The sequence below is a fragment of the Cellulomonas rhizosphaerae genome, from assembly GCF_003470205.1.
GTDB lineage: Bacteria > Actinomycetota > Actinomycetes > Actinomycetales > Cellulomonadaceae > Cellulomonas > Cellulomonas rhizosphaerae.
The window spans coordinates 1-95,023 of record NZ_QWKP01000222.1 but is presented as its reverse complement, the minus strand read 5'-3'; the positions used below and the strand labels follow the sequence as shown (position 1 = coordinate 95,023).

Here is a 95,023-nt window from a genome sequence, read left to right as displayed (position 1 = left end):
GGTCACCGTGCCGAGCCCGCAGCAGGACATCTCGCGCACGCACGCGGAGGTCCGCGTCGAGAACGGCCAGGTGCTCGTCACCGACCTCGCGTCGACGAACGGCGTGCACGTGACCAAGCAGGGCGAGGGCGCTCGTCGTCTGCACCCGGGCGAGGCGACGGTGGTCGAGGCCGGCCACGTCGTCGACCTGGGTGACGGCGTGACCTTCACGGTGGAGCGCGGGTCGTGACCGCACGCCGGGAGCCTTCGGCGCCGCCGACGCTTCCCGGCTACCGGTACGTGCGGTTGCTGGGGCTGGGAGGGTTCGCGGACGTCTTCCTGTACCGCCAGGACCTGCCCGTCCGCGACGTCGCCGTCAAGGTGCTGCTCGCGGGCAGCCTGGACGACGACGTCCGCACGCGGTTCCAGACCGAGGCCAACCTCATGGCCCAGCTCTCCCACCACCCGTCGATCGTCACGATCCACCAGGCCGCGATCGCGGCCGATGGCCGGCCGTACCTCGTCATGGAGTACTGCTCGCGTCCCGGGCTCGCGCAGCGCTACCGCACCGAGCACGTCTCGGTGCACGAGGCGCTGCGGATCGGGATCCGGCTCGCGTCGGCGGTCGAGGCCGCGCACCGCGTCGGCATCCTGCACCGCGACATCAAGCCGGCGAACGTCCTGACGACCGACTTCGGCTGGCCCGCGCTGACCGACTTCGGCATCGCGGCGACGGTCGGGCAGGGCGCCGGGGCGACGGTCGGCATGTCGATCCCGTGGTCGCCCCCGGAGCTGCTCGCCGAGCACCCCACGGGCGACGAGCGCTCCGACGTGTACTCGCTCGCGGCCACGATCTACTCGCTGCTGGCCGGCCGGACTCCCTTCGAGGTGCCGGGCGGCAACAACAGCGCGCAGGACCTGGTCACCCGCATCGAGCGCACACCGCTGCCGCAGCTCGGCCGCCACGACGTGCCGCCCGCGCTGTTCGCGGTGCTCGAGCGCGCGATGGCCAAGCACCCGTCGCGCCGGTACGCGAGCGCGCAGGCGGTCGCCCGCGCGCTGCAGCAGGTCGAGGCGGACCTCGGGCTGCCCGTGACGCCGCTCGACCTTCCGGACATGCCGCGCGAGCCCGACGACGAGCGCCAGCCCGCCCAGAGCGACGACGCGACCCGGCTCCGGCCGGTCGTCGAGGTCGCGCCGAGCGTCCCGACGTGGTCCGCCGTCCCGCCGCCGCCGGACGCTCCCGAGCAGCCGGTCACGGAGCTCCTGGTCGACGAGCCCGTCGACGAGCCCTCGGGCGGTCGGGGTCGCGCCGTGACGGCGATCGTCTCGGGGCTCGTCGTGCTCGCGGCCGTGGTGGCCATCGCCGCGGCGACCATGAACGGCACGCCGGACCCGAACCCGACGAGCAGCTCGGACTTCTCCCAGCCGCCGGACTCGGTCGCGGGCCGCGACGTGCCATCGCCGACAGGCCTGTCGGGGACGCGCCAGGCCGACGACACCGTCGTCTTCACCTGGACCAACCCGGAGCCCGCCGACGGCGACCGCTACACGTGGGGCGTCCTGACGGCCACGGGGGAGCCCGAGCTCGCGATCGTCACGCAGCCCACGGTCGTCGTCCCCTCCACGGGCGGCGGCGAGGTCTGCATCGAGGTCTCGCTCGTGCGCGCCGACGGCCGCTCGTCCGACACCCCCACGCAGGGATGCGTGCCGTGAGGTGGCCCCGTCTGCGCCAGCGCGTGACGACTGCCGCGGCAGTCGTCACCGTGCCCGTGCTCGTCGCGGTGCTCGCGCTCGTCAACCAGGGCTTCCCGCTCGCGAAGGTCGACCTCAACGACGGCAGCGTGTGGGTCACCGCGACGAGCCAGCTCAAGCTCGGGCGGTACAACGTGCCCGTCGAGGAGCTCAACGCTGGCCTGGTGACCGCGGGCAGCACGTTCGACGTGCTGCAGGACGGCGGCGACGTGGTCCTCACGCAGCCCGACGGGTTCGCGGTGGTCGACCCGGCCACGGTCACGCTCGGCGCCCAGGTGGCGGCCCCTGGGGCTGACAAGAACGTTTCGATGGCGGCCGGCGTGGTGTCCGTCGTGGGGACTGATGGTGGCCTCTACGTGCGGACCCTCGGCTCGCTCGAGGGCCTGCGGGTCGGGACGGACGCGCCCGACGTGGCGCTCGGCGAGGGCGGCCAGGCCGTCGTCGCGCCCGACGGCACCGTCGTGGCCGTCGACGCGACGGGCAAGGCGACACGGGTGGCGCCCGGCCAGGCTCCGGCCGACGCCGGCACGGTGGGCGACGGGCCGTTCGATGCGCTGACCGCGGTCGGCGACGAGCCGGTCGTGCTTCGCGGCTCGACGGTCCAGACGCTGCACGGCTCGGTGGACCTCGAGGGCTCCGGCCTCGTGCTCCAGCAGCCGGGGCCGTCGTCGTCGCGCGTGCTCGTCTCCAGCACGGACACCCTCTACGAGGTGCCGCTGGACGGCGGCAAGGTCGTCGAGCACCCGACCACCGGCAGCGGCACGCCCGCAGCCCCGGTGCGGGTCGGCTCGTGCGCGCACGCCGCCTGGGCGACCGCGACCGGCTCCTACCTGCATCTGTGCGACGGCAAGGACGCCGTCGTGAAGAACCTCCAGGACACCTCGACGCAGGACGTGCTGAAGTTCCGCGTCAACCGCTCGATGGTCGTCCTCAACGACACCCTGCGCGGGCGGCTGTGGATGCCGCTGCAGGACACCGACCTGCGCACGCCCAACTGGGACGACATCGAGACGCCCGACGACCCCGAGGACCAGAAGGACGACTCGGACAGCACCGAGACGATCCAGGACCTGGTCACGGAGTGCTCGACCGAGTCCGCCCCGCCCGCAGCGGCCGACGACGAGTTCGGCGTCCGCCCGGGCCGCGCCACGATCCTGCCGGTCATCGACAACGACTCCTCGCCGGACTGCGGCGTGCTCGTCGTCTCGGAGGTCGAGGACCTGCCGTCGTCGTTCGGGCACGTGAGCACGGTCTACGACGGGCGCGCGCTGCAGGTCGACGTCGCGCCGACCGCCGCCGGCAGCGAGACGTTCCGGTACACCATCACCGACGGGCGCGGCACGAGCGCGCCCTCGACCGCGACCGTGCGGCTCACGGCCCGGCCGGACGACGTCAACGACGAACCCGTGCAGATCCGCACGGGGGCGATGAAGGTCGAGCAGGGCGGCCAGGCGACCTACCAGGCGCTGGCCGACTTCCAGGACCCCGACGGCGACGACCTGCTGCTGGTCGGCGCGAGCGTCGACCCCGCCAGGGGCAGCGTCAGCACGCAGCAGGACGGCACGCTGACCTTCACGGCCGGTGGCGACAAGCTCGGACGGGCGCGTGTCGCGCTGCAGGTCTCCGACGGCACGCACACGATCAAGGGCACGCTGGACGTCGACATCCGTCCCGCAGGGTCCGTGCCGCCTCAGATCGATCCCGTGCACGCCGTGACCTACCCCGACCAGCCCGTGACGATCAAGCCGCTCGACGCGGTGCGGTCGAGCTCGGCCGAGCCGGTGCGCCTCGCGGCCGTGCAGGACGTGCCGGGCGCCACGCTGTCTCCCGACCTCGAAGCGGGGACGTTCACCTTCTCGGCGGGTCGGACCGGGACCTACTACGTGCCGTTCACGGTGACGGCGCCGCCGCAGCAGGCGACAGGCCTCGCTCGGATCGACGTCAAGGACTGGCCCTCCGACCGGCCGCCGCCGGTCGCCGTGCGCGACCGAGCCTTCCTGCCCGCCGGCGGCGAGGTCACGATCGACCCGCTGAGCAACGACTCGGACCCCACGGGCAGCGTGCTCGTGCTGCAGGACGTCGACGTGCCCGACGGCTCGCCGGTGAAGGCCGCCGTCCTGGACCACCGGCTCGTGCAGATCCGCTCCGACCTGACTCTCGACGGTCCCGAGGTGCTCACCTACACGGTCTCCAACGGCACTTCGTCGGCGACGGGCCAGATCGTCGTCCAGCCCATCCCGGCCGCGGCGACGAACCAGAGCCCGGTGGTGCAGAACGTCGAGGTGAGCGTCCGGACGGGCGGGGTCGTGACGATCCCGGTGCTGGACACCGCCTACGACCCCGACGGCGACCAGCTGACACTGGGCACCAACCTCGTCGAGGCGCTCGGGCCGGGCCAGGGGCTGTTGTTCGTCTCGGGTGACGTGCTGCGCTATCAGGCGCCGAGCACGCCGGTGACCGCGCGGGCGACCTTCGAGGTCACCGACGGCAAGAGCACCCCGACGGCCGCGACCGTGACCGTGAAGGTGCACGCGTCGGACGCGGAGAACAAGAAGCCTCCTCGCCCGAAGGACATCACCGCGCGGGTGTTCGCCGGGCAGAAGGTCCGTATCCCCATACCGCTCGTCGGCATCGACGACGACGGCGACGGCGTCACGCTGCTCGGCAACTCGTCCGCGCCCAAGCTCGGCAACGTGACGGACAAGGGCGCGGACTGGATCGAGTACACCGCCGGTTCGCGCGAGTTCGGCACCGACTCCTTCACTTATGCCGTCGAGGACTGGGTCGGGCAGCGGGCAACCGCGACCGTCACCATCGGCGTGAGCCCGCTGTCCAGCAACGCGGCGACGGTCGTCGCGCGGGACGATGCCGTCACGATCCGGCCGGGCCAGACCATCGAGGTCCGCGTGCTGGCGAACGACATCGACTCCAGCGGGGGTGAGCTCGCGATCGACCCCGCGATCGAGGTGCCCAAGGGGATCGACGCGAAGATCGACGGCCGCCGCATCGTCGTCGTTGCGCCCGCCAAGAACGACACGATCCAGATCCGGTACCAGGCGACCAACACGTCCGGCGGACGCGACTCGGCCCTGCTCACGGTGACGGTCGACGACCAGGCGCCGGTGCTGCCTCCGATCGCGCGCGACGTGGTCGTGTCGCCCGCGGAGACTTTCGGCCTCACCGAGGTCTTGGTCGACGTTCTCGCCGTCGCGCAGAACCCGAGCGGCCCGGCCGACGACCTCGTCGTGTCCGTGCCCGCGACGGTGGCGGACGTGGCCCGCGTCGACCCCGGCGGCAAGGTAATCGTGACTCTCGTCGACCACGCGCAGACGGTGCCGTTCCTGCTCACCAACAGCACCGCCCCCCGAGGCTCGGCGTCGTCGTACGCCTTCATCACGGTGCCCGCTCTGGGCGACTTCCCTCCGACCCTGCGACCGAACGCGCCGCGGTTGCGTGTCGCGTCGGGGGAGGAGCTGCAGATCGCACTGGACGAGTACGTCAAGGTCGCACCCGGCCGTGTGGCGACGTACTCCGACCCGCTGGCCATCACGGCGTCGAACTCGAACGGTGCAGCCCTGGCAGGCGCGGACAGGGGACAGGTGGTCTTCACGTCGGCGGACGGTTTCGCAGGGTCGGCGTCGATCACCATCCCCGTGACCGACTCAACCGGAGCCGCCGATACGCACGCGCGGAGTGCGTTCCTCACGCTGCCGATCGAGGTCTACGCCGTTGACGACTACCCGCCGACGTTCACGCCGGCCGTGCTCGAGGTCGCGCCCGGAGAGGCACCCATCACGGTCGACCTCAAGTCGTTCACCACGGGCCCGGAGGGCCCGAACGGCTCGGCGGGCCTGTACACCTACGCGCTCGCGTCGGCCGTGCCGGCCGGGTTCACCGCGACGCTCACCAAGTCCGTGCTCTCGGTGAAGGCCGACGAGACCACGCCCAAGGGCCGCACGGGTCAGCTCGCGGTCAAGATCAACTACGGCCGCACGGGCGTCCTCGACAAGCAGATGATCGACCTGCGCGTGATCGCGAGCACCCGGGCCAAGCCGCGCGTGCTGGACCGCACCGTCTCCGACGGGGCCGAGGGTCAGCAGGAGACGCTGAACGTCCTCGAGGGCGCGTTCAACCCGTTCCCGCAGTCGCCGCTCACCGTCGTCGACGCCGTCGTCGAGACGCCGAACTCCGGCACCGCCGGCCACACGGGCTCGACCGTCAGCGTCCGCCCGGACGAGGGCTTCATCGGCTCCATGGTGGTCCGGTTCCGCGTGCGCGACGTGACCGGCGACCCGGACCGCGACGCCGAGGGTCGCATCACCGTGGTCGTCCGCGGCAAGCCCGCCACGCCCACCGCGCCGCAGGTGGGCGATATCCGCGACCGCACCGTGGTGCTGTCCTGGCGTGCTCCGGACAACCGCGGCACACCGATCACCGGGTACCGGCTGACGGCGCAGCCCGGAGGGTTGCAGAAGTCGTGCGCCAGCACGACCTGCACCTTCGACGGGCTGACGAACGACACCGAGTACACGTTCACGGTGGCCGCGCAGAACGCGGTCGGCTGGTCCGACCCGAGCCCGGCGTCCCTCCCCGCCCGACCCGACGCCGTCGCCGACGCCCCGGGCACCCCGGCGATCGAGTTCGGCGACGGCCGGCTCGACGTCTCGTGGAACGTGCCCGCGTCGACGGGCTCGCCGGTCACCTCCTACGAGGTCCAGCTCACCGGCGGCTCGACCACGTCGGTCACCGAGGTCTCGACGCGCCACAGCTTCACCGGCTTGACCAACGGCACGAGCTACACCGTCCGCGTCCGGGCGATGAACGCGGCGCCCAAGCCGAGCGCCTGGAGCCCGTCGGCGACCGAGACCCCGGCCGGTGTCCCCGCCGCGCCCGACGTCAAGGCCGATCCCACCGACACGAAGGCGGGCAGCGTCCTCGAGGTCACCTGGAGCGCGCCGAAGGACAACGGCGACCGGATCGGGTCCTACGAGGTCACGGTCGCCGGCCCCGGCGGGACGACTGCCACGGTCTCCGCCAGCACGCGGTCCTACACGTTCAACGATGCGAAGACCGGTGAGCCGTACAAGGTCTCCGTCCGCGCAAAGAACAAGGCGGGCTGGGGGACGCGAGGCAGCACGGATGCGTCGACGAGCGGGCTCCCCACGGCGCCGACGTCACTCACCGCCTCCGTCAACAACGGCAAGGGCTCTGTGGACCTGAGCTGGAGTGGCGCAACCGGCAACGGCACGCCCATCACCGGCTATACCGTGAACGTCTCCGACGGGCGCGATCCGATGACGGTGTCGGGCTCGAGCACGACCGTCGATGGTCTGACGGGCGGAGCGGACTACACGTTCACGGTCCAGTCGAACAACGCCAATGGAATCAGTGCTGACAAGGCGACCGCGACGGCTACCGCGACGACGCCACCGTCGGAAGTCCGGAACTTGACCCTGGGCGACGCCGTCGTTGACGGAGATGGGCAGCCGCAGTCCGTGACGGCGACCTGGTCTGCGCCGAGCACATGGGGCGGTGGAACGGCGACCCAGTACCTCGTCCGGTTCAAGGTCGACAACACGTGGCGCGACTGGCAGGCTCCGACGTCCGACACGCAGGCGACGGTGAGCGACCTTCCGACACTCAAGCTCTTCGATCGATCGTTCACGCTTGCTGTCGAGGTCAAGGCCGACGCGTCCTCCGGCAACACGAGTACGACCGCCGGTCCACGCACGTACAGCCGGGTCACTGAGCCGGACGTCGTTCGCAACTTGAAGTTCGACGCTGCCGCGGACGGCGCCGCGACCGTGACGGCTCGCTGGGATGAACCACGTGACCTGGGCGGCGCCAGCAGCGTGACCTACGAGTATCAGCTGGCTGGCTCGGACCAGTGGACCTCCACCGGCTCTACTCAGAGCGTGAGCCTCGACGTCGATACGAGCAGTGGTGCGAAGACCGTGACGATCCGGGTTCGCGCCGTCAGCGCCAACGGCGGTCCAGGTGACGACAAGTCGGCGACCATCACTGTCCGCCCCGCACCCACCCCGCCGCCCGACACCGGCGGCGGCTGACCGTCATGGACCTTCGACCCCGTCCGTACCGCCAAGGAGAGACACCCAGATGACACCCGAGCAGAGCGCCTGGTTCGCCGAGACGTTCGACGCCCTCGTGTCCAACGTGAGCCTCGCCCTCCTGGGCAAGGAGCACACGGTCCGGCACGTCCTGACGGCGATGGTGGCCGAGGGTCACGTGCTCCTCGAGGACGCTCCGGGCACGGGCAAGACGAGCCTCGCCAAGGCGATCTCCGCGACGGTCCAGGGGACGCACCACCGCATCCAGTTCACGCCGGACCTGCTGCCCTCCGACGTCACCGGTGTGACGATCTACGACCAGGGGACGCAGCGGTTCGAGTTCCACCCGGGCCCGATCTTCGCCTCGGTCGTGCTGGCCGACGAGATCAACCGTGCCTCGCCCAAGACGCAGGCCGCGCTCCTCGAGGTCATGGAGGAGGGCAACGTCACCGTCGACGGCATCACCCACCCCGTGGGCCGCCCGTTCATGGTGATCGCCACGCAGAACCCCATCGAGCAGGCCGGCACCTACCGCCTGCCCGAGGCGCAGCTCGACCGGTTCCTGCTCAAGACGTCGCTGGGCTATCCGGACCGAGCCTCGGCGATCGAGATCCTCGCGGGAGCGAAGGACCGGACGGCGGCGCTGACGGCGCGCATCACCACCCAGGCGGTCGGCACGATGGCCGACCTGGCGACCACGGTGCACATCGAGGAGGCGGTGCTCGACTACATCGCCCGGCTGCTCGAGGCGACGCGCGAGGACGGCCGCACCGCCCTGGGCGCGAGCGTGCGCGGCGGCCTGGCGCTCGTGCGCTGCGCGAAGGTCTGGGCCGCGTCGCAGGGGCGCGAGTTCGTGCTGCCCGACGACGTGAAGGACCTGGCCCAGCCCGTGCTGGCGCACCGGATCATCCTCGACTCCGAGGCGGAGTTCGCCGGCGTCACGCAGGCCGAGGTCGTGGCCCGCGTGCTCGAGGTGACGGCACCCCCGACGGTCCGGGCGGCCTGAGCATGCGCGTCTCACCGCTGGGATGGGGGGTCGCCCTCGTCGCGGCCGCCGCCCTCGTGGTGGGCCGCTGGCTGGGCTGGCTCGAGCTCGCGGCGCTGGGGGCCGGCCTCGCGGCCGTCCTGGTCGTCGCGCTGCTCATGACGATCGGGCGCGCGCGCTACGACGTCGAGCTCGACATGGCCGACCGCCGCGTCCGGATCGGCGAGCGTGCCGTGGGACGTGTCGAGGTCACCAACCGCGCGCGCCGCAGGTCGCTGCCCTCGCGCATCGAGCTGCCCGTGGGCTCCAACGTCGCCGAGCTGGGCGTGCCTGGCCTCGCAGCCGGAGGCACGCACGACGAGCTGTTCGCGATCCCGACCCAGAAGCGCGCCGTCGTCGTCGTCGGACCCGTGCGCTCCGTGCGCGGCGACCCGCTCGGGCTCGTGCGCCGCAGCGTGCTGTGGACGCGCCCCGTCGACCTCTACGTGCACCCCCGCGTGGTGCCCCTCGCGGGTGCGAGCGCGGGGCTGCTGCGCGACCTCGAAGGCCAGTCGACCCGGGAGATCACCGACGCGGACCTCTCGTTCCACGCGCTGCGCGACTACGTCGCGGGCGACGACCGGCGCTACATCCACTGGCGCACCACCGCGCGCCGTGGCGTGCTCATGGTCAAGCAGTTCGAGGACACCCGCCGCACGCAGACGGTCATCGCGCTGGCCACCGACCCCGCCGACTACGCGCACGAGGACGAGCTCGAGCTCGCGGTCTCCACGGTCGCGTCGATCGGCGCGCAGGTGATCCGCGAGGAGCGCGGCCTCGCCGTCCTGGCGGGTCCGGGCTCGCTGCGGGTGGACACGCCGCCGCGCCTTCTCGACGACTGCTCGGCCATCTCGACCTCGTCGACCGGTGCGGGCGCCACGATCCTGGGCCGCCGCGTCACGCGCGAGACCCCCGACGTCACGGTCGCGATCCTCGTCACCGGCTCGGTGCCGACCGAGGCCGACCTGCGGGTCGCCGCCCGCTACGTGCCCTTCGGCACCCGCACGCTCGTCGTGCGGTGCGTCCGTGACGGCGAGCTCGCCGTCCGCAGCCAGGGAGCGCTGACCCTCGCGACCCTCGGCGACCTCGACGAGCTGCCCCGGCTGCTGCGCAGGGCGCTCGCGTGAGGCGCACCCCGATCCGCTCCGCCGGGCGCACGGTGGTCGACGCGGCCTGCCTGCTCGGCGCGCTCACGCTCGCGCTGTGGCCGTTGCTCGCCGTCTACGGCGGGACGACGGCGCTGCCGGCGATCGTCGGCGGCCTGCTGCTCGGCGGCGGGCTCGCCGTCCTCGCGGCCGTGCGCGGCTGGTCCGCGCTGGCGGTCGTCGCCGCGCTCGTCGTCGTGTACGCCCTGGCCGGGGGAGCCTTGGCCGCCCCGACGACCACGGTCGCCGGAGTCGTCCCGACGCTGGACACGCTCGAGACGCTGGCTCGCGGCGTCGGGTCGTCGTGGCAGGAGATGCTCACGCTGCAGCCGCCCGTCGGCAACAGCGGCGGCCTGCTCGTCGCACCGTTCCTGCTCGCCCTGATCGGCTCCACCGCGGCGCTCGGGCTCGCGCTGCGCGTGCGCAGCGCGTCCGGGGCGGCATCGGCCGCCGTGGTCCCCGTGCTGGTCGCGGCTGTCGTGGCGCTGCTCGGCACCCGGGCGCCCAGCATCCCGCCGCTGGCCACGGGCGTGGCGCTGCTCCTGGTCCTGCTGCCGTGGGCGTCCTGGCGCGCCGGTCTGCTGCGCGCGCGGCGCGTCGTCTCGCTCGCCGTCATCACGGCGGTGGCTGCCGGCGCGGCGGTCGTGGGAGCCCCCGCGGTGGTCGGCGAGACGCCGCGGCTCGTCGTGCGCGACGAGATCGTGCCGCCCTTCGACCCGCGCGCCTACCCGAGCCCGCTCGCCGGGTTCCGCGAGTTCGTCAAGCGGCAGAAGGACACCACCCTCTTCACCGTCGCGGGCCTGCCGTCCGGTGCGCGCGTGCGGTTGGCGACGCTCGACCGCTACGACGGCGTCGTGTGGAACGTCGCGGGCGACAGCACGGCCCAGAGCTCGGGGGAGTTCCGCCGCGTCGGTGACACCATCCCGACGACCGAGCGCGGCACCGCGGCACGCGTCGACATCGACATCGACGCGCTCTCGGGCGTCTGGCTGCCGACCATCGGCGAGGCGACGTCGATCGACATCGCCGACGACACCGCGGCCGACGGGCTGCGCTTCAACGAGGCCACCGGCGCCGCTGTACTCACCGGCGCGCTGCACCCCGGCCTGACGTACTCGATGGACGTCGTGGTGCCGCCGGTCCCGACGGACCGCGAGGTGGGACGGGCCGAGGGCCAGGACGTCTCCCAGCCCGCGACGACCGGGGTCCCTGACGTCGTCGGGGTGACCGCCGCTGACGTGGCTCGCGACGCCGGGACACCCGTGCAGGTGGCACGCACGCTCGCCCAGTGGCTCTCCGAGGAGGGGTACTTCAGCGACGGACTGGTCGACGCGGGGCAGGCGCCTTCGCTCTCTGGGCATGGCGCGAGCCGGATGGTCACGCTGCTGGACGGCGACCTCATGGTCGGCGACGGCGAGCAGTACGCGTCCGCGATGGCCCTCATGGCGCGCGAGATGGGGCTCCCGTCACGCGTGGTTCTGGGCTTCGTGCCGAAGCCGGCCGCCGACGGCGCCACGGTCGATGCCGACGCGCCGGTCGCCGTCACGGGCGACGACATCGAGGCGTGGGTCGAGATCGCGTTCGTGGGCCACGGCTGGGTGCCGTTCGACGCGACGCCGCCGCGCGAGCAGACGCCGCAGGAGAACGAGAAGCCGAACCCGTCCGAGCCGCAGCCGCAGGTCGTGCAGCCGCCGCCGCCCGCGCCGGACGCCGTCAAGCCGCCCGACGACGACACCGAGCAGCCGACGCCCGACTCGCCGCCGGAGACCGACACGTCCGTGCCGCTGTGGCGCACGATCGCGCTCGTCGGCGGCGCCGTGGCCGTCCCGGTGTTCCTGCTCGCCCTGCCGTTCCTGGTCGTCGGGGCGATCAAGGCCCGCCGGCGTCGCAAGCGCCGCCGCACGCGCGACGCCGCGCACCGCGTGGCGGGCGGGTGGGAGGAGGTACTCGACGCCGCTGTCGACCTGCGCCAGCCGGTCGTGCCGCACGCGACCCGCACCGAGTCCGCCCAAGCGCTGGCGCAGTCGCTCACGGAGTCGGGGGCCAAGCCGGTCGCCGCCGGCACGGTCGCGCAGCTCGCCCGCACGGCCGACCGCGCCGTGTTCTCCGCGCAGCGGCCGACGGCCGCCGAGGCCGCCGCCTACTGGGCGGACGTCGACACCGCGGTGCGCGAGATGCGTCGGGGCTCGACCCGCCGCCGCCGGCTGCGGGCGCGCCTGTCACTCGTCTCGCTGCGCGGCCGGCACCGCCCGTCGCACCGCGCGAACCAGCCCCGAGGAAAGACGTCATGACTGCGCTCGCCCAGGCTCCCGCCACCGTCGCCTCGCTCGGACGACGGTTCGCGGGCTACCTGCTCGACGGGCTCCTCGTGAGCCTCGCGGCGCTCCCGCTGCTGGTCGGCACCTCGCTCGAGAGCGCCGCGGTGCTCGTCGTCGTCGGCGCGGTGCTTCTCCTGGCCCTCGTCGTGCTGCAGTGGGTGTGGCACGGCCGGCTCGGCTGGACGCTCGGCCGCCTCGCGGTCGGCATCCGCACCGCGGACGCGGAGACCCTGCAGCCGATCGGCGTGGCGCGCGTGCTGCTGCGCGGCCTCGTGGTCGCGGCCGGGACGCTCGCGTTCGGGATCGGTCAGCTCGTGGTGCTGGTCTCGCCCGCGTTCGACCCGACGGGGCGCAACCGGGGGTGGCACGACAAGGCGGCGCGCGACGAGGTCATCGACGTGCGCAAGGCCCCGCCGGTCGCACCCGCATGGCGCGACCCGGCGACGGACGTCCGTGTGCCCGCCCGGTCCGCCGCACTGCGTGCCACCCGGACGGCGCCGGCGCCCGTGCCGCCGTGGGCGTCCACGCCGAACGGCAGCGAGGTCCCGACGGTGACCGGGAGCCAGCCGTTGCTGCTCGCGCCCCTCGTGCCGCGCGAGCACGGTCCCGATGTCGACACCCGGACCATCCCGATGGTCCGCACGACCGCGCTCGGCTCGCTGCCCGCGGCGAAGCACGCCGCCGCGCCGCCCCCGCCGCCCCCCGCTCAGCCGGTCCACGTGGCCGCGCACGCGGTCGTCGAGGCGCCCGAGCCCGTGGCCGACCTCGACCCGGAGCTGGAGATGACCCGGCGCTCGGTGCCGCGCCCCGCGCCCGCACCGCCGGCCGAGAAGCCCGAGGCCACCACCGCCGAGCTCGCGCTCAGCGACGGGCGCCGCGTCGTGGTCGAGGGCGTCGCGCTCATCGGTCGCAACCCGGCCGCCGCGGTCGACGTGCAGATCGTGCGCGTCATCGACCCGGGCCGCTCGGTGTCCAAGACGCACCTGCAGGTCGCGGTCACCCCGAGCGGCGTCTGGGTCGCCGACCGGGGCTCGACGAACGGCACGGTGGTGACCCTGCCGGACGGCGCGCAGGTGGTCTGCCCGGTCGACCAGCCGATCCGGCTGCGGCCCGGCGCGACGGTCGCGTTCGGCGACTACTCGTTCGTCGTCGTGCGAGGGCCGGCCGTCAGGTCCTGACGCGGCGTGCCGCGCGGACGTACGGTGCACGGGTGGGACCGCACGGCCGCGAACGCCCGCTGCAGATGGTCCTGCTCGAGGACGAGCGGGCCGGTGCCGCGCGCCCGGTCGACGAACCGTCCCGGCTGTGGGGATGGGCACGCCGCCGCCCCGTGGTCGCCGCGGTCGGCGGTGCGCTCGTCCTCGCCCTCGTCGTCGCGTTCGTCGTCGTCGCGCCCCGCCTGACCGCGGGCCGGGAGCGGACGGCCGTGCTCTCGGCCGCCGCGTTCGACGGTGCGGTGCACTCGCTGGCTCGGCCGCTGCAGGAGCGGTGGAGCGTCGACGCCGACAACGCGGTGGTGCCCGTCCTGGTCGGCGACACGCTCGTCGTCGCGACCGACGACCCCGCTCACCACCTCGCCGGCGTCGACGTCGTGACGGGTGAGCGGCTGTGGGAGCAGGGCCCGTTCGGCTCCGCGGGGTCCCCGATCCAGGACTGCGCCGCCCTGGGAGGCCGGGTCGCGTGCGTCGCGGGCAGGCCGGGCCGGGGGAGCGACCCGCCGTCGAGCCTCGTGGTCGTCGACGCGACCGCGGGCCGCGTCGTGGCGGTCCACGACGTGCCCGGTCGGTGGGGCGAGATCGCGGTCGTCGGTCGCGACGTGGTGCTCGCCGGGTGGGTGCCCGACGGGCTGGGCGTGGTCCGCGTGAGCCCGGACAGCGGCGTCGTGCGGTGGGAGGCGCCCGCGTCCGACCGCGCGCACCCGCGCGACACCGGCAACATCACGCTCGCCGCGGCGGGGGACGTCGTGGTCGCATCCTCGTTCCCGTCCCAGCTCGCGCTGCACGCCGACGACGGCACCGCGTTGCCGCTCGACGACACGGACGACGTGGTCCGCCTGCGTTCCGACGGCACGTACGTCCGCACGCGCTACCTGTCGAGCGCGGGCTCGATCGCCGCCGTGTCGCGGATGACCGACGACACGGGTCGGATCGTGCTCACGACGCAGGGCGAGGCGCTCGAGCCGACCGTCGACGACCCCGCCTCGCGGCGGATCCTGACGATCGAGGAGGTCGACGGTGCGGTGGCCGTGCGGGCGTACCTGGGGCGGGCGGAGAAGCCGACGTGGCTGGCCACCGAGCCCGCCGGTTCCGTGGTGCTCGACGCGGGTGGGCGGGTGCTCCTGGAGCGCGAGCAGGCGCTCGTCGGGCTCGATGCCACGACCGGCCGGCGCGTGTGGCAGCGGCCCGTCGCGGTCGAGCCGCGGGGCGTGTTCAGCGACGGCTCACGCGTGGTGGTGCCCGTGCGGATGCCCGACAACGGGCGGGGGATCGCGGCGTTCCGGCTCGACGACGGCGACCAGGTGTGGCAGGTCGAGCTGCCCGACGACACCCGCCGCGTGGTCCGGCTCGGGGCCCAGCTCTACGTCCTGGCCGACGACCGGATCGTGGCGCTGCGCTGACGGTCGCGCGTCTCGGGTCGCGGGCCGACTTGCTTTTCGCGGCGTGACCGGGAGTAGTGTGGCGCGCATGCTCGGGTACACCCTCCTTCTTCGCTGCCGCGGCGAGGCCTTCTAGGCCGGATCCTCGCCGCGGTGTTCCGTGTGCCGGCTGGCCACCCGCAGACACGCAGCGAAGGATTGACCCCATGAGCTATCTCGAGACGAGCCCCCAGCAGCCGTCGCCGATGCCGATCCACAAGTACCGGCCGTTCCACGAGCAGATCCGTGTCGACCTGCCGGACCGTCGCTGGCCCGACACGCGCATCGAGAAGGCCCCGCGCTGGTGCGCGGTCGACCTGCGCGACGGCAACCAGGCGCTGATCGAGCCGATGAACCCCGCCCGCAAGCTCGAGATGTTCGAGCTGCTGGTCGACATGGGGTTCAAGGAGATCGAGGTCGGCTTCCCGGCCGCGTCGCAGACGGACTTCGACTTCGTCCGGATGCTGATCGAGGAAGGCCGCATCCCCGACGACGTCGTCATCCAGGTGCTGACCCAGGCGCGCGAGCACCTCATCGAGCGCACCTACGAGGCGATCGCGGGCGCCAAGCAGGCCATCGTGCACCTGTACAACTCGACCTCCACGCTGCAGCGCGAGGTCGTGTTCCGGTCCGACGAGGACGGCATCGTCGACATCGCCGTCTCGGGTGCGCGCTTCTGCAAGAAGTACGAGGAGCTGATCCCGGACACCGAGGTGTTCTACGAGTACAGCCCCGAGTCGTACACGGGCACCGAGCTCGAGTTCGCGCTGCGCATCTGCAACGCGGTGCTCGACGAGCTGGCCCCGACGCCGGACCGGAAGGTCATCATCAACCTGCCCGCCACGGTCGAGATGGCGACGCCGAACGTCTACGCCGACTCGATCGAGTGGATGAGCCGCAACCTGCGCTACCGCGAGTCGGTCGTGCTGTCGCTGCACCCGCACAACGACCGCGGCACCGCGGTGGCCGCCGCCGAGCTGGGCTACCAGGCCGGCGCCGACCGCATCGAGGGCTGCCTGTTCGGCAACGGCGAGCGCACCGGCAACGTGTGCCTGGTGACCCTGGGCATGAACCTGTTCAGCCAGGGCATCGACCCCGAGCTCGACTTCTCCGACATGGACCACATCCGCCGGACGGTCGAGCGCTGCAACCAGCTGCCCGTCGCCGAGCGCCACCCGTACGGCGGCGACCTGGTCTTCACGGCGTTCTCGGGCTCGCACCAGGACGCGATCAAGAAGGGCCTGGACGCGCTGGAGAAGTCCGCCGAGCGCGTCGGCAAGACGGTCGACGACATCGTCTGGGCCGTCCCGTACCTGCCGATCGACCCCAAGGACGTGGGCCGCTCGTACGAGGCGATCATCCGCGTGAACTCGCAGTCCGGGAAGGGCGGCATCAGCTACCTGATGAAGTCCGAGAAGGACCTGGACCTGCCGCGTCGCCTGCAGATCGAGTTCTCGCAGGTCGTGCAGAAGCACACCGACGAGCACGGCACCGAGGTCACGGCCGACGAGCTGTGGCGGATCTTCGTCGACGAGTACCTGCCCGTCGAGGTGGCCAAGGTGACGACGCCCGTGCAGGACTTCGGCGACCTCGTCCCGTGGGGCCGGTTCTCGCTGCGCGGCACCCGGGCGACGAGCGTGCAGGACGGCGCCGACACCCTCGTCGTCGACCTCGTCGACCGTGGCGACTCGCGCACCATCGAGGGTTCGGGCAACGGCCCGGTCGCGGCCTTCGTCACGGCCCTCAAGGGCATCGGCGTGGACATCGCGGTGCTCGACTACGCCGAGCACGCGCTGTCGGCCGGCGGTGACGCCACCGCGGCGGCCTACGTCGAGTGCGCGATCGGCGACCAGATCCTGTGGGGCGTCGGCATCGACCCGTCGATCACGACGGCCTCCCTCAAGGCGATCACCTCCGCGGTCAACCGCTACCAGCGCTGACGGCCGCTCCGCTTCCGGCACGGGGCTCCACCGCCGCCCGGTGCCGGGCGTGCGGAGCGTCGTCGGCGACCCCGGCGACGCCCCGCACGGATGCTCCCGCGCCGCCGACACCCGATCTCCACGCAGAGCACACCCCGCTCGATGCGTGTTGCCGCGGAGGTGTCGGTGGTGCGGGGGACAATGACCCGGTGAGCCTCTACCGCGACGAGGCGATCGTGCTGCGCACCCACAAGCTGGGTGAGGCGGACCGCATCGTCACCCTCCTGACCCGCACGCACGGCAAGGTGCGTGCGGTCGGCAAGGGCGTCCGGCGCACCTCGTCGCGCTTCGGCTCGCGGCTCGAGCCGTTCATGCACGTGGACCTGCAGCTGTCCACGGGCCGCAACCTCGACATCGTCACGCAGGCGGAGACGCTGGGCCCCTACGGACGCTCGGTGTGCGAGGACTACACGCTCTACACCGCGGGCACCGTGATGCTCGAGACCGCCGACCGGCTGGTCGAGGCCGAGCGCGAGCCCGCCGTGCAGCAGTACTGGCTGCTCGTCGGTGCCGTGCGGGCGCTGTCCACGCGGGAGCACGCGGTCGGCCTGATCCTCGACTCCTACCTGCTGCGCGCGCTCGCGATCGCAGGCTGGGCGCCCTCGTTCACCGACTGCGCCCGCTGCGGTGAGCCGGGCCCGCACCACGCGTTCGCGATCGCGTCCGGTGGTGCGGTCTGCTCGCGCTGTCGTCCGCCCGGGGCGGCGTCGCCGGCGCCCGAGACGTTCGCGCTGCTCGCCTCGCTGCTGGCGGGGGACTGGTCGGTGGCCGACGCGAGCGCCGAGCGGCACCGCGGCGAGGGCAACGGACTCGTCGCCGCCTACAGCCAGTTCCACCTCGAGCGACAGCTGCGGTCGCTGCCGATGGTCGAGCGCGTTTGACCCTCGGCCGGTAGGCGGGAGCGGCAGAATGGCGCTCGTGCCTCACGACGTCGTCGCCCCCTATCCGCACCCTTCGGGCGCCCGCCCCCCGGCCATCCCGAAGCAGTTCGTACCCAAGCACGTCGCGGTCGTCATGGACGGCAACGGCCGGTGGGCCAACGCGCGCGGCCTGCCCCGCGTCGAGGGTCACCGGGCGGGGGAGGCGTCGCTGCTCGACGTCGTCGCGGGGGCCATCGAGGTCGGCGTCGAGTACGTCTCGGCCTACGCCTTCTCCACCGAGAACTGGTCCCGCTCGCCCGAGGAGGTCCGCTTCCTCATGGGCTTCAACCGCGACGTGCTGCGCCGCCGCCGCGACCTCATGGACTCCTGGGGTGTGCGCGTGCGCTGGGCCGGCCGCCGCCCGCGGCTGTGGCGGTCCGTCATCAACGAGCTCGAGACCGCCGAGGAGCGCACGCGCGGGAACTCGACCTGCACGCTGACGATGTGCGTCAACTACGGCGGCCGCGCCGAGATCGCCGACGCTGCACAGGCGCTCGCTCGCGACGTCGCGGCCGGCAAGGTCAAGGCGGACCGGATCAACGAGAAGGTGTTCGCGCGCTACCTCGACGAGCCCGACCTGCCGGACGTCGACCTGTTCCTGCGCTCGTCGGGCGAGCAGCGGACCTCGAACTTCATGATCTGGCAGGCCGCGTACGCCGAGATGGTGTTCCTCGACGAGCCGTGGCCCGACGTGGACCGGCGCCACCTGTGGCGCGCGGTCGAGGAGTACGCGCGCCGGGACCGGCGGTACGGCGGGGCGGTCGACCAGCCGTCATGACGGGGATGCTCGGGCCGGTCGACCTGCTGGTGATCGTCGTGTGCGTCGTGGCGGCCGTGCGCCTGCGTGCGGCCGGGCGGCTGAGCCGGCGTGTAGCGATCGGGCTCGGCGCGCTCGTGCTGGTGACCGTGGTCGACCTGGTGCTGGTGTGGGGCGGCCCCTGGCAGGTCGGCACGTGCGCCGGGCTGGACGTGCTGACGGGGACGGACGCCTCGCTCCAGGCCTTCGTCATCGACGAGAGCAGGTGCCTGGACACCGCGGGCATCCAACCCGCTCTGGCGCTGGGTCTCGAGCTCGCCGCCCTGGCGGCTGGCGCCGTGGCGCTCGTCCTCGCGGGCCGACGCTCCGTTCGTCGGCAGACGAGCGACCCCGCATGACGCGGCCCTGGAGCATGGACGGGCGAGCATCGTGACGGCTTGCGTGCTGTTCGTCGACTTCGCGGTGCTCGGGTTCATCGCGCTGACGTCGCTGACCCGCAGGGTGGATCGTGCAGGATTCGGCGTGCCGGGCTGGACGCTTCTCGGTCTGGGAGCGGCGACGGTACTGAGCATCGCACTCCTCGTGACGGAGCCGTGGTTCCGCGGCCACTGCGGACGGAGCGTGCTGACACTCGTGACGACGTCGTTCGACATGGGTCCCGAGGGACTTTCGCCCGGTTGCCGAGGTGCCCAGGCGCAGGCGAATTTCGCCTTCGTCGCCGAGGCGATCGCGATCGTGGTTGCAGCCGTGGTGTTCGCAACGCGGCCACGACGCTCTGTCAGTCCCGGTCGGTAGCGTGCGGCCATGACGATCTCACTGGGGATGATCACGTTCGACACGACCGACGCGCCCGGGCTCGCGCAGTGGTGGGCGCGGCAGACGGGCGGGTCGGTGCACGCCGATTACGGCGACGAGTTCGTGCTGGTCAGGCCGGCGTCGGGCACCGGTCCGATCCTGGCGTTCCAGCAGATCGCCGACCCGACGCCGGGCAAGAACCGGGTGCACCTGGACCTGTCGGCGCCGGATCGCGAGGCCGAGGTCGACCGGCTGCTGGGGGACGGCGCGACGCTCGTCGCGCGGCACGAGGAGGGCGGGTTTCCGTGGGCCGTCCTCGCCGACCCGGACGGCAACCAGTTCTGCGTGGCGCAGGCGTCCGACGAGGGCTGAGCCGAGCTCAGTCCTCGTCGGCGGGGGCGACGTGCCTGCCGTGGTCCGCCTCGTGGCGCCCGGCGGCTGAGGCTGCCTGCAACTCCGCGGCGCGCCGCAGCAGGCGGCGGCGCATCCACCAGGCGAGGAGCGAACCGAGGGCCAGCACGACCGCGATCAACGCGATCGGCGACTTGGCGAACAGTCGGATCGCTCCCCACACGGCGCCCAGCCCGACGGTGGACCAGATGATCGCCCACGCGATCGAGCCCGGGACGGACGCGATGCTGAACTTCGTGTACTTCATCCTGATCAGCCCGGCGGAGGCAAACACGGCGGTCTGCACGCCGAACGTCAGGTAGGCGAGCGAGACGGCGGGGGCGCCCCACCGGCGCACGAGGTCGAGGCCGCGCCGTGCGGCGCGCGTGTTCGTCCAGGCCTCGAGGTGCTCGATCATCGAGCGCCACCAGGCGAAGCCCTTGTCGGTCTCGTGCACGGTCTTGGCCCCGCGCACGACCCCGCGGCCCGCCCAGTAGGTCGCGTGCGAGCGCGCCATCGCGACGACGAACAGCACCGCGACGGCGACGATCAGCGACACCGAGCCGAGTCCGAAGGCGTTCAGGGGATCGTCGTCCACGCCGCGATCCTAGAGTGCCGCTGCTGGCGCGCCCCGGCCGGACCGGCACGGCGGCGCGCCGGTGCGGCCGGTAGCCTGAGCAGGCTCATCCCGCGGCACCCGGTCGCGGTCATCCGCCCGCCGCACCCAGCAGCGGGCCAACCCCTGGAGTGAACCCTCGTGGCTGCACCGTCCCGTCTCGATTCCGTCGTCTCCCTCGCGAAGCGCCGTGGCTTCGTCTTCCCGAGCGGTGAGATCTACGGAGGAACGCGGTCCGCGTGGGACTACGGCCCGCTCGGCGTGGAGCTCAAGGAGAACATCAAGCGCCAGTGGTGGCGGACGATGGTCACCAGCCGTGACGACATCGTAGGCCTCGACTCCTCGGTGATCCTGCCGCGCCAGACCTGGGTCGCGTCGGGCCACGTCGGCGTCTTCACCGACCCGCTCACCGAGTGCCTGAGCTGCCACAAGCGGTTCCGCGAGGACCACATGCTTGAGGAGTTCGAGGAGAAGAAGGGCCGCGCTCCCGAGAACGGCCTCGCGGACATCGCGTGCCCCAACTGCGGCACCCGCGGTCAGTGGACCGAGCCGCGTGACTTCAACATGATGCTCAAGACCTACCTCGGCCCGGTCGAGGACGAGTCCGGCCTGCACTACCTGCGGCCCGAGACCGCGCAGGGCATCTTCGTGAACTTCAAGAACGTCTACTCCACGGCCCGGATGCGCCCGCCGTTCGGCATCGGCCAGATCGGCAAGTCGTTCCGCAACGAGATCACGCCCGGCAACTTCATCTTCCGCACACGTGAGTTCGAGCAGATGGAGATGGAGTTCTTCGTCGAGCCCGGCACCGACGAGACCTGGCACCAGTACTGGATCGACCGGCGCACCGACTGGTACACGGACCTGGGCATCGCGCGCGACAACCTGCGCCACTACGAGCACCCGGCCGAGAAACTGTCGCACTACTCCAAGCGCACCGTCGACATCGAGTACCGCTTCGGCTTCCAGGGCAGTGAGTGGGGCGAGCTCGAAGGCATCGCCAACCGCACCGACTTCGACCTCAAGACGCACACCGAGCACTCGGGCCAGGACCTGTCGTTCTTCGACCAGGCCAAGAACGAGCGCTACGTCCCGTACGTCATCGAGCCGGCCGCCGGCCTGACGCGCTCGCTCATGGCGTTCCTCGTCGAGTCCTACACTGAGGACGAGGCGCCCAACACCAAGGGCGGCGTCGACACCCGCGTCGTGCTCAAGCTCGACCCGCGCCTCGCGCCCGTCAAGGCCGCGGTGCTGCCGCTGTCGCGTAACGAGTCGCTGTCGCCCAAGGCCCGCGACCTCGCGGCCGAGCTGCGTCGCAACTGGAACGTCGACTTCGACGACGCCGGCGCGATCGGCCGTCGCTACCGCCGCCAGGACGAGATCGGCACGCCGTTCTGCATCACGGTGGACTTCGACACGCTCGAGGACCAGGCCGTGACGATCCGCCACCGTGACGACATGACGCAGGAGCGCGTCTCGCTCGACCAGGTGACGAGCTACCTCGCGGCACGCCTGATCGGTGCCTGACCTGCGCTGAGCGCGCCGACCGCACGACTGACCCGGACCCCCAGACCCACCGGGTCAGTCGTGCGCGTCGTCAGACAGCGCCCGTGCGGCGCCAGAATCGACCGCACCGCGACGGCGGCGAGACGGTCTATCTGGCAGACGCACGAGCGCCGCGAACGGTTGACGCGTCTGCGCAGAGATCTTTGGTGCGCGGCTATGGAGACCGTGAACTGCTCGTCGCGCGTGGCCCGCACCGGTCCGCAGGTTGAGTCGTGACATCCGTCATGTGCGAGTCGTGACGCACGGCGGGTGAGCGCCCGCCGCGGGACCGCCAGGATCGAGTCATGACCACAGAGCTGCTCGACACCCCCGTCACGGGGACCCTCGCGCTCGACCTGCGCGGACTGCGCAAGTCCTTCGGCACCGTGCGTGCCGTCGACGGCCTGGACCTGGCCGTGCGGCCCGGCGAGGTCGTCGCGTTCCTCGGCCCGAACGGCGCCGGCAAGACGACCACGATCGACATGCTGCTCGGCCTGGCCGAGCCCGACGAGGGCACGGTGCAGGTGCTCGGCCTCGAGCCGACCTCCGCGATCGCTGCGGGCCGCGTGTCCGCGGTCATGCAGAGCGGTGGGCTGCTCAAGGACCTGACCGTCGCCGAGACGATCGAGCTGACCGCCTCGTTCTTCCGCGGCACGCGGTCGCCGAAGGAGGTCATGGAGCGGGCCGGCATTGCCGACATCGCCGACCGCCGCGTCGGCAAGTGCTCGGGCGGTCAGCAGCAGCGGCTGCGGTTCGCGCTCGCGCTGCTGCCCGACCCCGACGTCATCGTGCTCGACGAGCCGACGACCGGCATGGACGTCGAGGGGCGGCGCGACTTCTGGAACGCGCTGCGCGCCGACGCCGCTCGCGGTCGCACGATCATCTTCGCGACGCACTACCTCGAGGAGGCGGACGCGTACGCGGACCGCATCGTGCTGGTCAGCCACGGGCGCATCGTCGCCGACGGCTCGGCCGCGCAGGTCAAGAGCCTGACGTCGGGCCGTGTCGTGTCGGCGTCGTTCGCAGGCCCGCTCGACGAGGCCGCGCTGCGGGCTCTGCCCGGCGTTCAGGACGTCGAGGTACGGCGCGAGCGCGTGATCATCCGGACCACGGACTCCGACGCGGTCGCCCGCCACCTGCTGACCGCCACGGACGCGACCGACCTCGAGATCGCCGCACGCGGGCTCGAGGACGCGTTCCTGGCCCTGACCACCGACCACGCCGAGTCCACCGGGAGCATCGCATGACCGCCATCGCCGTCCCCGCCACGCGGGCCCGCCGCGGGCTCAACAGCACCTACCTGACGATCGAGCTGCGCCGGCTGCTGCGCAACCGCCGCGGGATCATCTTCACGCTCGTCATGCCGCCCGTGTTCTTCCTGCTGTTCGGCACGGTGAGCAGCTACAAGACCGAGTCCGTCGGGCACGCGAACGTGACCGCCTGGATCATGATCTCGATGGCCCTGTACGGCGCGATCCTGTCCACGACGAGCGGCGGGGCGAGCGTCTCCATCGAGCGGGCGCAGGGCTGGACCCGCCAGCTGCGGCTCACGCCGCTGAGCCCGGTGACCTACGTCGCGACGAAGGTCGCGGTGGCCATGGTGATGGGGCTCGGAGCCGTCGTCGTGACCGCTGCCGTCGGCATGGCCTCGGGCGCGACCGGCGACACCTCCCGCATCCTGGTGTCGCTCGCGCTCGCCTGGGTCGGGTCCTCGGTGTTCGCCGCCTTCGGGCTCTTCATGGGGTACCTGCTGCCGTCCGAGAACGTCATGCAGGTCCTCGGCCCGGTGCTCGCGCTGCTGTCCTTCGCCGGTGGGCTGTTCATGCCGCTCGGAGACGGGGTCTTCGCGACCATCGCGCAGTTCGTGCCGACCTACGGCCTGGCCGAGATCGTGCGCGGCCCGATCACCGACGAGGGCGTGTCGATGTGGGCCGTCGTCAACGTCGTGGTCTGGGGCATCGTGTTCGTCGTCGGCGCGGCCTGGCGGTTCCGCCGGGACACGGCGCGGGTGTGACCAGCACCCACGAGGCGCGACCCGGCAGCCCGAGCGGCGCCGGGTCGCGCCCGTGCGCGGGCGATAGCGTGGGCGCCGTGACGAGCTGGTACCGACGCGTCCGGGAGGACTGGCCGCAGGGCGACACCGCGCTGTACGTCACCCGCCCGGGCCGCGAGGACCTGCCTCCCGGACGCGCGCGCCGCACGATGCGTGTGCTCGGTCCGGTGATGGGGATCGTCTGGGCCGTGTTCCTGCTGCAGCCGTGGCAGGCGGCGTGGGACAGCGCGGCCGGCTGGGAGCGGGTCGTCTCGCTCCTCGCGGTGCTCGCGCTGGCCTTCAGCTTCGCGTGGGTCGTCTTCACGCACGCGGGCCCCCACGGCCGGACGATGCCGCTGCGTCGGGCCGTGCCCTTCCTGGCGGGACAGGGCGTGCTCGTCGCGCTGGCCTGCCTGGCCGCGGACCAGGACGGGCTCGTCGGGCTCGTCTTCATCTGCGTGTCAGGCATCTTCCTGCTCCGCGACCCGCGCGCGCTCGGCCTGGCGCTGGGGTCGTCCGTGGTGATCGTCGTCGTCCCGCGGCTCGTCCCGGGCTGGGAGACGATCGACGACCTGGTCATCTCCGTGGTCCTCGCGTCGGTCGCCGTGTTCGGGTTCACCCAGCTCGTGATGCGCAACCGCCAGCTGCAGGTCGCGCGCGACGAGGTCGCGGTGCTGGCCGTGGAGCGCGAGCGTGAGCGCATCGCGCGGGACATGCACGACGTGCTCGGCCACTCGCTGACGGTCATCTCGGTCAAGGCCGAGCTGGCCGCGAAGCTGTTCGAGGTCGATCCCGCGCGCTCGCGGACGGAGATGCTCGAGGTGCAGACGCTGGCCCGGACCGCGCTCGCGGACGTGCGCGGCATGGTGACCGCGACCCGCGCCGTGACCCTGGCCGGGGAGCTCGCCGGCGCACGCCAGGCGTTCGACTCGGCCGCGATCGAGGCCGTCGTGCCCGGCACGATCGACGAGGTGCCCGACGAGCTGCGCGTCCTGTTCGCGTGGGCGATCCGCGAGGGCACCACCAACGTCCTGCGGCACTCCGCGGCGTCGCACGTGCAGATCGCCATGACGGCGGAGACCCTGACGGTCGACGACGACGGCACGGGCCCGGCCGCCGATGAGCGCGGCAACGGCCTGCACGGGCTCGTCGAGCGCGCGCGGTCGGCCGGCGCGCGCGTCGAGGTGTCCACGAGCCCGCTCGGCGGCTTCCGCCTGCTGGTCACGACCCGGGAGGCCACCCCGTGATCCGACTGCTCCTGGCCGACGACCAGGCACTGGTGCGCGGTGCCCTCGCGGCACTGCTCGACCTCGAGGCGGACCTCGAGGTCGCGGCGCAGGTGGGTCGCGGCGACGAGGTGCTGGCCGCCGCTCGCGCGCACGCGGTGGACGTGGCGCTGCTCGACGTCGAGATGCCCGGCCTCGACGGCATCACCGTCGCGGCCGAGCTGCACCGCGCGCTGCCGACGTGCCGCTCGCTGATCGTCACGACCTTCGGGCGGCCGGGCTACCTGCGCCGCGCGCTCGACGCGGGGGCCAGCGGGTTCGTCGTCAAGGACACCCCGGCCGAGCAGCTCGCCGACGCGGTCCGGCGCGTGCACCGCGGGCTGCGCGTGGTCGACCCCGACCTCGCCGTCGAGTCGCTGACCGTCGGGTCCTCGCCGCTGACCGAGCGCGAGCGGTACGTGCTGGTCGCCGCCGCGGGCGGCGGGACCGTCGCCGACATCGCGGCCGGGACGTTCCTGTCCGAGGGGACCGTGCGCAACTACCTCTCGGCGGCGATGGGCAAGACGGGTGCGCGCACCCGCGCGGAGGCGGCCCGCATCGCGCAGGACAACGGCTGGCTGTAGGCGATGGGCGCGCGGAACTACCTGGTCGAGGGCCTGTCCGGCACGGGCAAGACCACGGTCGCCGACGAGCTGGCGCGGCGCGGGTTCCACGTCGTCCACGGCGACCGCGTGCTCGCCTACCAGGGCGATCCCGAGACCGGGGAGCGGACGGACGCCGGCCTGCACGAGCACCACATCTGGGACGTCGACCAGGTCCGCGCGCTGGCGGCCGACCGGGCGGACCCGGCCACCTTCTTCTGCGGCGGGTCGCGGAACTTCCCGAAGTTCATCGACCTGTTCGACGCCGTCTTCGTGCTCGAGGTCGACCTGGTCACGCTCAACCGTCGGCTCGACGCACGGCCCGACGAGGAGTGGGGCGGTGGGAAGCCGACCGAGCGTGCGCGCATCGAGCACTGGCACGCGACGAAGGGGGACGTGCCGCAGCAGGGGATCGCGATCGACGCGACGGCCCCGATCGAGGCCGTGGTCGACGAGATCCTGCGGCACTGCGACCTCTAGGCGTCAGTGCCGGCCGAGCACGCAGAACTCGTTGCCCTCGGGGTCGGCCAGGCAGACCCAGGGCACCTCGCCCTGGCCCACGTCGGCGTCGGTCGCGCCCAGCGCGCGCAGGCGTGCCACCTCCGCCGCCTGCTCCTCGACCGGGGACGGCAGCAGGTCGAGGTGGATGCGGTGGACGGCAGCCGCGTCGGGGGCCCGGAGCAGCTCGAGGTAGGGCCCGACACCCTCGGGTGCCCGCAGCCGCGCGTGGTCGTCGGTCACCTCGTCGACGACCCAGCCGGTCGCCTGGCCCCAGAAGGCGGCGAGCGCCCGCGGGTCGGCGCAGTCGACGACGATCGTGGCGATCGGTCCGGTGTCGGCGTACAGCGCGCGGGGCTCGAGCACGCAGAAGAGGTTGCCCTCGGGATCGGCCATGACGACCCATGGCACGTCGCCCTGGCCGATGTCGGCGAGCGTCGCGCCCAGGCCCTGGAACCGTGCGACCAGCGCGGCCTGGTGGGCGAGCGAGGTGCTCGCGAGGTCGAGGTGCGCGCGGTAGTGCACCGAGCCCGGGTCGGGCACGGCGACGACGTCGATGCAGACGGCGCTCGGGTCGGGCCACGCGAACCCGGCGGGCTCGACGTTCGTCACGCCTGGCGCCTCGCTGGACACCGCCCAGCCGAGCGCCTCGGCCCAGAACCGGCCGACGGCGTCGTCGTCGCGCGCCTTGATGTTGACCTGGACGAGCTGCAGGGGCATGAGCGCAAACGTAGCCGTTGGCCTCGTGGTTCACCGGTGGAGAGGGCGGGATGGGACACTGGGTGTCATGACCACGACCACTGCGAGCACGGGCACGTCCGTGCTCCCGCCGCTGCGGATCGGGCCCCTGACCATCGACACCCCCGTGGTCCTCGCGCCCATGGCCGGGGTCACCAACGCCGCGTTCCGCCGCCTGTGCCGCGAGTCCGGCGCCGGGCTGTACGTCGCGGAGATGGTGACGAGCCGCGCCCTGGTCGAGCGGGGCGAGGAGTCGATGCGGATCATCTCGCACGAGCCCGACGAGCGTCCCCGCAGCGTTCAGGTCTACGGCGTCGACCCGGCCACGGTCGCCGCGGCCGTCAGGTTGATCGCGAGCGAGGACCGCGCGGACCACGTCGACCTCAACTTCGGCTGCCCCGTCCCCAAGGTGACCCGCCGCGGCGGGGGAGCCGTGCTGCCCTGGAAGCGGGACCTGTTCCGCTCGATCGTCTCGTCGGCGGTCGAGGCGGCATCGCCGTACGGCGTGCCCGTCACGGTCAAGATGCGCAAGGGCATCGACGAGGACCACCTGACGTACCTCGAGGCGGGCCTCGTCGCGCAGGAGGTGGGCGTCGCGGCCGTCGCGCTGCACGCCCGCACCGCGGCCGACTACTACTCCGGCACGGCCGACTGGGAGTCGATCGCGCGCCTCAAGGAGACGGTCACCGACATCCCGGTGCTCGGCAACGGCGACATCTGGTCCGCCGAGGACGCGCTCGAGATGGTCGCGCAGACCGGCTGCGACGGCGTCGTCGTCGGGCGCGGCTGCCAGGGCCGGCCGTGGCTGTTCGCGGACCTCGCGGCCGCGTTCGCCGGGTCCGACGAGCGCATCCGGCCGGGCCTGGGCTACGTCGCGACCGTCGTGCGCCGCCACGCCGAGCTCATGGTCGAGCACTTCGGCGAGGAGTCGAAGGCGCTGCGCGAGATGCGCAAGCACATGGCCTGGTACTTCAAGGGCTACGTGGTGGGCGGCGAGACCCGTGCGGCGCTCGGCCTGGTCTCGACGATGGCCGAGCTCGACGACCGGCTCGCCGGGCTCGACCTGGACCAGCCGTACCCGGGCGAGGCCGCCGAGGGTCAGCGTGGCCGCGCCGGGTCGCCCAAGCGCCCGATCCTGCCGTACGGCTGGCTCGACTCGCGCGAGCTGTCCGAGGAGTTCGCGCGCGACCTGCACGAGGCCGAGCTCAGCGTCTCCGGGGGCTAGTCCCGCCGTACGACGACCGAGCGGGCGAGCGCGTCGGCCTCCGCCGCGGTCGCCCGGGGCGCTCCGAGGTCGGTCGTCGCGACCGCCAGAGCGCCCGTCGCGGAGGCACGCGCCAGCGCGCCGCCCGTGCCGAGCCCGTCGAGCGTCCCGCTGAGCAGGCCGGCGAAGAACGCGTCGCCCGCGCCGTTGGTGTCGGCGACGGTCTCGACCGGTGCGGTGCCGACCGACCACCACCCGTCGGCGTCGAGTGCGATCGCCCCGCGCGCGCCGTCCGTGCAGATCGCGAGCCGGCAGCCGGCGTCCACGCGGGAGCGCAGGTAGGCGCGCGGGTCGGCCAGGCGGTCCGCGCTGACCAGCAGCACGTCGGCCGCGTCGGCGAACGGCCGGGCGTACTCGCCCGTCCCGTCGTCGTCGTGCACGTCGCACCAGACCGGCACACCACGCGAGCGGGCAGCGGCGAGCAGCGGCAGCGAGGAGTCGGCGAGGTCCAGCACGGCCACGGACGCGGAGTCGAGCGCGGCGAGGACCTCGGGCGGGGTGCCGGTGGAGGCGGGCAGCTCGAGGTAGATCGAGACGCGTGAGCCGTCGTCGGCCATGAGGTTGACGTGCCGCTCGGTGCGTCCGTCGCGCGCCGGCGAGGCCAGCACCGTGAGGCGAGGGTGCGTGAGGGCCTCGCGGACGAGGTCGGCCGGCGCGTCGGAGCCCAGCAGCGTCGCGAGGGTGACGTCGACCCCGAGCGCGGCCAGCGTCACGGCCTTGCCCGCCGAGGTCCCGCCGAGCCCGTCGTGGTGCCCGCTCGCGAACAGCATGTGCGAGCGCGGCTCGGGCAGGGACGGGACGCGCACGAGGGTGTTCCACGCCGCCGCGCCGTTGACCAGGACGTTCGCCATGGCGCCAACCTAGCGGTGGCCCGATGCGATCATGGGCGCGTGGATCAGCAGCTCCGGCCGCGGGCGATGACGCTCGCCGCCCTCGTCGTCCTTGCCGCCCTCACCTTCCTCAGCCTGTGGTCCGTGTGGCCACCGGCCCCGAAGGGTGAGGACGCACCCGCCGACCAGTTCAGCGCCGCCCGGGCTTTCGACCACGTCGAGACCATCGGTCAGGAGGTGCACGTCGCCGGCAGCAAGGCGGCGGGCACGGTCCGCCAGCACATCGTCGACACGCTCACCGGCCTGGGCCTGAGCCCCGAGGTGCACGAGGGAGTCGGCGCGACCGGCGCGCTCGGCTCCACCTACGGGCTGGCGCACGTGAACAACGTGGTCGCGGTGATCCCGGGAACCGACTCGACCGGTCGCGTCTTCATGGTCGCCCACTACGACTCCGTGCAGGTCTCCTACGGCGCGAACGACGACGGCGCCGGCACGTCCACGCTCCTCGAGACGGCCCGCGCGCTGACGCAGGGCGAGCCGCTGCGCAACGACATCGTGCTGGTGTTCACCGACGCCGAGGAGGCGTGCCTGTGCGGCGCCGAGGCGTTCGTGCACGACGACCCGCTCGCCGCCGACGGGGGAGTGGTGCTCAACTTCGAGGCCCGCGGCGCGTCGGGCCCGGCGATCATGTTCGAGACGTCGCGAGGCAACGCCGCCCTGGTCGACGAGTACGCCCAGGTGCCCTACCCGGTCGGCAGCAGCATGGCCGTCGAGGTCTACCGGATCCTGCCGAACGACACCGACTTCACCCCGTTCCGCGAGCAGGACCGGTTCACGGGCCTGAACAGCGCGTACATCGACGGCTCGGCGGTCTACCACTCGCCCGAGGACCGCCCCGAGTACATGGACAAGGCGAGCCTGCAGCACCACGGCTCGAACGCGCTCGCGCTGGCCCGCTCGTTCGGCAACGGCGACGTGGCCGAGCTCGCGCAGCCCTCGTCGGGCGACGCCACCTACTTCCCGGCGCCCGGCACGCTCGTGCGCTACCCCGGCTGGCTCGTGTGGCCGTTCGCGGTCGCGGCCGTGCTGGCCGTCGCGGCGTTCGGCGTCGTCGCCGTGCGGCGGGGCCTGGTCGCCCGACGACGGCTCGTGGCGGCCCTGCTGCTCGGCGTCGTGCCCATCGTCGCGGTCGCGGTCCTCGCCCAGCTCCTGTGGCTCGCGCTCGTCGCCATCCGGCCCGGGTACGGCGAGATGATCGACCCGTGGCGGCCCTGGTGGTTCCGCGCGGGGCTCGTGCTGCTCGTCGCGACCGTGCTGCTCACCTGGTACACCGCGCTGCGCAACCGCGTCGGTGCCACCGCGCTCGCGGTCGGCGCGCTGGCGTGGCTCGCGCTGCTCGGCGTGGTGCTGGCCGCGCTCACGCCCGGGGGGTCCTACCTCGCCGCGCTGCCCGCCCTGGCGGGCGGGCTCGCCGGGATCGTCGCGGTGCTCGTGCGCAGCGACACGGGCGGCCTCGTGGCGCACACGGTCGCCGGGGCGATCGCGGTCGTCGTGCTCGCGCCGATCGTGCTGCTGTTCATGCCCGCGCTGGGCCTGGCGACCGGTGCCGCGCCGGCGCTGTTCGCGGTGCTGCTCGGCATGGTGCTGCTCCCCGTCCTGGACGGCGCGATCCCGCGCGGCCGGGGCCGGGCGCTGCCGGCCGTCGTCGCCGGTGCTGCGACCGTGGTCTGCCTGGGCGTGGGGCTCGTCGTCGACCAGTTCGACGCGCGCCACCCGCTGCCCACGCAGCTCATGTACGCGCTCGACGCCGACTCGGGGCAGGCGTGGTGGGCGAGCCAGGAAATCGAGCCGAGCACGTGGACGAGCCAGTTCGTCACGGGGCACGAGGACCTGTCGGCGAAGTTCCCGATGCTGACCGCGGACGAGGCGACGGGCCCGGCCGAGGCCGCCGACCTGCCCGCGCCGGTCGTGGGCGACGTCACGCGCACGGGCAGCGCGGTGAGCTTCACCGTCACGCCGAAGCGCGCGGTGCGGCTCGTGGGGCTGACCGCGTCCGGCGTGCGGACGGCGACGGTCGAGGGGCGCGACGTGCCGGTCACCGACGGCACGTTCGACGTCGTCTTCAACGCGCCCCCGGCCGACGGCGTCCACGTGACGCTGACCCTGGCGACGGCGGATCCGGTCGAGGTGCGCGTGACCGACGGCAGCGACGGGTTGGCCGACCTGCCCGGGTTCCGCGCCCGTCCGACGGGCGTCGGGATCGAGGGGTCGCACACCTCCGAGCTGGTGCTCGTCGGGACGACGGTGACCCTCTGACAGTGGTCGGTGCTTGGATCTGGCCAACGGCTCAGCAACCCCAGGAGATGGCATGTCCCTCGTCCGCGTGCACAACTTCACGATCTCGCTCGACGGCTTCGGCACCGGCGAGGGCCAGAGCCTCGAGGCCCCGTTCGGGCACGCCGGCCACCGGCTCATGGCGTGGGCCTTCCCGACCCGCACGTTCCGCGGGATGGGCATGCACGGCGAGGGGGAGGCGTCGTTCGGGGTCGACGAGTCGTTCGCCAGCCAGTGGGCCACCGGCATCGGCGTGGAGATCATGGGCCGCAACAAGTTCGGCCCGCAGCGCGGCCCGTGGCAGGACGAGGAGTGGAAGGGCTGGTGGGGCGACGACCCGGTGTTCCACACCCCCGTCGTCGTCCTCACGCACCACCCGCGCCCGGTGCTCGAGATGGAGGGCGGGACGACGTTCCACTTCGTCGACGCCGACCCCGCGGCAGCGCTCGAGCAGGCCCGCGCCCTGGCCGGTGACCTGGACGTGCGGATCGGCGGCGGCGTCGAGACGGTGCGCCAGTTCCTCGAGGCGGACCTGATCGACCACCTGCACGTCGTCGTCGCGCCGATCGTCCTGGGCCGCGGCGAGCGCCTCTGGGACGGTCTCGAGGGGCTCGAGGAGCGCTTCGAGATCGAGGCGACCCCGTCCCCGTCCGGCGTGGTCCACCTGATCCTCACGCGCAAGCCGCGCTAGCCTGAACCCCGTTCTGCAAGTTGCTGCAACGTTGCAGCCCGCCGACGGGGTGACGATGACGAGATTCCGACGAGCCGCCGTGCTCGGCGTCCTCGGTGCGCTGCTGGCGCTCCTGGCCGCCTGCTCCGCACCCGCACCCGCGCCCGACCCGGCCGCCGAGCCAGCGACCGACGGCTCGGGTCACGACGTGGGCGTGCAGCTGTTCCAGTGGACCTGGGACGCCATCGCGCGCGAGTGCACCGACGAGCTCGGTCCGGCCGGCTACGCGTGGGTGCTGACGTCGCCGCCGCAGGAGCACATCACCGGATCGCCGTGGTGGACCGCCTACCAGCCCGTGAGCTACCGTATCGAGTCGCGTCTCGGCACCCGCGAGCAGTTCGCGGCGATGGTGCAGACCTGCCACGCGGCGGGCGTCGACGTGTGGGCGGACGCGGTCGTCAACCACATGACCGGCCAGGACGAGCCCGGCGTCGGCTGGGCCGGCTCGTCGTTCGAGCACTATACGTACCCCGGCATCTGGACCCCGCGGGACTTCCACCACTGCGGCCTCACCGAGGGCGACGACATCGGGAGCTACCTCGACGCCGACGAGGTGCAGACGTGCGAGCTGGTCAACCTCGCGGACCTCGACACGGGCTCGGCGCACGTGCGCGCCACGCTCACCGCCTACCTGCAGGACCTCGTCTCGCTCGGCGTCGACGGGTTCCGCATCGACGCCGCCAAGCACATGGCGCCCGCGGACATCGCCGCGATCGTCGCGCCGCTGCCGCCGGGGACCGCCATCGCGCAGGAGGTGATCCGCGGCTCGAACGAGCCGATCACGCCCGAGCAGTACCTGGGCAACGGGCAGGTCTACGAGTTCACGTACGGCAAGGAGCTCCAGGGCGTCCTGGCCGGGTCGCCGGGTCTCGCGCTGGACCTCGGCACGGCGAGCGCGCGCTACGTGCCGTCCGACGACGCCGTGGTGTTCGTCGACAACCACGACACCGAGCGCAACGGCTCGACCCTGAGCTACCGCGACGTCGACTACGCGATCGCGAACGTCCTCATGCTCGGCGGGGTCTACGGCACGCCGCAGGTGTACTCGGGGTACGCGTTCGAGGACACCGACGCGGGACCGCCGCAGGATGCGGCCGGCGCGGTGCTCGACGCGTCGTGCGCGGCCGACGCCGGGCCGGGGACCGACGCGACGTGGGTGTGCCAGCACCGCTGGCCGGCGATCGCCGGGATGGTCGGCTGGCGCGGCGTGGTGGGCGATGCCCCGGTCGTCGACACCTGGTCGCAGGGCGAGGCGGTCGCGTTGGGGCGCGGGCAGCGCGGGTTCGTCGTGGTCAACGCGGGCGACGACGCTCTGACGACGACGCTCGCTACGAGCCTGGCCGACGGCGACTACTGCGACGTGCTCGCCGCCGGATGTGCGGAGGCGAAGGTCGAGGACGGCCGGATCAGCGTCACCGTTCCCGCGCGCAGCGCGCAGGCGTTCGACGTGTCCGGCCGTCCCTGAGGTTCAGGCGCGGCGCGCCCAGATCGTCGTGTCGCCGGGGAGGGTGGTCGCGTCCGGCAGGTCGCCCGACGAGGCCAGCACGGTGAGCCCGACCGGCAGCTCGACCGGGTCGGCACCGAGGTTGGCCACGACGAGGACGTCGCGGTTCTCGAACGCGATGACCTCGTCGCCGAACGCGTTGTCCCAGGTCAGGCCACCCGTGCCGAGGTGCTCGGCCCGCCGCAGCGCGAGCGCGCCGCGGTAGGTCTCGTACGTCGAGCCCGCGACACCACGCTGCGCGTCCAACGCGTACGCGGCCCACGACGCGGGCTGGGGGAGCCAGGTCACGCCGGTCGGCGAGAAGCCGAAGCCGGCCTCGTCGGCCGCCCACGGCAGCGGCACGCGGCAGCCGTCGCGACCGCGCTCGGCGCCGCCGGTCCGGAAGAACGCGGGGTCCTGGCGCAGTTGGTCGGGCAGCGCGGTGTGGTCGGGCAGGCCGAGCTCCTCGCCCTGGTACAGGTACGCCGAGCCCGGCAGGCCGAGCATGAGCAGGGTCGCGGCGCGGGCCCGGCGCAGGCCGAGCTCCTCGTCGGGCTGCTCGTCGCCGTGGCCGATGCCGTTGGGGCGCGAGCCGGCCTCCGCGAGGCCGAGGCGCGAGGCGTGCCGCACCACGTCGTGGTTGGACAGCACCCAGGTGGTGGGCGCACCCACGGAGTCGGCCGTGACGTACGAGGCCTCGATCACCGAGCGCAGCGCGGGGGCGTCCCACAGCGTCGCGAGGAACGCGAAGTTGAAGGCCTGCTGCATCTCGTCGGGCCGCACGTAGCGGGCCAGGCGGGACAGCGGCTCGACCCACGCCTCGGCGACGAGCGCGCGGTCGCCCGCGTACTGCGCGAGCACGCGGTTCCAGGCCCGGTAGATCTCGTGCACGCCGTCCTGGTCGAACATCGGGCCCTGGTTGCCGGCGCCGGACACGGCGTCCTCGGGGGAGGCGGCGTCGTCCGAGCCCTCGATCATCGAGACGTGGCCGTCCCAGTCGGGCAGCCCCGGCTCCTTGACCATGCCGTGCGCGACGTCGATGCGGAAGCCGTCGACCCCGCGGTCGAGCCAGAACCGCAGCACGTCCTCGAACTCGGAGCGGACCTCGGGGTGCTCCCAGTTGAGGTCGGGCTGGCGCGAGTCGAACAGGTGCAGGTACCACTGGCCGTCGGCGACGCGCGTCCAGGCGGGCCCGCCGAAGATCGACTGCCAGTTGTTCGGCGGCAGCTCGCCGGCGGGACCCCGGCCCTCGCGGAACAGGTACCGCTCGCGCTCCGCCGAGCCTGGCCCGGCGGCCATGGCGGCCTCGAACCAGACGTGCTCGTCGGACGTGTGGTTCGGCACGAGGTCGACGATCACGCGCAGGCCCAGGTCGTGCGCGCGCAGCAGGAGGGCGTCGAAGTCGTCGAGCGTGCCGAACAGCGGGTCGACCGCGCGGTAGTCGGCCACGTCGTAGCCCGCGTCGGCCTGCGGGGAGCGGTAGAACGGCGAGAGCCACACGGCGTCGACGCCGAGCTCGGCGAGGTGGGGCAGGCGGGACGTGATGCCCGGCAGGTCGCCGATGCCGTCCCCGGAGCCGTCCGCGAACGAGCGCGGGTAGACCTGGTAGATGACGGCGTGCCGCCACCACTCACCGTCCGTGGCGGACGGGGCATGAACGAGGGCGGGGCGGGTGTCGAGCGAGGTCACGGGGGCGTGCGCCTTTCGGGTATGACGAATCAGGGGGTGACGCGGGAGCGGGGCGCGGGTCGTCAGGGAGCGACGGGCGCGGCGGCGGCGTGGGCCGCCAGGTCGGCGACGTGAGGCGCCGCCCCGGTCGACGCGCGCACGATGAGCTCGGGGTGGAACTTGAGCTCGATGCGCGACGCCGGCGTGCCGCTGATCTCCGCGACGAGCGCGGACACCGCCGCGTGCCCCATGGCGAGGACCGGCTGGCGCACGGTCGTCAGGGGCGGGTCGGTGAAGGCGATCAGCGGGGAGTCGTCGAAGCCCACGACCGACAGGTCCTCCGGGACCGACAACCCGCGCGAGCGGGCCGCTCGGATGGCGCCGAGGGCCATGAGGTCGGAGCCGCAGATGATCGCGGTGTGCCCGGAATCGATCAGCTCGAGCGCCGCGGCCTGCCCGCCCTCGACCGTGAACAGCGTCGAGACGACGTGCCCGGTCGGGTCGGAGATGCCGAGGTGGCGCTCGAGGTTGACCGTGAACTCGGCGCGCTTGCGCGCGGCGGGGACGAACCGGTCGGGTCCGATCGCGAGCCCGATGGACCGGTGGCCCAGCGAGACGAGGTGACGGAACGCGAGGTCCAGGGCGGCGACGTCGTCGGTCGACACGCTTGGCGCGTCGACCCCCTCGGCGAAGCCGTTGACGAGCACGACGGGCATGCCGCTGGACCGCAGCCGGTGGTAGCGGTCCTTGGAGGCCGACGAGTCGGCGTGCAGGCCCGAGACGAACACGATGCCGGCGACGCCGTGCTCGAGGAGCATGTCGACGTACTGGTCCTCGGTGGTGCCACCGGGGGACTGCGTGCACAGCAGCGGCGTGTACCCGCGCTCGGTGAGCATCGACTCGATGACCTGCGCGAACGCGGGGAACACGGGGTTCGACAGCTCGGGCACGACGAGGCCGACGAGGCCCGCCGAGCGCGTGCGCAGCTTCTCGGGCCGCTCGTAGCCGAGGACGTCGAGCGCGGCGAGCACCGCCTGGCGCGCCTGTGTCGAGACACCGTGCTTACCGTTGAGAACGCGCGACACCGTGGCAGTGCTGACGCCGGCTTGTTCAGCCAGGTCTGTCAGTCGAGTGCGCACGGGGGGCAGCGTAGGGGACACGGGACCTCCTCGTCCTGGGCCGTTCGGGGGGCAAGCAGAAGCCGGCGACGAACCCCCGTGAAACCGTTGCCTGAAAGTTACCGTAACGACTTGCAGGCGACGTTGCAACGACGTTAGCGTCTCCCCATCAGGCCAGTGTCGGTGGTGATGCCGCCGAGCGTTGGCACACTCACTGAAACACTCACTGAACCCAGGAGATCGAAGATGCGACGGAGCATCCCTGTCGTTGCGGCGGCCCTCGGCCTCGCGCTGACGATGAGCGCCTGCTCGAGCGGCGGCTCGAACGAGGGCGACGCCACGCCGAAGCCCACCACCGCGGAGACGACGAGCGCGCCCGCGCTGTCCGGCACGCTGACGATGTGGGTCGACGAGACCCGCATCGACGTCATGAAGCCGATCGTCCAGGAGTTCCAGGACGAGACCGGTATCAAGGTCGACCTCGTGCAGAAGGTCTCGGGCGACATCCGCACGGACTTCGTCTCGCAGGTCCCGACCGGCCAGGGCCCGGACGTCGTCATCGGCGCCCACGACTGGACCGGCGAGTTCGTCAACAACGGCGTCGTGGCCCCGATCGAGCTCGGCGACAAGGCCAGCGGCTTCGCGTCGTCGGCCATCCAGGCCTTCACGTACGACGGCAAGCTGTACGGCTCGCCGTACGCCATCGAGAACATCGCGCTGGTCCGCAACAACAAGCTGCTGCCGGAGACCAAGGCGAACACGTTCGACGACCTCATCACCGAGGGCAAGTCGGCGGACAAGAAGTACTCGGTCGTCATCCAGCAGGGTGACGCGGGCGACGCGTACCACCTGTACCCGCTGCAGACCTCGTTCGACGCCCCGATCTTCAAGCAGGCGGCCGACGGCTCGTACACCAACGAGCTGGGCCTGGGCGGCGAGAACGGCGAGAACTTCGCCAAGTACCTCGCCAAGCTCGGCAAGGAGAAGGTCCTGATCGCGACGATCGACGGCGAGAAGGCCAAGCAGGCCTTCCTCGACGGCGAGACGCCGTACATCGTGACCGGCCCGTGGAACACCACGGCGTTCACCGAGGCCGGCATGGACATCTCCGTCCTGCCCGTGCCGAGCGCCGGTGGCTCCGAGGCCAAGCCGTTCGTGGGCGTGCAGGGCGCGTTCATCTCGGCCAAGTCGAAGAACCCGCTGCTCGCCAACGAGTTCGTCACGAACTTCCTCACCACCGAGAAGGTCCAGACCGAGCTCTACAAGGCCGGCGGCCGCCTCCCGGCGCTGACGGCCTCGGCTGACAAGGTCGACGACGCGGTGCTCAAGGGCTTCAACGAGGCCGGCGCCACCGGTGCCCCGATGCCCTCGATCCCCGAGATGGGCGCCATGTGGGCCTTCTGGGGCACCACCGAGGTGCAGATCATCAGCGGTCAGGCCAAGGACCCCGTCAAGGCCTGGGACAAGATGGTCACCAACATGCAGGATGCCGTCGACGGCACCAAGTAGTCCCTCCGGTCGCCCTGCTCCGTGCTCCGCTGCGGAGCAGGGCGACCGTTGTCTCTCCCCGTGCGTACGCCCGGGGACCGGAGCAGACTGCCCGCAACGTTCGGCGTAACGAGGCGCCCAGCAAAGGACCACCATGTCGCAGCAGACCGTCGTCACCGACAGTGCGGGCGCACCGCCCGAGCCACCACCGAGCAGGTCCCGCCCCCGCGGTGACGGCATCTCCCACGCGCGCAACTACGGGCGAGGCTTCTGGGTCAAGGTGATCCTGGTCGCGCTCATCGACGCCGGCGCGGTCTATGGCATCCTCTCCGCGGTCGCGGTCTCCCAGTGGGGGATCGTCGCGTTCCTCGTCGTCGTCCTCCTGGTCGTCAACTGGGTCTACTTCTCCAAGCGCGCGCTGCCGGGCAAGTACCTCTTCCCGGGGCTCGTCTTCCTCTTCGTGTACGTCATCTTCACGGCGTGCTACACGGGTTACATCGCCTTCACGAACTACGGCGACGGGCACAACTCGACGCAGGCCGACGCGATCGCTGCGATCCAGATCCAGAACGAGCAGCGCGTCGAGGGCTCGGCCGCCTACCCGATCACGATCGTCAGCCAGGACGGCGAGCTCGGCTTCGCGGTCGTGCAGGACGGCCAGGTCGAGGTCGGCACCGCCGAGCAGCCGCTCGAGGCCGTCGACGGCGCGACGGCGTCCGACGACAAGGCGACCGAGGTCCCGGGCTGGGACGTCCTGAACTTCGCCGCGATCGCCCAGCAGCAGGAGGCGATCGTCTCGCTGCGGGTCCCGGTCTCGGACGACCCGGCGGACGGCTCGCTGCGCACGCAGGACGGCTCGACGGGCTACATCTACCAGTCGACGATGAGCTACGACCCGGCGGCCGGCACCATGACGGACAGCGCCACGGGCACGGTCTACACGCCCGACGACCGCGGCAGCTTCCGGGCCCCGGACGGGACCGCGCTGACGCCCGGCTGGAAGGTCAACGTCGGCTTCGAGAACTTCACGCGGGCGTTCACCGACTCGCGGATCTCCGGTCCGTTCATCTCGATCCTCATCTGGACCTTCGTGTTCGCGATCCTGTCCGTGCTCACGACGTTCGCGCTCGGGCTCTTCCTCGCGGTGGTGTTCAACGACCCGCGCATCCGCGGCCGCAAGATCTACCGGTCGCTGCTGATCCTCCCGTACGCGTTCCCGGGGTTCCTGGCGGCGCTGGTCTGGAAGGGGATGCTCAACCCGGACTTCGGGTTCATCAACGAGACGTTGCTCGGCGGTGCGAACATCCCGTGGCTCACGGACCCGACGCTCGCCAAGGTGTCGGTGCTGCTCGTGAACCTGTGGCTCGGCTTCCCCTACATGTTCCTGGTGTGCACGGGCGCGCTGCAGTCGATCCCGGGCGACGTGCTCGAGTCGGCTCGGATGGACGGCGCGAGCGCCGCGCGGGTGCAGCGCTCGATCGTCTTCCCGCTGCTCATGGTCTCGGTAGCGCCGCTGCTGGTCTCGTCGTTCGCGTTCAACTTCAACAACTTCTCGCTGATCTACATGCTCACCGGCGGTGGCCCGAACTTCGAGGGCACGCCGATCATCGTGGGCCACACGGACATCCTCATCTCGATGGTCTACTCCGTGGCCTTCGAGTCGGGCGTGAAGCAGTACGGCTTCGCGAGCGCGCTGTCCATCCTCATCTTCATCATCGTCGGCGTGATCTCCTGGTGGGGCTTCCGTCGGACCCGTCGCCTCGAGGAGCTCTGAGATGGTCACCACCGCGAGCGAGGTCCGTCCGCCGAAGTCGGCGAACTCCAACGCCAACCACACCGCCGTCACGGGCATGCGCTGGTGGCGCGAGGTGGGGTGGAGGCACATCGTCGGGATCGTCATGATCATCGTCTGCGTGCTGCCGCTGCTCTACGTGCTCTCCGCGTCGCTCAACCCGGGCGGCACGCTGACCGGCTCCAACCAGCTGTTCCGCGAGATCAGCTTCGACAACTACAGCAACCTGGCCGAGCGCGGCTTCTGGACCTGGGCCCGCAACTCGCTCATCGTCTGCACCGTGACGGCGGTCGGCACGGTGCTGATGGGTGCCGCGGCCGCGTACGCGTTCTCGCGGTTCCGGTTCAAGGGCCGCCGCGGCTCGCTGACCGGCCTGCTGCTCGCGCAGATGTTCCCGCAGACGCTGGCGTTCGTCGCGATCTTCCTGCTGCTGCTCTCGCTCGGCGAGGTCTTCCCGAGCCTGGGCCTCAACAGCCTGCTCGGCCTGATCTGCGTGTACCTGGGCGGTGCGCTCGGCGTGAACACGTTCCTCATGTACGGCTTCTTCAACACGGTGCCGCGCGAGCTCGACGAGGCGGCGAAGATCGACGGCGCCACGCACGCCCAGATCTTCTGGACGATCATCCTGCGCCTGGTCACGCCGATCCTCGCGGTCGTCGGGTTGCTGTCCTTCGTCTCGGCCTTCGGCGACTTCCTCGTCGCGAAGGTCGTGCTGCAGCGGCCCGAGCAGTACACCGTGGCCGTCGGCCTGTACTCGTGGGCGTCCGACGAGCGCACCGCACCGTGGGGCCTGTTCGCCGCCGGCGCCGTCGTCGCGGCGATCCCGGTGATCCTGCTGTTCATGTTCCTGCAGCGGTACATCGTCGGCGGCCTGACCTCGGGGTCCGTGAAGGGATGAGCGCACCGCTCCGGCAGCTCGGCCCGCACCACGACGGCTCCGAGCTGTACGTCCCGCGCGCCACGCCACGGCTCGGCGACGTCGTCCCGGTCCGCCTGCGCGTGCCCGCCGACAACCCCGAGACGGCCGTCTGGCTGCGCGCCGTGCGCGACGGCGAACCGCGCCTCTCGCCGGCCCGCCTCGAGCGGTCCGACGAGCACGAGCGCTGGTACGTCGCCGACCTGCCGGTGCACAACCCGGTGGCGTCCTACCGGTTCCTGCTCGACGAGCCGGACGGCTACCGCTGGGTCAACGGGCGAGGGGTCTTCGACCGCGACGTGCCCGACGCGGCCGACTTCCGGATCACGGTGCACGAGCCGGCACCCGAGTGGATGGACGACGCGGTCGTCTACCAGGTGTTCCCGGACCGGTTCGCGCGCTCGGGCGACGACCATGGCCCGCTGCCGGACTGGGCCCTCCCGGCGGACTGGGCCGACGAGCCCATCGCGGCCGGCCACGGCGTGGCGCAGCAGCTCTACGGGGGCGACCTGCGCGGCATCGAGCAGCACCTGGACCACCTCGAGCGGCTCGGCGTCGACACGCTGTACCTGACGCCGATCTTCCCGGGCCGCTCCAACCACCGCTACGACGCGAGCACGTTCGACTCCGTCGACCCGCTGCTCGGCGGCGACGACGCCCTCGCCTCGCTCTCGACCGCGGTGCACGCCCGCGGGCTGCGCCTGATGGGCGACTTCACCACCAACCACACGGGCGCGGGCCACGAGTGGTTCGCGCGCGCCCAGGCGGACCGGTCGAGCGAGGAGGCCGGGTTCTACTACTGGACCTCGACCGAGCCGGGATACGTCGGCTGGCTCGAGCACGCGTCCCTGCCCAAGCTCAACTACAATGCGCCGCACCTCGCCGAGCGCATGGTGCGCGGTCCCTCGTCCGTGATCGGGCGCTGGCTCGTGCCACCGTTCAGCCTCGACGGCTGGCGCATCGACGTCGCCAACATGACGGGGCGGTACGCGGCCGACGACTTCACGCACGAGATCGCGCGCGAGATCCGCGCGACGATGCGCGACCTCAACCCGTCCGCGGTGCTCGTCAGCGAGCACTTCCACGACGCGGCGGCCGACCTGGCCGTGGGCGGCTGGCACGTGAACATGAACTACTCAGCCTTCACGCGTCCCGCCTGGACCTGGCTCGCTGCTGCCGGCACGTCGGCCTCGTTCATGGGCATGCCCGTGCCGGTCCCGCGCCACAGCGGCGCATCCATGGTCGCGACGATGCGCGACTTCGACGCGACCGTGCCGTGGGCCGTGACCCGCCACCAGTGGAACATGCTCGCCTCGCACGACACCGCCCGGCTGCGGACGGTCGTCGGCTCCGCGGCGATGCAGGAGGTCGCGGCCGCGCTGCTGTTCACGTACCCCGGCACGCCCGTGCTGTTCGCGGGCGACGAGGGCGGCGCCACCGGCGTCAACGGCGAGCACGCGCGCGTGCCGATGCCGTGGGACGCGATCGACGCGGACGGCGGACCGGGCTGGGACGCCTCGACCTTCTCGACCTACCGCGAGCTGATCGCGCTGCGGCGCTCGTCGCGCGCGCTGCGCGACGGCGGGCTGCGCTGGGTGGTCGTCGAGGACGACGCGGTGGCCTTCCTTCGCGAGACCGCCGACGAGCGGGTGCTCGTGCTGCTGGCCCGCGCGCCGTGGTCCGGGGCCGCCCTGCCGGCCTGGCTCGCGTCCTCCGAGCCGGTGAACCTCTACGGCGGTGCGTCGCTCGGTGCCGACCTCGTGCTGCCCGGATCGGGACCGACCGCGCAGGTCTGGCGGCTGGCCTGACGGCCGACGTCGGGGCGCGTCGTTAGGCTGGGCGACGTGACCGCGCTCGACGAGACCCTCGACCTGGACGGCTACGTCGACGCCGACCGCGAGCGGTGGGTCACCGAAGGCTCCAAGTCGCGCGCCCGGACCGCCTTCGAGCGCGACCGGGCACGCCTGGTGCACTCGTCCGCGCTGCGCCGGCTGGGCGCCAAGACGCAGGTGCTCGGCCCCTCGTCGGACGACTTCGTGCGCACGCGCCTGACGCACACGCTCGAGGTCGCGCAGGTGGGCCGCGAGATCGGCAAGGCGCTGGGCTGCGACCCCGACGTCGTCGACACCGCGTGCCTCGCGCACGACCTCGGGCACCCGCCGTTCGGCCACAACGGAGAGCGCGCGCTGGCCGAGCTGGCCCGGGGGATCGGCGGGTTCGAGGGCAACGCCCAGACGCTCCGGCTGCTGACCCGCCTCGAGCCCAAGGTCGTCGCGCCCGACGGCACCGCGGTGGGCCTCAACCTCACGCGCGCGTCGCTCGACGCCTCGGTGAAGTACCCGTGGCGCCACCTGCAGGGTCCGGTCAGCGCGGCGAGCGGGCGGCCCACGCACAAGTTCGGCGTCTACGAGGACGACCTTCCGGTGTTCGAGTGGCTGCGGCACGACGCACCCGAGGGCCGGAAGTGTCTCGAGGCGCAGGTCATGGACCTGGCCGACGACATCTCCTACTCGGTCCACGACGTCGAGGACGCGGTCGTCGGTGCGCGCCTCGACCTCGAGGTCCTCACGCAGCCCGACGAGCGCGACCGCGTGGTCGAGGCCGTGAGCACCTGGTACGGCGACGCGGTCAGCGATGCCGAGCTGCGCGACGCGATGGACCGCCTGGTCCGCGCGCAGCTGTGGCGGCCCGGGTTCGACGGGTCCCGGGGCGCGCTCGCGATGCTCAAGGACGCGACGAGCCAGCTCATCGGCCGCTTCGCCAAGGCCTCGCAGCTCGCGACTCGCGAGCGCTACGGCCCCGGCCCGCTCACCCGGTACGCGGCCGAGCTCGTCGTCCCGCACGAGACGCTCGCCGAGATCCTCGTGCTCAAGGGCCTCGCCGTCGCGTACGTGATGGCGCCGCGCGAGCTCGAACCGCTGTACCACCGGCAGCGCGAGATGCTCACCGACCTCGTGCGCGTGCTGTCCGACCGCGCGCCGCTCGCGCTCGAGCCGCCGTTTGCCGCGGACTGGCAGGCGGCCGCCAACGACGCCGCCCGGCTCCGCGTGGTCGTCGACCAGGTGGCGTCCCTCACGGACGTCTCCGCCGCCGACCTCCACGCCCGCCTGGTCCACCCCCCACGCCACTGACCCTCCGCGCGCGACGGGGTTCGCGCCGACCCGCTGAGCCCCGCTCGTGGTTGCAGGGGTGGTTGAACGACACGCCGCGGGAACTACGGCGTGTCGTGCAACGAAGGCTGCAACCACGGACGCCGCCGGGCGGCCCGAGCGCAGTGCGCCGTTTCTCCAGCGCTCGGTGAGCTGCGGGGCGGACGGGTGGATGGGGTCGCGCGGGGACCGAGCGCGGGCTGATCCGGCCTAGACTTCGGGCCGTGGCGGGACGCATCCGACGGGAGGACGTGGAGGCAGTCCGCGAGCGTGCGCGCATCGAGGAGATCGTCGGCGCGCACGTCACCCTCAAGCCCGCCGGCGTCGGCTCGCTCAAGGGCCTGTGCCCCTTCCACGACGAGCGTTCCCCCTCCTTCCACGTGCGTCCGCAGGTCGGCCGCTACCACTGCTTCGGCTGCGGCGAGGGCGGCGACGTCATCTCGTTCGTGCAGCAGGTCGACGGCCTCGGCTTCACCGAGGCGGTCGAGTACCTGGCCTCGCGCGTCGGGATCCAGCTGCGCTACGAGGAGGGCGGCGCGCCGCGGCCGGGCGACGAGCCCGGCAAGCGCCGCCGCCTCATCGAGGCGCACGCGGTCGCCGAGACCTACTTCCGCGAGCAGCTCGCCTCGCCCGGTGCCGCCGCGGGCCGCACGTTCCTCGCCGAGCGCGGTTTCGACCGTTCCGCGGCGGAGCACTTCGGCGTCGGGTTCGCGCCGCAGGGCTGGGACTCGCTGCTGCGCCACCTGCGCGGACGCGGGTTCACCGAGGCCGAGCTGACCGCGTCGGGCCTGGTCAGCCAGGGGCAGCGCGGCATCTACGACCGGTTCCGCGGCCGCCTGGTGTGGCCCATCCGCGAGGTCACGGGGGAGACGGTCGGCTTCGGCGCGCGCCGCCTCTTCGAGGAGGACCAGGGCCCCAAGTACCTCAACACGCCCGAGACGCCGCTCTACCGCAAGTCCCACGTGCTCTACGGCCTGGACCTGGCCAAGCGCGACATGCAGCGCGACAAGCGCGTCGTCGTGGTCGAGGGCTACACCGACGTGATGGCGATGCAGCTCTCCGGCATCGGCTCCGCGGTCGCGACCTGCGGTACGGCGTTCGGCTCCGACCACGCGCGCATCGTGCGCCGCCTGGTGGGGGACAGCGGCGGGAGCGGCGGGGTCCAGCTCGCGTCCGGCACGTCGGTCGGCGGCGAGATCATCTTCACGTTCGACGGCGACGCCGCAGGTCAGAAGGCTGCGCTGCGCGCGTTCGGCGAGGACCAGAGCTTCTCGGCGCAGACGTTCGTCGCGGTCGAGCCGTCCGGCATGGACCCGTGCGAGCTGCGCCAGGCCAAGGGCCCCGACGCGGTGCGTGCGCTCGTCGCGGGCCGCCAGCCGCTGTACGAGTTCGTCATCCGCTCCACCCTCGCCACCTACGACCTCGCGACCGCCGAGGGCCGCGTCGGTGCGCTGCGCGCCGCCGCCCCGGTCGTGGCCGGCATCCGTGACGCCGCGCTGCGCCCCGAGTACACGCGCCTGCTCGCCGGCTGGCTCGGCATCGAGGACCAGGACAGCGTGCGTCGTGCGGTCACGGATGCGTCGCGAGCTCCCGCGCAGGCGCGTCGGCCCGACGACCGCGGCGGCCAGAGCCGCCAGCAGGGACGCCCCGACGAGCGCCGGCCGCAGGGACGCCCCGACGACCGGCGCCCGCAGGGACGGTCCGACGACGGCCGCCCGACGAACGACGGCCAGCCCGAGCGCCCCGCGCGCATGCCCGTGCCCGACCGACGCGACCCGGTCGGCCAGACGGAGCGCACCGCGCTCGAGGTGGTCCTGCAGGCCCCGCACCTGGTCCCCACCGAGTTCGACGAGCTCGCCGCCGACGCATTCTCCGCCCCCGCCTACCGCGCGGTGCACGAGGCGATCCGTGCCGCGGGCGGCCTCGCCGTCGCGCAGCCGCTGACCGCCGCGGGCGACGCGACCGCGTGGGTCGGTGCCGTGATCGAGGAGGCCGCCATGGCCGTGGCGCCCCTGGTCACCGAGCTCGCCGTCGCCCCGCTGCCCGAGGACCGCCCGGCGGCGCTGGCCGACTACGTGCGCGGCGTGGTGCTGCGGCTCGTGGAGCTGGGCTTCACGCGGCACATCGCCGAGCTGCGCGGCGCGCTGCAGCGCATGGACGCGACCGCCGACCCGGCCGCGTACTCGGCGGCCTTCGCGGAGCTCGTCGCAGTCGAGGGCCGCCGGCGGATGCTGCGCGAGAGCGCGTGAACGGGGGCCAAAGCCCTGGTATCTGACGACCGTCGGCGTCATCCTTTCGGGTGACAGGGCCTCACGTCGAGGCCGACCTGCGGGGTCAGGGGTGCGCGATGGTCGCGCAGACACCACCATCGATCAAGAAGTCCACCACGGAGGCGAAGCCGCCTGCCGGGGTCGCGTCCGCCCGCTCGGTGGCGAGCGCGACCGGCCGGCCGGCCGCCGCCGCGACGGCCCGGAAGCGGCGTCAGCCGCGGACGATGAGCCCGCGCGCGACGCGGGGAGCCACGGCTGCCGCGATCCTGGCCGAGGAGCCCGCGATCGAGCCGCTCGTGCCCGAGCCGGCCGTCGACGTGCAAGTCACGCCCGACGTGACCATCGAGCCGCCGGCGGTCGACGAGCACGAGCACGAGGCCGAGCCCGCCCGCTGGTGGAACCACGGCGAGCACGTCGCCCCCTGGCAGGTCGAGGTCCGCCACCGGGTCGAGGACATCAGCGCGCAGGTCTCGCCCCTGCCGGCCGGCCCGCGCGCGGCGGTCGAGCGTCACCTGGGCACGGCGCGGCGCGCCTCGATGGCGCCCTTCCCGCGCTGGCAGTGGTGGAACGGCACGAGCATCGAGACCGCGTGGAACGCCACGCACCTGGCCCAGGCCACGCTCCCGCTCGTCGTCGAGACCCCCGCCCTGCCGCGACAGCTCGTCGACGCGCGTCGTCGAGCGATCATGCGACTGACCAAGGGCGACCCGCTACGGCTCGCGGTCGAGGAGCCCGAGCTGGGCGAGCGGGTCGCGGCACACCAGGCCACGGCCGAGGACCGCCAGACCATCGCCGCGGCGCTGCAGGCGTCGCTCGAGCTGGCCGACGACGAGCACCGCAACCTGCGCGACTGGCGCAACCGGCTCCTGCGCGTGGCGATGCTCGCCGCCCTCGCGCTCGCGCTGACGATCGTCGCCGCCGCGCTGCGGCCGGAGTACCTGCCGCTGTGCGGCCCGAGCGGAGGGGGCGGGACGCTGTGCCCCGGTGGGGGAGCGACCGCCACGTCGCGCGACGCCGGGGTGGTGGCGTTCCTCGGTGCCCTCGGCGGTGCCCTCGCCGCGATCATCGCGATGCGGCGCGCCAGTCCCGGCTCGTCGCCCTACCGGATCACACCCGCGCTGAGCCTGGTCCGCGTGCCGCTGGGCGGCCTCACGGCCGTCGTCGGCGTCATGCTCGTCCAGAGCGGCGAGGTGCCCGGCGTCTCGCTGACCAGCGCGTCGCAGGTCGCCGTGTTCGCGCTGCTGTTCGGCTTCTCGCAGGAGCTCGTCACGCGCCTGCTCGAGACGCGGGCGCGCGTCGTGCAGGACGCCACCAAGGGTCGTTCGTCGTCCGCCGACCGGCAGGACGTCTCGCCGAAGGTGGCGTGAGTGCGGACCTCAGCGCAGCTGCGTCGGGCCGTCGACCACCGGCGGCTGCTCGTCGACCGACGCGGTGACCGTCATCGACCGGAGCACCAGCGAGCCGCCGTAGGACGAGAGGAACGCCGTGTCGGTCGCGTCCCGGCCGGTCGCGATGCGCAGGAGCGTGCCGACGGGGGCCAGGCGGGTCGCGTCGACCACCTGCCACTGCCCGTCGACGAACGCCTCGGCGACCGCGTGGAAGTCCATCGGCTTGAGCCCCGGCGCGTACACCGAGGCGAGCCGGGCAGGGACGTCGCACGCACGCACGAGCGCGACCACGAGGTGCGCGAAGTCGCGGCACACGCCGCGGCGCTTGAGCAGCGTGTCGGTCGCACCGTCGGTCGGCAGGCTCGCACCGCTGAAGTAGGTGACGTGGCCGTGCACCCAGTCGGTGACCGCGTCGAGCAGCGCACGGCCCTCGAGGCCGCCGAACTGGTCGCGCGCGAACGAGAGCAGGCGGTCGGAGTCCGCGTACCGGCTCGGCCGGCGGAACTCGATGAGGTCGAGGTCCTCGATGGAGGCCGGGTCGGCCTGGCCGTGCACGGTGGCGTGGTAGTCGACGACGACGCGGCCCGCGGGAGCCAGCACGCGGTGCATGCGCCCGCCGTGCCCGGTCTTGACCTCGAGGACGTCGAGGATGCCGTCCTCGTGGCGGACGGTCAGGACCTCGGAGAGGTCGTAGGAGCCGTCGGCGACCGCCACGGCAAGGTGCATCTCGAGTGGGGTGCGCACGTCGAGGGACAGATGAGAGCTCACGGTGCGCAACACGGCCGCGGGGGTCCTTTCCCGGCCGTCGGCGGCCGGACCATCAAGAGGGGCAGCGCAAGTGTGAGGCTCGATGACCAGTTCGTCCAGCGGGACATTTCGGCACCGTCGTGGCCTGCGACGTGGTGCCCAAGATCACCGACGAGATGCCCGAATCCCGCCGAGAAAATGCGGGTGCTTGGGCTGTACAGGTGCCACAATCGAGGGATGCCCCTGACCTTCCGCACGCCGAGCCTGGCTCGTGCGCGCAGGAGGACCACCCGCATCCAGGTGCCGCTCACGTGACGGCGGGCCCGGGCACGGTCGAGAAGCAGCGGCCGCGCGTGATGAGCCGCGCGCGCAGCGCTCTGCTCGCCCGTGAGGCGGCCATCATGGTCGCCGTCTACGTCGTCTACTCGATCATCCGCAACCACGCGCCCAACAAGGTCCGGGTCGCGAACGCGCACTCGCGGGACATCCTCAACGTGGAGAAGGCCCTTGGCCTCGACATCGAGCACGGGATCAACCACTTCTTCGCGCAGCACACCGCGATCATCACGGTCGCGAACTACATGTACGCCACGCTGTTCCTGCCGTCGGCGATCTTCGTGCTCGCCTGGCTGTGGCGACGCTCGTCGGCGCAGTACGTCGTGCACCGCTCCGTCCTCGTCGTGATGACGATGTTCGCCCTGGTCAGCTACTGGGTGTTCCCCGCGGCGCCGCCGCGCCTCCTGCCGGGTGGCGGCTACATCGACACCGTCGTGGTCTTCGAGACGTGGGGACGCAGTGCCGCCGACTCCGGGCACGGGGTCTCCAACGAGTACGCCGCGATGCCCTCGATGCACTTCGGCTGGGCTCTGTGGTGCGGGCTCGCGGTGTTCGCGGTCAGCAAGGTGCGATGGCAGAAGGTCCTCGCGATCGCGTTCCCGTCGGTCACGCTCGTCGTGATCATCGCGACCGGCAACCACTTCCTGTTCGACGCGATCGCCGGCGCGGCCGTCTACGGCGTCGCGTACGGCGCCGTGCGCGTGGTGCGCCGGCTGTCGGTGCGGGAACCGGCCGAAGAGCTCCCGCTCGCCGCGTAGCCCGTCCCCGGAACCCGCCCGCGCGGGTGCTCGCCAGCGCTACGGTCGCGGAATGAGCGCACCCGACCCCGTCGTCGCACCCACGCCCGTGCACCGTCCGCGTCCCGCGTCGACCCAGGCGGCGGCTCCGTTCCGCAACTCGGCGGGCCTGCTGGCGTTCGGGTTCGCCGGCGTCTTCTTCGGCCCGATCGTCTCGGGCATCTCGTCGATCGCGGTGCTGGACGCCGTGTTCGAGGTGGTCGGGTTCCTCGGCGTGATCGGCGGCGGTGTGATGCTCGCGACGGGCATCTACCGCCTCGCAGACCACGTCGACGCTTGGTCGTTCGCGCGTCGGCGCTAGGCGCTGTCGGTCGCCACCCCGAGTGGCGCCCTTCGCGACCCCGTCACACACTCGATCGGGTGAGCAGCGTGCTCACGCGAACGAGCGGCTGCGCTCGCACGCGGCCGTGGTGACAGGTTCGAGGAGGAACCATGTCCACGACGACGACGTCGCGCCCAGGGACCCGCAAGCACCGCCCACTGTGGAGAGCAGGGGGTGCCGCGTTCGCCGCGGCGCTCGCGCTCGGGGTCGTGGTGGCGCCGAGCGAGGCCACCTCGAAGCGCCATGAGCGGCAACCCACGCTCTCGACCCGGTCGGCCCCGATCCTGTCGGTCCACGGCCTGAAGTTCCGCGACCTCGACCGTAACGGCCGGCTCACGCCGTACGAGGACTGGCGGCTCCCCGCGTCGGCCCGCGCCCGTGACCTGCTCGGCCGCATGACGCTCGCGCAGAAGGCCGGCCTCATGGTGCACGGCACGCTTCCCGCGTCCGGCACGGGGTACGACGTCGCGGGGACGACGCGCCTGGTCGCGGACCGCAGCATCACGACGATGATCACGCGGCTGGCCGCGGAGCCCGCCGCGATGGCCACTGCCAGCAACGCCGTGCAGGCCATCGCCGAGAACCAGCCGCTGGGGATCCCCGTGGTCATCTCGACCGACCCGCGCAACGGCTTCTCGGTCACGGGCGGTCAGACGGTCGCCCGGATCGGCACGACCGCCATGCCGGACGCCATCGGGCAGGGCGCGATCGGCGACCCCGCCACGATCCGCGAGCTGGGGGACATCGTCCGCGCCGAGTACCGCGCCGTCGGCATCACCGAGGCGCTCTCGCCGCAGGCAGACATCGCGACCGAGCCGCGATGGACCCGCATCAACGGCACGTTCGGGTCGGACTCCACGCTCGCCAAGAGGCTTGTCAAGGCGTACGTCGCGGGCCTGCAGGACGGGACGCGCGGGCTCACCCCGGACAGCGTCGCCACGGTCACCAAGCACTGGGTCGGCTACGGCGCGCAGGACAAGGGCTTCGACAGCCACTACTTCTACGGCCGCTACGCCACGTTCCCCGGCGGCAACTTCGCCGAGCACATCGTGCCCTTCACGGGTGCCTTCGCCGCGGACACCGCGGGCGTCATGCCGACGTACTCGATCCTCAAGGACCTCGTCTACCAGGGCACCGCGCTCCCGCAGGTCGGCGCCGGGTTCAGCTCGTTCCTGCTGCAGGACCTCCTGCGCGGCCGGTACGGGTTCGACGGCGTGATCGTCTCCGACTGGGGCATCACGGGGGACTGCCCGGTCGCGTGCCAGGAGAACCGGCCGCCGGCCTTCTTCGTCGGCCCGTGGGGTGTCGGGATGCCTTGGGGCGTGGAGGACCAGAGCGTGCTCCAGCGCTTCGCGCTGACGATCAACGCCGGCGTGGACCAGGTGGGCGGCTCGGACGAGCCGAGCTACGTGCTCCAGGCGGTGGCCGACGGCCTCGTCTCCCGCGCCCGCGTCGACGCCGCCGCGCGTCGTGTGCTCGTGCAGAAGTTCGAGCTCGGGCTGTTCGAGAACCCGTTCGTGAGCCCGACGAAGGCCGCGGCGATCGCGGGCAACGCGGCGTTCACGGCCGTGGGGGATGCCGCGCAGGCGGAGTCGCTCACGCTGCTCGCCAACTCCGGCGACCTGCTCCCGGCGGCGCCGGCTGACCACGCGCACGTGTACCTCTCGGGCGTGAGCGGGGACGCCGCCACCGCGGCCGGCTACACGGTCGTGACGGACCTCGCGGACGCCGATCTCGCGATCGTCCGCCTCAGCGACCCGCGCGGCGGCCCGGACCTCACGGACCTGGACTTCGCGGGGACCGAGCCCGACTACGCGGCGTTCCAGGCGGCCGTCGACGCCGGCGTGCCGACCGTGGCCGTGCCCAAGCTCGACCGCCCGCTCGTCCTGACGAACGTGGTGGACCGAGCGGGTGCGGTGCTCGCCAACTACGGCGTCTCCGACGAGGTGCTCCTCCAGACGATCGCGGGGGAGCGTCGACCCGGCGGGACCCTGCCGTTCGAGCTGCCGTCTTCGATGGCGGCGGTCGAGGCCCAGCTCTCCGACGTAGCCGACGACTCCGCCGACCCGCTGTTCCCGGCCGGGTTCGGCCTCGAGTACGCGGCGCCGACGATCGAGCAGCTGCGGGGGTCGCTCGCCGACCTGCGCGCGTCCGGCGACGTGAGCCGTTCAGCCGCACGCGTGCTCGACGCGCAGCTGGCCTCCGTCGAGCGAGCGCTCGACCGGGGCCGCGAGCAGCAGGCCGTGCGCGGCCTCGAGCGGTTCGTGCGGACCGTCGAGCGGTGGTCCGGCGGGCGGCACGTCTCGACGACGGCGGCCGACCAGCTCGTCGGCGACACCGAGGCGCTGATCGCCTCGCTCCGCTGAGCCGCGCATGAGAAAAGGGCCTCTGACCGGCGTTTCCGCGGGTCAGAGGCCCTTCATGTGCTCCCCCGACTGGACTCGAACCAGTAACCCTTCGATTAACAGTCGAATGCTCTGCCAATTGAGCTACGGGGGATCGCAGCGGGGAAAACTCTAGCAGCCTGAAAGGGGTGCCTCGGACGCGACGTGCGTCACCGGGGGAGGCCGGCCGCGTCGCGCACCGTGTCCTCCGCGGCGTCGACCAGCGCCGCGACCGCGGGGTCGGCCAGGTCGACGTCGCCGTCGGCCAGCACCTGGCTGAACAGCTCCCCGTCCTCGTCGCGGCGCAGGGCCACGCGGGCTCGTCGCCCGTCCGGCAGTGCGACGCTCGTCGTGTGCACCACCGACTGCTGCACCCGCTCGCGGAACGTCTGGCTGAACCTGACCGACGCGCGGTCCTCTGCGAACGTCAGCCGCGTCGTGGCGCCCCAGACCCAGCGGATGCTGAGCGTGCGGGTCGCGGCGTCGAGGGTGCCGTTGTCCACGTCGGCCCACGGCGTGCGGGTCACCGAGTCGGTCGAGAGGACGTGCAGGGCGAGGCGGGAGGCGACGGCGCGACGGCCGTCGGCGAGCTCGACCGCGACGAGCGCGCGGTCGCCGGACCGGAGCTCGAGGCGGGCGCGATCGGAGGCCGTCAGTCGACGGTTGCGGGGCGAGACGGGCACGGCCCCACGGTACCCGCGCGCTCTCCGGTCGCGGACACGCGCGACCCCTGCCACGATCGGCGCCGACACGACCCACGACGAGAGGCACGGATCGATGACGGCTGGGACGACGAGCGGCACCGCGCAGCGGGGCTGGGAGCTCATGGCACGGTTCGGCTACGTGATCAACGGCGTGCTCCACATCCTCATCGGGGTGATCGCGCTCCAGATCGCCTTCGGCGGCGAGAAGAAGAACGCGGACCAGTCCGGCGCGCTCAGCACGATCTCGGAGACGCCGTTCGGCGGGTTCATCCTGTGGGCCTCCGTCGTGGCGTTCGTCGCGCTCGGGCTCTGGCAGCTCGCCGTCGCGTTCCGCAAGCAGCCGACGAGCCAGGGGTCGAGCACCAAGGACCGCCTCGAGGCCGGCCTGCGCGCCGTCATCTACCTCGCCCTGGCCGTCACCGTCTTCTCGTTCGCCCAGGGGAGCGGCACGTCGAGCTCCAAGCAGACGACCGACGCGACCGAGTCGCTCATGTCCGCCCCGGGTGGTCGGTTCCTCGTCGGGCTGCTGGGCGCCGCCATCGTCGTCGGCGGCGTCATCTACGCCCTCAAGGGGCTGCGCAAGAAGTTCCTCGAGGACCTGCACTCGCTCCCGTCGGGCACCGCGGGCGTGACCGTGCGCCGCCTCGGCATCTTCGGCTACACCGCCAAGGGCGTCGCCCTCGCCATCGTCGGCGGCCTGTTCGTGCTGGCGGCCGTCAAGGCCGACCCGGACAAGGCCAAGGGACTGGACGGCGCGCTGCACACGCTGCGCGACCAGCCAGCCGGCGTCTGGTTGCTCGCCATCGTCGGCATCGGGTTCATCGCGTACGGGATCTACTCGTTCGTGCGCTCGAAGTACGGCAAGCTCTGAGCGCTCAGCTCGCGGGGGCGAGCGTCCCGTCGACGACCGAGCCCGTCACGTCGCCGTCGGTGAAGATGATCACGCAGGCGACGGGGTCGGGACCCACCATCAGCGCGATCGCGTCCGCCCGGTGGGCGGGGATCCCGGGGGTGGCGTCGGCGATGTCGGCGACCTGACGGCTGCACTCCTGCGCTGCTGAGCTGACGTCGCCGGCCGTCGTGCCGACGACCTCGAGCACGTGGGGCTCGGAGCAGTCGACGGTGGACCCTGCGCCCTCGGACGCGCCGTCAGACCCCGCGCAGGTGCCCGCGGCGAAGGGGCCGGTCGCGGGCACGCTCGCGACGGCCTCTTCGGACGACTCGCCCGCGACCGTCCCGGTCGCCAGCCCGGCGATGAGATAGCCGGCCACGGCGATCTCGAGCACCAGCCTGACCGTGCCGATCGCGATGGCCGCGACGGCGAACCCGTCGCCGCGAGTCCCGTCCCGGCGGATCTGGCGGCGGGCGACGATCCCGAGGATGAGGCCGACCAGCCCGGAGAAGAACGCGACGACGAACGCCGCGATCGCCAGGCCGCTCGTCGGAGGCTGCCGCGGGGGCTGGTAGGCCACGCCGGTCGCGGGGCCGTAGCCCGGCCCAGCTGGTGGATAGGTCGGTCCGGCCATGTTTCCCCCTGGTGCACGTCGTCGTCACGCTCACTCTGGCACGGCCGCGGCGTCCAGTGTTCATGTTCCGTGCGTTGACCTCGCGGCGGTCGCGGCCGATGATCGCGGCATGCCGATCGAGGACGAGGACAAGGCGATCGCCGAGGTGGTCGAGCGCGTCGCGGAGAAGTTCCCCGACGTCGAGCCCGAGGTGGTCCGCGAGACCGTGGACGCGAAGGTTGACGAGTTCGAGGGGGCAGCCGTGCGGGACTTCGTCCCGGTGCTCGTCGAGCACGAGGTGACCGACGAGCTGCGCGAGACCTGACGAGTGACGCGCCGGCCGGGGGAGCTCCCCGGCCGGCGCGCGATCAGTCGCCCTTGACGTTCACGATCTGGTGCAGCGTGTGCCGGACCTCGACGAGGTCGGCCGCGTCGGCCATGACCTGGTCGATGTCCTTGTAGGCGGCCGGGATCTCGTCGATGAACGCGTCGGTGTCCCGGTACTCGATGCCCGCCATCGCCTCGCGCAGCTGCTCGTGCGTGAACATCCGGCGAGCCGCCGAGCGCGAGTGGTTGCGTCCCGCGCCGTGCGGCGAGGAGTTGAGCGAGAGCTTGTCGCCCTTGCCGACCACGACGTACGACGCGGTCCCCATCGAGCCGGGGATGAGCCCGGGCCGGCCGCGGTCCGCGAGGATCGCGCCCTTGCGTGACACCCACACCTTCTTCTTGAAGTGCGTCTCCTGCTCGGTGAAGTTGTGGTGGCAGTTGATGCGCTCCTGCTCGTCGACCGCGACGCCCATGTGGGCCGTGACGGCGGCGACGACGCGGTCCATCATCTCCTCGCGGTTGAGCAGCGCGAAGTCCTGGGCCCAGCGCAGCTCGCGCACGTAGGCCCAGAACTCCTCGGTGCCCTCGACGAGGTAGGCGAGGTCCGGGTCCGGCAGGGAGATCCACCACCGCTTGCACAGCGCAGCGGCGACGGCGATGTGGTGCTGGGCGATCTTGTTGCCCACCCCACGCGAGCCCGAGTGCAGGAACAGCCACACCGCGCCCGTCTCGTCGACCGTGACCTCGATGAAGTGGTTGCCCGACCCGAGCGTGCCGAGCTGCAGCCGCCAGTTGCCCGCATACGCGGCCGGGTCGAAGCCCGCACGCTCGGCCTTCGCCTCCAGCTCGGCGACGCGCACGGCCGCCGACGACGTGAGCGCCTGGTTGTAGACACCTGCCCACAGCGGAACGGCCGCCTCGATGGCCTGGCGCAGCGTGGCCAGCGAGCCCGCGGCGCGGAACTCGTCCTCGGTCCACTGCGTCCGCACGGCGATCATCCCGCAGCCGATGTCCACGCCGACGGCCGCGGGGATGATCGCGCCGAGGGTGGGGATGACCGAGCCGACCGTCGCGCCCTTGCCCAGGTGGGCGTCGGGCATGAGGGCCAGGTGCGGGTAGACGAACGGCATGGTGGCCGTCGTGATCGCCTGGTCACGGGTGCTGGGCTCGAGGATGGTGGCCCAGCTGATGAGGTTCTTGGTGAGGTGCTCGCGGGTCATGGTGGGGGAGCCTGACAGCGGTGATGCGGTCGGGCCGCACGATTTTCGGCTGCGGGCTCGTCGCGGCTCGCTAGAGTCGGCGCCATGGCGAACCCCCTGGTCCCCACCGCGTTCGACGTGATCGCCCAGATCGGGATCCTCGTGCTGGTCGCGGGCACCGCGTTCGTCGCGTTCACGCTGGGTCGTCGGGGGAGCCGGCGTCGCGACAAGGCGGCTCAGACCCAGCGCGACACGGTCTGACCTACGACGACGTTCGGTGGGGCAGGTGGGGCTTGAACCCACGACCCACGGATTATGAGTCCGCTGCTCTGACCGGCTGAGCTACTGCCCCGAGGTGTCGCCAGGTTACGGCACCACGACGCTGACCAGGGGAGAGACCCGAAAGTGGTGCCCGGGGCGACGAGGCACGCCGGATCCGTCCGATACGTGGCGATTCGATTTCACCCGTTTGCGAGCGAATCGGACGCGGGCGGTTGTTGCACAAGTGTCCAGTTTCGGGCATAGTTCCTTCTTGTCAGCGACAACGGCAAACCCGCCGCAAGGTGGGGACGCAAAGCCACGGGGCCTACAGGGTCAGCCGAGCTACCGAACGACAGGAGATCCATCATGGCGATCAACACCACCGAGGCCCCCCTCTCGCAGGGTGCACTTCTCACGCCCGGCGAGGTTGCCGTGCTCTTCCGCGTCGACCCGAAGACGGTCACGCGTTGGGCCCAGGCCGGCAAGCTCTCGGCCGTCCGTACCCTCGGCGGCCACCGCCGCTTCCACGAGGCCGAGGTGCGTCAGCTCCTCACCGGCGTCCCGCAGCAGCGCGCGGGGGAGTGACCTCACAGCTTTCCTCGAAGGGCCGGTGACGTAGTCGTCACCGGCCCTTCGTGCGTTCGGTACCAGGTGAGGCGACCCGTCATGGGAGGATCGGGGCATGGCCATGCGTGAGATCAGGACCGTCGGTGACCCCGTCCTGCGTACCCCTTGTGACCCGATCACGACGATCGACGCGCGCGTGCGCTCGCTCGTCGAGGACCTGCTCGAGACCGTCGACCACGACGGCCGCGCGGGGCTCGCCGCCAACCAGATCGGCGTCGGCCTGCGCGCCTTCTCGTGGAACATCGACGACGAGATCGGCTACGTGCTCAACCCCGTGATCGTCGACGTCTCGGAGGAGGAGTACCAGGACGGCGACGAGGGCTGCCTCTCGGTCCCCGGCCTCTGGTACCCGACCCGCCGCGCCTGGTACGCGCGGGTCGTCGGCACGGACCTGGACGGCAAGGAGGTCGTCGTCGAGGGCACCGAGCTCATGGCGCGCTGCCTGCAGCACGAGGTCGACCACCTCGACGGGATGCTCTACCTGGACCGCCTCGAGCGGTCGGTCCGCAAGAAGGCGATGCGGGCGATCCGCGAACAGCTCTGAGCAGTCCGGGCGTGTGACTGGTCCTGGCGGCGTTCGTCGGGCACACTGGCACCAGCACACTGCGTGACCGTGCGTACTCCCGTCGTTCGGGACGAGGTCGTTGGGGAAGACGAACCTCGAGCCGATTCAGGAGGACGACATGGCAGGTCCGATGACCCGCGGTGTACTTTTCGTGCACTCTGCGCCCCGCGCGCTGTGCCCCCACATCGAGTGGGCGGCGGGCAACGTCGTGGGCGGACGCGTCGCGTTCGACTGGACCGAGCAGCCCGCGGGCCCGTCGTTCTTCCGCGCCGAGCACTCCTGGCAGGGCGAGCCCGGCACGGGCGCGCGCCTGGCGTCGGCGCTGCGCGGCTGGGCACACCTGCGCTACGAGATCACGGAGGAGGCCAGCCGCGGCGTCGACGGCTCGCGCTGGAGCCACACCCCGGAGCTTGGGATCTTCCACGCCGCGACCGACGTGCACGGCAACGTCGTCGTCCCCGAGGACCGCATCCGCGCCGCCCTGGAGCACTCCGCCGACCCTGTGCGGCTGCGCACCGAGCTCGACCTCGCGCTCGGGCAGGCGTGGGACGACGAGCTGGAGCCGTTCCGCTACGCGGGCGCGGGCGCGCCCGTGCGGTGGCTGCACCGCGTGGGCTGAGGGTGGTGGGCTGAACCTCCCGAGCAACGCACGAGCCCCGCACCCGGACTGCCGGGGGCGGGGCTCGGCTGCTGCTGCGGCGTCAGGCCGAGGTGACCACCAGGGCCACGTTGTGCCCGCCGAAGCCGAACGAGTTGTTGATCGCCGCGATGTCGCCCTCGGGCAGCGCGCGGGGCTTGTCGCGGACCAGGTCCAGGACGAGCTCGGGGTCCGGGTTCTCGACGTTGATCGTCGGGGGCGCCTGGCGGTCGTGCAGGGCCAGCACCGTGAAGATCGTCTCGAGGGCGCCGGCGCCGCCGAGCAGGTGGCCGGTCATCGACTTGGTCGCCGACAGCGCCACGTGGTCGGAGTCCTCGCCGAGCACGCCGCGCACGGAGCGGGCCTCGATGAGGTCGCCGACGACGGTCGAGGTGGCGTGCGCGTTGACGTGCACGATGTCGCTCGCCGCGACGCCGGACTCGGCCAGGGCGGAGTTCATCGCGCGGATCTGGCCGTCGCCCGAGGGCTCGGGGGACGTGATGTGGTAGCCGTCGGCGGACAGGCCGACGCCGGCGATGCGGCCGTAGACGCGGGCGCCACGGGCCGCCGCGTGCGCGGCGCTCTCGAGGACGACGACGCCGGCGCCCTCGCCGATGACGAAGCCGTCGCGGTCGGTGTCGTACGGACGCGAGGCGCCCGTGGGGTCGTCGTTGCGCAGCGACAGCGTGCGCGAGGCGGCGAACGCGGCGATGGGCATGGGGTGGATCGTCGCCTCGGTGCCGCCGGCGATGACCACGTCGGCCCGGCCGGTACGGATCATCTCGACGCCGTAGCCGATGGCCTCGGCGCCCGAGGCGCACGCGGAGACGAGCGCGTGCGCGCCGGCCTTCGCACCGAACTCGAGCGAGACGTACGCGCTCGGGGAGTTCGGCATGAGCATGGGTACGGTCATCGGGAGGATGCGGCGCGCGCCCTTCTCCCGCAGCGTGTCCCAGCCGTCGAGCGTGGTCCAGATGCCGCCGATGCCGGACGACACCACGGCGCCGAGCCGCTCGCCGTCGACCTCGGGGGAGCCCGCGTCGGCCCAGGCCTCGCGCGCCGCGATGATCGCGTACTGCGCGGAGGGGTCCATGCGCTTGATCTCGGGGCGCGGGAGCACCTCGTCGGGCGTGACCTTGATGGTCGCGGCGAAGGTGACGGGCAGCCCGTACTTCTCCACCCAGTCGTTCTCGAAGGGGCGCGCTCCGGACTCGCCGGCGAGTGCCGCGGCCCAGGTGGTGGGTGCGTCACCGCCGAGCGGCGTGGTGGCGCCCAGTCCTGTGACGACGACGTCGATCGGGTGGCTCATCGGTGCTCCTGGTCGGCGGGGGGAGGTGCTGGGCACGTCCCCGGGTGGTGGTCCCGGGGACGTGCCCGGTGCGGCAGCGTCAGGCCTTCGACGCGCCGGCGATGAACGAGACGGCGTCGCCGACCGTGACGAGGTTCTTGACCTCGTCGTCGGGGATGCGCACGTCGAACTTCTCCTCGGCGAGGGTGACGATCGTCATCATCGACAGCGAGTCGATGTCCAGGTCGTCCGTGAACGACTTCTCGGGCAGGACGGAGTCCGTGGGCAGGCCGGTCTCCTCGCTGACGATCTCGGCCAGGCCGGCCAGGATCTCCTGCTCGCTGTGCGCCATGGGGTTTCTCCTCGGTAGGGGGTGAAGCTGGGATGGGTCGGACGAACGGTACAGCCGGTGCTACGGAAGGACGACGACCTGGGCGGCGTAGACCAGCCCCGCGCCGAAGCCGATCTGCAGCGCGAGCGCGCCGCTGGAGACCTGGCCCTCGCGCAGGAGGCGCTCGGTGGCCAGGGGGATGGAGGCGGCCGACGTGTTGCCGGTGTCGACGATGTCGCGGGCGACCACGACGGAGTCGGGCAGCTTCAGCGTCTTGACCATCTGGTCGATGATCCGGGTGTTGGCCTGGTGGGGGATGAAGGCCTCGATCTCGTCAGCCGTCACGCCCGCGGCGTCGAGCGCCTTCTGGGCGACGGGGGCCATCTGCCAGACGGCCCACTTGAAGACCGACTGGCCCTCCTGGCGCAGCGTCGGCCAGCCCGCGTCCTCGTCGCGCGTGGCGAGCCAGGAGTGCGTCTGGCGGATGGCCTGCGCCTGCGAGCCGTCCGAGCCCCAGATCGTGGGACCGATGCCGGGGGTGTCCGACGGGCCGACGACGACCGCGCCCGCACCGTCGCCCAGCAGGAAGGAGATGGAGCGGTCGGTCGGGTCGACGAACTCGCTCATCTTCTCCGCACCGATGACCAGCACGTTGCGGGCGTTGCCCGAGCGGACCAGCGCGTCGGCCTGGCCGATGCCGTAGCAGTAGCCGGCGCACGCGGCCGAGATGTCGAACGCGGCGGCCGGGGTCGCGCCGATGCGGTCCGCGATGATCGCGGCGCCCGCGGGCGTCTGGTGGAAGTAGGTGACGGTCGACAGGATGACGGCGTCGATGTCCGCGCCGGTCAGACCCGCGTTCGCGATGGCCTCGCGCGCCGCGGCCTCGGCCAGGTCGAGCACCGAGGTCTCGGCGCCCGCGCGACGACGCGTGACGATCCCGGTCCGCTGGCGGATCCACTCGTCCGACGAGTCGATCGGCCCGACGAGGTCGTCGTTCGGGACGACGTTCTCGCCGCGAACTCCGCCGAGCCCGAGGATCCGGGTGTGCGCGGGGCCGGTGGCCTGGGTGAGGGTGGGACGCGTCACGACGACTGCTCCTGGGTGCTCGCGAGGGTGGACGACCCGGCGTGCCGGCGCACGAGGTCACGCGCGGCGTCCAGGTCGGCAGGGGTCTTGACGGCGACCGTCTCGACCCCGGGCAGCGTACGCCGGGCGAGTCCGGTGAGCACACCGCCGGGGGCCACCTCGAGCAGGGCCGTGACGCCCAGCTCGAGCAGCTGCGCCTGGCACAGGTCCCAGCGCACGGGGTTGGCGACCTGTGCGACGACGAGGTCGAGCGCCTGCTCGCCGCCGGGGACGACCGAGCCGTCGCGGTTGGTCAGGAGCGTGAGCGCGGGCGCCTGCGGCGTGAGGCCCGCGGCCGCGTCGCGCAGCTCGGCGACGGCCGGTGCCATGTGCGCGGTGTGGAACGCGCCGGCCACCTGCAGGGCGATGACGCGGGCCCGCGTGGGAGGCGCGGCGGCGAGGGCGGCGATCGCCTCGAGCGTGCCCGCGGCGACGACCTGGCCGCCGCCGTTGACATTGGCCGGGACGAGGCCGTGCTGCTCGAGCGCGGCGAGGACCTCGTCGGGGTCGCCGCCCAGGACCGCGGCCATGCCCGTGGGCGTGACGGCGGCGGCGCGGGCCATGGCAGCGCCGCGGACGGTGACGAGCGCGAGGGCCTCGTCGTCGGTCAGGACGCCGGCGACGGCCGCCGCGGCGAGCTCGCCGACCGAGTGGCCTGCGGCGACGTCGACCTGTCCCGCGATCGCCGCGCCGAGGGGCGCGTCGGCGGCGAGGCCGAGCACCGCGCGCAGGCTCGCGAGCGCGGACGCGACGAGCAGCGGCTGGGCCACCGCGGTGTCGCGGATCGTGTCGGCGTCCGACGTGGTGCCGTGGGCGACCAGGTCGAGGCCCGTGACCTCCGAGGCCCGGCCGAGCGACGCCGCGAACGCGGGCAGCTCCAACCAGGGAGCGAGCATGCCGGGGGACTGGGCACCCTGACCGGGGCAGGCGACGACGAGCACGGGACAACTGTGCCTGCCGTGCGCGGGCGAACCCGGTCACGGCGCGCACCAACCTTCTCGGGTGCCCTTGTGCGTGTCCTACAAAGCGCTCGGGCTGCTCGCGTCGAGCCGGCCCACCGCGAGGGCGGTCTGCAGCACGTAGGACTCGCGCGCGTCCAAGGGGTCCCACCCGGTGACGTCGGCAACCCGCTTGAGGCGGTAGCGCACGGTGTTGGGGTGCACGTAGAGGGTGCGGGCCGCGGCCTCGAGGGAGCGGCCGGTGCCGAGGTAGGCGGACAGGGTCTCGAGCAACGAGCCCTGGCTCGCGGCGAGCGGCGCGAAGGCCTGGGCGATCAGGGTGCGGCGTGCGGCGACGTCGCCGACGAGCACGCGCTCGGGCAGCAGGTCGTCGGCCATCACCGGGCGGGGCGCCTGCTCCCAGGCCGCCGCGGCGGCGAGGCCCGCGAGAGCGGCGCGCGCCGAGCGGGCGCTGTCGGACAGGTCCTGCACCTCCGGGCCGAGCACGACCGGTCCCGGGCCGAAGCGCGGCAGCAGCGAGACCGCGGCCGCGCGCAGGTCCCCGACCCCGCCGAGGAACACGACGAGGCGGTCGCCCTGGATGCCTACGAGCGCGTCGTCGGCGGCCCGGCGGGTGGCCCGCCGCAGGTCGGAGGCGCGGACCTCGTCGAGCGTGGAGGCCGTGGTCCCGACCATGACCAGCGTGGACCCGCGTCCGCTCCAGCCGAGTGCGGCCACGCGCGAGCGCATCGCGTCGTCGACATCCCCGCGCACGAGCGCGTCGACGACGAGGGCCTCGAGGCGCGCGTCCCACGCGCCCCGGACCTCGGCGGCACGGGCGTAGACCTCCGCGGCCGAGAACGCGACCTCGCGCGAGTAGCGCAGCACGGCCTCGCGCAGCTCGCGCTCCTCGCCCGGGGCGGCGAGCCGGTCGGAGTGCGTCTCGACGACGTCGACGACCACGCGGACGAGCTGGAGCGTGTGCTGCAGCGAGATCGACCGGGTGAGCTCGGGCGGCGCGGCACCGAAGATGTCGCCCACGCCGTGCGGGGGGCGAGTGGGGTCGGCGTACCAGGTGACGAAGGCCGTGATGCCCGCCTGGGCGACGAGCCCGACCCACGAGCGGTCCTCGGCCGGGAGCGTGCGGTACCAGTCGAGGTCCTCGTCGAGACGACGCATCGCGGCCGCGGCGAGGAGCCCGGCCCCGTCGCGCACGCGGCGCTGCGTCTCGGGCCCGCCGTGCGCGGGGACCACGGGCCGGCGTGCCGCCGCTGACCGCTGCCGGCCGCCTGTGGCCGCAGCAGGAGGCGTGGTGGAAGAGCTGGGCATGGGGCGAGCATAGGGCTGCGGTTGTGGGAAGTCGACAAAGTGTGATCCTTGGCGCCCGCGGTCGCCGGGTGCCTTCGGCGACCAGCGGCTAGGGTCGCTGCATGGCTCTTCTGCCCCGGTTGCGACAGCTCATGCGCCGTCCCACGTCTGCGTCGACCGTTGGCGCGCGTCGGCCGACGAGCGCTGCCCGACGCGGCGACACGCTCCACGAGGACGCGCTGCGCTCCATGCTCAGCGACGACCCGAACAACGAGCGCGCGTTCGCCGCACTTGCCGAGATCGTGCGGCGCCGCGCCGCCGACTCCAGCCACGACGACGACCCGCTGACCGCCGAAGGTCTCGACGAGAGCGAGCGCGAGCGCGCCGCGGACCTCGCGGTCTGGGCGCTCGGCGAGGAGCTCGCGGGCAACCCCCGCGCGTGGTTCCCGCTGATCGAGGTCGCGCGGCTGTCCGTGCGCGACGACCACGAGGGCACGCTGCGCCGGCTGCGCACCGCCGCCGAGCGCGACCCCTCGGGCCGTGCGCTCGTCGAGGCGCTCGCGCTGCTGCGCGAGGCCGGCGCGCCGGTCGACGCGCTCGGGCTCGGCGTCGGGCACTGGCACCCCAAGGAGCACGACCCCGAGGTGGCCCGCCAGCTCGTCCTCGCCTCGATCGAGGCCGGGCGCCCGCTCGAGGCCAAGCAGCACATCGCGGCGCTCGACCACTACAAGGACCCGAAGGCCGTGGTGGACCTGCGCGACGAGCTCGTCCGCGAGGTCGCGCACGCGGAGCAGACGATCCCGGGCACCTGACCGTGCGAACGACGAAGGGCGCCTCCCAGTCTGGGAGGCGCCCTTCGTCGTGTCAGTCGCTGGTCAGCTCTCGCCGCCCGCGTTGCCGGACGTACCGGCCGTGACGTCGTGCAGGCGGTACCGCTCGATGGCCTGCGCGGGCGCCTCGGGGGCGACCGCGCCGGAGCGGGCGAGCTGCTGCAGCACGCGCACCACGGTCGACGGGCCGTCGATCTTGAAGTGGCGGCGCGCGGCGGCGCGGGTGTCGGAGAAGCCGAACCCGTCGGCGCCGAGCGTCGCGTACGTGCCGGGGATCCACGCGCGGACCTGGTCGGCGACGAGGTGGTCGTAGTCCGTCGTGGCGACGAACGGACCCTCGGCGCCGGCGAGCTTGCTCGTCAGGTACGCCTCGCGCGGCTCCTCGCCCGGGTGCAGGAAGGCCTGCTGGTCGGCGGCCAGGCCGTCGCGGCGCAGCTCGTTCCAGCTCGTCACGGACCAGACCGCGGCGCGCACGCCCCAGTCGTCGGCCAGCAGCTGCTGGGCCTCGAGCGCCCACGGCACCGCGACGCCCGACGCGAGGATCTGGGCGCGCGGCCCGTCGCCCTCGGCCGGCGCGACGAGGTGGATGCCGCGCAGGATGCCCTCGACGTCCACGCCCTCCGGCTCGGCCGGCTGCACGATGGGCTCGTTGTAGACGGTCAGGTAGTAGATGACGTCGCGGTCACGGTCGTGGCCCTCGCCGTACATCCGCTCGATGCCGTCGCGCACGATGTGCCGCAGCTCGTAGCCGTACGCCGCGTCGTAGTGCACGACGTGCGACATCGTGCCCGCGAGCAGCGGGGAGTGGCCGTCGGCGTGCTGCAGGCCCTCGCCGGTCAGCGTGGTGCGGCCGGCGGTGGCTCCGATGAGGAACCCGCGCGCCATCTGGTCGCCGGCCGCCCAGAACTGGTCGCCGGTGCGCTGGAACCCGAACATCGAGTAGTAGAAGTAGAACGGGATCAGCGGCTCGCCGTGCGTCGCGTACGACGTGCCGACGGCCTGGAACGCGGATGCCGAACCGGCCTCGTTGATGCCGGTGTGCATGATCTGCCCCGACTCGGACTCCTTGTAGCTCAGCATGAGCTCGCGGTCCACGGCGAGGTAGTTCTGGCCGAGCGTGTTGAAGATCTTGGCGCTCGGGAAGATCGAGTCCAGGCCGAACGTGCGGGCCTCGTCGGGGATGATCGGCACCAGGCGGTGGCCGAACTCCTTGTCCTTGACGAGGTCCTTGAACAGGCGCACGAGCGCCATCGTCGTGGCGACCTCCTGGTGCCCCGAGCCCTTGGCCAGGCCCTCGTACACCTTGTCGCCCGGCAGGGTCAGCGCGGTGTGCGTGGTGCGGCGCTCGGGCACGAACCCGCCGAGCTGACGGCGGCGCTCCAGCATGTACTGGATGGCCTCGTCCTCGGGTCCCGGGTGGAAGTACGGCGGGACGTACGGGTTGGCGTCGATCTGCTCGTCCGTGATCGGGATGTGCAGCGAGTCGCGCAGCGTCTTGAGGTCGTCGCTCTTGAGCTTCTTCATCTGGTGCGTGGCGTTGCGCCCGGCGAAGCCGGAGCCCAGGCCGTAGCCCTTGATGGTGTGCGCCAGGATGACCGTCGGCTGGCCCGTGTGCTCGCGCGCGGACTTGTAGGCCGCGTAGATCTTGCGGTAGTCGTGCCCGCCGCGCTTGAGCGCCCAGATCTCGTCGTCCGTCATCTTCTCGACGAGCTGCTTGGTGCGCGGGTCGCGCCCGAAGAAGTGCTCGCGGATGAACGCGCCGTTCTCGGCCCGGTAGGTCTGGAAGTCACCGTCGGGCGTCGTGTTCATGAGGTGGACCAGCGAGCGGTCCTTGTCGGCGTTGAGCAGGGTGTCCCACTCGCGGCCCCAGATCACCTTGATGACGTTCCAGCCCGCGCCGCGGAACTGCGCCTCGAGCTCCTGGATGATCTTGCCGTTGCCGCGGACCGGGCCATCGAGGCGCTGCAGGTTGCAGTTCACGACGAAGGTCAGGTTGTCCAGGCCCTGCTGGCCGGCGAGCTGCAGCATGCCGCGGGACTCGGGCTCGTCCATCTCGCCGTCGCCGAGGAAGGCCCACACGTCCTGCTGGCTCGTGTCCTTGATCCCGCGCAGGTGCAGGTAGCGGTTGGTCCACGCCTGGTAGATGGCGCCGGACGGGCCCAGGCCCATGGACACGGTCGGGAACTCCCACAGGTCCGGCGCGAGGCGCGGGTGCGGGTAGGACGGCAGGCCGCCGCCCGGGTGCGACAGCTCCTGGCGGAAGCCGTCCAGCTGGTGCTCGGACAGGCGGCCCTCGAGGAACGCGCGGGCGTAGACGCCGGGGGAGGCGTGACCCTGGAAGTAGACCTGGTCGCCGCCGCCGGGGTGGTCCTTGCCGCGGAAGAAGTGGTTGAGGCCCACCTCGGTCAGCGTCGCGACGGACGCGTAGGAGGAGATGTGCCCGCCGACCCCGATCCCGGGGCGCTGCGCGCGCGTGACCATGACGGCCGCGTTCCAGCGGTTCCACGAGCGGTAGCGCCGCTCCATGGCCTCGTCGCCGGGGAAGTACGGCTCGTCGTGCACCGAGATGGTGTTGACGTAGGGCGTGTTGAGCGACGCGGGGATCGCGACGTTCCGCTGCCGCGCGTGGCGCAGCATGCTCAGCAGGACGTAGCGGGCCCGGGGGCCGCCCTTCTCGTCGATGAGCCCGTCGAGCGACTCGACCCACTCGCCCGTCTCTTCGGGATCGATGTCCGGTACCTGGCTGAGCAGGCCGCCGATGAGCGGTCCTGTCTCGTCGATCGAAGCCACCAGTGCTCCTCGCCTCTCGTCCGCGCGCGAGCCCTTGTCGGCGTCGGCGCACATCGTCGGCCCGGCCCGGCGGGCGAGACGCGTGGTTGCGCCTGCATGCCGAACGGGGTAGTCGACCCATTCTCGGACCCCGCGGGCCCGAAAGTCACTTTGGGTACCGGATAAGGACCGTGACGTGCGTGACACCCAGTCGTGGGATGGCCGGAGAGTCCTCTTGCCAGGGCCGTCGGTATGCGGTGGGCTACGGTGTGCGGACATCAGGAGGCGGCCGTCCACTACATACCGGTCGTCGTGACGAAGGGATCGGTCGGGACGTGGCAGACAGTGCGGACGGCGTCGCCTCGCAGGCGGCAAGCCGTCTGGAGCTCACCGCTGGACAGGTGATCCAGGAGTTCGGGTACGACGACGACGTCGACGACGACCTGCGCGCGGCGATCGAGGCCGTCACCACGACCGAGCTGGTCGACGAGGACTACGACGACGTGACCGACGGCGCGGTCATCTGGTTCCGCGAGGACGACGGCGACCTGACCGACTACCTCGTCGACGCGCTCACGGTGCTCGACGACAACGGCCCCATCTGGGTGTTCACGCCCAAGTCCGGCCGCGGCGGGCACGTCTCGCACAGCGACATCGAGGAGGCCGCGACCACGTCGGGCCTGCACGCGATGACGACGTTCTCGATCGCCACGGACTGGTCGGCGACCCGGCTGGCGACGCGAGGACGCGGCAAGTGAGCCCTGCAGTGGGCGACGTCGCTCCCGACTTCTCCCTCACGGACACGCACGGCACGCCGGTCACGCTGGCTGGCCTGCGCGGCGGCCCGGTCGCGATCGTCTTCGTGCCGTTCGCATTCTCCGGCACCTGCACGGGCGAGCTGTGCGAGCTGCGCGACAACATCGCCGCGTTCGAGGACGCGGGCGTCCACCTGCTCGTGATCTCGTGCGACCCGTCGCACTCGCTGCGCGCGTGGGCGGAGCACGAGAGCTACGCGTTCGACCTGCTGTCCGACTTCTGGCCGCACGGCGAGACGTCGAAGGCGTACGGAGTGTTCGACGAGAACCGCGGCTACGCCCGGCGCGGCTCGTTCCTCATCGACGCCGAGGGCGTCGTCGTCTGGTCCGTGGTGAGCGAGTCGGGGGCCGCGCGGCCGCTGTCCGCCTACCAGGAAGCGCTCGCCGCGCTCGTCGCCTGAGCGGTCCTGCCCGCGCGTGCCGGCCGGTAGGCTGTGCGCCCGTCGTCGCCCCTCCTTCCGGGCCGACGAGGGGCCTGTAGCTCAGCTGGTCAGAGCGCCGCGCTTACACCGCGGAGGTCGCCGGTTCGAAACCGGCCGGGCCCACCCCGTGCACGCGACGACGCGAGCCACACCTGATCCGGAGTCGCCGTGAACGCCCACGTCAGCCGCCTGACCGTCTACCCGGTCAAGTCGTTCGCGGGGCACGTCGTGGACGAGGTCGAGATGGGGATCGCCGGGCCTGCGGACGACCGGCGGTGGATGGTGGTCGACGACGCGGGCACCACGCTGACCGCGCGCAAGTTCCCGCACATGCTCGCGGCCTCCGCGCAGCCCCTGCCCGACGGCGTCCGGCTCGACGCGGCGGCCCTGGGCCCGCTCGACGTCGCGACGCCGGTGGGCGGCCGCACGCTCGAGGTGACGATGTCGCGGATCCCGACGGTCACGGACGCGGGCGACGACGCGGCCGGCTGGGTCTCCGAGCTCGTCGGGCGCTCGGCGCGGCTCGCGTGGCTCGACGACCCCGCGCGCCGCGGGATGTCCGACAAGCACGGCGGCACCCTCGCCGACCCGCTCGCACTGACCGACACCGCACCGGTGCACCTGTTCACGACGGCGTCGCTGCGCCAGATGGACGCGTGGGCGGCGCAGGCGCACGACGAGGTGGTCGCGGCGGCGCTCGCGCAGGGCAACCCCGCCCCGCCGCCGTTCCAGTCGCTCGACGTGCGGCGGTTCCGGCCGAACATCGTCGTCGACGGCGACCTCGAGCCGTTCGTCGAGGACGGCTGGCACCGGATCACGCTCGGCGACGTGGAGCTGCGCTTCGCCGACCACTGCGGCCGCTGCGTGATGACCACGGTCGACCCCGACACCTACGCGAAGGGTCGCGAGCCGCTGCGCTCCCTGGCCCGGCACCGCCGCTGGGACGGCGAGGTCTGGTTCGGCATCCAGGCCGTCCCGGTCCGCCCGGGCCGCCTCACGCTCGGCGCCCCGGTCACCACCACCATCCGCCCGGCCCTCTAGCCCCGCCCCTCGGGCTGCGCTGCATGCGTGGTTGCAGGACACGCCGGGAGATGTGCGGCGTGTCCTGCAACCACAGATGCAGCGACCCAGGGGCCGCGCGGAAGGCGGAGCGCCCGCGCGGTAGCGTGCGGAGCGTGAGCTCTCCGCGCCTGGCCGACGTCGTGCACGTGCTCGAGCGGCGGTACCCGCCCGCCACCGCGGAGTCGTGGGACGCCGTGGGGCTGGTCGTCGGTGACCCGGCCGACGAGGTGCGCAAGGTGCTGTTCGCCGTCGACCCCGTCGCGGCCGTGGTCGACGAGGCCGTCGCGTGGGGCGCGGACCTCGTCGTGACCCACCACCCGCTGCTGCTGCGCGGGGTGACCGCGGTGGGGGCGGACACGTTCAAGGGCGCCCTCGTCCACCGGCTGATCCGCGGCGGGGTCGGGCTGTACGCGGCGCACACCAACGCGGACGCGGCCGTCGGCGGGGTCGCGGACGCACTGGCCACGGCCATCGGGCTGTTCGACACGACTCCGCTGGTGGCGGCCGACGAGGGCGGCGAGACCGGCATCGGGCGCGTCGGGGTGCTCCGCGAGCCGGTCGCCCTGCGCGAGTTCGCCGCGCGGGTCGCGGCGGCCGTCCCCGCGACCGCGCAGGGCGTGCGGTGGGCGGGCGACCCGGACGGGATCGTCGGGCGCGTCGCGGTGGTGGGCGGCTCCGGCGACTCGCTCTTCGACGCCGTGCGGGCGGCCGGCGTGGACGCCTACGTCACCGCGGACCTGCGCCACCACCCGGCCTCGGAGCTGCGCGAGCGCGCCGAGTTCGACGCGGGCGAGGGGCCGAGCACGCCGTACCTCGTCGACCTGGCGCACTTCGCGTCCGAGTGGCCGTGGCTCGATCACGCGGCCCGGGACCTCGCGGCGGACCTGGCCGCGCTGGGCACTACGGTAGAGACCCGCGTCAGCACCTTGCGCACCGACCCCTGGACGGGGCGAGCCACCCCGCCGGAAGGATCCTCGTGACCACTGCCCCCGCTGCCGACCAGCGTCGTCTGCTCGACGTCCAGGCCCTCGACACCCGCCTCGACCAGCTCGCGCACAAGCGTCGCACGCTGCCCGAGCTGGCGCGTCTCGCGGAGCTGGACTCGCAGCTGGACGACCTGCACACGGCGCTCGTCACCTCCCAGACCGCGGTCAGCGACCTGCGGCGTGAGGTGGCCAAGGCGGAGGCGGACGTCGAGCAGGTGCGCTCGCGCGCGGCGCGGGACCAGGCGCGGCTCGACTCCGGCCAGGGCAGCCCCAAGGACCTGCAGGCCATCCAGCACGAGCTCGAGACCCTGGGTCGCCGCCAGAGCAACCTCGAGGAGGTCGAGCTCGAGGTCATGGAGCGCCTCGAGGCGCACGAGACGGCACTCGCCGAGGTCACGGTCGCGCACGACGCGCTCGTCGCCCGCAGGTCCGAGGTCGTGGGGGAGCGCGACGCGGCGTTCGCCGAGATCGACGCCGAGATCGCGACCGTCGGTGGCGAGCGGTCCGGCCAGGCGAACGGGCTCGACGCGGCCCTGGTGACCCTCTACGAGCGCCTGCGCGGCCAGCTGGGCGGATCGGGCGCTGCGGCGCTGCGCGGTCGCCGGTGCGAGGGCTGCCGCCTCGAGCTGAACCCGCTGGACCTCGACGTCATCAAGAAGAAGTCCGACGACACCGTCGTGCGCTGCGAGGAGTGCGGCCGGATCCTGGTTCGCCTGCCCGAGGCCTGACGCGCCGGGACAACCGCCGCCCGGCTAGCGCCGCGGCCCGAGGGCGGCCAGGGTGGTGCCATGAGCGATCCCGGCACCGGCCGCGCCCCGAAGCCCTCGGGCGCGGGCGTGCGTTTCGACTCCGAGCTGCCCGTCACGGTCGTCCTGGTGCGCCACGGCCAGACCACGATGACCGTCGCGCGCGGCTACTCCGGCTCGAGCGAGCCTGGTCCGCCGCTGGACGAGCACGGCCTCGCGCAGGCGCGCGCCGCGGCGGCGCTCGTCGACCGCGTGGGGCGTGACCTGTGGGGCGACATCGCCTACCCGAGCGAGGTCATCGCCTCGCCGATGGTCCGCACGCAGATGACCGGCGGCATCATCGCCGAGCGGCTGGGCCTCGAGGTCCGCACGGACGCGACCTTCCAGGAGGCAGACTTCGGCGAGTGGCAGGGGCTGACCGCGGAGCAGATCGAGGAGCGCTGGCCGGGCCAGCTCGAGCCGTGGCACACGCGCGGCGACGTCGAGCCGCCCGGCGGCGAGTCGATCGAGCAGGTGGGGGACCGGCTGCGGCGCGGGCTCGACGAGCTCATCGAGGGCGGCACCGACCGGACGGTCGTCGTCGTGAGCCACGCGGTGGCGATCCGGGCCGCGCTGGGCGTGGCGATGGGCGCGCAGCCCTCGTCGTGGAGCCAGCTGCGGGTCGCACCCGCCTCGGTCAGCATCGTCCGGCTCTTCGCCGACAAGCGGCACGAGATCGCCGTCGTCGGCGTCCCGAGCGAGGGCTGGGGCAGCTAGGCCTCGACCAGCACGAGCGCGCCGACGGCCGCCACGACGACGAGCGGCGCGAGCAGCAGCCCCTGCACGACGATCGTCCGGGCGGGCACGGGCAGCATCACCTGGCGGCAGCGGTGCCACCACAGCACGGTGGCCAGGGAGCCCCACGGGGTGATGAGCGGCCCCGCGCCCGTGCCGATCAGCAGCGCCGCGACCCGCAGCGGCTCGGTGCCCGCGGTCGGCTCGAGCGCGAGGTAGGCGGGCAGGTTGTTCACCGCGTTCGACGCGAGCGCCCCGACGCCCGCCAGCCGCAGCAGCTCGCCGAACCCGTCGCCCGAGCCCGCCGCGCGCGAGAGCCACTCGCCCAGCCCGTGCGCGTGCGCGGTCGCCACGACGGCGAACAGCGCGGCGACGACGAGCAGCGTGCGCCACGGGACCAGGTCCTTGGCGGGAACGGGCAGCGCGCGGGTGCGGAGCACGGTCAGGACGGTCAGGACGGCCGCCGCCACGATCGCGGTCGGCGCGGGCGGAGCGCCGACGACGAAGGCCACGGCCATCGCGCCGACGACCGCCGCCGTCACGACGAGCAGGCGCTGGTCGCGCACCGTGCGGTGCGGCGGCTGGTCGTACGTCCCGGCGAGCGCCGACCGGTCCCGCAGCGCGAGGATCCCGACCGTGACGACGATCGCGGCCAGCGCGGGCGCCCACATCAGCCCCAGGTAGTTGACGCCCTGCGCGCGCAGCGTGTGGTCGGCCAGCAGGTTCGTCAGGTTGGAGACCGGCAGCAGCAGCGAGGCCGTGTTCGCGAGCGCGAGCACGGCCAGCGCCCACGGCAGCGGGTGGCTGCGAGTCTGGCGGGCGAGCGCGATGACGACGGGCGTGAGCAGCACCGCGGTGGTGTCGAGCGAGAGGACCGCCGTGCTCAGCGTGGCGAGCACGACGACGAGCAACCACAGCACAGGTCGTCGCCCGCCGCCCACGCGCGCAGCGAGGCGAGCGGCCGCGTCGAACAGCCCCGCGCCGGCGCACATCTCCGCGGTGATCGTCAGGGCCGCCACGAAGAGCAGGATCGGCACGGTGCGCGAAGCAAGCTCGCGCGCGTCGTCGGAAGGGAGCCAGCCCGCGAGGACGACGACGAGGGTCACGACGACGCCGACGGACCACCAGGGCACCCTCCGGCGTGGCGCGGTCATGCCACGACGAGGGACAGGACCCGAGCCCCGCGAGACTTGCGCGGGGCGAGCTCGACCGCGAGCAGCTCGTCGCCGACGAGCTCGGACGCGACGCGCGCGAGCTGCTCGGCGTCGCGCGGCACGCGTCCGCGGCGGGTCAGCAGGTGCCGGGTCAGGACGCCCCGGGTGTGCTTGGCGTGGTGCGAGACGACCGAGCGCACGCCGTCCAGCTCGCGCTCGACGCGCACGGTGACCCAGTCGGCGCTGCGCGGCGGCGTCCACGCGGCGAGGTAGGCGGCCGAGCGGCAGTCGACGACCAGCTGCCCGTCCGCCTGGGGGTCCAGCACCTCCGCGAGCGGCGCCCGCCACGCGGCGGCCAGCGACCCGATGCCCGGCAGGTCCGTCCCCATGGACAGCCGGTAGGCCGGCACGACGTCCTCGGGCGTGACGACGCCCCAGAGCCCCGAGACGATCCGCACGTGCTCGGCCGCCCGCGCACGACCCGTCGGCGTCAGGCGGTCCAGGCCGGCCGCGCCGTACAGCACACCGGTGTAGACCCGGCGAGCGGGGCCTGCGACTCCCTGGTGCAGGGAGGTGTTGCGTGCCACCTCGTCGGCCAGCGACGCGCCCACCCCGAGCAGCTCGAGCGCGTCGGGCCGCCCACTGACCTCCGCGAGCGCGTCGACCACCTTGCGGCGCACGGGCGCGAGGGCGGGGAAGGACAGGGCGTCGACGTCGACCGGGCGGCCGCGGCGGGGGGAGGTCTTGGCCTCCGACGGGGGCAGCATCACGAGCACGCCCTGACTGTAGGCTGCCGCGCGTTGCCGCTCGACTCGGGGGATTGCCATGGCGCAGGTGAAGATCTACGGCCGTCGCGACGTCTGGGCGCCCCGGCGCTCCGCGCTGTCCGACGCGATCCACGCGGCACTCGTCGAGACGTGGGGCCTGCCGCAGGAGAAGCGGTTCCACCGGTTCCTGCTGCTCGACGCGGAGGACCTCGTCGCTCCGCGCTCGGAGCAGTACCTCGTCGTGGAGATCGTCTGCTTCACCGGGCGGTCACCGCAGGCTCGTCGGGCGCTCCTGGCGGCCCTGTACGCCAACACGGCGACGCTGGGGCTCGACGCCGAGGACCTGGAGATCGTCATCCTCGAGAGCCCGCCGCAGAACTGGGGCATCCGCGGCATGCCCGGCGACGAGCTGACGCTGAGCTACAGGGTCGACGTGTGATCGCGCTGCTGGACCACCTCGAGCTCCTCGTCGTCCTCGATCGGGTCGTCGGCCAGCAGGCCCCGCTCACGTCCGACGCGGACCGCTGAGTCGCGGTCGTTGACCTCCAGCTTGCGGTAGATCGACCGGCACTGAGTCTTGACCGTGTTGCGCGAGACGAACAGCGACATCGCGATCTGGTTGAGAGTGACGGGCAGGGCGAGGTGGGCGAGTATCACACGCTCGCGCCGCGAGAGGTAGCTCGAAGTGTCCATACCCCTCGTTCGGAGCGGTCACCCCGGTGGATGGGAGCAGATAGGCTCAACCACGCGGATGAGTCAGTCAGGCGGCCGCGTCGAGCCCTCGGGCTCGCCGAGGAACGTCCGGGCTCCGTAGGGCAGGGTGGTGGGTAACACCCACCCGGGGTGACCCGCGGGACAGTGCCACAGAGAACAGACCGCCTCTCCGGTCCGCCGGAGAGGTAAGGGTGAAACGGTGGTGTAAGAGACCACCAGCGTGCCGGGCGACCGGTGCGGCTAGGTAAACCCCACCCGGAGCAAGGCCAGACAGGGAGCGTTCGAGGGCTGCTCGCCCGAGCTCCCGGGTAGGCCGCTGGAGGCGTGCGGCAACGTACGTCGTAGATGGATGGCCGTCACCCGTGCGGGGGCAACCGCGCGCGGGGACAGAACCCGGCGTATCGACTGACTCATCCGCTTTTATGCCGCTGACCTGCGGTGTTGCGATCTAGACCTTCGCTCGGGGGCTCTCGGGGGCCGTCGCGTTGGTGGCGAGGTGCCGCGTGTTGCGTCGTGCGCGTGCGTGGAGGCTCCAAGTCCCCACAATGGTTCGTCTGGATCCGGTGAGATACTTGCCACGTGGTAGGTGATCGGAACGGCGGTCCGGACGAACGGGTGGGCGAGTCTGAGGGGTCTGTGCCGTCCGACCTCGTTGCCGCAGTCGACCGCTACCTTGCTCGGCGACCGGCCGTCCCGGATGAGCTCCTCGCCGACCTCCGTGCGATAGACGATCTGCCGACCCAGCGCGAGCACGGCTGAGCTTCCGTCGTCGCTGAATGCGCTCACTCCAGCATCCAGGACGACGCCTGTCGACGACGCCTGGACAGGGAGCCGCAGTCGACGGGTGAAAAGTCCGCCCGAGCGACGCCGTGCCGGAGCGCGCGCATCGCGGCCCGAGCGATCGATTCGTCAGGTGGAACTGTGTTCGTGGCGGGGCAGCCATGTGAGCAACTCGGTGCCGAGGGAACGGATGAGTTCAGCGCCCCAGAGCGTCAAGGTCTGCTGCCACGGGTGTCCGAAGGTACCCCAACTCAGGTTTGCTGCCGCGTGGACGTAGTAATCCCCGTTCGGAAACACCGGAACTGGCCAGTCGTGCAGGTCGGCGACGGCGTGAGACGCGGGCGAGTATCTGTATGCCCCGTGCTGCCAGTCAAGGGCAACCAAGTCCTCGTCGCCGGCGAGGTGCACGAAGGCGCGGAGCGCGGCCGCGTTGATCGCGGACTCACTTGCTGCGAACACTGGGCCAGGCTCGGAGAAGATCGACGAGAGGCCGATGACCAAACTGCCCGTCGGTGCATCGATCGCTGGCTGGGAGCGTTCGGCGAACTCCGGCTTGAAGTCGAACTTGTCATAGAAGGGCTTCCACGCCGAGTCGTAGTCGACCGGATGCCACGGACCTTCCGATGCGAGGGGGCTACTCACAGCGCCACGCTACTCGGCCGCCGGGCTAACACGCGCTCATCGTCGTGTCCGGGCTGCTCGATACCTGCTCAGTTTTCAGCCGTCGGAACCTGCTCAAGATTCGGCCGTCGTTGACAGACTCCAGCGCGAAGCCCTCAAACGCTGACGAGCGACTCAGGCCATAAGTCCTTCGCGCACTCCTCGCGCGAGACGGGCTCGTGAGGTGTGCTCACGATGTGATCGTGCGGCGATCGGATGAAGCTCCACGAGGCGACCGGCCCTTCGATATGTGCCGCAAGTCCGACGTCGGCGCTTCTGGCGCGCTGGTCGATTCGGCGTGCCGAGCCCGACTGCCGACATCAGTCTTGTACCCGGCCGGTGACATGTTCGCCCGCGCAGAGACCCGGGTGCGGTGCTGGACTGCGCGCCGCTCGCCAGAGGATTGCGACCGCTAGCGTCTCGTCATGACCTCAGTCGAACGGTGGGAACGCCGCACCGAGTGGCCTCTGACGGTAGCTGCGCTCGTCTTCCTCATCGCGTACGCCATCCCCATCGCCTGGCCAGACGTGGGCGCCGCTACGCGGTCCGTGTGCTCGGGGATCACCTGGCTGACGTGGGCGGTGTTCGCTCTGGATTACCTGGTGCGGCTTCACTTGGCCGAGCGGCGGTGGTCGTTCGTCCGCCACAACGTCCTAGACCTGGCCATCGTTGTCCTGCCAATCCTGAGGCCGCTGCGGCTCGTGCGCGTCCTTGCGCTTGTGTCGGTGCTGAACCGCAGCGGCGCGCGCAACCTCCGTGGCCAGGTGGTCCTGTACGCCGGGGCCGGGACACTGCTGCTCGTCCTGCTTGGCGCGCTGGCCATCACTGACGCCGAGCGCGGACACGACGGCTCCAATGTCGCCAACCTCGGGTACGGCTTCTGGTGGGCGGCGACCACGCTGACTACCGTCGGGTATGGGGACCGCTTTCCTGTCACGACCACGGGTCGGTTCGTCGCGGTCGTCCTCATGGCCGGGGGCTTGGCGTTGCTCGGCACGATCACTGCCACGCTGGCCTCGTTGCTCGTGGAGCGAGTGGCAGAGGCTAATGAGGACGAGCAGGCGGCGACCCGCGCTCAGGTGCGCGAGTTGGCCGCCGAGTTTCGCGCCTTGCGCGACCAACTGCCCGCCGGAGGCACTTCGTCGCAGTGAGGCCCTACTCAGGCCCGAAGCTGCCCGCTCCTGCTGCCACCGCAACCCGGAGCGCGATCGTCAACACGCCGATACCGGCCAGGGCCCACCATGCCCACGGCCGCGCCTGCAAACGGACTTCGACCAACTGGCGGGGCGGTCTCTGCCTGCCCCGACGCGAACCTGCCACACGCCGCCGCCGCGTGCGCGACGACCGTCGCCGCCGGGCTGGCCTAGCCGCACCGGGCCCACCGCCGTCCAGAAGATCGAGAATCGACTTGTCGTGGGACCGCCAGTCACTAGCCACGGGTTTGCATCGGCACCGCGATGAGCGGAGTCAAGAGCTGCGCGGTGTGCCCACGCACGGCGAGTGCTGCCACGCGAGCACTCACCGGGCGCCGCCCCGCCCGGCCTCGCTAGCGTGGGGAGCGTGCAGACGCCGCCCGACGAGATCGCCACGGCCGGCGAGGTGATGCAGGCGTACGTCCCCGCGGACTGGCCGGTCGAGCAAGCGCTCTCGCGCGTGGCGGATGTGCCGCGGTGGACGTTCTACCCGCCCGACCTGAGCGAGCCCGCCGCGCGCGAGCGGGTGGCGCGGACCATCGCCCGTGCCGGACTCGCGGTGCGGTACGTCATCCGGACCGCGCAGGGACCGGTCGGCATGGTGGGGATTTCGGGCCTGGACGGGTCGACTCCCGACGTGTTCTACGCGCTGCTGCCCGGCGGGCGCGGCCGAGGGGTCGCGACGCGCGCGGTCGTTGCGCTCGCGGACTGGGCGCTGGATCACGGGGCAGAGGAAGTCCACGTGACGACGCTCGTCGGGAACGACGCCAGCGAGGCGGTCGCGCGTCGCGCCGGCTTCGCGGTCACGGAGGAACGCTTGGATGAGCGTGACGGTGCGCCGATCCGCATCTGGTCCAGGCTGCGTGCCTGACGTGCTCGCCGACGGCGGGCCCGACAGCGCGTCCCACGGTGCGAGCGCGGGTCGCACGCGACGCGCCGTCGCGCCGCCGCGCCCACGGTCGAGGGGGGACGAAGGTCCAGGTGGCGGGCGCGGAGCGGAGGCCAGGGTGGTGACCGTGATCACGGTCCAGGGTGTCGGCGCGCACGAGACGATCCGCACTGACCGGCTGCTGCTGCGACGGTTCACGGCCGCGGACGGCGATGCCCTGCACGCCTACCTCTCGCAGCCCGAGGCCGTGCAGTTCGAGCCGTACGGCCCTCAGCCGCGCGCGCAGTGCCACGAGCTCGCCCTCGAGCGGGCGGGCGACGCCGCGTTCTGGGCCGTCTGCCTGCGCTCGGACGAGCGCCTCGTCGGGAACCTGTACCTGCGGCTCGACGAGCCCCAGGCGTGGCGGTCGTACACGCTGGGCTACGTCTTCGACCCGGGCATCTGGGGGCGGGGCTATGCGACGGAGGCGACCGCCGGGCTGCTCGACGTCTGCTTCCGCGCGTGGGGTGCGCACCGCGTCACCGCCCGCTGCGACCCGCGCAACACGCGCTCGTCGGCGCTGCTCGAGCGGCTGGGCATGCGGCGCGAGGGGCACCTGCGCCAGGTGGCGGCGTTCTCGACGGACGCGGACGGGCAGCCCTGCTGGCACGACGCGTTCGTGTACGCAGCGGTCGAGAGCGAGTGGTCGGGCGACGAGCAGCGGTGCACGCCGTACGCCGGCTGGATGCACTCCGTGCCTCGCTGATGGAGCTCGTGGTCACGTCCGCGACCCGCGCCGACGTCCCCGCGGCCGCCGACGTCCTCGCCGAGGCGTTCCGGGACGACGCCGCGACGCTGGCGATCACGGGCCTCGGACGACCGACCGTGGCGCAGCTCGCCGCGCTCTTCCGTCCCCTGATCAGCAGCGGCCCGCTCCGGCACGGGCACGTGGACCTCGCTCGACGAGCCGACGACGGGACGCTCGTCGGCGTCGCGCTCTGGGAGCCGCCCGGTCGGGTCTCGTCGCTGGCCCACCTCGCGCACGAGGCGGCCGAGCTCCCGGCGTTCCTCCGTGCCCTCGGGGTCCGCGGGATGGTCCGCGCGGCGCGCAACCAAACGCGGCTGGCGACGCACCGGCCGTCGGAGCCCCACTGGTACCTCGCGATGATCGGCGCGGCCGACGAGGCCCGCGGGGCGGGTGTCGGCTCCGCGCTGCTCGCCGCACGCCTGGCCGTCGTCGACGCCGACGCGATGCCCGCGTACCTGGAGTCGTCGAGCGAGCAGAACCGGCGCCTGTACGCGCGGCACGGGTTCGCGACGACGTCGATCATCACCGCGGTCGAGGGTGCGCGGCCCGCAGCGATGTGGCGGCCCGCTCGGCGGGGCTAGTCGCCGTCGGCCCGGACCTGGGCCGGGGTGCGCAGCAGGAGGCAGAACTCGTTGCCCTCCGGGTCGGCCAGAACGTGCCACAGGACCTCGGGCCCCTGCCCGATGTCGACGGGCGTCGCGCCGAGCGCGAGCAGGCGGGCGAGCTCGGTGGCCTGGTCGGAGCCGTCCGGCGGCCGCAGGTCCGGGTGCAGGCGGTTCTTCACCGCCTTCGCCTCGGGGACCTTGAGGAACAGCCACTCGGCGGAGCGGTCGGCCGCACGGATGCCCACCTCGTCGTCGTCCGGGTCCTCGTCCCACGCGCGTTCCCAGCCGAGCACCTCCGCCCACCAGCCGGCCAGCGCGTTCGGGTCGGTGCAGTCGATCGAGAGGTGCGAGACGACGAGGCCCATCAGTGCTCCTTCGGGGTGGACGGTCGCAGGGTGACGGTCCCGGAGTCGATGTCGAACGGCGGGGCGTCGTCGCCGGCGTAGTCGATGTCGAGCTGCTGGCGCTCCTGCTCGGCGGTCAGGTGGACGCGGTTGGGCTGGAAGACCTCGATGAAGTCGCCGAGCATCCCGGACGACGAGGCGCCGCCGGTGGACCGCGGGCGCTCACGTCGCCGGTCGAAGACGCCACGGGCGACGAGGCGGTCGACGAGAAGCGCGACGAGGACCACGGCGGCGACGACGAGGACCCAGCGCATCGGCCCATCGTGACATCCGACGGCCGCCGGTGCGCGGTGCTCGCGCGTCTCTCGTGGGGAGCCGACATGCTAGGAGCAACCGCGCAGGTCCAGGTCATCTGGTCGCAGGAGGTCATCCATGCCCGACGCCGACGACAGCCGCCCCGACGAGCCGGGAACGCCGGAAGCCGGGGAGTCGGCACCAGACCCCGCGGAGTCGGGGCCGCAGGAGCCCGACGTCGACGAGGACGAGTCGGCCGACGAGCCCGAACCGGAGCCAGCGCCCGCCATCGAGGCCCACGCCCTCGGCCTCCACCTGCGCACGGGCTGGGTCTTCCGCCACGTCACCCTCACGGCACACCCGGGCGACGCGATCGAGGTCGTCGGCAGCGGCGGCACGGGCCGATCGATGCTGCTGCTCGCTCTCGTCGGCCGGGCGCGGCACAGCACAGGTGACCTGTCGGTCCTCGGCCGCCCGGTCCCGACCGGCCGCACAGGCGCCGCGCAGGCACGGGCGGTCAGGCGTCGGACCGCCGTGGCCCAGGTCGGGCCTCCGATCGAGCTCGAAGGCCAGCAGCGGGTCCGCGAGGCCGCCGCCGAGCGACGCCGGTGGGACCACGTCCACCGCCGCGAGGACGTCCAGACCCTCGGGTACGACGAGGCCGCGGCCCTCGTCGGGCTCGCCGTGGACCCGCACGAGCTCGTCGACGAGCTCGCCGCGGTCGACCGCACGCTGCTCGCCGTCGCGCTCGCCCTGGCCGCCCCGCACGAGGTGCTCGTCGTCGACGACGTCGACCGCGGGCTGAGCGAGGCCGAGCACCGCCGCTTGGGCGACGCGCTGGCCGACGTGGCCGCGACCGGCGTCGTCGTGATCTCCGCCGCGACCCGTCCCAGCGGCGCGGAACTGGCCCGCGTGCTCGACATGCCGATCCACGACGCGGTCCATGCAGCCGCCCAGGTCCGGGAGACCCGATGAACGTCCTCGCCCTGACGGTCGCCGAGCTGCGCCGCTACCGTCGCCCGCTCGAGCGGCTCGCGATCGGCTTCCTCGTCCTGGTCCCGACGCTGTACGGCGGCCTGTACCTGTGGTCCAACTGGGACCCCTACGGCAAGGTCGACACGATCAAGGTCGCGGTCGTCAACGACGACGTCCCGGTGACGACCGACGACGGCGAGAAGGTGACCGCCGGCGACCAGATGGTCGACGAGCTCGAGAAGGAGCCGGTCGTCGACTGGACGCCCACCGACGCGGCCGAGGCCGCCGACGGTCTCGCCGCCGGCCGGTACCTCATGGTCATCACGATCCCGTCCGACTTCTCGGCGAACCTGGCCTCGGTCGAGGGCGGCTCTCCGCAGGCGGCGCGCGTGGTGCTGGCCCGCGACGGCGCGAACGGGTTCATCGTGTCGGTCGCGTCGCGTGGGGCGGCCCTCGAGCTGCAGGAGCGCATCAACCAGGCCGCGCTCGCGGCCTACCTGCGCGTGGCGTTCGGCGACCTCGGGGAGCTGAAGAGCGGGCTCAAGGACGCGGCGAAGGGCGCGTCGGACCTCGCAGACGGTGCCGCGGCCGCTCACGACGGCGCGACGAAGCTCTCGTCGGGCCTCAAGACAGCGGTCACGGGCACGACGAAGCTCCGCGACGGGGCCGAGAAGGTGGCCGACGGCAACGAGCAGATCGCGGCCGTCGTCGACCCCGTGACGGACGACCTGCTGCCGCTGCTGCCCGGTGCCGTCGACGCGGCGGGCGACGTGACTGCGGCCGTCAGCGACCTCACCGACGCCGTCGCGACGGGCGCGAGCAGCATCGGGGCCCAGACGACCGCCACGGTGGCGGCGCTCGACGCCCTGGCGGCTGCACATCCCGAGCTCGCCGACGACCGCACGTTCACGACCGCGCACGACGCGGCGGAGGCGGCGGCCGCGCGCGCCGACGACGTCACCGCTGCGACCAAGGACGTGGCCGCCGCGGCGAAGGATGCCCAGAGCGCGGCCGACGCGATCGGCGCGAAGGCACCGGCCATCGAGAAGAAGATCTCCGGCGCCCGCGACGACATCGACGCGCTGGCCACGGGCTCGCGCCAGGTCGCCGACGGCCTCGCCGACCTGGTCCCGGCGCTGAGCGACGCCCAGGACGGCGCCGCGCAGCTCGCGGACGGCACGCAGAAGCTCGACGACGGCGCGACCAAGCTCGCCGACTCGCTGACCGGCGCGGCGGGCAAGGTGCCGCACATCGACGACCCCGAGGCGACGGCGGACGCGATCTCGTCGCCGTCGCTCGTCGAGGAGAAGGGCGTCAACCTCGCCCCGACCTACGGCGCCGGGCTCGCGCCGTTCTTCTTCGGCATCGCGCTGTGCGTGTTCGGCGTCGTCGCGTTCACGGTGCTGCGGCCGATCAACCCGCGCGGGCTGACCTCACGGGCGTCGTCGGTCACCGTCGCACTGGCGGGCTTCCTTCCCGTGGCGGTCGTCGGGATCGTCGGCGGCTGGGTGCTCACGGCGGTCATCGTGCTGACGCTCGGGCTCGACCCCGTCTCGTGGCCGGGGCTGCTCGGCCTGGTCACGCTCGGGTCGCTCGCGTTCACGGCGATCGCGCACGCGCTGCGCACCGCGTGGGGCGTGGTCGGCTCGTCGATCGCGCTCGTGCTGCTCATGCTCCAGCTGACCAGCTGCGCCGGGATCTCCCCGGTGCAGACGCTGCCCGGTTTCTTCCAGGCGCTGCACCCGGTGCTGCCCATGACGTACGTCGTCGACGGGCTGCGCATCGCGATGACCGGCGGCCCGTCCGACCGCCTGGGCCTCGACCTGCTCGTCGTGGCCGGGTTCCTCGCGGTGGCCGTCGCGGCGGGCGTGCTCGTCGTGCGCTGGCGCCGGCGGTGGCACGTCGAGGAGCTCAAGCCCGTGCTGGGGGAGTGAGCTCCTCGACGACCAGGCGTCAGTCCTCGTCGGCCGCCAGGGCAGCCGCGCCGACGATGCCGGCCGCGTTGAACAGCTTGGCCGGCACGATCGTGGAGCGGATGTCGAGCAGCGGCAGGAAGTCCTTGTGGTGCTTGCTCACGCCGCCGCCGACCACGATGAGGTCGGGCCAGAACAGGTTCTCGACGACCGTGAAGTAGCGCTGCAGGCGCTGCGCCCACTGCTCCCAGTCGAGGCCCTCGCGGTCGCGCACGGACTCGGCGGCGCGCGACTCGGCGTCGTGCCCGTCGATCTCGAGGTGACCGAGCTCGGTGTTGGGGACCAGGTGGCCGTCGACGACGAGCGCCGAGCCGATCCCCGTGCCGAGCGTCACGATGAGCACGACGCCCTTGACGTCGGCAGCGGCGCCGTAGGCGACCTCCGCGAAGCCGGCGGCGTCGGCGTCGTTGACGGCGACCACGCGGCGACCGGTCGCGTCGCTGAACAGCTTCTGCGCGTCGGTGCCGATCCACGACGCGTCCACGTTCGCCGCCGACTGCGCGACGCCGTGCAGCATCACGGCCGGGAACGTCACGCCGATCGGCACGTGCTTGTCGAGGTCGAACGAGTCGACGATCTCCGCGACGGTCTTGGCGACCGCGTCGGGCGTGGCGGGCTGGGGCGTGGGGATCCGCAGGCGGTCCTTCGCGAACTCGCCCTTGTCGAGGTCGACCGGCGCGCCCTTGATGCCGCTGCCACCGATGTCGATCCCGAAGGCGATGTCGTGCTTCTTGGAGTGCTTGTGGTGGCTCATGGCAGTGTCAGGATCTCCGCTCCGTCTTCGGTGACCAGCAGGGTGTGCTCGAACTGCGCACTGCGACGACCGTCGGCCGTCAGGACCGTCCAGTCGTCGTCCCACATGATCCAATCAGGTGTTCCCAGGTTGAGCATCGGTTCGATGGTGAAGACCATGCCGGGTTCGATGACCGTCTCGTACAACGGCGCGGCGTCGTAGTGCGGCACGACGAGCCCCGTGTGGAACGCCGGGCCCACGCCGTGACCCGTGTAGTCACGCACCACGCCGTACCCGAACCGGGTCGCGTACTTCTCGATCACGCGGCCGATCACGTTGATCTCGCGCCCCGGCTTGACCGCCTTGATGGCCCGGTCGAGCGCCTCGCGCGTGCGCTCGACGAGCAGGCGCGACTCCTCGTCGACGTCCCCGGCGAGGAACGTCGCGTTGTTGTCGCCGTGCACGCCGCCGATGAACGCCGTGACGTCGATGTTGACGATGTCGCCGTCCTCGATGACGGTCGAGTCCGGGATGCCGTGGCAGATGACCTCGTTGACCGAGGTGCACAGCGACTTGGCGAAGCCGCGGTAGCCGAGCGTCGAGGGGTACGCGCCGTGGTCGACGAGGAACTCGTGGCCGATCGCGTCGAGCTCGTCGGTCGTCACGCCCGGGGCGACGTGCTTGCCGACCTCCTCGAGCGCCTGCGCACCGATGCGGGCGGCGACGCGGATCGCGGCGATCGTCTCGTCGTCGAACACGTCCGGTCCGCGCCACGGGGCCGGCCCCGGCTTGCCGACGTACTCCGGCCGCGCGATGTTGGACGGGACGGCACGACGAGGGCTGATCGTGCCCGGGACGAGGGCGTTGCGGCTGTGCACGGGCGACATGCCTGGCAGTCTACGAGCAGGTCCGGGGCTCGACCCGGGATGTGAGAGGAGCACGACGATGGCCGGAGACTTCTGGTTCAACACCGAGACCCACGAGGTCGAGGAGGGTCGCACGAGCGACTGGAGCAAGCTCATGGGTCCGTACGGGAGCCGCGACGAGGCGGCGCACGCGCTGGACAAGGCCAAGGCCCGCGCGAAGGAGTGGGAGGCCGAAGAGGACTGACGTGTGAGGATGGTCCGCCGCTGGGCACCACCCCCGCCCGGCGCGTGACGCCCCGGAGGACCATCCATGACCTCAGCCACCCAGACGGCACCGACGATCGACGCGGCCAAGCACTCGCGTCTCGAGGACGCCCTCGGCATCTTCATCGGCACGTTCGTGCTCTCGCTCGGGCTGTTCCTGCTGCGTTCGGTCGACGCGGTGACGGGCGGGACGGCCGGGCTGTCGCTGCTGCTCGTGCACGTGGTCGAGCTGCCCTTCGGGGTGCTGTTCGCGCTGGTCAACCTGCCGTTCCTGCTGCTGGCGATCCACCAGCGCGGCTGGGGCTTCACGCTGCGCACGGCGCTGTGCATCGCCCTGGTCTCGACGATGAGCGGGCTGCACGCACAGATCTTCGGGGCCGTGGACCTCCCCACCGCCTACGGCGTGCTCGCGGGCAACGTGCTGGCCGGCGTGGGCCTGCTCATCCTGTTCCGGCACGGCTCCAGCGTCGGCGGGTTCACCATCGTCGCGCTGATCCTGCAGGACCGGGCCGGTTGGCGGGCGGGCTACGTGCAGATGGTGCTCGACACCGTCGTCGTGCTCGCGGCGTTCACGGTCGTCGGTCCTGGCACCGTCCTGCTCTCGGCGGCCGGAGCCTTCCTGCTCAACCTCATCGTCGCGCTGAATCACCGCCCGGGTCGGTACCTCGGCTACTGAGGGTTCCTAGCGGCGCTCGATGGTCGCCACGATCGGGCGGTGGTCGCTGCCGCCGGTCGCCGGCAGGACGTCGAAGTCCAGCACGCGCCAGGCCCGGCCGTCGACGAGCACGTGGTCGATCGGCGTCGCGAGCCAGGTCGGGGCGCTCGCCGGCCACGTGCCGCTCGTCGACCGGCCGACCGCGTCCGCGGCGTCGACGCACGACCCCAGGTGCTGGAGGGCGGGGTGGTCGAGCGTCGCGTTGAAGTCGCCCGCGACGATCGCGCCGGGGTTCTCGGTACACGCGTCGGCGGCCGCCCTGCTCTCCGTGCGCCAGGTCGCCATCGAGCCGACCGAGCTCGGCGAGACCGGGTGGACGGCGACGATCGTCGGGCGGTCCTGGGCCGTCACCCGCAGCGCGCCGTGACGCATCGGCAGGATCTCCGCGTCGGGGTAGTCGCCTACCGCGGGGGAGACGAGCAGCGCCACGCCGTCGACGAACGCGTCGACGCTGGGCGCGGTGCGGACCTGCATCGCGATGCCCTCGTCGGCGAGGATCGCGGCCGTCGCGTCCGCGGTCGCGGCCGAGGTCTCGGGCAGCACGACGACGTCCGCGCCCTGCTCGCGCACGAGCGCCGCGAGCGTGTCCGGCCGGGCGCGGCCCAGGGTGTTGAACGACAGCACGACGTGCGACTCCCCGCCGTGCGCCTCGGGCTCGGGCGCCGAGGACCGGGCGACCAGCACGCCCACCTGCGCGGCACCGCCGAGCGCCAGCGCGACGACGAGCGGGATCGCCGCCGTGCGCGCGGGACGGGGGAGCACCAGGCTCAGCGCGACGACACCCAGCGCCGCGGTGCCGCTCGCGACCGCGATGCCCGCCCGGAACGAGACGAGCTGGGCGACGCCGAGCCTCCCCGCACCCAGGGGGATCGCCAGGACGACGCCGACCAGCGCCGCGAGGCCGGCCAGCCCCCAGCCCGCGCGCCTCACGACTCGAAGCTGTGCGCCGCGTCGGGGAAGGTGCCGGCCTTGACCTCGTCGGCGTACGCCGTGGCCGCGGCCCTGAGCGCCTCGCCGACCTCGCCGAACCGCTTGGCGAACTTGGGCGACCAGTCGCCCATGCCGGCCATGTCGACCCACACGAGCACCTGACCGTCGCAGGCCGAGCCCGCGCCGATGCCGATCGTCGGGATCGCCAGGATCTCGGTGACCCGCTCCGCGACGGGCGCGGGGACCATCTCGAGCACGACCGCCACGGCGCCGGCCTCCGCGATCGCGAGGGCGTCCTCGCTGAGCTGCTCGGCGGCGTCGTCGCCCCGGCCCTGCACGCGCGGGCCGCCCAGCAGGTTCTCCGACTGCGGCGTGTAGCCCAGGTGCCCGACGACGGGGATGCCGGCCTCGGTCAGCGCGCGGACCTGCGCGGCGACCCGTCGGCCGCCCTCGAACTTCACCGCGGAGACGCCGGTCTCCTTCATGATCCGCACGGCCGTCGCGAGTGCCTGCTCCGGGCCGGCCTCGTAGGAGCCGAAGGGCAGGTCGGCGACGACGAACGCGCGCTGCGCCGCGCCCGCGACGGCCCGGCCGGCCACGACGATCTCGTCGACCGTGACCGGCAGGGTCGTGCGGTAGCCGTGCATCGTGTTCCCGATCGAGTCGCCGACGAGCAGCATGTCGATCCCGGCGGCGTCGAAGATGCTGGCCGTCGCGGCGTCGTAGGCCGTGAGCATCGTCAGGCGCTCGCCGCGCTGCTTGGCCTCGCGCAGGTGGTGGACGCGGACGCGCTTGGGGGTCATGGCGGGGGGCTCCTCGGGGGTCGGGGTGTCGGTCACGGCTCGCGCCAGCGGCTCGTGACGGGAAGTCGGCGGTCGCGGCCGAAGGCGAGCGCGGTCACCTTGGGACCGAGCGGGTACTGGCGGCGCTTCCACTCGGCGCGGTCGACGAGCTGGAGCACCCGGTCGACGACCGCGGGGTCGAACCCGCGCGCGAGCAGCTCGGTGCGGCCCTCGGCGTGCTCGACGTACGCGTCGAGCACCTCGTCGAGCAGGTCGTACGGCGGCAGCGAGTCCTGGTCGACCTGGCCGGGTCGCAGCTCGGCGCTCGGCGGCTTGGTGATCGAGGACTCGGGGATGGGCGGCACCTCGCCGCGGTCGACCGCGTGGTTGTTGCGCCAGCGGGCCAGCGCCCACACGCGCGACTTGTCCACGTCCTTCAGCGGCGCGAACCCGCCGATGCTGCCGGCGTCGTAGATCGTGGCGTAGCCGGTCGCGAGCTCGGACTTGTTGCCCGGCGCGATGACCAGGTGTCCCTCGCGGTTCGAGATCGCCATGAGGATGACGCCCCGCACGCGGGCCTGCAGGTTCTCGGCCGTGACTCCCTGGATGTCCATCTGCTGCTCGAAAGCGTCGACCATCGGCTTGATCGCCTGGACCCGGTAGTCCGCGCCGATCCGCTTCGCCAGGTCCTCCGCGTCGTCCTTGCTGTGGCCCGACGAGTGCTGCGACGGCATCGAGACGCCCACGACGTTCTCGCCGCCGATCGCGTCGGCGGCGATCGCGGCGGTCAGCGCGGAGTCGATGCCGCCGCTCAGGCCCAGGGTCACCGAGCGGAAGCCGTTCTTGCGCACGTAGCCGGCCAGGCCCGTGACGATCGCCCGGTAGATCTCCTCGTCGGGGTCCAGCGGCGGAACCTGCGGGCCCGGCTCGCCGATCTCCCAGACGAGCAGGTGCTCGACGAACTGCGGCGCGGTCGCGAGCAGGGTGCCGTCGGTGCCCGCGACGAACGAGCCGCCGTCGAACACGAGGTCGTCCTGACCGCCGACGAGGTTGACGTAGACGACCGGCGCTCTGACCTGTCGCGCGCGGCGCATCGCGAGGTCGGTCCGGACGTGGCCCTTGCCCTCCTCGAAGGGGGAGCCGTTGAGCACGACGAGCGCGTCGACGTCGTGCACCTGCGTGACCGGACCGCCGTCCTGCCAGATGTCCTCGCAGATCACGACGCCGAACCGCGCACCGGCCACGTCGATGACCAGCGGGTCCTCGCCCGAGGCGAAGATGCGGAACTCGTCGAACACGCCGTAGTTGGGCAGGTGGTGCTTGTTGTACCGGGCCTCGACGACACCGTGGCGGATCAGCACCGCCTGGTTCGTCGGCCGCGCCCCGTGGCTGGTCTCGCGCTCGCCGACGGTCCCGACAAGCACCGCGAGCTCACCGAGGCCCTCGTCGGCCAGCGCCTTCGCCGTGGCCTGCAGCGCCGCCTCGGCACCGCGGCGGAAGCTCGCGCGCAGGGCGAGATCCTCGATGGGGTAGCCGGTGATCGTCATCTCGGGGAACACGACGAGGTCGGCCCCGGCGTCCGCGGCCTTGCGCGCCCAGGACCGAACGGCGGCGGCATTGCCTTCGACGTCCCCGACGCACGTGTCGATCTGAGCGAGCGCAATCCGCGGCCGAACCATCCCCCGACCCTATCCACCCACCCCGCCCCGCAGCGCGGCACCCCCCTGTGACCCCGCCCACCGCCGCGCCCGATCGGTGCAGGCGGGCGATCCGATGACCACCGCGCCAGCAGCCGCCCGCGCCCCGACGCCCGGCGGTGAGCGCGTGGGTGTGCGACACGCCGAGCAGATCGCGGCGTGTCGCACACCCACAGGTTCACCGCAATGGGGCGACTCTCGGTGTCATCCGGATCGGAGGACGATCGGTTGGCGAGCGAGATGCGTGCATCGCCTCGATCCGGCGCAGGGTCGCTCTCGGCCGGTGGGCGATCTCGCTGGGTGTCAGCGAGATACGCAGGATGCCGGCTTCGGCGAGCGCACTGTCGGCGCGGATCGTCCGTTCCCAGTCGGGCCCGGCGGCGTGGTGTGCGTAGGAGTGCACCTGGATCGCCATCCCCACGTCGTCGAGCCACAGGTCCGGGGTGGGGAGCCGCAGTCCGCTCAGCGTGCTCAGCTCGGGGTTGGCCCACGGGCGCGGCAAGGTCATGCTGCTCGCGACGAGAAGGATCAGGTCGCTCTCCGGCGCGCTCCACGCTCCGCCTGCCGCCGCGGTGACAGCCCGCCTGAGCGAGGCCGAACCGCGGGTCGGCCCGGCGTGGAGCTCATCGACGATCGAGGGAAGGTCGGTCTTGCCTCGCTGGATCGACTCCAGCACCAGGGCTGTCGCGTAGCGCTCGTCGGCCCGAACCCTGCACGCGTCAGCAACGGCCCTCGCGACGGGTGCGATCTGAAGGATGCCGCCTCCGCGCGTCGGGCGGACCGGTCGGCGGGTCCGCCGCGTCCGGACGAACCCAGCCGAGCGCTGCCTTCGAGTGGGACTGACCAGCACGTCGACGTACTCGTCGGCCTCGGCGTATCGCAGTCCGTGCCACCGCGCGGCTGCCGCTCCGGTGACGACCGCGTCAGCGCCGGCATGGAGCTGAGCGGCGATCAGCTTCTGCGTCGGATCGAGAGCCACCCGGCCGAGCAGCACCACCCCCGGAAGCACCATCCGCCAGGAGGTCGCGACCCGGCGTCGCACCGCATCCGGTGAAAACCCTGATTCCGCGAGCTGGATGCGCGTGACCAGCTGGTGCTGACGCTGCGCGAGTCCCTGGAGCGTCGGCGGGAGTTCGTAGCTGCTCATCCCGTCACGGTTGCTGATCCGCACGGGCCTCGGCTGCGGCAGGTCGTGTGCGGTGGACGACTGACCGCGCTGCGGGGGCTGTGGGCGGCTCGATGCCGGCGTCCCCGCTGCTGCTCCTCCCTTGCTGCGCGCACGTGGGTGTGCGACGCGCCGTGCGGGACCCGGCGTGTTGCACACCCACGCGCACACAGCAGGTAGATGGCGCTCGGATGACGGGCGGGGCAGGAAGCGCACGGAAGCCTGTGGACGCAGTGGGCAGCAAGGACGAGACCGGTGTCGCGGCTAGCTGGACCGGGGGAGTAGGGGAAGTGCTGGTGTGCCCCGGAGGTTGGTGGTGGACGCGCGGCGGACAACTGCCCTGGACAGCGCGGATGTCAGGCAGGATGTACGCCATGGACAGGCAGCAGGAGTTCGTGCTCCGCACGGTCGAGGAGCGGGACATCCGCTTCATCCGTCTCTGGTTCACCGACGTGCTCGGGATCCTCAAGTCGGTGGCGGTCGCGCCCGCCGAGCTCGAGGCCGCGTTCGCCGAGGGGATCGGGTTCGACGGCAGCTCGATCGAGGGCCTGACCCGGGTCTACGAGGCGGACATGATCGCCAAGCCGGACCCCACCACGTTCCAGGTCCTGCCCTGGCGCGGCGAGCGGCACGGCACGGCGCGCATGTTCTGCGACCTGCTGACGCCAGACGGCGAGCCGAGCCTGGCCGACTCCCGCAACGTGCTCAAGCGCGCGCTGAGCCGCGCGAGCGACAAGGGGTTCACGTTCTACACGCACCCCGAGGTCGAGTTCTACCTGTTCGACGCGCCGGCCGACCCGAGCGTGCCGCTGGTCCCCGTCGACCAGGGCGGCTACTTCGACCACGTGCCGCGCGGCACCGCGCACGACTTCCGCCGCGCCGCGATCACCATGCTCGAGTCCATGGGCATCTCGGTGGAGTTCTCCCACCACGAGGCGGGCCCGGGTCAGAACGAGATCGACCTGCGCTACGCCGACGCGCTGACGACGGCCGACAACATCATGACCTTCCGCACGGTGGTCAAGGAGGTCGCGCTCGAGCAGGGCGTCTTCGCGAGCTTCATGCCCAAGCCGCTGTCCGACCAGCCCGGCTCCGGCATGCACACGCACCTGTCGCTGTTCGAGGGCGACCGCAACGCGTTCCACGAGCCCGGTGCGCCACTTGAGCTGTCGAAGGTCGCGCGCTCGTTCATCGCCGGCCTGCTGGTGCACGCCGCGGAGATCACGGCCGTGACGAACCAGTTCGTGAACTCCTACAAGCGGCTGTGGGGCGGCGCCGAGGCGCCGAGCTACATCTGCTGGGGCCACAACAACCGCTCCGCGCTCGTCCGGGTGCCCATGTACAAGCCCGGCAAGGGCAACTCGAGCCGCATCGAGTACCGCGCGGTGGACTCCGCGACCAACCCGTACCTCGCGTTCGCGGTCATCCTCGCGGCGGGCCTCAAGGGCATCGAGGAGGGCTACGAGCTCCCCGACGGCGCCGAGGACGACGTGTGGGAGCTCACCGACGCCGAGCGTCGCGCGCTGGGCATCGAGCCGCTGCCGCAGTCGCTCGACGCCGCGATCTCGGTGATGGAGCGCTCCGAGCTGGTCGCCGAGACGCTCGGCGAGCACGTCTTCGACTTCTTCCTGCGCAACAAGCGCCGGGAGTGGGAGGAGTACCGCTCGCAGGTCACGCCGTTCGAGCTGAAGCGGTTCCTGCCGGTCCTGTGAGGCGGTTGCGGCGGCGGCGCCCGACGAGGGACGCGGCGTGAGCGAGGCCCGCGGCGGGACCCTGGCGGGCCGGCTCACGCGCGTCGGCGTCGAGGACGTCCCGCGCGGCGAGCGGCTCATCGCCGACGAGGCGCTCGTGGCCGTCCTGCCCGAGGTGGCCGACGTGCTCGTCGCGCCACTCGCGGACGTGGGCGACCCCGACGCCGCCCTGCTGACGCTCGCCAAGCTCGCCGGCGTCGTGCGCGACGACCCTGGGCTCGGTCCGCTGCTGCGCGACGTGCTGCTCGAGGACAGTCCGGCGCGCCACCGGCTGCTGGCGGTCGTCGGCGCGTCCGTCGCGCTCGGCGACACGCTCGTCGCGCACCCGGCGAACCTGCGCGTGCTCGTCGACGACGAGCCCGGCGTGGGCGTGCCCGTCGAGCAGGTCCGCGCCGAGCTGCTGTCCGCCGTGGGCGCGGGCGCCGACGACGAGGTCCCGGTCGCGACCCTCGTCGGGAACCCCGGGATCGACGCGATGCGCCGCGCCTACCGCACCCGCCTCCTGCGGATCGCCGCCGCAGACCTCACCGCGAGCGACCCGCTGAGCCGCCTGCCGGGCGTCGCCGCGGCGCTGGCCGACCTCGCCGCGGCCGCGCTGGAGGCCTCGCTCGCGCTCGCCCGGGCCGGCCTCGACGACCACGGCCGCGACGTGCGCCTGAGCGTGATCGGGATGGGCAAGTGCGGCGGCCGGGAGCTCAACTACGTCTCGGACGTCGACGTCATCTACGTCGCCGAGCCCGTGGAGGGTGCCGACGAGGCTGCCGCGCTGGCCGCCGGGGCGAAGCTGGCCGCGGGCCTGGCCCGCGCGTGCTCGACCACGTCGGGCGAACCCGCGCTGTGGCCGGTCGACGCGGCACTGCGACCCGAGGGCAAGGACGGACCGCTCGTGCGCACGCTCGCGAGCCACCGCGCCTACTACGAGCGCTGGGCCAAGACCTGGGAGTTCCAGGCGCTGCTCAAGGCCCGGCCGCTCGCGGGGGACCGAGCGCTCGGCGCCGAGTACGTCGCGATGACGCAGCCGTTCGTGTGGGCCGCCGTGCAGCGGGAGAACTTCGTGGAGGACTCCCAGGCGATGCGCCGCAGGGTCGAGTCGCACGTGCCCGCTGCCGAGGCGGACCGGCAGATCAAGCTCGGCGTCGGCGGGCTGCGGGACGTGGAGTTCACGGTCCAGCTGCTGCAGCTCGTGCACGGCCGCGCCGACGAGGAGATCCGCAGCCCGAGCACGCTCACGGCGCTGGCGGCGCTCGCCAAGGCGGGCTACGTGGGCCGGGACGACGCCGCACGGCTCGCCGTCTGCTACCGGTTCCTGCGCCTGCTCGAGCACCGCATCCAGCTGCACCGGCTGCGCCGCACCCACCTCATGCCGACCGGGGAGACCGACCTGCGCCGCCTGGCGCGCTCGGTGGGCATGCGCGCCGAGGGCGCGGACGGGCTCATGGAGCGCTGGCGGTCGGTCAAGCGCGAGGTCCGCAGCCTGCACGAGGAGCTGTTCTACCGCCCGCTGCTGCCGGCCACCGCGCAGCTGTCGACCGAGGAGGCGAGCCTCGCGCCCGAGGCGGCACGCGCCCGGCTCGCGGCGATCGGCTACCTCGACCCGACCGGCGCGCTGCGGCACATCGCCGCTCTGACCGGCGGCATCTCGCGCCGCGCGGCCATCCAGCGCCAGCTGCTGCCCGTGATGCTCGGCTGGTTCGCGGACGGCCCGGACCCGGACGGCGGGCTGCTCGCCTTCCGGCGGCTGTCGGAGTCGCTCGGTACCACGCACTGGTACCTCAAGCTGCTGCGCGACTCCGCGGCGGCTGCCCAGCGCCTGGCCCGCGTGCTGTCGACCAGCCGCTACGTGGCCGATGCGCTGATGCGCTCGCCCGAGTCGGTCGGCTGGCTGGCCGAGGACGAGGAGCTCGAACCGCGCACCTACGAGCGCATGTGGGCGGAGGCGGACGCGATCCTCACGCGGGCGCACGACCCCGTCGTGGCGATCGGCCTGCTGCGCGGACTGCGCCGCCGCGAGCTCGCGCGCACGGCGGCCGCGGACGTGCTCGGGGTGGTCACCGGGACGCGCGCAGCGGCGAGCCTGACGCGGGCGGCTGACGTCGTGCTCGTCGGCGCGCTGCGCGTCGCCGCCTGGGAGGCCAGGGCCGAGCGCGGCCTCGACAAGACACCGACCAAGCTGCTCGTCGTCGCGATGGGCCGGCTCGGCGGCGGAGAGATGAGCTACTCCTCGGACGCCGACGTGCTCTTCGTGCACGACCCGCGCCCGGGCGTCGATCCCGTGCAGGCGCAGGAGTTCGCGCTCTCGGTCGCCACGCGGATCCGCCAGCTCCTCGGGGCAGTCGGGCCCGAGCCGACGCTGGCCGTCGACGCCGACCTGCGCCCGGAGGGCCGCAACGGCCCGCTCGTGCGCTCGTTCGACGCGTACGCCGAGTACTACGACCGGTGGTCGGCGCCCTGGGAGAGCCAGGCGCTGCTGCGGGCCCGGCCGGTCGCGGGCGACGAGGAGCTCGGCCGCCGGTTCGTCGACCTCGTGGCGCCGCTGCGCTACCCACCCGGTGGTCTCGACGCGTCCGTCGAGCGCGAGGTGCGACGGATCAAGGCCCGCGTCGAGGCGGAGCGGCTGCCCCGCGGGGTCGACCCGACGCGGCACCTCAAGCTCGGCCGCGGTGGGATCTCCGACGTCGAGTGGACCGCCCAGCTGCTGCAGCTGCAGCACGCGGCGCGCGTTCCGGCCCTGCGGACGACGTCGACGACCGAGGCGCTGGCCGCCGCGCAGGAGGCCGGGCTGCTCGCGGGAGACGACCGCCGCGCGCTCGTCGACGCGTGGAAGTTCGCGTCACGGCTGCGGGACGCCAACGTCCTCTGGACCGGCCGCGCCGACGGGGGCCAGGTGGACGTGCTGCCGCACGACCGCCAGGCGCTCGCCGGGCTCGCCCGCGTCGTCGGGTACCCCGCGGGATCCGGCGGCGAGCTCGAGCAGGACTACCTGCGCACGGCCCGGCGGGCCCGCGCGGTGGTCGAGCGCGTCTTCTACGGCTGAGGCTCGTCGGCCTCGTCGTCGGGCAGGTCCTTCCACCCGCGGTTGCGCTTGAGCGCGGCGACGTCCTCCTGCAGCAGCGGCGAGTCCACCAGGTCGTGGCGGCGGATGTACGTGTGCGAGATCGCCTGGATCGTGGCGAGCACGGGCAGCGCCAGGAACGCTCCCAGCGCACCGAACAGCGCACCGAACCCGATGACGCCCAGGAACGGGACCGCGGGGTTGAGCTCGAGCGACTGCGCGGAGACCTTGGGGGAGAAGATCAGGTTCTCGACCTGCTGGTAGGCGATGATGAACAGCAGGACGAGCAGGCCCTTGGCGGGTGAGATCGTCAGCGCCACGGCCACGGGCAGTGCACCGCCGATGTACGTGCCGATCGTCGGGATGAACTGCGACACGATGCCCGTGAAGGCCGCGAGCGGGAGCGCGTACGGGACGTGCACGATCGTCAGGAAGACGAACGTGAACGCGGTCGAGAGCCCGGCGAGCACCAGCCGCGAGGTGATGAAGTCGGCGACCTTCGCCTGCGAGACCTCCCACAGCCGCAGCACCTCGACCTGACGGTTCGGCGCGAACAGGCGCAGCACCGCCGCCCGGAACTTCGGGCCCTGGCTGCCCATGTAGTAGACGACGAGCAGCACGGCGCTCGCCGTGAAGA

86 protein-coding genes, 3 tRNA genes, 1 other RNA gene and 1 riboswitch are annotated in these 95,023 nt (G+C 72.6%); of the genes, 60 read left to right on the top strand and 30 right to left on the bottom strand.

What is annotated here, in order from left to right; translation table 11 throughout:
* From D1825_RS17200 to D1825_RS17135, 14 genes are all read left to right on the top strand, one after another.
* Positions 1 to 229, top strand: a 229-nt coding sequence (locus D1825_RS17200; protein ID WP_118768642.1) for an FHA domain-containing protein, incomplete at its 5' end; no start/stop codon positions are given.
* Entirely contained in the window at positions 226 to 1,695 is a 1,470-nt protein-coding gene (locus tag D1825_RS17195) for a serine/threonine-protein kinase (protein ID WP_118768641.1), read from the top strand. The genes D1825_RS17200 and D1825_RS17195, both read left to right, overlap by 4 nt.
* Entirely contained in the window at positions 1,692 to 7,802 is a 6,111-nt protein-coding gene (locus tag D1825_RS17190; protein WP_233549961.1) for a fibronectin type III domain-containing protein, read from the top strand. The genes D1825_RS17195 and D1825_RS17190 overlap by 4 nt, the downstream gene beginning before the upstream one ends.
* A gap of 49 nt (positions 7,803 to 7,851) precedes the next feature.
* Positions 7,852 to 8,808: an AAA family ATPase gene (locus tag D1825_RS17185; RefSeq protein ID WP_118768639.1), complete on the top strand. Its 957-nt coding sequence runs from the start codon at positions 7,852 to 7,854 to the stop codon at positions 8,806 to 8,808.
* 2 nt (positions 8,809 to 8,810) lie between these two features.
* The gene (locus D1825_RS17180) at positions 8,811 to 9,953 is read left to right on the top strand and encodes a DUF58 domain-containing protein (RefSeq protein ID WP_118768638.1); all 1,143 of its coding nucleotides are present in this window, start codon (positions 8,811 to 8,813) and stop codon (positions 9,951 to 9,953) included.
* Positions 9,950 to 12,262: a transglutaminase family protein gene (locus tag D1825_RS17175; RefSeq protein WP_118768637.1), complete on the top strand. Its 2,313-nt coding sequence runs from the start codon at positions 9,950 to 9,952 to the stop codon at positions 12,260 to 12,262. Before D1825_RS17180 ends, D1825_RS17175 begins: the two co-directional genes overlap by 4 nt.
* Positions 12,259 to 13,467, top strand: coding sequence for an RDD family protein (locus D1825_RS17170; RefSeq protein ID WP_118768636.1), 1,209 nt, complete (start codon positions 12,259 to 12,261; stop codon positions 13,465 to 13,467). The genes D1825_RS17175 and D1825_RS17170 overlap by 4 nt, the downstream gene beginning before the upstream one ends.
* 32 nt (positions 13,468 to 13,499) lie before the next feature.
* Positions 13,500 to 14,906, top strand: coding sequence for an outer membrane protein assembly factor BamB family protein (locus D1825_RS17165; RefSeq protein ID WP_118768635.1), 1,407 nt, complete (start codon positions 13,500 to 13,502; stop codon positions 14,904 to 14,906).
* Between the two features lie 185 nt (positions 14,907 to 15,091).
* Entirely contained in the window at positions 15,092 to 16,864 is a 1,773-nt protein-coding gene (gene leuA, locus D1825_RS17160; RefSeq protein WP_118768634.1) for a 2-isopropylmalate synthase, read from the top strand.
* A 188-nt stretch (positions 16,865 to 17,052) separates the two neighbouring features.
* Positions 17,053 to 17,784, top strand: coding sequence for a DNA repair protein RecO (gene recO / locus D1825_RS17155; protein ID WP_118768633.1), 732 nt, complete (start codon positions 17,053 to 17,055; stop codon positions 17,782 to 17,784).
* A 28-nt stretch (positions 17,785 to 17,812) separates the two neighbouring features.
* On the top strand, positions 17,813 to 18,601 hold the full coding sequence (locus D1825_RS17150; RefSeq protein WP_118768632.1) for an isoprenyl transferase: 789 nt from the start codon (positions 17,813 to 17,815) through the stop codon (positions 18,599 to 18,601).
* Complete coding sequence (locus D1825_RS17145) at positions 18,598 to 18,978, top strand: hypothetical protein (RefSeq protein WP_118768631.1); 381 nt, start codon at positions 18,598 to 18,600, stop codon at positions 18,976 to 18,978. Before D1825_RS17150 ends, D1825_RS17145 begins: the two co-directional genes overlap by 4 nt.
* A 43-nt stretch (positions 18,979 to 19,021) precedes the next feature.
* Positions 19,022 to 19,375 carry a hypothetical protein gene (locus D1825_RS17140; RefSeq protein ID WP_118768630.1) on the top strand — a complete coding sequence of 118 codons (354 nt, stop codon included), beginning with the start codon at positions 19,022 to 19,024 and terminating at the stop codon, positions 19,373 to 19,375.
* A 9-nt stretch (positions 19,376 to 19,384) separates the two neighbouring features.
* Complete coding sequence (locus D1825_RS17135; protein WP_118768629.1) at positions 19,385 to 19,747, top strand: VOC family protein; 363 nt, start codon at positions 19,385 to 19,387, stop codon at positions 19,745 to 19,747.
* Positions 19,748 to 19,754: 7 nt separating this feature from the next.
* Here the strand turns inward: D1825_RS17135 and D1825_RS17130 are convergent, their stop codons facing one another.
* Entirely contained in the window at positions 19,755 to 20,363 is a 609-nt protein-coding gene (locus D1825_RS17130) for a DedA family protein (RefSeq protein WP_118768628.1), read from the bottom strand.
* 159 nt (positions 20,364 to 20,522) lie between these two features.
* Here D1825_RS17130 and D1825_RS17125 point away from each other — a divergent pair, with 159 nt between their 5' ends.
* The 6 genes from D1825_RS17125 (at position 20,523) to D1825_RS17100 (ending at position 26,305) form a co-directional block, all read left to right on the top strand.
* Positions 20,523 to 21,908, top strand: a complete 1,386-nt coding sequence (locus D1825_RS17125; protein WP_118768627.1) for a glycine--tRNA ligase — start codon at positions 20,523 to 20,525, stop codon at positions 21,906 to 21,908.
* A 323-nt stretch (positions 21,909 to 22,231) separates the two neighbouring features.
* A complete protein-coding gene (locus tag D1825_RS17120; protein ID WP_118768626.1) occupies positions 22,232 to 23,173 on the top strand; it encodes an ABC transporter ATP-binding protein in 942 nt (313 codons plus the stop codon).
* On the top strand, positions 23,170 to 23,940 hold the full coding sequence (locus D1825_RS17115; RefSeq protein ID WP_118768625.1) for an ABC transporter permease: 771 nt from the start codon (positions 23,170 to 23,172) through the stop codon (positions 23,938 to 23,940). Before D1825_RS17120 ends, D1825_RS17115 begins: the two co-directional genes overlap by 4 nt.
* Positions 23,941 to 24,017: 77 nt before the next feature.
* Complete coding sequence (locus tag D1825_RS17110; RefSeq protein ID WP_147356280.1) at positions 24,018 to 25,205, top strand: sensor histidine kinase; 1,188 nt, start codon at positions 24,018 to 24,020, stop codon at positions 25,203 to 25,205.
* Positions 25,202 to 25,807: a response regulator transcription factor gene (locus tag D1825_RS17105; RefSeq protein ID WP_118768623.1), complete on the top strand. Its 606-nt coding sequence runs from the start codon at positions 25,202 to 25,204 to the stop codon at positions 25,805 to 25,807. Before D1825_RS17110 ends, D1825_RS17105 begins: the two co-directional genes overlap by 4 nt.
* A gap of 3 nt (positions 25,808 to 25,810) precedes the next feature.
* Positions 25,811 to 26,305, top strand: a complete 495-nt coding sequence (locus D1825_RS17100) for an AAA family ATPase (RefSeq protein WP_118768622.1) — start codon at positions 25,811 to 25,813, stop codon at positions 26,303 to 26,305.
* 3 nt (positions 26,306 to 26,308) lie between these two features.
* Here D1825_RS17100 and D1825_RS17095 read toward each other — a convergent pair whose 3' ends face one another.
* Positions 26,309 to 27,043, bottom strand: a complete 735-nt coding sequence (locus tag D1825_RS17095) for a VOC family protein (protein WP_118768621.1) — start codon at positions 27,041 to 27,043, stop codon at positions 26,309 to 26,311.
* A gap of 67 nt (positions 27,044 to 27,110) precedes the next feature.
* Between D1825_RS17095 and dusB the strand changes: the two genes are divergently transcribed.
* Positions 27,111 to 28,286, top strand: coding sequence for a tRNA dihydrouridine synthase DusB (dusB, locus tag D1825_RS17090; protein WP_118768620.1), 1,176 nt, complete (start codon positions 27,111 to 27,113; stop codon positions 28,284 to 28,286).
* Here the strand turns inward: dusB and D1825_RS17085 are convergent.
* Positions 28,283 to 29,176: a carbohydrate kinase family protein gene (locus D1825_RS17085; protein ID WP_118768619.1), complete on the bottom strand. Its 894-nt coding sequence runs from the start codon at positions 29,174 to 29,176 to the stop codon at positions 28,283 to 28,285. The genes dusB and D1825_RS17085 overlap by 4 nt on opposite strands.
* A gap of 39 nt (positions 29,177 to 29,215) precedes the next feature.
* Between D1825_RS17085 and D1825_RS17080 the strand changes: the two genes are divergently transcribed.
* The 3 genes from D1825_RS17080 to D1825_RS17070 are packed head-to-tail and all read left to right on the top strand — an operon-like array spanning position 29,216 to position 33,684.
* A complete protein-coding gene (locus tag D1825_RS17080) occupies positions 29,216 to 31,471 on the top strand; it encodes a M28 family peptidase (RefSeq protein ID WP_199721632.1) in 2,256 nt (751 codons plus the stop codon).
* 52 nt (positions 31,472 to 31,523) lie between these two features.
* Complete coding sequence (locus tag D1825_RS17075; RefSeq protein WP_118768617.1) at positions 31,524 to 32,180, top strand: dihydrofolate reductase family protein; 657 nt, start codon at positions 31,524 to 31,526, stop codon at positions 32,178 to 32,180.
* Between the two features lie 55 nt (positions 32,181 to 32,235).
* Positions 32,236 to 33,684 (top strand): alpha-amylase, encoded by a 1,449-nt coding sequence (locus D1825_RS17070; RefSeq protein WP_118768647.1) that lies wholly within the window; start codon positions 32,236 to 32,238, stop codon positions 33,682 to 33,684.
* A gap of 3 nt (positions 33,685 to 33,687) precedes the next feature.
* Here D1825_RS17070 and D1825_RS17065 read toward each other — a convergent pair whose 3' ends face one another.
* Both D1825_RS17065 and D1825_RS17060 read right to left on the bottom strand, forming a co-directional pair.
* Positions 33,688 to 35,391 carry a glycoside hydrolase family 13 protein gene (locus tag D1825_RS17065; RefSeq protein WP_118768616.1) on the bottom strand — a complete coding sequence of 568 codons (1,704 nt, stop codon included), beginning with the start codon at positions 35,389 to 35,391 and terminating at the stop codon, positions 33,688 to 33,690.
* Between the two features lie 62 nt (positions 35,392 to 35,453).
* Complete coding sequence (locus D1825_RS17060) at positions 35,454 to 36,530, bottom strand: LacI family DNA-binding transcriptional regulator (protein ID WP_118768615.1); 1,077 nt, start codon at positions 36,528 to 36,530, stop codon at positions 35,454 to 35,456.
* A gap of 204 nt (positions 36,531 to 36,734) precedes the next feature.
* On the opposite strand from D1825_RS17060, the gene D1825_RS17055 reads away from it, so the two are divergent.
* From D1825_RS17055 to D1825_RS17025, 7 genes are all read left to right on the top strand, one after another.
* Positions 36,735 to 37,997: a sugar ABC transporter substrate-binding protein gene (locus D1825_RS17055; protein WP_118768614.1), complete on the top strand. Its 1,263-nt coding sequence runs from the start codon at positions 36,735 to 36,737 to the stop codon at positions 37,995 to 37,997.
* 133 nt (positions 37,998 to 38,130) lie between these two features.
* The gene (locus tag D1825_RS17050) at positions 38,131 to 39,750 is read left to right on the top strand and encodes an ABC transporter permease subunit (protein WP_118768613.1); all 1,620 of its coding nucleotides are present in this window, start codon (positions 38,131 to 38,133) and stop codon (positions 39,748 to 39,750) included.
* Between the two features lies 1 nt (position 39,751).
* Positions 39,752 to 40,666, top strand: a complete 915-nt coding sequence (locus D1825_RS17045) for a sugar ABC transporter permease (RefSeq protein ID WP_118768612.1) — start codon at positions 39,752 to 39,754, stop codon at positions 40,664 to 40,666.
* The gene (locus tag D1825_RS17040; RefSeq protein ID WP_118768611.1) at positions 40,663 to 42,492 is read left to right on the top strand and encodes a glycoside hydrolase family 13 protein; all 1,830 of its coding nucleotides are present in this window, start codon (positions 40,663 to 40,665) and stop codon (positions 42,490 to 42,492) included. The genes D1825_RS17045 and D1825_RS17040 overlap by 4 nt, the downstream gene beginning before the upstream one ends.
* Positions 42,493 to 42,528: 36 nt before the next feature.
* Positions 42,529 to 43,815 (top strand): deoxyguanosinetriphosphate triphosphohydrolase, encoded by a 1,287-nt coding sequence (locus D1825_RS17035; RefSeq protein WP_118768610.1) that lies wholly within the window; start codon positions 42,529 to 42,531, stop codon positions 43,813 to 43,815.
* Between the two features lie 242 nt (positions 43,816 to 44,057).
* Complete coding sequence (dnaG, locus tag D1825_RS17030) at positions 44,058 to 46,082, top strand: DNA primase (protein ID WP_118768609.1); 2,025 nt, start codon at positions 44,058 to 44,060, stop codon at positions 46,080 to 46,082.
* Positions 46,083 to 46,180: 98 nt separating this feature from the next.
* Positions 46,181 to 47,470, top strand: a complete 1,290-nt coding sequence (locus D1825_RS17025; protein ID WP_118768608.1) for a hypothetical protein — start codon at positions 46,181 to 46,183, stop codon at positions 47,468 to 47,470.
* 9 nt (positions 47,471 to 47,479) lie between these two features.
* Here the strand turns inward: D1825_RS17025 and D1825_RS17020 are convergent, their stop codons facing one another.
* Complete coding sequence (locus D1825_RS17020; RefSeq protein ID WP_199721631.1) at positions 47,480 to 48,271, bottom strand: transglutaminase-like domain-containing protein; 792 nt, start codon at positions 48,269 to 48,271, stop codon at positions 47,480 to 47,482.
* Positions 48,272 to 48,549: 278 nt separating this feature from the next.
* On the opposite strand from D1825_RS17020, the gene D1825_RS17015 reads away from it, so the two are divergent.
* From D1825_RS17015 to D1825_RS17005, 3 genes are all read left to right on the top strand, one after another.
* Entirely contained in the window at positions 48,550 to 49,332 is a 783-nt protein-coding gene (locus tag D1825_RS17015) for a phosphatase PAP2 family protein (RefSeq protein ID WP_158580768.1), read from the top strand.
* 52 nt (positions 49,333 to 49,384) lie between these two features.
* Positions 49,385 to 49,672, top strand: a complete 288-nt coding sequence (locus D1825_RS17010; RefSeq protein WP_118768606.1) for a hypothetical protein — start codon at positions 49,385 to 49,387, stop codon at positions 49,670 to 49,672.
* 131 nt (positions 49,673 to 49,803) lie between these two features.
* The gene (locus D1825_RS17005; RefSeq protein WP_118768605.1) at positions 49,804 to 52,059 is read left to right on the top strand and encodes a glycoside hydrolase family 3 protein; all 2,256 of its coding nucleotides are present in this window, start codon (positions 49,804 to 49,806) and stop codon (positions 52,057 to 52,059) included.
* A 60-nt stretch (positions 52,060 to 52,119) separates the two neighbouring features.
* Here D1825_RS17005 and D1825_RS17000 read toward each other — a convergent pair.
* Positions 52,120 to 52,192, bottom strand: a tRNA-Asn gene (locus D1825_RS17000).
* A gap of 55 nt (positions 52,193 to 52,247) precedes the next feature.
* Positions 52,248 to 52,760, bottom strand: a complete 513-nt coding sequence (locus D1825_RS16995; protein WP_118768645.1) for a hypothetical protein — start codon at positions 52,758 to 52,760, stop codon at positions 52,248 to 52,250.
* A gap of 94 nt (positions 52,761 to 52,854) precedes the next feature.
* Here D1825_RS16995 and D1825_RS16990 point away from each other — a divergent pair, with 94 nt between their 5' ends.
* The gene (locus D1825_RS16990) at positions 52,855 to 53,652 is read left to right on the top strand and encodes a DUF1206 domain-containing protein (RefSeq protein WP_118768604.1); all 798 of its coding nucleotides are present in this window, start codon (positions 52,855 to 52,857) and stop codon (positions 53,650 to 53,652) included.
* A 4-nt stretch (positions 53,653 to 53,656) separates the two neighbouring features.
* Here D1825_RS16990 and D1825_RS16985 read toward each other — a convergent pair whose 3' ends face one another.
* The gene (locus D1825_RS16985; protein ID WP_118768603.1) at positions 53,657 to 54,307 is read right to left on the bottom strand and encodes a DUF4190 domain-containing protein; all 651 of its coding nucleotides are present in this window, start codon (positions 54,305 to 54,307) and stop codon (positions 53,657 to 53,659) included.
* Positions 54,308 to 54,416: 109 nt separating this feature from the next.
* Here D1825_RS16985 and D1825_RS16980 point away from each other — a divergent pair, with 109 nt between their 5' ends.
* Positions 54,417 to 54,611 carry a three-helix bundle dimerization domain-containing protein gene (locus tag D1825_RS16980; RefSeq protein ID WP_118768602.1) on the top strand — a complete coding sequence of 65 codons (195 nt, stop codon included), beginning with the start codon at positions 54,417 to 54,419 and terminating at the stop codon, positions 54,609 to 54,611.
* Positions 54,612 to 54,654: 43 nt separating this feature from the next.
* Here the strand turns inward: D1825_RS16980 and D1825_RS16975 are convergent, their stop codons facing one another.
* Positions 54,655 to 55,833, bottom strand: coding sequence for an RtcB family protein (locus tag D1825_RS16975; protein WP_118768601.1), 1,179 nt, complete (start codon positions 55,831 to 55,833; stop codon positions 54,655 to 54,657).
* A gap of 84 nt (positions 55,834 to 55,917) precedes the next feature.
* Here D1825_RS16975 and D1825_RS18335 point away from each other — a divergent pair, with 84 nt between their 5' ends.
* Positions 55,918 to 56,073, top strand: a complete 156-nt coding sequence (locus tag D1825_RS18335; protein ID WP_158580767.1) for a hypothetical protein — start codon at positions 55,918 to 55,920, stop codon at positions 56,071 to 56,073.
* Between the two features lie 17 nt (positions 56,074 to 56,090).
* On the opposite strand, the gene D1825_RS16970 is transcribed toward D1825_RS18335, so the two are convergent.
* Positions 56,091 to 56,164 (bottom strand) — tRNA-Ile (locus tag D1825_RS16970).
* Between the two features lie 184 nt (positions 56,165 to 56,348).
* Positions 56,349 to 56,423: riboswitch (cyclic di-GMP riboswitch) on the top strand.
* A 16-nt stretch (positions 56,424 to 56,439) separates the two neighbouring features.
* Between D1825_RS16970 and D1825_RS16965 the strand changes: the two genes are divergently transcribed.
* From D1825_RS16965 to D1825_RS16955, 3 genes are all read left to right on the top strand, one after another.
* The gene (locus D1825_RS16965) at positions 56,440 to 56,658 is read left to right on the top strand and encodes a BldC family transcriptional regulator (protein WP_118768600.1); all 219 of its coding nucleotides are present in this window, start codon (positions 56,440 to 56,442) and stop codon (positions 56,656 to 56,658) included.
* 97 nt (positions 56,659 to 56,755) lie between these two features.
* Positions 56,756 to 57,244, top strand: a complete 489-nt coding sequence (gene def, locus D1825_RS16960) for a peptide deformylase (protein WP_118768599.1) — start codon at positions 56,756 to 56,758, stop codon at positions 57,242 to 57,244.
* A 139-nt stretch (positions 57,245 to 57,383) separates the two neighbouring features.
* On the top strand, positions 57,384 to 57,884 hold the full coding sequence (locus tag D1825_RS16955; protein ID WP_118768644.1) for a DUF3145 domain-containing protein: 501 nt from the start codon (positions 57,384 to 57,386) through the stop codon (positions 57,882 to 57,884).
* A gap of 82 nt (positions 57,885 to 57,966) precedes the next feature.
* Here D1825_RS16955 and D1825_RS16950 read toward each other — a convergent pair whose 3' ends face one another.
* From D1825_RS16950 to D1825_RS16930, 5 genes are all read right to left on the bottom strand, one after another.
* Complete coding sequence (locus D1825_RS16950) at positions 57,967 to 59,211, bottom strand: beta-ketoacyl-[acyl-carrier-protein] synthase family protein (protein WP_118768598.1); 1,245 nt, start codon at positions 59,209 to 59,211, stop codon at positions 57,967 to 57,969.
* Between the two features lie 79 nt (positions 59,212 to 59,290).
* Positions 59,291 to 59,542, bottom strand: a complete 252-nt coding sequence (locus D1825_RS16945) for an acyl carrier protein (RefSeq protein ID WP_118768597.1) — start codon at positions 59,540 to 59,542, stop codon at positions 59,291 to 59,293.
* A 60-nt stretch (positions 59,543 to 59,602) separates the two neighbouring features.
* Positions 59,603 to 60,607, bottom strand: coding sequence for a beta-ketoacyl-ACP synthase III (locus D1825_RS16940; RefSeq protein ID WP_118768596.1), 1,005 nt, complete (start codon positions 60,605 to 60,607; stop codon positions 59,603 to 59,605).
* The gene (locus D1825_RS16935) at positions 60,604 to 61,587 is read right to left on the bottom strand and encodes an ACP S-malonyltransferase (RefSeq protein ID WP_118768595.1); all 984 of its coding nucleotides are present in this window, start codon (positions 61,585 to 61,587) and stop codon (positions 60,604 to 60,606) included. Before D1825_RS16935 ends, D1825_RS16940 begins: the two co-directional genes overlap by 4 nt.
* 78 nt (positions 61,588 to 61,665) lie before the next feature.
* A complete protein-coding gene (locus tag D1825_RS16930; RefSeq protein ID WP_118768594.1) occupies positions 61,666 to 62,913 on the bottom strand; it encodes a PucR family transcriptional regulator in 1,248 nt (415 codons plus the stop codon).
* Positions 62,914 to 63,014: 101 nt separating this feature from the next.
* On the opposite strand from D1825_RS16930, the gene D1825_RS16925 reads away from it, so the two are divergent.
* Positions 63,015 to 63,704 (top strand): hypothetical protein, encoded by a 690-nt coding sequence (locus D1825_RS16925; RefSeq protein WP_233549960.1) that lies wholly within the window; start codon positions 63,015 to 63,017, stop codon positions 63,702 to 63,704.
* 63 nt (positions 63,705 to 63,767) lie between these two features.
* On the opposite strand, the gene aceE is transcribed toward D1825_RS16925, so the two are convergent.
* Complete coding sequence (gene aceE, locus D1825_RS16920) at positions 63,768 to 66,512, bottom strand: pyruvate dehydrogenase (acetyl-transferring), homodimeric type (RefSeq protein ID WP_118768592.1); 2,745 nt, start codon at positions 66,510 to 66,512, stop codon at positions 63,768 to 63,770.
* Positions 66,513 to 66,826: 314 nt separating this feature from the next.
* Between aceE and D1825_RS16915 the strand changes: the two genes are divergently transcribed.
* The 7 genes from D1825_RS16915 to D1825_RS16885 all read left to right on the top strand — a co-directional run bounded on the left by D1825_RS16915 (position 66,827) and on the right by D1825_RS16885 (position 71,278).
* On the top strand, positions 66,827 to 67,249 hold the full coding sequence (locus D1825_RS16915; protein ID WP_118768591.1) for a DUF3052 domain-containing protein: 423 nt from the start codon (positions 66,827 to 66,829) through the stop codon (positions 67,247 to 67,249).
* Entirely contained in the window at positions 67,246 to 67,707 is a 462-nt protein-coding gene (locus D1825_RS16910; RefSeq protein ID WP_118768590.1) for a peroxiredoxin, read from the top strand. Before D1825_RS16915 ends, D1825_RS16910 begins: the two co-directional genes overlap by 4 nt.
* A gap of 70 nt (positions 67,708 to 67,777) precedes the next feature.
* Positions 67,778 to 67,851: transfer RNA gene (locus D1825_RS16905), tRNA-Val, on the top strand.
* A gap of 45 nt (positions 67,852 to 67,896) precedes the next feature.
* The gene (locus D1825_RS16900; protein ID WP_233549959.1) at positions 67,897 to 68,769 is read left to right on the top strand and encodes an MOSC domain-containing protein; all 873 of its coding nucleotides are present in this window, start codon (positions 67,897 to 67,899) and stop codon (positions 68,767 to 68,769) included.
* Between the two features lie 134 nt (positions 68,770 to 68,903).
* Entirely contained in the window at positions 68,904 to 69,770 is an 867-nt protein-coding gene (locus D1825_RS16895; protein WP_233549958.1) for a Nif3-like dinuclear metal center hexameric protein, read from the top strand.
* Positions 69,767 to 70,504 carry a zinc ribbon domain-containing protein gene (locus tag D1825_RS16890; RefSeq protein WP_118768588.1) on the top strand — a complete coding sequence of 246 codons (738 nt, stop codon included), beginning with the start codon at positions 69,767 to 69,769 and terminating at the stop codon, positions 70,502 to 70,504. Before D1825_RS16895 ends, D1825_RS16890 begins: the two co-directional genes overlap by 4 nt.
* 60 nt (positions 70,505 to 70,564) lie before the next feature.
* A complete protein-coding gene (locus tag D1825_RS16885; RefSeq protein ID WP_118768587.1) occupies positions 70,565 to 71,278 on the top strand; it encodes a histidine phosphatase family protein in 714 nt (237 codons plus the stop codon).
* Here D1825_RS16885 and D1825_RS16880 read toward each other — a convergent pair.
* Both D1825_RS16880 and D1825_RS16875 read right to left on the bottom strand, forming a co-directional pair.
* Positions 71,275 to 72,450 carry an SLC13 family permease gene (locus tag D1825_RS16880; protein WP_118768586.1) on the bottom strand — a complete coding sequence of 392 codons (1,176 nt, stop codon included), beginning with the start codon at positions 72,448 to 72,450 and terminating at the stop codon, positions 71,275 to 71,277. The genes D1825_RS16885 and D1825_RS16880 overlap by 4 nt on opposite strands.
* Positions 72,447 to 73,226 (bottom strand): YaaA family protein, encoded by a 780-nt coding sequence (locus tag D1825_RS16875; RefSeq protein ID WP_118768585.1) that lies wholly within the window; start codon positions 73,224 to 73,226, stop codon positions 72,447 to 72,449. The genes D1825_RS16880 and D1825_RS16875 overlap by 4 nt, the downstream gene beginning before the upstream one ends.
* Positions 73,227 to 73,275: 49 nt before the next feature.
* Here D1825_RS16875 and D1825_RS16870 point away from each other — a divergent pair, with 49 nt between their 5' ends.
* Positions 73,276 to 73,656, top strand: coding sequence for a tautomerase family protein (locus tag D1825_RS16870; protein ID WP_118768584.1), 381 nt, complete (start codon positions 73,276 to 73,278; stop codon positions 73,654 to 73,656).
* Here the strand turns inward: D1825_RS16870 and D1825_RS16865 are convergent.
* Positions 73,638 to 73,910 carry a LuxR C-terminal-related transcriptional regulator gene (locus tag D1825_RS16865; protein WP_118768583.1) on the bottom strand — a complete coding sequence of 91 codons (273 nt, stop codon included), beginning with the start codon at positions 73,908 to 73,910 and terminating at the stop codon, positions 73,638 to 73,640. The genes D1825_RS16870 and D1825_RS16865 overlap by 19 nt on opposite strands.
* Before the next feature lie 59 nt (positions 73,911 to 73,969).
* Between D1825_RS16865 and rnpB the strand changes: the two genes are divergently transcribed.
* An RNA gene (gene rnpB / locus D1825_RS16860) (RNase P RNA component class A) lies at positions 73,970 to 74,348 on the top strand.
* A gap of 492 nt (positions 74,349 to 74,840) precedes the next feature.
* Here the strand turns inward: rnpB and D1825_RS16855 are convergent.
* Complete coding sequence (locus D1825_RS16855; protein ID WP_118768582.1) at positions 74,841 to 75,353, bottom strand: DUF2716 domain-containing protein; 513 nt, start codon at positions 75,351 to 75,353, stop codon at positions 74,841 to 74,843.
* Between the two features lie 443 nt (positions 75,354 to 75,796).
* On the opposite strand from D1825_RS16855, the gene D1825_RS16850 reads away from it, so the two are divergent.
* From D1825_RS16850 to D1825_RS16835, 4 genes are all read left to right on the top strand, one after another.
* Positions 75,797 to 76,522: a potassium channel family protein gene (locus tag D1825_RS16850; protein WP_118768581.1), complete on the top strand. Its 726-nt coding sequence runs from the start codon at positions 75,797 to 75,799 to the stop codon at positions 76,520 to 76,522.
* 409 nt (positions 76,523 to 76,931) lie between these two features.
* Positions 76,932 to 77,435: a GNAT family N-acetyltransferase gene (locus D1825_RS16845; RefSeq protein ID WP_118768580.1), complete on the top strand. Its 504-nt coding sequence runs from the start codon at positions 76,932 to 76,934 to the stop codon at positions 77,433 to 77,435.
* Between the two features lie 145 nt (positions 77,436 to 77,580).
* Positions 77,581 to 78,198 carry a GNAT family N-acetyltransferase gene (locus tag D1825_RS16840; protein ID WP_233549957.1) on the top strand — a complete coding sequence of 206 codons (618 nt, stop codon included), beginning with the start codon at positions 77,581 to 77,583 and terminating at the stop codon, positions 78,196 to 78,198.
* On the top strand, positions 78,198 to 78,821 hold the full coding sequence (locus tag D1825_RS16835) for a GNAT family N-acetyltransferase (protein WP_118768578.1): 624 nt from the start codon (positions 78,198 to 78,200) through the stop codon (positions 78,819 to 78,821). Before D1825_RS16840 ends, D1825_RS16835 begins: the two co-directional genes overlap by 1 nt.
* Here the strand turns inward: D1825_RS16835 and D1825_RS16830 are convergent.
* Together D1825_RS16830 and D1825_RS16825 are read right to left on the bottom strand one after the other, a co-directional pair.
* A complete protein-coding gene (locus tag D1825_RS16830; RefSeq protein WP_118768577.1) occupies positions 78,818 to 79,210 on the bottom strand; it encodes a VOC family protein in 393 nt (130 codons plus the stop codon). The genes D1825_RS16835 and D1825_RS16830 overlap by 4 nt on opposite strands.
* Positions 79,210 to 79,503 (bottom strand): DUF6191 domain-containing protein, encoded by a 294-nt coding sequence (locus tag D1825_RS16825; protein WP_118768576.1) that lies wholly within the window; start codon positions 79,501 to 79,503, stop codon positions 79,210 to 79,212. The genes D1825_RS16830 and D1825_RS16825 overlap by 1 nt, the downstream gene beginning before the upstream one ends.
* 118 nt (positions 79,504 to 79,621) lie before the next feature.
* Between D1825_RS16825 and D1825_RS16820 the strand changes: the two genes are divergently transcribed.
* Both D1825_RS16820 and D1825_RS16815 read left to right on the top strand, forming a co-directional pair.
* Positions 79,622 to 80,458 carry an ATP-binding cassette domain-containing protein gene (locus D1825_RS16820; RefSeq protein WP_118768575.1) on the top strand — a complete coding sequence of 279 codons (837 nt, stop codon included), beginning with the start codon at positions 79,622 to 79,624 and terminating at the stop codon, positions 80,456 to 80,458.
* On the top strand, positions 80,455 to 82,392 hold the full coding sequence (locus tag D1825_RS16815; RefSeq protein ID WP_118768574.1) for a YhgE/Pip domain-containing protein: 1,938 nt from the start codon (positions 80,455 to 80,457) through the stop codon (positions 82,390 to 82,392). The genes D1825_RS16820 and D1825_RS16815 overlap by 4 nt, the downstream gene beginning before the upstream one ends.
* Positions 82,393 to 82,411: 19 nt before the next feature.
* On the opposite strand, the gene ppgK is transcribed toward D1825_RS16815, so the two are convergent.
* On the bottom strand, positions 82,412 to 83,185 hold the full coding sequence (ppgK, locus tag D1825_RS16810) for a polyphosphate--glucose phosphotransferase (RefSeq protein ID WP_118768573.1): 774 nt from the start codon (positions 83,183 to 83,185) through the stop codon (positions 82,412 to 82,414).
* Positions 83,182 to 84,051: a type I methionyl aminopeptidase gene (map, locus tag D1825_RS16805; protein ID WP_118768572.1), complete on the bottom strand. Its 870-nt coding sequence runs from the start codon at positions 84,049 to 84,051 to the stop codon at positions 83,182 to 83,184. The genes ppgK and map overlap by 4 nt, the downstream gene beginning before the upstream one ends.
* A 58-nt stretch (positions 84,052 to 84,109) precedes the next feature.
* Here map and D1825_RS16800 point away from each other — a divergent pair, with 58 nt between their 5' ends.
* Both D1825_RS16800 and D1825_RS16795 read left to right on the top strand, forming a co-directional pair.
* A complete protein-coding gene (locus tag D1825_RS16800) occupies positions 84,110 to 84,274 on the top strand; it encodes an SPOR domain-containing protein (protein ID WP_118768571.1) in 165 nt (54 codons plus the stop codon).
* A gap of 66 nt (positions 84,275 to 84,340) precedes the next feature.
* Entirely contained in the window at positions 84,341 to 84,970 is a 630-nt protein-coding gene (locus D1825_RS16795) for a YitT family protein (RefSeq protein WP_118768570.1), read from the top strand.
* Between the two features lie 6 nt (positions 84,971 to 84,976).
* Here D1825_RS16795 and D1825_RS16790 read toward each other — a convergent pair whose 3' ends face one another.
* The 4 genes from D1825_RS16790 to D1825_RS16775 form a co-directional block, all read right to left on the bottom strand.
* Positions 84,977 to 85,939 carry an endonuclease/exonuclease/phosphatase family protein gene (locus tag D1825_RS16790; protein ID WP_118768569.1) on the bottom strand — a complete coding sequence of 321 codons (963 nt, stop codon included), beginning with the start codon at positions 85,937 to 85,939 and terminating at the stop codon, positions 84,977 to 84,979.
* On the bottom strand, positions 85,936 to 86,742 hold the full coding sequence (gene panB, locus D1825_RS16785) for a 3-methyl-2-oxobutanoate hydroxymethyltransferase (RefSeq protein ID WP_118768643.1): 807 nt from the start codon (positions 86,740 to 86,742) through the stop codon (positions 85,936 to 85,938). The genes D1825_RS16790 and panB overlap by 4 nt, the downstream gene beginning before the upstream one ends.
* A 32-nt stretch (positions 86,743 to 86,774) precedes the next feature.
* Complete coding sequence (locus D1825_RS16780; RefSeq protein WP_118768568.1) at positions 86,775 to 88,400, bottom strand: NAD+ synthase; 1,626 nt, start codon at positions 88,398 to 88,400, stop codon at positions 86,775 to 86,777.
* 196 nt (positions 88,401 to 88,596) lie between these two features.
* Positions 88,597 to 89,589, bottom strand: coding sequence for a type IV toxin-antitoxin system AbiEi family antitoxin (locus D1825_RS16775; protein WP_118768567.1), 993 nt, complete (start codon positions 89,587 to 89,589; stop codon positions 88,597 to 88,599).
* A gap of 368 nt (positions 89,590 to 89,957) precedes the next feature.
* Between D1825_RS16775 and D1825_RS16770 the strand changes: the two genes are divergently transcribed.
* Entirely contained in the window at positions 89,958 to 91,295 is a 1,338-nt protein-coding gene (locus D1825_RS16770) for a glutamine synthetase family protein (RefSeq protein WP_118768566.1), read from the top strand.
* Between the two features lie 37 nt (positions 91,296 to 91,332).
* Positions 91,333 to 94,368 (top strand): bifunctional [glutamine synthetase] adenylyltransferase/[glutamine synthetase]-adenylyl-L-tyrosine phosphorylase, encoded by a 3,036-nt coding sequence (locus D1825_RS16765; protein WP_118768565.1) that lies wholly within the window; start codon positions 91,333 to 91,335, stop codon positions 94,366 to 94,368.
* Here D1825_RS16765 and D1825_RS16760 read toward each other — a convergent pair.
* Positions 94,359 to 95,023: AI-2E family transporter (locus tag D1825_RS16760; protein WP_118768564.1), on the bottom strand; the 665-nt coding region annotated here is incomplete at its 5' end. The genes D1825_RS16765 and D1825_RS16760 overlap by 10 nt on opposite strands.

What these genes read in the sequence shown, in the direction of transcription:
- D1825_RS16950 (WP_118768598.1), bottom strand. Translation starts at nt 59,211, where the DNA reads ATGAGCCACCCGATCGACGTCGTCGTCACAGGACTGGGCGCCACCACG.
- D1825_RS16925 (WP_233549960.1), top strand. Translation starts at nt 63,015, where the DNA reads ATGGCTCTTCTGCCCCGGTTGCGACAGCTCATGCGCCGTCCCACGTCT.
- D1825_RS17135 (WP_118768629.1), top strand. Translation starts at nt 19,385, where the DNA reads ATGACGATCTCACTGGGGATGATCACGTTCGACACGACCGACGCGCCC.
- D1825_RS17115 (WP_118768625.1), top strand. Translation starts at nt 23,170, where the DNA reads ATGACCGCCATCGCCGTCCCCGCCACGCGGGCCCGCCGCGGGCTCAAC.
- D1825_RS16955 (WP_118768644.1), top strand. Translation starts at nt 57,384, where the DNA reads ATGGCAGGTCCGATGACCCGCGGTGTACTTTTCGTGCACTCTGCGCCC.
- D1825_RS17185 (WP_118768639.1), top strand. Translation starts at nt 7,852, where the DNA reads ATGACACCCGAGCAGAGCGCCTGGTTCGCCGAGACGTTCGACGCCCTC.
- D1825_RS16880 (WP_118768586.1), bottom strand. Translation starts at nt 72,450, where the DNA reads ATGACCGCGCCACGCCGGAGGGTGCCCTGGTGGTCCGTCGGCGTCGTC.
- D1825_RS16885 (WP_118768587.1), top strand. Translation starts at nt 70,565, where the DNA reads ATGAGCGATCCCGGCACCGGCCGCGCCCCGAAGCCCTCGGGCGCGGGC.
- D1825_RS17025 (WP_118768608.1), top strand. Translation starts at nt 46,181, where the DNA reads ATGGTCGCGCAGACACCACCATCGATCAAGAAGTCCACCACGGAGGCG.
- D1825_RS17040 (WP_118768611.1), top strand. Translation starts at nt 40,663, where the DNA reads ATGAGCGCACCGCTCCGGCAGCTCGGCCCGCACCACGACGGCTCCGAG.
- leuA (WP_118768634.1), top strand. Translation starts at nt 15,092, where the DNA reads ATGAGCTATCTCGAGACGAGCCCCCAGCAGCCGTCGCCGATGCCGATC.
- D1825_RS17055 (WP_118768614.1), top strand. Translation starts at nt 36,735, where the DNA reads ATGCGACGGAGCATCCCTGTCGTTGCGGCGGCCCTCGGCCTCGCGCTG.
- ppgK (WP_118768573.1), bottom strand. Translation starts at nt 83,185, where the DNA reads ATGAGCCACCACAAGCACTCCAAGAAGCACGACATCGCCTTCGGGATC.
- D1825_RS18335 (WP_158580767.1), top strand. Translation starts at nt 55,918, where the DNA reads ATGGCGAACCCCCTGGTCCCCACCGCGTTCGACGTGATCGCCCAGATC.
- D1825_RS16975 (WP_118768601.1), bottom strand. Translation starts at nt 55,833, where the DNA reads ATGACCCGCGAGCACCTCACCAAGAACCTCATCAGCTGGGCCACCATC.
- D1825_RS16865 (WP_118768583.1), bottom strand. Translation starts at nt 73,910, where the DNA reads ATGGACACTTCGAGCTACCTCTCGCGGCGCGAGCGTGTGATACTCGCC.
- D1825_RS16990 (WP_118768604.1), top strand. Translation starts at nt 52,855, where the DNA reads ATGACGGCTGGGACGACGAGCGGCACCGCGCAGCGGGGCTGGGAGCTC.
- D1825_RS17100 (WP_118768622.1), top strand. Translation starts at nt 25,811, where the DNA reads ATGGGCGCGCGGAACTACCTGGTCGAGGGCCTGTCCGGCACGGGCAAG.
- D1825_RS16795 (WP_118768570.1), top strand. Translation starts at nt 84,341, where the DNA reads ATGACCTCAGCCACCCAGACGGCACCGACGATCGACGCGGCCAAGCAC.
- D1825_RS17005 (WP_118768605.1), top strand. Translation starts at nt 49,804, where the DNA reads ATGTCCACGACGACGACGTCGCGCCCAGGGACCCGCAAGCACCGCCCA.
- panB (WP_118768643.1), bottom strand. Translation starts at nt 86,742, where the DNA reads ATGACCCCCAAGCGCGTCCGCGTCCACCACCTGCGCGAGGCCAAGCAG.
- D1825_RS16780 (WP_118768568.1), bottom strand. Translation starts at nt 88,400, where the DNA reads ATGGTTCGGCCGCGGATTGCGCTCGCTCAGATCGACACGTGCGTCGGG.
- map (WP_118768572.1), bottom strand. Translation starts at nt 84,051, where the DNA reads ATGTCGCCCGTGCACAGCCGCAACGCCCTCGTCCCGGGCACGATCAGC.
- D1825_RS17120 (WP_118768626.1), top strand. Translation starts at nt 22,232, where the DNA reads ATGACCACAGAGCTGCTCGACACCCCCGTCACGGGGACCCTCGCGCTC.
- D1825_RS16825 (WP_118768576.1), bottom strand. Translation starts at nt 79,503, where the DNA reads ATGCGCTGGGTCCTCGTCGTCGCCGCCGTGGTCCTCGTCGCGCTTCTC.
- D1825_RS17150 (WP_118768632.1), top strand. Translation starts at nt 17,813, where the DNA reads ATGGCGCTCGTGCCTCACGACGTCGTCGCCCCCTATCCGCACCCTTCG.
- D1825_RS16770 (WP_118768566.1), top strand. Translation starts at nt 89,958, where the DNA reads ATGGACAGGCAGCAGGAGTTCGTGCTCCGCACGGTCGAGGAGCGGGAC.
- D1825_RS16965 (WP_118768600.1), top strand. Translation starts at nt 56,440, where the DNA reads ATGGCGATCAACACCACCGAGGCCCCCCTCTCGCAGGGTGCACTTCTC.
- D1825_RS17145 (WP_118768631.1), top strand. Translation starts at nt 18,598, where the DNA reads ATGACGGGGATGCTCGGGCCGGTCGACCTGCTGGTGATCGTCGTGTGC.
- D1825_RS17045 (WP_118768612.1), top strand. Translation starts at nt 39,752, where the DNA reads ATGGTCACCACCGCGAGCGAGGTCCGTCCGCCGAAGTCGGCGAACTCC.
- D1825_RS17010 (WP_118768606.1), top strand. Translation starts at nt 49,385, where the DNA reads ATGAGCGCACCCGACCCCGTCGTCGCACCCACGCCCGTGCACCGTCCG.
- D1825_RS16930 (WP_118768594.1), bottom strand. Translation starts at nt 62,913, where the DNA reads ATGCCCAGCTCTTCCACCACGCCTCCTGCTGCGGCCACAGGCGGCCGG.
- D1825_RS16870 (WP_118768584.1), top strand. Translation starts at nt 73,276, where the DNA reads ATGGCGCAGGTGAAGATCTACGGCCGTCGCGACGTCTGGGCGCCCCGG.
- D1825_RS17050 (WP_118768613.1), top strand. Translation starts at nt 38,131, where the DNA reads ATGTCGCAGCAGACCGTCGTCACCGACAGTGCGGGCGCACCGCCCGAG.
- D1825_RS17070 (WP_118768647.1), top strand. Translation starts at nt 32,236, where the DNA reads ATGACGAGATTCCGACGAGCCGCCGTGCTCGGCGTCCTCGGTGCGCTG.
- D1825_RS17170 (WP_118768636.1), top strand. Translation starts at nt 12,259, where the DNA reads ATGACTGCGCTCGCCCAGGCTCCCGCCACCGTCGCCTCGCTCGGACGA.
- D1825_RS16850 (WP_118768581.1), top strand. Translation starts at nt 75,797, where the DNA reads ATGACCTCAGTCGAACGGTGGGAACGCCGCACCGAGTGGCCTCTGACG.
- D1825_RS17180 (WP_118768638.1), top strand. Translation starts at nt 8,811, where the DNA reads ATGCGCGTCTCACCGCTGGGATGGGGGGTCGCCCTCGTCGCGGCCGCC.
- D1825_RS16815 (WP_118768574.1), top strand. Translation starts at nt 80,455, where the DNA reads ATGAACGTCCTCGCCCTGACGGTCGCCGAGCTGCGCCGCTACCGTCGC.
- D1825_RS16985 (WP_118768603.1), bottom strand. Translation starts at nt 54,307, where the DNA reads ATGGCCGGACCGACCTATCCACCAGCTGGGCCGGGCTACGGCCCCGCG.
- def (WP_118768599.1), top strand. Translation starts at nt 56,756, where the DNA reads ATGGCCATGCGTGAGATCAGGACCGTCGGTGACCCCGTCCTGCGTACC.
- D1825_RS16830 (WP_118768577.1), bottom strand. Translation starts at nt 79,210, where the DNA reads ATGGGCCTCGTCGTCTCGCACCTCTCGATCGACTGCACCGACCCGAAC.
- D1825_RS16800 (WP_118768571.1), top strand. Translation starts at nt 84,110, where the DNA reads ATGGCCGGAGACTTCTGGTTCAACACCGAGACCCACGAGGTCGAGGAG.
- D1825_RS16820 (WP_118768575.1), top strand. Translation starts at nt 79,622, where the DNA reads ATGCCCGACGCCGACGACAGCCGCCCCGACGAGCCGGGAACGCCGGAA.
- D1825_RS17085 (WP_118768619.1), bottom strand. Translation starts at nt 29,176, where the DNA reads ATGGCGAACGTCCTGGTCAACGGCGCGGCGGCGTGGAACACCCTCGTG.
- D1825_RS16835 (WP_118768578.1), top strand. Translation starts at nt 78,198, where the DNA reads ATGGAGCTCGTGGTCACGTCCGCGACCCGCGCCGACGTCCCCGCGGCC.
- dusB (WP_118768620.1), top strand. Translation starts at nt 27,111, where the DNA reads ATGACCACGACCACTGCGAGCACGGGCACGTCCGTGCTCCCGCCGCTG.
- D1825_RS17075 (WP_118768617.1), top strand. Translation starts at nt 31,524, where the DNA reads ATGTCCCTCGTCCGCGTGCACAACTTCACGATCTCGCTCGACGGCTTC.
- D1825_RS16945 (WP_118768597.1), bottom strand. Translation starts at nt 59,542, where the DNA reads ATGGCGCACAGCGAGCAGGAGATCCTGGCCGGCCTGGCCGAGATCGTC.
- D1825_RS17095 (WP_118768621.1), bottom strand. Translation starts at nt 27,043, where the DNA reads ATGCCCCTGCAGCTCGTCCAGGTCAACATCAAGGCGCGCGACGACGAC.
- D1825_RS16980 (WP_118768602.1), top strand. Translation starts at nt 54,417, where the DNA reads ATGCCGATCGAGGACGAGGACAAGGCGATCGCCGAGGTGGTCGAGCGC.